Origin of the sequence: Pseudomonas sp. LF-5 (assembly GCF_037626295.1) — a bacterium.
Taxonomy (GTDB): Bacteria; Pseudomonadota; Gammaproteobacteria; order Pseudomonadales; family Pseudomonadaceae; genus Aquipseudomonas; species Aquipseudomonas monsensis.
Window position 1 is genome coordinate 621,993 of sequence record NZ_JARKMT010000001.1, and the last position, 113,273, is coordinate 735,265.

General features: G+C 60.0%; 105 protein-coding genes and 1 pseudogene (2 of these 106 cut by a window edge). 42 read left to right on the plus strand and 64 right to left on the minus strand.

Annotated elements, in window-relative coordinates:
• The 3 genes from zapE to PseuLF5_RS02865 all read left to right on the plus strand — a co-directional run.
• Positions 1-150 carry the 3' portion of a cell division protein ZapE gene (zapE, locus tag PseuLF5_RS02855; protein WP_340132886.1) on the plus strand. It extends 969 nt beyond the left edge of the window, so 150 of the gene's 1,119 nt are visible here — the last part of the coding sequence; its start codon lies off the left edge, out of view; it ends in the stop codon at positions 148-150.
• Positions 151-168: 18 nt separating this feature from the next.
• Positions 169-750 carry a DinB family protein gene (locus tag PseuLF5_RS02860; RefSeq protein ID WP_123468983.1) on the plus strand — a complete coding sequence of 194 codons (582 nt, stop codon included), beginning with the start codon at positions 169-171 and terminating at the stop codon, positions 748-750.
• A gap of 181 nt (positions 751-931) precedes the next feature.
• A complete protein-coding gene (locus PseuLF5_RS02865) occupies positions 932-1,429 on the plus strand; it encodes a GNAT family N-acetyltransferase (RefSeq protein WP_123469195.1) in 498 nt (165 codons plus the stop codon).
• An 85-nt stretch (positions 1,430-1,514) separates the two neighbouring features.
• Here the strand turns inward: PseuLF5_RS02865 and PseuLF5_RS02870 are convergent, their stop codons facing one another.
• From PseuLF5_RS02870 to PseuLF5_RS02880, 3 genes are all read right to left on the minus strand, one after another.
• Positions 1,515-1,724, minus strand: coding sequence for a hypothetical protein (locus tag PseuLF5_RS02870; RefSeq protein WP_267801865.1), 210 nt, complete (start codon positions 1,722-1,724; stop codon positions 1,515-1,517).
• 173 nt (positions 1,725-1,897) lie between these two features.
• Complete coding sequence (locus tag PseuLF5_RS02875; RefSeq protein WP_336346637.1) at positions 1,898-3,646, minus strand: phosphoethanolamine transferase CptA; 1,749 nt, start codon at positions 3,644-3,646, stop codon at positions 1,898-1,900.
• 194 nt (positions 3,647-3,840) lie between these two features.
• On the minus strand, positions 3,841-4,020 hold the full coding sequence (locus tag PseuLF5_RS02880; RefSeq protein WP_123468977.1) for a DUF6026 family protein: 180 nt from the start codon (positions 4,018-4,020) through the stop codon (positions 3,841-3,843).
• A 274-nt stretch (positions 4,021-4,294) separates the two neighbouring features.
• Here PseuLF5_RS02880 and gnd point away from each other — a divergent pair, with 274 nt between their 5' ends.
• From gnd to PseuLF5_RS02895, 3 genes are read left to right on the plus strand one after another with little or no spacing between them, the layout of a single operon-like run.
• Positions 4,295-5,275: a phosphogluconate dehydrogenase (NAD(+)-dependent, decarboxylating) gene (gene gnd / locus PseuLF5_RS02885; protein WP_123468975.1), complete on the plus strand. Its 981-nt coding sequence runs from the start codon at positions 4,295-4,297 to the stop codon at positions 5,273-5,275.
• A complete protein-coding gene (zwf, locus tag PseuLF5_RS02890; RefSeq protein ID WP_340132887.1) occupies positions 5,272-6,795 on the plus strand; it encodes a glucose-6-phosphate dehydrogenase in 1,524 nt (507 codons plus the stop codon). The genes gnd and zwf overlap by 4 nt, the downstream gene beginning before the upstream one ends.
• Entirely contained in the window at positions 6,792-7,601 is an 810-nt protein-coding gene (locus PseuLF5_RS02895) for an HAD family hydrolase (protein ID WP_340132888.1), read from the plus strand. The genes zwf and PseuLF5_RS02895 overlap by 4 nt, the downstream gene beginning before the upstream one ends.
• A gap of 60 nt (positions 7,602-7,661) precedes the next feature.
• Here PseuLF5_RS02895 and nhaB read toward each other — a convergent pair whose 3' ends face one another.
• The 3 genes from nhaB to PseuLF5_RS02910 form a co-directional block, all read right to left on the minus strand.
• Positions 7,662-9,164: a sodium/proton antiporter NhaB gene (nhaB, locus tag PseuLF5_RS02900; RefSeq protein ID WP_340132889.1), complete on the minus strand. Its 1,503-nt coding sequence runs from the start codon at positions 9,162-9,164 to the stop codon at positions 7,662-7,664.
• Between the two features lie 111 nt (positions 9,165-9,275).
• On the minus strand, positions 9,276-10,565 hold the full coding sequence (locus tag PseuLF5_RS02905) for a hypothetical protein (RefSeq protein WP_340132890.1): 1,290 nt from the start codon (positions 10,563-10,565) through the stop codon (positions 9,276-9,278).
• Positions 10,566-10,846: 281 nt separating this feature from the next.
• Positions 10,847-11,113, minus strand: coding sequence for a hypothetical protein (locus PseuLF5_RS02910; RefSeq protein ID WP_123468967.1), 267 nt, complete (start codon positions 11,111-11,113; stop codon positions 10,847-10,849).
• 355 nt (positions 11,114-11,468) lie between these two features.
• Here PseuLF5_RS02910 and PseuLF5_RS02915 point away from each other — a divergent pair, with 355 nt between their 5' ends.
• Positions 11,469-12,794, plus strand: coding sequence for a sigma-54 dependent transcriptional regulator (locus PseuLF5_RS02915; RefSeq protein ID WP_016983762.1), 1,326 nt, complete (start codon positions 11,469-11,471; stop codon positions 12,792-12,794).
• A gap of 99 nt (positions 12,795-12,893) precedes the next feature.
• Here the strand turns inward: PseuLF5_RS02915 and PseuLF5_RS02920 are convergent, their stop codons facing one another.
• The 9 genes from PseuLF5_RS02920 to PseuLF5_RS02960 form a co-directional block, all read right to left on the minus strand.
• On the minus strand, positions 12,894-14,201 hold the full coding sequence (locus PseuLF5_RS02920; RefSeq protein ID WP_123468965.1) for a transporter: 1,308 nt from the start codon (positions 14,199-14,201) through the stop codon (positions 12,894-12,896).
• A 45-nt stretch (positions 14,202-14,246) separates the two neighbouring features.
• A complete protein-coding gene (locus PseuLF5_RS02925) occupies positions 14,247-14,993 on the minus strand; it encodes a hypothetical protein (RefSeq protein ID WP_340132891.1) in 747 nt (248 codons plus the stop codon).
• A 44-nt stretch (positions 14,994-15,037) separates the two neighbouring features.
• Positions 15,038-15,718 (minus strand): C39 family peptidase, encoded by a 681-nt coding sequence (locus tag PseuLF5_RS02930; RefSeq protein ID WP_336346641.1) that lies wholly within the window; start codon positions 15,716-15,718, stop codon positions 15,038-15,040.
• A gap of 63 nt (positions 15,719-15,781) precedes the next feature.
• Positions 15,782-16,774: a heme utilization protein gene (locus PseuLF5_RS02935; protein ID WP_123468959.1), complete on the minus strand. Its 993-nt coding sequence runs from the start codon at positions 16,772-16,774 to the stop codon at positions 15,782-15,784.
• A gap of 73 nt (positions 16,775-16,847) precedes the next feature.
• Positions 16,848-17,423 (minus strand): adhesin, encoded by a 576-nt coding sequence (locus PseuLF5_RS02940; protein ID WP_123468957.1) that lies wholly within the window; start codon positions 17,421-17,423, stop codon positions 16,848-16,850.
• A 1-nt stretch (position 17,424) separates the two neighbouring features.
• Entirely contained in the window at positions 17,425-17,874 is a 450-nt protein-coding gene (locus tag PseuLF5_RS02945) for a hypothetical protein (RefSeq protein WP_123468955.1), read from the minus strand.
• Between the two features lie 359 nt (positions 17,875-18,233).
• Positions 18,234-18,758 carry an AAA family ATPase gene (locus PseuLF5_RS02950; RefSeq protein ID WP_340133265.1) on the minus strand — a complete coding sequence of 175 codons (525 nt, stop codon included), beginning with the start codon at positions 18,756-18,758 and terminating at the stop codon, positions 18,234-18,236.
• Positions 18,755-19,318, minus strand: coding sequence for a nicotinamide riboside transporter PnuC (pnuC, locus tag PseuLF5_RS02955; RefSeq protein ID WP_340132892.1), 564 nt, complete (start codon positions 19,316-19,318; stop codon positions 18,755-18,757). Before pnuC ends, PseuLF5_RS02950 begins: the two co-directional genes overlap by 4 nt.
• Before the next feature lie 189 nt (positions 19,319-19,507).
• Positions 19,508-21,142, minus strand: a complete 1,635-nt coding sequence (locus PseuLF5_RS02960) for a methyl-accepting chemotaxis protein (protein WP_340132893.1) — start codon at positions 21,140-21,142, stop codon at positions 19,508-19,510.
• Between the two features lie 305 nt (positions 21,143-21,447).
• Between PseuLF5_RS02960 and PseuLF5_RS02965 the strand changes: the two genes are divergently transcribed.
• Together PseuLF5_RS02965 and PseuLF5_RS02970 are read left to right on the plus strand one after the other, a co-directional pair.
• Positions 21,448-22,278: an undecaprenyl-diphosphate phosphatase gene (locus PseuLF5_RS02965; RefSeq protein ID WP_340132894.1), complete on the plus strand. Its 831-nt coding sequence runs from the start codon at positions 21,448-21,450 to the stop codon at positions 22,276-22,278.
• On the plus strand, positions 22,275-22,703 hold the full coding sequence (locus PseuLF5_RS02970; RefSeq protein WP_123468945.1) for a DUF1294 domain-containing protein: 429 nt from the start codon (positions 22,275-22,277) through the stop codon (positions 22,701-22,703). Before PseuLF5_RS02965 ends, PseuLF5_RS02970 begins: the two co-directional genes overlap by 4 nt.
• Before the next feature lie 30 nt (positions 22,704-22,733).
• Here the strand turns inward: PseuLF5_RS02970 and PseuLF5_RS02975 are convergent, their stop codons facing one another.
• The gene (locus PseuLF5_RS02975; protein ID WP_123468943.1) at positions 22,734-23,093 is read right to left on the minus strand and encodes an MmcQ/YjbR family DNA-binding protein; all 360 of its coding nucleotides are present in this window, start codon (positions 23,091-23,093) and stop codon (positions 22,734-22,736) included.
• Complete coding sequence (locus PseuLF5_RS02980) at positions 23,090-23,998, minus strand: LysR substrate-binding domain-containing protein (protein WP_340132895.1); 909 nt, start codon at positions 23,996-23,998, stop codon at positions 23,090-23,092. The genes PseuLF5_RS02975 and PseuLF5_RS02980 overlap by 4 nt, the downstream gene beginning before the upstream one ends.
• Before the next feature lie 127 nt (positions 23,999-24,125).
• Here PseuLF5_RS02980 and PseuLF5_RS02985 point away from each other — a divergent pair, with 127 nt between their 5' ends.
• Positions 24,126-24,737 carry an FMN-dependent NADH-azoreductase gene (locus tag PseuLF5_RS02985; protein WP_123468939.1) on the plus strand — a complete coding sequence of 204 codons (612 nt, stop codon included), beginning with the start codon at positions 24,126-24,128 and terminating at the stop codon, positions 24,735-24,737.
• 237 nt (positions 24,738-24,974) lie between these two features.
• On the plus strand, positions 24,975-26,012 hold the full coding sequence (locus tag PseuLF5_RS02990) for an alpha/beta hydrolase family protein (protein WP_123468937.1): 1,038 nt from the start codon (positions 24,975-24,977) through the stop codon (positions 26,010-26,012).
• A gap of 41 nt (positions 26,013-26,053) precedes the next feature.
• On the opposite strand, the gene PseuLF5_RS02995 is transcribed toward PseuLF5_RS02990, so the two are convergent.
• Together PseuLF5_RS02995 and PseuLF5_RS03000 are read right to left on the minus strand one after the other, a co-directional pair.
• On the minus strand, positions 26,054-27,241 hold the full coding sequence (locus PseuLF5_RS02995; RefSeq protein ID WP_222832851.1) for an MFS transporter: 1,188 nt from the start codon (positions 27,239-27,241) through the stop codon (positions 26,054-26,056).
• A gap of 223 nt (positions 27,242-27,464) precedes the next feature.
• On the minus strand, positions 27,465-29,051 hold the full coding sequence (locus PseuLF5_RS03000) for an ABC-F family ATPase (RefSeq protein WP_123468932.1): 1,587 nt from the start codon (positions 29,049-29,051) through the stop codon (positions 27,465-27,467).
• 379 nt (positions 29,052-29,430) lie between these two features.
• Here PseuLF5_RS03000 and lpxO point away from each other — a divergent pair, with 379 nt between their 5' ends.
• Positions 29,431-30,330 (plus strand): lipid A hydroxylase LpxO, encoded by a 900-nt coding sequence (gene lpxO, locus PseuLF5_RS03005; protein ID WP_123469190.1) that lies wholly within the window; start codon positions 29,431-29,433, stop codon positions 30,328-30,330.
• Between the two features lie 142 nt (positions 30,331-30,472).
• On the opposite strand, the gene ku is transcribed toward lpxO, so the two are convergent.
• Entirely contained in the window at positions 30,473-31,339 is an 867-nt protein-coding gene (ku, locus tag PseuLF5_RS03010) for a non-homologous end joining protein Ku (RefSeq protein ID WP_123468930.1), read from the minus strand.
• Positions 31,340-31,538: 199 nt separating this feature from the next.
• Between ku and PseuLF5_RS03015 the strand changes: the two genes are divergently transcribed.
• Together PseuLF5_RS03015 and PseuLF5_RS03020 are read left to right on the plus strand one after the other, a co-directional pair.
• Positions 31,539-31,880: a hypothetical protein gene (locus PseuLF5_RS03015; protein ID WP_340132896.1), complete on the plus strand. Its 342-nt coding sequence runs from the start codon at positions 31,539-31,541 to the stop codon at positions 31,878-31,880.
• 50 nt (positions 31,881-31,930) lie between these two features.
• Positions 31,931-33,076 (plus strand): PQQ-dependent sugar dehydrogenase, encoded by a 1,146-nt coding sequence (locus tag PseuLF5_RS03020; RefSeq protein WP_267801894.1) that lies wholly within the window; start codon positions 31,931-31,933, stop codon positions 33,074-33,076.
• Positions 33,077-33,216: 140 nt separating this feature from the next.
• Here the strand turns inward: PseuLF5_RS03020 and PseuLF5_RS03025 are convergent, their stop codons facing one another.
• A complete protein-coding gene (locus tag PseuLF5_RS03025) occupies positions 33,217-34,317 on the minus strand; it encodes a GNAT family N-acetyltransferase/peptidase C39 family protein (RefSeq protein ID WP_222832853.1) in 1,101 nt (366 codons plus the stop codon).
• Positions 34,318-34,409: 92 nt separating this feature from the next.
• On the opposite strand from PseuLF5_RS03025, the gene PseuLF5_RS03030 reads away from it, so the two are divergent.
• From PseuLF5_RS03030 to nudC, 4 genes are all read left to right on the plus strand, one after another.
• Entirely contained in the window at positions 34,410-35,984 is a 1,575-nt protein-coding gene (locus PseuLF5_RS03030) for a RimK family protein (protein ID WP_340132897.1), read from the plus strand.
• A gap of 7 nt (positions 35,985-35,991) precedes the next feature.
• Positions 35,992-36,915, plus strand: a complete 924-nt coding sequence (locus PseuLF5_RS03035; RefSeq protein WP_123468920.1) for a magnesium transporter CorA family protein — start codon at positions 35,992-35,994, stop codon at positions 36,913-36,915.
• A 622-nt stretch (positions 36,916-37,537) separates the two neighbouring features.
• A complete protein-coding gene (locus tag PseuLF5_RS03040) occupies positions 37,538-38,350 on the plus strand; it encodes a crotonase/enoyl-CoA hydratase family protein (protein WP_123468916.1) in 813 nt (270 codons plus the stop codon).
• Positions 38,351-38,356: 6 nt separating this feature from the next.
• Positions 38,357-39,187 carry an NAD(+) diphosphatase gene (gene nudC, locus PseuLF5_RS03045; protein ID WP_340132898.1) on the plus strand — a complete coding sequence of 277 codons (831 nt, stop codon included), beginning with the start codon at positions 38,357-38,359 and terminating at the stop codon, positions 39,185-39,187.
• On the opposite strand, the gene PseuLF5_RS03050 is transcribed toward nudC, so the two are convergent.
• Entirely contained in the window at positions 39,155-39,934 is a 780-nt protein-coding gene (locus PseuLF5_RS03050) for a TSUP family transporter (RefSeq protein ID WP_123468912.1), read from the minus strand. The two genes, nudC and PseuLF5_RS03050, sit on opposite strands and share 33 nt — an antisense overlap.
• A 356-nt stretch (positions 39,935-40,290) precedes the next feature.
• Here PseuLF5_RS03050 and sfnG point away from each other — a divergent pair, with 356 nt between their 5' ends.
• On the plus strand, positions 40,291-41,373 hold the full coding sequence (sfnG, locus tag PseuLF5_RS03055; protein WP_340132899.1) for a dimethylsulfone monooxygenase SfnG: 1,083 nt from the start codon (positions 40,291-40,293) through the stop codon (positions 41,371-41,373).
• Between the two features lie 122 nt (positions 41,374-41,495).
• Here sfnG and PseuLF5_RS03060 read toward each other — a convergent pair whose 3' ends face one another.
• Together PseuLF5_RS03060 and PseuLF5_RS03065 are read right to left on the minus strand one after the other, a co-directional pair.
• Positions 41,496-41,975, minus strand: coding sequence for a nuclear transport factor 2 family protein (locus tag PseuLF5_RS03060; protein WP_123468908.1), 480 nt, complete (start codon positions 41,973-41,975; stop codon positions 41,496-41,498).
• A gap of 56 nt (positions 41,976-42,031) precedes the next feature.
• On the minus strand, positions 42,032-42,595 hold the full coding sequence (locus PseuLF5_RS03065; RefSeq protein WP_128614592.1) for a TetR/AcrR family transcriptional regulator: 564 nt from the start codon (positions 42,593-42,595) through the stop codon (positions 42,032-42,034).
• A 205-nt stretch (positions 42,596-42,800) separates the two neighbouring features.
• Here PseuLF5_RS03065 and pssA point away from each other — a divergent pair, with 205 nt between their 5' ends.
• Positions 42,801-44,144 carry a CDP-diacylglycerol--serine O-phosphatidyltransferase gene (gene pssA, locus PseuLF5_RS03070; RefSeq protein ID WP_340132900.1) on the plus strand — a complete coding sequence of 448 codons (1,344 nt, stop codon included), beginning with the start codon at positions 42,801-42,803 and terminating at the stop codon, positions 44,142-44,144.
• Positions 44,145-44,265: 121 nt separating this feature from the next.
• Here pssA and efeO (PseuLF5_RS03075) read toward each other — a convergent pair whose 3' ends face one another.
• From efeO (PseuLF5_RS03075) to efeU, 4 genes are read right to left on the minus strand one after another with little or no spacing between them, the layout of a single operon-like run.
• Positions 44,266-45,090 (minus strand): iron uptake system protein EfeO, encoded by an 825-nt coding sequence (gene efeO, locus PseuLF5_RS03075; protein ID WP_128614594.1) that lies wholly within the window; start codon positions 45,088-45,090, stop codon positions 44,266-44,268.
• Between the two features lie 25 nt (positions 45,091-45,115).
• Positions 45,116-46,414 carry an iron uptake transporter deferrochelatase/peroxidase subunit gene (gene efeB, locus PseuLF5_RS03080; RefSeq protein WP_123468902.1) on the minus strand — a complete coding sequence of 433 codons (1,299 nt, stop codon included), beginning with the start codon at positions 46,412-46,414 and terminating at the stop codon, positions 45,116-45,118.
• A gap of 17 nt (positions 46,415-46,431) precedes the next feature.
• On the minus strand, positions 46,432-47,631 hold the full coding sequence (efeO, locus tag PseuLF5_RS03085) for an iron uptake system protein EfeO (protein ID WP_340132901.1): 1,200 nt from the start codon (positions 47,629-47,631) through the stop codon (positions 46,432-46,434).
• 8 nt (positions 47,632-47,639) lie between these two features.
• Positions 47,640-48,491 (minus strand): iron uptake transporter permease EfeU, encoded by an 852-nt coding sequence (efeU, locus tag PseuLF5_RS03090; protein WP_123468900.1) that lies wholly within the window; start codon positions 48,489-48,491, stop codon positions 47,640-47,642.
• A 283-nt stretch (positions 48,492-48,774) separates the two neighbouring features.
• Here efeU and PseuLF5_RS03095 point away from each other — a divergent pair, with 283 nt between their 5' ends.
• The 6 genes from PseuLF5_RS03095 to PseuLF5_RS03120 all read left to right on the plus strand — a co-directional run bounded on the left by PseuLF5_RS03095 (position 48,775) and on the right by PseuLF5_RS03120 (position 55,790).
• Entirely contained in the window at positions 48,775-49,791 is a 1,017-nt protein-coding gene (locus tag PseuLF5_RS03095) for an AraC family transcriptional regulator (RefSeq protein WP_267794657.1), read from the plus strand.
• A gap of 246 nt (positions 49,792-50,037) precedes the next feature.
• Complete coding sequence (locus tag PseuLF5_RS03100) at positions 50,038-51,702, plus strand: AMP-binding protein (RefSeq protein ID WP_340132902.1); 1,665 nt, start codon at positions 50,038-50,040, stop codon at positions 51,700-51,702.
• A 15-nt stretch (positions 51,703-51,717) separates the two neighbouring features.
• On the plus strand, positions 51,718-52,479 hold the full coding sequence (locus tag PseuLF5_RS03105; protein ID WP_340132903.1) for an SDR family NAD(P)-dependent oxidoreductase: 762 nt from the start codon (positions 51,718-51,720) through the stop codon (positions 52,477-52,479).
• A gap of 12 nt (positions 52,480-52,491) precedes the next feature.
• Positions 52,492-53,685: an acetyl-CoA C-acyltransferase gene (locus PseuLF5_RS03110; RefSeq protein WP_123468894.1), complete on the plus strand. Its 1,194-nt coding sequence runs from the start codon at positions 52,492-52,494 to the stop codon at positions 53,683-53,685.
• A gap of 141 nt (positions 53,686-53,826) precedes the next feature.
• Positions 53,827-54,954 (plus strand): acyl-CoA dehydrogenase, encoded by a 1,128-nt coding sequence (locus PseuLF5_RS03115; protein WP_123468892.1) that lies wholly within the window; start codon positions 53,827-53,829, stop codon positions 54,952-54,954.
• A 62-nt stretch (positions 54,955-55,016) separates the two neighbouring features.
• Positions 55,017-55,790 carry an enoyl-CoA hydratase gene (locus PseuLF5_RS03120; RefSeq protein WP_123468890.1) on the plus strand — a complete coding sequence of 258 codons (774 nt, stop codon included), beginning with the start codon at positions 55,017-55,019 and terminating at the stop codon, positions 55,788-55,790.
• A 117-nt stretch (positions 55,791-55,907) separates the two neighbouring features.
• Here PseuLF5_RS03120 and PseuLF5_RS03125 read toward each other — a convergent pair whose 3' ends face one another.
• The 11 genes from PseuLF5_RS03125 to argH form a co-directional block, all read right to left on the minus strand.
• Positions 55,908-57,059, minus strand: a complete 1,152-nt coding sequence (locus PseuLF5_RS03125; RefSeq protein WP_340132904.1) for an acyl-CoA dehydrogenase family protein — start codon at positions 57,057-57,059, stop codon at positions 55,908-55,910.
• 3 nt (positions 57,060-57,062) lie between these two features.
• Positions 57,063-58,169, minus strand: coding sequence for an enoyl-CoA hydratase/isomerase family protein (locus PseuLF5_RS03130; protein ID WP_123468886.1), 1,107 nt, complete (start codon positions 58,167-58,169; stop codon positions 57,063-57,065).
• A 260-nt stretch (positions 58,170-58,429) separates the two neighbouring features.
• A complete protein-coding gene (locus PseuLF5_RS03135; protein ID WP_222832863.1) occupies positions 58,430-59,119 on the minus strand; it encodes an HPP family protein in 690 nt (229 codons plus the stop codon).
• A 156-nt stretch (positions 59,120-59,275) separates the two neighbouring features.
• Positions 59,276-60,454: an MFS transporter gene (locus PseuLF5_RS03140; RefSeq protein ID WP_267794664.1), complete on the minus strand. Its 1,179-nt coding sequence runs from the start codon at positions 60,452-60,454 to the stop codon at positions 59,276-59,278.
• Between the two features lie 81 nt (positions 60,455-60,535).
• Entirely contained in the window at positions 60,536-61,885 is a 1,350-nt protein-coding gene (locus PseuLF5_RS03145; RefSeq protein WP_340132905.1) for an MmgE/PrpD family protein, read from the minus strand.
• Positions 61,882-62,784, minus strand: coding sequence for a polysaccharide deacetylase family protein (locus tag PseuLF5_RS03150; protein ID WP_340132906.1), 903 nt, complete (start codon positions 62,782-62,784; stop codon positions 61,882-61,884). Before PseuLF5_RS03150 ends, PseuLF5_RS03145 begins: the two co-directional genes overlap by 4 nt.
• Complete coding sequence (locus PseuLF5_RS03155; RefSeq protein WP_123468876.1) at positions 62,777-63,625, minus strand: polysaccharide deacetylase family protein; 849 nt, start codon at positions 63,623-63,625, stop codon at positions 62,777-62,779. The genes PseuLF5_RS03150 and PseuLF5_RS03155 overlap by 8 nt, the downstream gene beginning before the upstream one ends.
• Before the next feature lie 137 nt (positions 63,626-63,762).
• On the minus strand, positions 63,763-64,587 hold the full coding sequence (locus PseuLF5_RS03160; protein WP_123468874.1) for an ABC transporter substrate-binding protein: 825 nt from the start codon (positions 64,585-64,587) through the stop codon (positions 63,763-63,765).
• A 38-nt stretch (positions 64,588-64,625) separates the two neighbouring features.
• A complete protein-coding gene (locus tag PseuLF5_RS03165; RefSeq protein WP_340132907.1) occupies positions 64,626-65,390 on the minus strand; it encodes an amino acid ABC transporter ATP-binding protein in 765 nt (254 codons plus the stop codon).
• Positions 65,391-65,400: 10 nt separating this feature from the next.
• Positions 65,401-66,279: an amino acid ABC transporter permease gene (locus PseuLF5_RS03170; protein WP_123468870.1), complete on the minus strand. Its 879-nt coding sequence runs from the start codon at positions 66,277-66,279 to the stop codon at positions 65,401-65,403.
• Positions 66,280-66,429: 150 nt separating this feature from the next.
• Positions 66,430-67,857: an argininosuccinate lyase gene (argH, locus tag PseuLF5_RS03180; RefSeq protein ID WP_186745420.1), complete on the minus strand. Its 1,428-nt coding sequence runs from the start codon at positions 67,855-67,857 to the stop codon at positions 66,430-66,432.
• A gap of 298 nt (positions 67,858-68,155) precedes the next feature.
• Here argH and PseuLF5_RS03185 point away from each other — a divergent pair, with 298 nt between their 5' ends.
• Positions 68,156-69,121, plus strand: coding sequence for a LysR family transcriptional regulator (locus tag PseuLF5_RS03185; protein ID WP_123468866.1), 966 nt, complete (start codon positions 68,156-68,158; stop codon positions 69,119-69,121).
• Here the strand turns inward: PseuLF5_RS03185 and PseuLF5_RS03190 are convergent.
• The 10 genes from PseuLF5_RS03190 to arnB all read right to left on the minus strand — a co-directional run bounded on the left by PseuLF5_RS03190 (position 69,105) and on the right by arnB (position 80,132).
• On the minus strand, positions 69,105-69,632 hold the full coding sequence (locus tag PseuLF5_RS03190) for a GNAT family N-acetyltransferase (protein WP_340132908.1): 528 nt from the start codon (positions 69,630-69,632) through the stop codon (positions 69,105-69,107). The genes PseuLF5_RS03185 and PseuLF5_RS03190 overlap by 17 nt on opposite strands.
• Before the next feature lie 89 nt (positions 69,633-69,721).
• Positions 69,722-71,320, minus strand: coding sequence for an ArnT family glycosyltransferase (locus tag PseuLF5_RS03195; protein WP_340132909.1), 1,599 nt, complete (start codon positions 71,318-71,320; stop codon positions 69,722-69,724).
• The gene (locus tag PseuLF5_RS03200; protein WP_123468860.1) at positions 71,317-72,696 is read right to left on the minus strand and encodes a UDP-glucose dehydrogenase family protein; all 1,380 of its coding nucleotides are present in this window, start codon (positions 72,694-72,696) and stop codon (positions 71,317-71,319) included. The genes PseuLF5_RS03195 and PseuLF5_RS03200 overlap by 4 nt, the downstream gene beginning before the upstream one ends.
• Positions 72,693-73,106 (minus strand): 4-amino-4-deoxy-L-arabinose-phosphoundecaprenol flippase subunit ArnF, encoded by a 414-nt coding sequence (arnF, locus tag PseuLF5_RS03205; protein WP_222832870.1) that lies wholly within the window; start codon positions 73,104-73,106, stop codon positions 72,693-72,695. The genes PseuLF5_RS03200 and arnF overlap by 4 nt, the downstream gene beginning before the upstream one ends.
• The gene (arnE, locus tag PseuLF5_RS03210) at positions 73,103-73,447 is read right to left on the minus strand and encodes a 4-amino-4-deoxy-L-arabinose-phosphoundecaprenol flippase subunit ArnE (RefSeq protein ID WP_186745412.1); all 345 of its coding nucleotides are present in this window, start codon (positions 73,445-73,447) and stop codon (positions 73,103-73,105) included. The genes arnF and arnE overlap by 4 nt, the downstream gene beginning before the upstream one ends.
• Positions 73,444-75,093, minus strand: coding sequence for a lipid IV(A) 4-amino-4-deoxy-L-arabinosyltransferase (gene arnT / locus PseuLF5_RS03215; protein WP_340132910.1), 1,650 nt, complete (start codon positions 75,091-75,093; stop codon positions 73,444-73,446). The genes arnE and arnT (PseuLF5_RS03215) overlap by 4 nt, the downstream gene beginning before the upstream one ends.
• Positions 75,090-75,974 carry a 4-deoxy-4-formamido-L-arabinose-phosphoundecaprenol deformylase gene (gene arnD / locus PseuLF5_RS03220; protein WP_336346658.1) on the minus strand — a complete coding sequence of 295 codons (885 nt, stop codon included), beginning with the start codon at positions 75,972-75,974 and terminating at the stop codon, positions 75,090-75,092. The genes arnT (PseuLF5_RS03215) and arnD overlap by 4 nt, the downstream gene beginning before the upstream one ends.
• Positions 75,974-77,965 carry a bifunctional UDP-4-amino-4-deoxy-L-arabinose formyltransferase/UDP-glucuronic acid oxidase ArnA gene (gene arnA / locus PseuLF5_RS03225; protein ID WP_340132911.1) on the minus strand — a complete coding sequence of 664 codons (1,992 nt, stop codon included), beginning with the start codon at positions 77,963-77,965 and terminating at the stop codon, positions 75,974-75,976. Before arnA ends, arnD begins: the two co-directional genes overlap by 1 nt.
• On the minus strand, positions 77,962-78,987 hold the full coding sequence (gene arnC, locus PseuLF5_RS03230; RefSeq protein ID WP_340132912.1) for an undecaprenyl-phosphate 4-deoxy-4-formamido-L-arabinose transferase: 1,026 nt from the start codon (positions 78,985-78,987) through the stop codon (positions 77,962-77,964). The genes arnA and arnC overlap by 4 nt, the downstream gene beginning before the upstream one ends.
• Positions 78,984-80,132 (minus strand): UDP-4-amino-4-deoxy-L-arabinose aminotransferase, encoded by a 1,149-nt coding sequence (gene arnB / locus PseuLF5_RS03235; protein ID WP_340132913.1) that lies wholly within the window; start codon positions 80,130-80,132, stop codon positions 78,984-78,986. The genes arnC and arnB overlap by 4 nt, the downstream gene beginning before the upstream one ends.
• 436 nt (positions 80,133-80,568) lie before the next feature.
• On the opposite strand from arnB, the gene PseuLF5_RS03240 reads away from it, so the two are divergent.
• Positions 80,569-81,459 (plus strand): site-specific integrase, encoded by an 891-nt coding sequence (locus tag PseuLF5_RS03240; protein ID WP_222834486.1) that lies wholly within the window; start codon positions 80,569-80,571, stop codon positions 81,457-81,459.
• On the opposite strand, the pseudogene PseuLF5_RS03245 reads toward PseuLF5_RS03240, so the two are convergent.
• The 4 genes and pseudogenes from PseuLF5_RS03245 to PseuLF5_RS03260 all read right to left on the minus strand — a co-directional run.
• Positions 81,460-81,906, minus strand: a pseudogene (locus tag PseuLF5_RS03245) (TOBE domain-containing protein); the annotation flags it as partial.
• A gap of 54 nt (positions 81,907-81,960) precedes the next feature.
• Positions 81,961-83,475: an ArnT family glycosyltransferase gene (locus PseuLF5_RS03250; RefSeq protein ID WP_340132914.1), complete on the minus strand. Its 1,515-nt coding sequence runs from the start codon at positions 83,473-83,475 to the stop codon at positions 81,961-81,963.
• Complete coding sequence (gene arnT / locus PseuLF5_RS03255; protein ID WP_340132915.1) at positions 83,472-85,193, minus strand: lipid IV(A) 4-amino-4-deoxy-L-arabinosyltransferase; 1,722 nt, start codon at positions 85,191-85,193, stop codon at positions 83,472-83,474. Before arnT (PseuLF5_RS03255) ends, PseuLF5_RS03250 begins: the two co-directional genes overlap by 4 nt.
• 300 nt (positions 85,194-85,493) lie before the next feature.
• The gene (locus tag PseuLF5_RS03260; RefSeq protein ID WP_222832876.1) at positions 85,494-86,174 is read right to left on the minus strand and encodes a histidine phosphatase family protein; all 681 of its coding nucleotides are present in this window, start codon (positions 86,172-86,174) and stop codon (positions 85,494-85,496) included.
• A 397-nt stretch (positions 86,175-86,571) separates the two neighbouring features.
• Here PseuLF5_RS03260 and PseuLF5_RS03265 point away from each other — a divergent pair, with 397 nt between their 5' ends.
• Positions 86,572-86,748 (plus strand): hypothetical protein, encoded by a 177-nt coding sequence (locus tag PseuLF5_RS03265; protein WP_340133284.1) that lies wholly within the window; start codon positions 86,572-86,574, stop codon positions 86,746-86,748.
• Here PseuLF5_RS03265 and PseuLF5_RS03270 read toward each other — a convergent pair.
• From PseuLF5_RS03270 to PseuLF5_RS03290, 5 genes are all read right to left on the minus strand, one after another.
• Positions 86,706-87,257: a PqiC family protein gene (locus tag PseuLF5_RS03270; RefSeq protein ID WP_123468836.1), complete on the minus strand. Its 552-nt coding sequence runs from the start codon at positions 87,255-87,257 to the stop codon at positions 86,706-86,708. The two genes, PseuLF5_RS03265 and PseuLF5_RS03270, sit on opposite strands and share 43 nt — an antisense overlap.
• A gap of 16 nt (positions 87,258-87,273) precedes the next feature.
• Positions 87,274-88,929: a PqiB family protein gene (locus PseuLF5_RS03275; RefSeq protein ID WP_340132916.1), complete on the minus strand. Its 1,656-nt coding sequence runs from the start codon at positions 88,927-88,929 to the stop codon at positions 87,274-87,276.
• A gap of 178 nt (positions 88,930-89,107) precedes the next feature.
• On the minus strand, positions 89,108-90,409 hold the full coding sequence (locus tag PseuLF5_RS03280) for an NAD(P)/FAD-dependent oxidoreductase (protein ID WP_267794680.1): 1,302 nt from the start codon (positions 90,407-90,409) through the stop codon (positions 89,108-89,110).
• A complete protein-coding gene (locus PseuLF5_RS03285; protein WP_128615389.1) occupies positions 90,406-91,494 on the minus strand; it encodes a polyamine ABC transporter substrate-binding protein in 1,089 nt (362 codons plus the stop codon). The genes PseuLF5_RS03280 and PseuLF5_RS03285 overlap by 4 nt, the downstream gene beginning before the upstream one ends.
• A 157-nt stretch (positions 91,495-91,651) precedes the next feature.
• Positions 91,652-93,010, minus strand: coding sequence for a glutamine synthetase family protein (locus PseuLF5_RS03290; protein WP_123468828.1), 1,359 nt, complete (start codon positions 93,008-93,010; stop codon positions 91,652-91,654).
• Positions 93,011-93,172: 162 nt separating this feature from the next.
• Here PseuLF5_RS03290 and PseuLF5_RS03295 point away from each other — a divergent pair, with 162 nt between their 5' ends.
• The 7 genes from PseuLF5_RS03295 to PseuLF5_RS03325 all read left to right on the plus strand — a co-directional run bounded on the left by PseuLF5_RS03295 (position 93,173) and on the right by PseuLF5_RS03325 (position 99,703).
• Entirely contained in the window at positions 93,173-94,078 is a 906-nt protein-coding gene (locus PseuLF5_RS03295) for a helix-turn-helix domain-containing protein (RefSeq protein WP_340132917.1), read from the plus strand.
• A gap of 390 nt (positions 94,079-94,468) precedes the next feature.
• A complete protein-coding gene (gene pstS, locus PseuLF5_RS03300; RefSeq protein WP_128615387.1) occupies positions 94,469-95,500 on the plus strand; it encodes a phosphate ABC transporter substrate-binding protein PstS in 1,032 nt (343 codons plus the stop codon).
• Positions 95,501-95,574: 74 nt separating this feature from the next.
• Positions 95,575-96,540 (plus strand): phosphate ABC transporter permease subunit PstC, encoded by a 966-nt coding sequence (gene pstC, locus PseuLF5_RS03305; RefSeq protein ID WP_123468822.1) that lies wholly within the window; start codon positions 95,575-95,577, stop codon positions 96,538-96,540.
• Complete coding sequence (gene pstA / locus PseuLF5_RS03310) at positions 96,540-97,433, plus strand: phosphate ABC transporter permease PstA (RefSeq protein WP_186745393.1); 894 nt, start codon at positions 96,540-96,542, stop codon at positions 97,431-97,433. The genes pstC and pstA overlap by 1 nt, the downstream gene beginning before the upstream one ends.
• 75 nt (positions 97,434-97,508) lie before the next feature.
• On the plus strand, positions 97,509-98,270 hold the full coding sequence (gene pstB, locus PseuLF5_RS03315) for a phosphate ABC transporter ATP-binding protein PstB (protein ID WP_217890363.1): 762 nt from the start codon (positions 97,509-97,511) through the stop codon (positions 98,268-98,270).
• Between the two features lie 102 nt (positions 98,271-98,372).
• Positions 98,373-99,071: a hypothetical protein gene (locus PseuLF5_RS03320; RefSeq protein ID WP_123468816.1), complete on the plus strand. Its 699-nt coding sequence runs from the start codon at positions 98,373-98,375 to the stop codon at positions 99,069-99,071.
• A gap of 71 nt (positions 99,072-99,142) precedes the next feature.
• Complete coding sequence (locus tag PseuLF5_RS03325; protein WP_340133266.1) at positions 99,143-99,703, plus strand: hypothetical protein; 561 nt, start codon at positions 99,143-99,145, stop codon at positions 99,701-99,703.
• An 82-nt stretch (positions 99,704-99,785) separates the two neighbouring features.
• On the opposite strand, the gene PseuLF5_RS03330 is transcribed toward PseuLF5_RS03325, so the two are convergent.
• Both PseuLF5_RS03330 and PseuLF5_RS03335 read right to left on the minus strand, forming a co-directional pair.
• Positions 99,786-101,030 carry a saccharopine dehydrogenase family protein gene (locus PseuLF5_RS03330; protein ID WP_340132918.1) on the minus strand — a complete coding sequence of 415 codons (1,245 nt, stop codon included), beginning with the start codon at positions 101,028-101,030 and terminating at the stop codon, positions 99,786-99,788.
• A 29-nt stretch (positions 101,031-101,059) separates the two neighbouring features.
• The gene (locus tag PseuLF5_RS03335) at positions 101,060-102,157 is read right to left on the minus strand and encodes a carboxynorspermidine decarboxylase (RefSeq protein ID WP_336346669.1); all 1,098 of its coding nucleotides are present in this window, start codon (positions 102,155-102,157) and stop codon (positions 101,060-101,062) included.
• A 229-nt stretch (positions 102,158-102,386) separates the two neighbouring features.
• On the opposite strand from PseuLF5_RS03335, the gene PseuLF5_RS03340 reads away from it, so the two are divergent.
• A complete protein-coding gene (locus tag PseuLF5_RS03340) occupies positions 102,387-103,304 on the plus strand; it encodes a LysR family transcriptional regulator (protein WP_340132919.1) in 918 nt (305 codons plus the stop codon).
• 69 nt (positions 103,305-103,373) lie between these two features.
• Here PseuLF5_RS03340 and PseuLF5_RS03345 read toward each other — a convergent pair whose 3' ends face one another.
• Genes PseuLF5_RS03345 through PseuLF5_RS03355 form a run of 3 tightly spaced genes read right to left on the minus strand, consistent with a single transcriptional unit; the run spans position 103,374 to position 107,361 of the window.
• Positions 103,374-105,629, minus strand: a complete 2,256-nt coding sequence (locus PseuLF5_RS03345; protein WP_340132920.1) for a xanthine dehydrogenase family protein molybdopterin-binding subunit — start codon at positions 105,627-105,629, stop codon at positions 103,374-103,376.
• Positions 105,626-106,090 carry a (2Fe-2S)-binding protein gene (locus tag PseuLF5_RS03350; RefSeq protein WP_186745386.1) on the minus strand — a complete coding sequence of 155 codons (465 nt, stop codon included), beginning with the start codon at positions 106,088-106,090 and terminating at the stop codon, positions 105,626-105,628. The genes PseuLF5_RS03345 and PseuLF5_RS03350 overlap by 4 nt, the downstream gene beginning before the upstream one ends.
• Complete coding sequence (locus tag PseuLF5_RS03355; protein ID WP_340132921.1) at positions 106,087-107,361, minus strand: c-type cytochrome; 1,275 nt, start codon at positions 107,359-107,361, stop codon at positions 106,087-106,089. Before PseuLF5_RS03355 ends, PseuLF5_RS03350 begins: the two co-directional genes overlap by 4 nt.
• Positions 107,362-107,647: 286 nt before the next feature.
• On the opposite strand from PseuLF5_RS03355, the gene PseuLF5_RS03360 reads away from it, so the two are divergent.
• From PseuLF5_RS03360 to PseuLF5_RS03380, 5 genes are all read left to right on the plus strand, one after another.
• A complete protein-coding gene (locus tag PseuLF5_RS03360) occupies positions 107,648-108,292 on the plus strand; it encodes a DsbA family oxidoreductase (protein WP_123468802.1) in 645 nt (214 codons plus the stop codon).
• A gap of 39 nt (positions 108,293-108,331) precedes the next feature.
• Positions 108,332-109,444 carry an alkene reductase gene (locus PseuLF5_RS03365; RefSeq protein WP_267794688.1) on the plus strand — a complete coding sequence of 371 codons (1,113 nt, stop codon included), beginning with the start codon at positions 108,332-108,334 and terminating at the stop codon, positions 109,442-109,444.
• Between the two features lie 50 nt (positions 109,445-109,494).
• Positions 109,495-110,637, plus strand: a complete 1,143-nt coding sequence (locus PseuLF5_RS03370; RefSeq protein ID WP_340132922.1) for an FAD binding domain-containing protein — start codon at positions 109,495-109,497, stop codon at positions 110,635-110,637.
• Positions 110,638-110,743: 106 nt separating this feature from the next.
• Positions 110,744-111,643 carry a LysR family transcriptional regulator gene (locus PseuLF5_RS03375; RefSeq protein ID WP_123468797.1) on the plus strand — a complete coding sequence of 300 codons (900 nt, stop codon included), beginning with the start codon at positions 110,744-110,746 and terminating at the stop codon, positions 111,641-111,643.
• 117 nt (positions 111,644-111,760) lie between these two features.
• Positions 111,761-112,888 carry a GGDEF domain-containing protein gene (locus PseuLF5_RS03380; RefSeq protein WP_186745375.1) on the plus strand — a complete coding sequence of 376 codons (1,128 nt, stop codon included), beginning with the start codon at positions 111,761-111,763 and terminating at the stop codon, positions 112,886-112,888.
• A 94-nt stretch (positions 112,889-112,982) separates the two neighbouring features.
• On the opposite strand, the gene PseuLF5_RS03385 is transcribed toward PseuLF5_RS03380, so the two are convergent.
• Positions 112,983-113,273 carry the 3' end of an ArsO family NAD(P)H-dependent flavin-containing monooxygenase gene (locus tag PseuLF5_RS03385; protein ID WP_340132923.1) on the minus strand. The gene runs 777 nt beyond the window's last position, so the window shows 291 of its 1,068 coding nt (coding positions 778-1,068); the start codon falls outside the window, past its right edge — the gene reads right to left on this strand; the stop codon is at positions 112,983-112,985.

A 113,273-nucleotide genomic window follows, 5' to 3' on the forward strand; every position in this document is an offset into this window, starting at 1 on the left:
GACGAGTGCTACGACCGCAAGGTGCCGCTGTTTGTCGAGGCACAGGTGCCCATGGACGCGTTGTATACCGAGGGTTATCTGGAGTTTCCGTTCCGCCGCACCCTCAGTCGTTTGCAGGAGATGCAGTTGCAACGCTTCGCCGAAGCCTGAAGTGAGGAGGGCGCAATCATGCCGCAACCGCTGTCCCACCATCTGCTGACCCAGGCCTATCAGAATGCCTGGGCCAATCACCGCCTGGCCAAGGCCTGGTCGCAACTGCCCGACACCGAGCTGGCAGCGCCGCGAGTGAGCTTCTTCCCGAGCATTCGTCTGACCCTCAATCACATCCTCACCTGTGACTGGTTTTACGTCGATGCGCTGGAACGTGAGCTGCGAGGCGCCGAGCCGCATCCCGATTGCTACGTGTTTTTCAATCAGGACGAGCCATTCACCGACGCCGCAGCACTGCGTGAGGAGCAGACCCACGTTGACCGGCGCCTGATCGCCTATTGCGAACAACTGCGCGATGCCGATCTCGGCCGGATCGTCACCATCGCCCGCGACACGCCGCAGCACGACAGCCGCTTGCGCCTGCTGTCGCATCTGTACGAACACCAGATTCATCATCGCGGCCAGGTGCATGCGATGCTCAGTGGTACATCGGTCAAGCCGCCGCAGCTGGACGAGTTTTTCTGCGCCGGTGAGGCCCGGTTGCGGGCGCAGGACTTTGCCGAACTGGGGTGGACGGAAGAGCTGATCTGGGGCCATTGAATGGCACGGCACAAAGCCCAAGATCGGCGCATGCGGCCGCGCGTGCAGGTCACTCGGTGCAAGCGCTGCCGAATCTTTGGTTTTTTATAATTGCCGCCTTGCACACGTCCGCGTTAAGGTCGAGACAGCCTTTCAGCCCGCCCTTTGCGTGCCGGGGCTCATCATGTGTTTGGGGATGGAAATGGATTCCGCAGAAATTCTTGTACTTCAGGCCAGTTACAGCAATCCACTGCACGCCGAAGCCATCGGCATTGTGCTCAATCATTACGCCGAAGACCCGATGGGTGGCGGTCAGCCACTTGATCCCGACTTGCTGCGTCGATTGCCCGAAGAACTTGCCCGCCGACCGCACGCCTTCAGCGTGCTGGCGTTCGTGGGCGGTGAGCCGGCCGGGTTGGTGAACTGCTTCGAAGGGTTTTCCACGTTCGCCTGCAAGCCACTGGTCAACGTGCATGACGTGGCAGTGGTGAGTCAGTTTCGCGGTCTGGGGCTGAGCCAGAAAATGCTGCGCAAGGTCGAGGAAATCGCCCGCCAGCGTGGCTGCTGCAAGATCACCCTGGAAGTGCTGGAAGGCAACGCCGTGGCCCAGAATGCCTACAGCAAGTTCGGTTTTACGCCGGGCATGTTCAACCCCGATCACGGGCGCATGCTGTTCTGGATCAAGACTCTGCAGGCATAAAAAAAGGCGCCCGCCATGGGCGCCCAACTGTCTCCTCCCGGGCCAGAGCGGAGCCACGGGAGGTCCATCGGTTGCTCGGTAAACCTCAGTTGCGATAAGACTCGGTGACTTGCGCCGTCTGATCGGCGGGAACGCGAATCTCTCTGGCGTCGGCGTCGTTCGCCTGCGCGCTTTGCGTGGTGTGGACCGGGAAGTGATCGAAGTAGTGACGCATGCGCTCGGCGCCGCCTTCGGCAAAGGCGCTGGCTGATCCGAGGGCAAGCAGCCCGGCAAGTAATACGGTGGTGATTTTCATGGTGCCTCCTACTGAACAAGTCGGAGCCGTTCATCCATGAAACAGAACTCGGGACTGAGTCTGTGGGCGGTTGATTAACTCGGGGTTAACACCGTTGACGGGAGGGGTAAGGCGCAGGTGAGGGTGGTTTCGCGAGCATGAAAAAGGGGCCGGTTTCGGCCCCTTTTGTCAGGTTACTTCTGGACGATATTCGCCGGGGCGGGATCGGCTTTTTTCGGCTTCATCAGGCTGAAGTCGATCAGCGAGCGCTGTTCCGTCTGATACGGATCGCCGATCAGCAAAGGGCGAGCCTTGAAACTGTCACTGACCAGGCTCTTGCTGCGGTCCAGCTCATCGAAGCTCAGCCCGGCCATGTCGGCCCAGGTGTGGATCAGATGCGAGCTGCTGTAAGGACGATCCAGGTCCGCCGCGAAGTTCCAGTCATGGTTCTCGCGCCATTTCGGCGAAGCCCAGGCCATGAACGGAATGGTGTACATCGGTGCGGTCGGCTTGTTTTCGTTACGCCCCAGGGTGTTGTGGCCGGCCGAGTCGAACACGTCTTCACCGTGGTCCGACAGGTACAGCAGGAAGCCGTTTGGATCGGATTTTGCGTAATCCTTGATCAGACTCGACACGACAAAGTCGTTGTACAACACGGCGTTATCGTAGCTGTTGTAGGTCGGGACCTGGTCGTCACGCACACCGGCCGGTACACCGTTGCGATCCTGGAACTTGTCGAAGCTCGGCGGATAGCGGTACTGGTAGCTCATGTGAGTGCCGAGCAGGTGCACGACGATCAATTTGCGCTGCGCCGGATCGTTCAGGGCCTTGTTGAAAGGCTCGATCACGTCGCCGTCGTACTGGGCGGCGTTCTGGTTGCGGTTGTTGTTCAGGTACACCTGCTCGTCGGCCTGTTCGGAGAAGGTCGTGAGCATGGTGTTGCGCTTGGTCATGGTCTGCTGGTTGGTGATCCAGAAGGTCTTGTAACCGGCCTGTTTCATCATGCTGACCAGCGACGGCGTCGTCAGGTACAGATCCGGGTGTTCTTCGTCAGCGAAGGTCAGCACCTGCTGCAACGCCTCGATGGTATAGGGGCGCGGGGTGACGACGTTATCGAATACCGCCAGCTGATCCTTGAGCTTGTCCAGTTCCGGCGTGGTATTACGCGGATAGCCGTAAAGGCTCATGCGCTGACGGTTGGTCGATTCGCCGATGACCAGCACCAGGGTCTTCGGCTGATCGGCCGAGGCATCCTTGAGGTTTTTCAGAGGCGGGATCTTGCTCACGTTGTGCAGCATGCCCTGCATGTCGGCGAGGGTATCCAGATAACGGTGATAGGCCACGGCCATCTGCCATGGCACGGCTGGCTCGATGCGGGTTTCGAATTTCTCAAAGCCTTGTGCGAAGGAGCCCATGCGTATCGTCTGTTTGACCAGCGGGTAGCCGACCACGGCGACGACGATGGCGACGGCCGCCACCAGGGCGCGACCACGGGGCATGTACACCGGACGCAAGCGAGTCCACAGGAAATAGGCGAACGCGGTATGGGCGAGGAACGCGACCACCATCCACCAGGCAAAATACTGAGTCATGTATTCGCCGGCTTCGGACACGTTCGACTCGAACATGATGAAGATGACGCTCTGGGAGAATTCCTGCTGATAGATGAAGAAGTAGCCCAGACTGGCCATCGAACAGGCCCACAGCACCAGGCCGATCAAGGCGGCCAGCAGTTTTGTGCGCTTGGGGAACAGCAGCATCGGTGCCAGCCAGAGCGCGCTGGTGAAGAACGCTTGACGGAATCCGCTGAAGCCGGAGGTGCCGGTCAGCTGGATCAGCAGTTGGGTGATGCCGGAAAAATACCAGAAGAATACAAACAGCCAGATAAAACCGGCCCAGTCGAAACCTGTCGCAGTCGTTTTGCTGCGTTTGAACAATGCCATTCGGCGCTCCAGCTGACTCGTTTACAACCACCGCCGGGACATTCATGAAGCCGACGAACGAAGGCCATACGCGAAGGTACGGCCAGAATGGAGGCGGAGTATTACGAAGAGAATGTGAAAGTTTTGTGAGTTGCCGAAAGCGGCCGGGGGTAGAGCGTAGGGAACCGCGGTGACGGTTCCCGAGAAAAGAGGGATCAGGCGTGTGGGTGACGCTGAACGACCGGCACCGGTTTCGACTGCAGGCCGTGGGCCATCTGCAGTTGGGCCAGTTCCTGCTTCAACTGGTCGCGCTCGTCTTTCAACTGACGCAATTCATCGCGACGGATTGTCACGTACAGGGTTTGTGGCGGCATTGCTGTGTGTACTGTGCCCATTGCTCACCTCGCAAATGGCGTGTCTCAACTGTAAGTAGCCCCCGGTTTCGAGGTGCTCACTTACTATCGGCGCCGATTTTGATTTCTTTTGCCTGTGAATGGAACTTTTTTATTTTTCATGGTCGGTGTGTCTTCGGCAGGATTCGGGGCGTTATCAGTCTGGATCGGGCACAATGCCCGGAAACTTCATCGCAACGCTCTGGACTAACCTCCATCAGTCGCGTTGGGCTATAACCAATGACACACATTTATTTGTAGTAAGGAGCATCAGCACATGCAACTCGGGATTATTGGACTGGGCCGCATGGGCGGCAATATTGCGCGGCGTCTGATGCTCAACGGTCACACCACCGTTGTTTACGACCGCAATACCGCTTTCATCGACAACCTGGTCGCCGAGGGCTCCACCGGCGTCGCCGACTTGCCGGCACTGGTTGCCGGCCTGGCCAAACCGCGCGCGGTCTGGGTCATGCTGCCGGCCGGCGCGCCGACCGAAGACACCATCAACACCCTGAGCACTTTGCTCGAAGCCGGCGACACCATCATCGACGGCGGCAACACCAACTATAAAGATGACATTCGCCGCGCCAAGGCCTTGGCCGAGAAGGGCCTGCACTACATTGACGTCGGCACCTCCGGCGGCGTCTGGGGCCTGGAACGCGGTTACTGCATGATGATCGGCGGCGACGCCGAAACCGTGCAGCGTCTCGATCCGCTGTTCGCCGCACTGGCGCCGGGCATGGGCGACATTCCGCGCACCAAGGACCGCAAGTCCGAGGATCACCGCGCCGAGCACGGCTATATCCACGCCGGTCCTGCCGGTGCCGGGCATTTCGTGAAGATGATCCACAACGGTATCGAGTACGGCATGATGGCGGCCTTCGCCGAAGGCTTCGACATCCTCAAGACCAAGTCCAGCGAACGTCTGCCGGAAGATCAGCGTTTCGATCTGAACGTGGCCGACATCGCCGAAGTCTGGCGCCGTGGCAGCGTGGTTTCGTCGTGGTTGCTCGACCTGACCGCTGATGCGCTGGCGAGCGATCCTAAGCTTGACGGCTTCTCCGGCTCGGTAGCGGACAGCGGCGAAGGCCAATGGACCATCGAGGCTGCCATGGAACAAGCGGTGCCGGTCCCGGTGCTGTCCAACTCGCTGTTCTCGCGCTACCGCTCACGCGGCCAGGGCACTTTTGGCGACAAGATTCTTTCGGCCCAGCGCTTCGGCTTCGGCGGCCACGTGGAGATACCGAAGAAATGACCCATACGATCCGCAGAAAATCCAAGGCAGAACCCGCACCACCGACCACGCTGTTTCTGTTCGGTGCCCACGGCGACCTGGTCAAGCGCTTGCTGATGCCGGCGCTGTACAACCTCAGTCGCGACGGCTTGCTTGACGAAAATCTGCGGATCGTCGGCGTTGATCACAACGCCATTACCGATGAAGCCTTCGCGCAAAAGCTCGAAGATTTCATCCGTACCGAAGTGGCGGCGAAGGTCGGCAAGGGCGATCAGATGCTGGATCCGGCCTTGTGGGCCAAGCTCGCCAAAGGTATCAGCTACGTCCAGGGTGATTTCCTGGACGACAGCACCTATTCCGCGCTGGCGGCGAAAATTGCCGACAGCGGCACCGGCAATGCGGTGTTCTACCTGGCCACCGCGCCGCGTTTCTTCAGTGAAGTGGTGCGCCGACTGGGCAGTGCCGGTTTGCTTGAAGAGACTCCCGAAGCATTCAGAAGGGTGGTGATCGAAAAGCCGTTCGGCTCCGATCTGCAAACCGCCGAAGCGTTGAACGCCTGTTTGCTCAAGGTGATGTCCGAGAAGCAGATCTACCGGATCGACCATTATCTGGGCAAGGAAACCGTGCAGAACATTCTGGTCAGCCGGTTCTCCAACAGCTTGTTCGAAGCGTTCTGGAACAACCATTACATTGACCACGTGCAGATCACCGCCGCCGAAACCGTCGGCGTTGAAACCCGTGGCAGTTTTTACGAGCACACCGGCGCACTGCGCGACATGGTGCCCAATCACCTGTTCCAGTTGCTGGCGATGGTTGCCATGGAGCCGCCGGCCGCGTTCGGTGCCGATGCGGTGCGTGGCGAGAAGGCCAAAGTGGTCGGGGCGATTCGCCCGTGGACCGTCGACGAGGCGCGAGCCAATTCGGTGCGAGGCCAGTACAGCGCCGGCGAAATCGACGGCAAGGCGTTGAACGGTTATCGCCAGGAAGCCAATGTTGCTCCGGACAGCACCACGGAAACCTATGTCGCGCTCAAAGTCATGATCGACAACTGGCGCTGGGTCGGCGTGCCGTTTTACCTGCGCACCGGCAAGCGCATGAGCGTGCGCGACACTGAGATCGTCATTTGCTTCAAACCGGCGCCGTACGCGCAGTTCCGTGACACCGAGGTCGACGAACTGCAGCCGACCTACCTGCGTATCCAGATCCAGCCCAACGAAGGCATGTGGTTCGACCTGTTGGCCAAACGCCCGGGACCCGCGCTGAACATGGCCAATATCGAACTGGGCTTCGCCTACAAGGATTTCTTCGAGATGCAGCCGTCGACCGGTTACGAGACGCTGATCTACGACTGCCTGACCGGCGACCAGACCCTGTTCCAGCGTGCCGACAACATCGAGAATGGCTGGCGCGCCGTGCAACCGTTCCTCGACGCCTGGCAGCAGGACGCGAGCGTGCAGACCTACGCCTCCGGTGAAGATGGCCCGCAAGCCGCCAATGATCTGCTGACTCGCGATGGTCGCGTCTGGCATGGTCTGGGATGAGTCAGTCGATCCGCTTTTTGCTCAGCGACATGGATGGCACGCTGTTGCTGCCTGATCACAGCCTGAGCCAGCGCACCATTGACGCCGTGCGCTCGTTGCGCGAGGCCGGCGTGTTGTTCAGCCTGGCGACCGGGCGCCCGCCGAAGGCCATGTTGCAGCAGATCGAGGCCTTGGGCGTCGATCTGCCGACCGCGGCTTTTAATGGCGGCACCCTCGTCAATCCTGACGGCAGCTTGCTGGTGGCGCATTACCTGCCAGCGCCGACGGCGTTGATTGCCCTGGCAACGTTCGCCGATCAACCGGATGTGGAAATCTGGGTGTTCAGCGGTGGCGACTGGCTGCTCAAGGATCCTCACGGCCCGATGGTGCCGCGCGAACAACACGGCCTCGGTTATCCGCCGGTGGTGGTCGAGAGTTTCGAGCCGTACCTGGAGCGCATCGACAAGATTGTCGCCACCAGCCACAACACGGATCTGCTGATCGAGCTTGAGGCGCGTCTGCAGGAGAAGGTTAACGGCATGGCGCAGGTCTCCCGTTCGCAACCGGTGTATCTGGACGTGACCGCGCTGGAAGCCAACAAGGGCAGCGCGCTGGCGACCATTGCCGCGCATCTTGGTATTGCGCTGGAACACACTGCTGCGATTGGTGATGGCGGTAACGACCCGGCGATGTTCCAGTGTGCCGGGCTGTCGATTGCCATGGGGCAGGCGGAAGAAGCGGTGAAGCGGCAGGCCGATGTGATTACCGGGCCAAACACTGAAGATGGCGTGGCGCAGGCCATCGAGAGATACATCCTCCCGCGCTGAACAAACGCAAAAACAACTGTAGGAGCGAGCAGGCTCGCTCCTACAGATTATTCGCTGTGATTACAGCCAGTAGCTCACGCCATACCAGCCCAGCAACCCCATCACAAAGGTGTACGGCAACGCCATCCACACCATCCGCCCGTACGACAGGCGCACCAGCGGTGCAATCGCCGACGTCAGCAGGAAGAGGAACGCGGCCTGGCCATTGGGCGTCGCCACGCTCGGCAAATTGGTGCCGGTGTTGATCGCAATCGCCAGCGTCTCGAAATGCTCGCGGCTCATGTGGCCGGCGAGGAATGCCTGCTTCACTTCGGTGATGTAGATGGTGGCGACAAACACGTTGTCACTGATCGCCGACAACAGGCCGTTGGCAATGAACAGCATGCCGGGTTGCTGATCGGCCGGCAGCGCCAGCACCCACTCAATCAGCGGTGCGAACAGTTGTTGGTCGTGAATCACCGCCACCACCGCAAAAAACACCACCAGCAACGCGGTAAACGGCATCGCGTCCTTGAATGCACTGCCTAGACGATGCTCGTCGGTGATCCCGGTAAACGCGGTGATCAGCACGATCACCATCAAGCCGATCAGACCGACTTCCGCCACGTGAAACGCCAGACAACCGATCAGAATCAGCGCCGCGGCACCTTGCACCAACAGTGCAGCGCGTTGGCGCGCCGTGCGCTCGGCGTTGTCTTCGGCGGCGTAGTTGGCCAGGACGGCGCGCACGTTGTCAGGCAGCAGCGTGCCGTAACCGAACCAGCGCAGCTTCTCCAGCAACACACAGGTCACCAGACCCGCCGCCAGCACCGGCAGCGACACCGGCGCGACTTTCTGGAAGAACTCGCCGAAGTGCCAGCCCATCTCATGGCCGATCAACAGGTTCTGCGGCTCACCGACCAGCGTGCACACGCCGCCCAGTGCGGTGCCGACCGCGCCGTGCATCAACAGGCTGCGCAGAAACGCACGAAACTGTTCCAGATCTTCGTGATGCAGCTTCGGCAGGTTCTGGTCGTCGCCAAACTCACTGTCCTGACGTGGGTCATTGCCTGAGGCGACGCGGTGATACACAGAATAGAAGCCCACTGCGGCGCTGATGATCACCGCCGTCACGGTCAAGGCATCGAGAAACGCCGACAGAAACGCCGACAAAAAGCAGAACATCAGCGCGAGGATCGCTTTCGAGCGCACGCCGAGCAACAGTCGCGAGAACAGGAACAGCAACAGATCCTTCATGAAGTAGATGCCCGCCACCATGAACATCAGCAGCAGGATTACCGGAAAGTTGTGCACTAGTTCATCGTAAAGCGCCTGCGCGGTGGTCATCTTCAACAACAGCGCTTCGATCAGCAACAGGCCGCCGGGCATCAGCGGATAGCACTTGAGCGCCATGGCGAGGGTAAAGATGAACTCGATCACCAGCAACCAGCCTGCGGCGACCGGACCCACCGTGAACAGCACGAGGGCGTTGAGAATCAGGAATCCGACGATGGTCGCCTTATACCAGCGTGGCGAGTGCCCGAGAAAATTATGCGCGAACGCCTGGGCCATTGAACCGGACATCGGTTGCTCCTTGTATTTAGAAGCGAGCAAGTTGCCGGATGTGTCTGACAAGTTCAAGTCGTGAATGGCGAAACACGTTCCTCAATACCGTAGGCGCTGCCGAAGTGGGCATTACTGATTGAGGTACCGCGTAACCATTGCCCGGTAGTTGCCATCCAGCGAATAACCGCCGACGAGGAGAGCGCCATCCGCCTGCACGGCCAGCGAATTGGCGGTGTCCAGGCTGCGGCCCAGACGTGTGCGCAACCAGCCGCGACCTTCACCGAAACTCGGATCGAGATGACCGTCAGGGCAGTAGCGGGCGACGATGAAATCAGCCTCGAACCCGCCGATGGTCGCGCCGACCGCAATCAGACGGCCGTCGGCCATGCGCTGCGCCGCGCTCCACTGACAACCGCTGGAGCCGATTTCCAGCAGCTGTGGCAGGCCGGCGTTGTGGTGCTGGTCGGGGCGTCCGTTGGTGTGCAGGCTGAGCGCCAGGCAACGGATCGGATCGCGGCTGCTGCCGAAACAATGCAGCGCTTCGGCGGATTCCAGCACCTGACTGACCAGTGCACTTTTGCCGTGGGCTTTGAATGCAAGGAAGCCGTCCACTGCGAAACGTTCGTCCAGACGACCATCGGGCAGGTAACGCGCCAGCAGGCCTTCCTGAGGAAAGTCGATGGAGCCGGCGACCACGATACGTCCGTCGTCCTGCAGCAGCAGGCTACTGAGCCAGGTATTGAGCAAGAGATGCCGGATCATGACGAAGCCACGACCGTTGAACGACTGGTCCAGGCGCCCGTCGGGCTTGAGGCGGATCAATATGCCGGCATGGTCGGCGAGTTCGAAGTGATGATTGGCGATCAGCAGGATATGCCCGTCTGGCTGGACTGCGAAGTCGCAGGCCTCGGCGCCCGGTACGCCCGGTGGCAGCCAGCTGTCGCGGGTGCCCATGGACAACTCGCCTGGCAGGCGGACGATTTGCCGGCCGTTATCGCCGAAGGACTGCTGCAGATGACCGTGGGTATCGAACAAGGCGAGGGCGGGCAAGGTGCGATGGCTGTTTTCATAATGCAGGCCGGCCAACAGGATGCGCCCGTCAGGCAGCGTCTGCACTTTGCTGGCGGAGGCTTCGAAGCCTGAGGCAAACGCGTCGATCACGCTGCCCTGATGACCGAAGGTCAGATCGGCGGAGCCATCGGCGAGCAATCGTGCCAGGCCGAAGCGGCTGCCTTCGGCGATGCCGACTTTCGCCGCCACAAGGATTCGGCCTTGGGCATCCAGTGCGACACCCTGTGTCAGGCTGGACAGGCTGCCGGCAAAGTACACCTGGGCGACACCGCTGCCAGCGAATGTCTTGTCGAGTTGACCGGCATTATTCGATAACGTCGGGAGGGCATAGGCGTTCAGGCTGGACATGCACGCTTCTCCTTGCGAGTTGACCAACGCCGCGAGCCGGCCGGCAAACTGCATGAGCGAAACATTCAATCCCTGAACAGCATGAAGTACAACTGTAAGAACTAACAGGTGGAGGGTCACACTGTGCCAGAACAGTGTCTTTTTGAACCAATAGCAAGCCTGCCAAGCAGTTACGCTTGAACCCGTTGCAAAAGTTGTACAGGCGTACGCGAAATTAAATCGCTATGGCAACTAACAGGAAGCGGGCGGATAACTGAAAAGTTATCCGCATCATCCCGCTATCAATGTGGCATCGACCAGGATTGCAGCATGTAACCTTCTTCGCTCAGTTCGGCGCGAGCCTGTTGCAGCAGTTGCTCGAGTTGGGCCGGGTCGGAGTAGGCGCTGCTCGGAATCTGTTTGCGGCCGATGTGCGAGTTGGTGCGGTCGATAACGGTCAGGCTCAGTTCGCCATTGCCGTCTTGTGGAGCCCAGGCCACGCATTGAAAAGGTTTAAAGGCGTGGTTGGCAATCAAAAGAGCTTCGTTGATACGGAGCGGGGCGGTCATGGGGTCTTCTCTCTGTAGTGCCCAATCAAGTGATATGCCGTCGGTTGGGCTTACCGTTCGGCTGGTTACTTGTACTGATGCACGCAACCCTCTGACAGGTCACACATGTCACAAAGAAATTTCAACTTTCTTTCATATCGCTGGTTTTATGAGTGCTTTTGTAAGCTGGATGAAAGCTTCATGGCCCAAATCAGTCGATAGCTAACTAACAAAGCCGCTGCTTATAACTAGTTAACCTGTACACCTATAAGCAAACGATACAAGGTCCTGTCAAATTCTTGCTAATGTTACAGCCAGGTCTGCCAAATGACTGTTTTTAAAACCTTTTCCTAAAATTTGGCGCCAAGGAACAGTCATGAGCGAAGCGCCTGCGTTACGACGTTTACTGGTGGTCGATCCTTGCGACGACTGTCACCGATTATTGCCCGGTTTACGCGCGGTAGGGTGGGATGTCGACAGCTGTACCCTGGAAAATGCTGCCGACCGCAGTTGTGATGTCGGCTTGCTGCGCTTGCAGCCTTTTCACCTCGAGCGACCCGAAGCCGTCAAGGAACTGATCAGCCGCAGTGGCACCGAATGGATTGCCGTGCTGAATCAGGAAGTTTTGCGGCTGCAGAACGTCGGCGACTTCGTTTGCGAATGGTTCTTCGATTTCCACACCTTGCCGTTCGATGTGTCGCGGGTCCAGGTCACTCTTGGCCGCGCCTTCGGCATGGCGCGCTTGCGCGGGCAGGGGACGATTCATGTCGACCAGCCCGAACACGAATTGCTGGGTGACAGCAAACCGATCCGCGAGCTGCGCAAGTTGCTCAGCAAACTGGCACCGACCGAATCGCCGGTCTTGATTCGCGGCGAAAGCGGTACCGGTAAAGAACTGGTCGCGCGCACCTTGCACCGTCAGTCTCAGCGCCACAGCAAACCGTTTGTGGCCATCAACTGCGGGGCGATACCCGAGCACTTGATTCAGTCCGAGCTGTTCGGTCACGAGAAAGGCGCCTTCACCGGCGCGCATCAGCGCAAGGTCGGGCGCATCGAAGCGGCCAACGGTGGCACGCTGTTTCTCGATGAAATCGGTGACCTGCCGCTGGAATTGCAAGCCAATCTGCTGCGCTTTCTACAGGAAAAACACATCGAACGGGTGGGCGGCAGTCAGCCGATCCCGGTCGACGTCCGGGTGTTGGCGGCGACCCACGTTGATCTCGAAGCCGCTATCGAGAAGAAACGCTTTCGCGAGGACCTGTATTACCGCCTCAACGTGCTGCAAGTGGTCACGGCGCCGTTGCGCGAACGCCACGGCGACCTGTCGATGCTGGCCAACCACTTTTCCCACTTCTACAGCCACGAAACCGGCCGACGCCCGCGCAGTTTCAGCGAAGACGCATTGATTGCGATGGGCAAGCATGACTGGCCAGGCAATGTGCGGGAACTGGCCAACCGCGTGCGTCGCGGTCTGGTGCTCGCTGAAGGCCGGCAGATTGAAGCCCGCGATCTGGGACTGATCAGCCAGCACTCGATCGCCACGCCGATGGGCACCCTGGAAGATTACAAGACTCGCGCCGAACGCCAGGCGCTGTGCGATGTGTTGAACCGGCATAGCGATAACCTGAGCGTTGCGGCCAAGGTACTTGGGGTTTCACGGCCGACGTTTTATCGCCTGCTGCATAAACACCAGATTCGCTAGACGCCGAAGATCAAAAGATCGTGGCCTGCGGCAACTCTTGCCGGGATTACAAAATCCCGATGCAGGAGCTGCCGCAGACCGCGATCTTTTGCTGTGGCTTTAGAAGTAGTACGGGAATTTCAGGCTAAAGGAAAAGTCCGGGGCATCGTCGGTCAGACCGATCGACAGGTTTGGAACAATGGTCAGGTTGTCGGTGGCCGCAATGGTCATGCCGACGTTGAAGTAACCGGCGTTGGCGTCGCTGGACACCACCGATTGCCAATCCCCGCCATCCTGTTTCAGCTTGCTCTTGCGCTGCACCAGGTCAGACACCGAGAACGACATACTCATCTTCTCGTTCAGCGCAAACGCAATACCGGCGCCGATCTGGAAGCTGTCGCCGATCTTCACTTTGCCCGGGTTTTTCTGGTTGACGGTGGAGCTGATGTCGTCAAACGATTCCTCCAGGTTGTGGGTGTAGGACAAGCTGCCGAACAGCACGGCCGGATCGAACGTCTTGACCAGCGAGATCCCCGGGGTGATCGACCAGACGCCGTTGCCCGTCGGCAGGGTGTCCGGCACGAACAGGTTGGAGTTGGCGTCGGTCTGGCGCAGTTTGATCCCGAACGGATCCTTGCCGGTAGGCGCCTTGACGCGCAAGGTGACCACGGCATCCGGCGTGTTGACCGACTCGTCGAGGAACTTGTAGGCGATGCCGAAGTTGACGTCGCCGATGGTTGGATCGCGATCAACGTCCTGTTCGGTGGTGACGTTGGATGCGCCGCCATTGCCGCCGCCGGACTGATAAGTCGAACTGCGGTAGACCACCGGCACGTTCAGGTCGAACTGCCAGCGGTTGTCGAAGTTGTAGCGACCCGTAAGGTCGAGGGTCCAGGTGTCGGCCTTGATCCGGTCCAGGTTGATGTTGCCGAGAAAGATCGAGTCCAGTGCCAGGAAGCCGTTGAGGATCAACTGACGGGTGTCGTAGCGCGAATAGGTGATGCCGGTTTCAACGCTGAATTTGCCCCCGCCGAAGAAGCCGCTGGCCTCGTCGTACAGGTTGGACACACTCTGTGCCGGTTGCGAATCGTCGGCCAGCGATTGCCCGTAAGAAGCACCACTGCCCCCAGCCGCGCCCCCCGACGCTGCGGCGGCACCGGTACCGGTAGCCACTTTGGGATTGCCTTTCATGTCAGACGGCGACTTGGCCAGACGTTTCGGTTGCGGTGCCGCCGGCTGGTCTTCGACCTGGCGGACCCGCTGTTCGAGCACCGCCAAGGCCTTTTGTTGTACTTCGTAGCGTTGCTTCAGCTCCAGAAGCTCTTGTTTCAGGGCCTCTACGTCGGCGTCCGGTGCCGCTTGCAGCATTGCTGCAGGTAGAAGAGTGCTCAAACATACAGCGGCACGCAGTGATACTGATCGATACATGAATAAGCCGTCCCTTTAAGCCCAATGATCGAGACTCAGCGTAGTTCAATATCCGATAGTGCGTAGTGCCCTGAGTTGAGTCAGGTTGCAGTCCAGTGCACCGGCGCTCATACCGTTATTGTTCAGGACGACGTTGAGTTGAGTCATGTTGTTGACCACGTTGGCACTGCCCAGCAAGCGCGTGTTCTGCAGCAGGCCACCCTGAGCGACTTGTTGCAGCGCCGTGCCTTGGTTTCCCGAGGCCTGGATCGCCATCTGCACGCCACTGCCGGAGGCCGAAACGGCGACGCTGCCGGCGGCGTTGCTGGCACCGATGGTCTGCCCGGCCATCAGGGCCTGGCCTTGTGCGGGCGCCAGTGGTGGAGGGGTGCTGGCTTCTTTTACATTGATGGCGACATTGTTGTTGGCAGTGTTGCCGTCGCCGGCGGCGCGTACGCTCTGGGTCACGCCCTGGCTGCTGTTGAGGCCGGCGCCACCGGAGATCGTGCCGGTACCCGCCGCGAGGGTGCTGCCGTTGCCGTGTTCCTTGATCGTTTGCACATAGAATTCAGGTTTTACCGTTGCAGCTTGAAGTTGCATCGAGGTCGAAGCCCCGATCAGATCGCCACTGGCGTTGCGCCAGGTACTGCTCATGACAATGCCGAAGCTGATAATCCGCCCCGGCATGACGTAACGACCACGTAGTTCGGACAACTCCTTGTCCTGTATCTCGATAGGTTTGAATCCTGCATTGGCATAGCCTGACGCACTCGCTGCCAGGCAGGCGGCGGCCAGCCAGTATGAGGTTTTCATTTGCTGCTCCCGGGACATCCAGCCCCATTCTTTATAATCGGCGATTAAAAGAAGTCGCTCTGTATGAACCCGAAGTCCATCAATTCAGCATCTTTGACCGGGTTGAAGCCATCCAGCTTGTTCTTGGCCGTCAGCGGTACAGGAGGGCTACGCAAGGCGTTGGCCTTGTCATATCCGGGACCGACGATGGCGAAAACGATGCCGTTCCAACCTTTGACAAAGTCATCATGTTTGTAGCGTTTATGGCCGAGTACCGGGTCTCCGATGTAAACCCAATCCTTGTCCGAGCGCTGCAGCACGACGAAATGCTTGTAGCCGCGAATTTCCATCAGTACCACCACCGGGATGGTTACCGCTTCAAGCTTCTCCGGTGGGATCTTGTAGCCCCTGGCGCGCATGCCGATGCTTTCTATGTAGCGCTTCATGTCGAGCATGGAAAACCCTTGAGTACGAACAAGGTCCTGGTCTGCGTTGACCAGCATGCCTTTGATGATGTGCTCCTCATCGACGTCGAGCCAATAGGCCTGGCGTAACACCGTTGCCAGTGCGGCAGCGCCGCAGCTGAAATCGGTTTTCTGTTCGACAATGTCGGCAAACTTGCGCTCACGAATGCTTTGCACGTCCTTGTAGATCAGCGTGCCACCCGGCAGGGCAGCCACGGGAATCTGACCGGCCTGAGTCAGGCCACAGACACAAAGCAGAGCGAAAAGAGCAGTTTTACGCATGATCGATACGCCTTTGCGGACTGAGGAAAAGCCCCGTTTCCGGGGCTTTCGTTTCGATCGCGATTACATGCAGGCTTTGCAACCTGCAGCGATGGACAGCGAGTTGCTTTGTTGGTTGCCCACACCTGCCGAGACGTTGGCTCCGCCGTTGCCGGAGAAGTTGTTCATCGAACCGGTCATGGTTGCGGTGTTGGTCACAGGGTTTTTCCAGCCATCTTTGGTCAGCACTTGCTGAGTGGTGACGCCAGCGAGGCCAAAGGTGCCCACAGCTTCGAACTTGGCTTTCTGGTCATCGTTGCCGCCGTGGCCGCCGCCACGGTTTCCATAACCACCGTGGTTGTCATCGTCTTCGATGGTCGCAGTGCCTTTGGCCTTGAACACGCCAGCGGCTGCGAAAGTACCGGTAAGGGTGTCTTTTTTGTAGGTCTGCACGCCTTTGTTGTCTACGACCAGGCCAGTGGAGGACTGGTTGGCAGCAGCAGCGGCAGTAGCTACACGACCACCCGATACGGCGATTGCCAGGTTGTTTTTCTGTTGGTTGAAGTTGCCGGAAGTCACGTTGATGCCGATGTTCCCGGAACCGTTGTTGCCAGCGTTGTTAAGTGTAGCGGTGTTGATGGTCGACGAGTTTTTCACATAGTTGTTGTTGTTGACTTGAGTGGCACTCGAGGCAGCAACAGCAGTACCGAAGATGAAGCTTTCGTCGGCGGTGGCCAGGGCAGCGGCGTTGTCTTGTTGGTTGCCATCGCCGGCTGCAACGTTGGCGCCCATGTTGCCGTTGGAGTTGTTCAGCGAGTTGTCAGCACTCGCGTCGTTTTCAGTGCCCTGGTTTTTCACCACGTTGCCATCGCTGTTTTGTGCATCGAGCACTGCAGCGCCGGCACCGGCGGTGATTTGCAGAAGTTGTTCCAGGGTAGGGCCTTTTGGTTCATGGTTGCCATGACCATTGCCGTGCCCGTTACCATGATCGTCATTACGACCGCCTGCCTGTGCTGCGATTGCCATCACTGCTGCAAGTGCGAAAACCAGTGGTTTGAGAGCCATTGTAGGTTTCATGGTGTTTCTCCATCGTGCTTATTAGTTGGTTAAGTGTTGGTACTTTCTAATTGCACTGCTTTTGTTGTTTGGGTCAGTCTGCGACCCGGATGCTCAGGGTGTTAGCCATTCGGTTCCCCACCCCGGCACTCTGGTTCACCTGGATTACCCCTCGGCTGCCGGTGAAGGCCTGATCACTTGTCGTGACCTGGCGACTGCCGGATGAGGTGCCAGTTGCTCCTGAGCTCGGTAAAAGCGCCACGTTCTGTTGTGAAAGGGCACTGTCGTCAACGCTCTGCGGGGCAGCACTGATGCTGACGCGTGTCACGTTGGCCATCTGGTTGTTGGCACCGGCACCCTGGTTCACACCCAGGATCCCGTTACCATTGCTGAAAGAGTTGCCGCCAATGGTGGTGCTGGCGTTCATCGACGGGTTGGCAGGTGTATCGAGTGTTTGTCTGATGATGGTCGTAGCGCTGGCATTAGTGCCGATGGCGATCGCCTTGGTGTTGGTCTGTTGCATCTGGTCGCCGGCGGCCTGGTTAACGTTGAAGTTGCCGCGGTACTGGATACCGGTGTCCTGAATGTCGGCGTTGTTCACTGAAGCGGGATCAGCGGCCATTGCACCGGCACAGCTGAAAAGGGCAAGCAGCAGAAGGGAACGATTCATCTCATTGGCCTCCAGCCATGCGGGTCAGCGGTGCCAGACCGCTGCTCAACGAGCGATTGATCGTGTTGGAAATCGCGCCGCCACCACCGCCGCCGTGTCCGGCACTCATGCCTGGCAGGCCGTTGGGGTTGGTCAGTACGTTCATGCCGGGCATGTTCGAGTTCGGCGTGATCACGTTGCTGCGAATCGAACTGCCGCTGGCGACACCGGCAAAGTCACCGTCATTGAGTTCGGTGCTGGTCATCGCCTGATTGATTCGACTGGAAGGGTTGGCATTGACCGTGGTTGGATAGGGGTCTTTGCCGCCGCTGCGCCCGATGGGAATGGGCTGGACGTCGCGGTTGAGAACGATCACGCCATTGCCTTCGGCCTGAACGTTGAAACTGATGAATGTGCTGGCTGCCGATCCAATCAGCAGAAGGCAGGTCAGGCCTTTATTGAAGTTCCCCACGGCGGCAATTCCTTCTTCAGTGGGCTGGCTCTTGTCAGCGTTGGGAAGGAGAGAGCGAAAGCTGTGCCGCTTTTGAATTATTCTTTAAATTCAATGGGTTGTGAGAAAGGTGTGCGCTAATGACACATAACCTGTTTCAACGCTGATACATCCACCCGGCTGTGAGGTCGTCTGTTGGCGCCATAAAGCTCTGGAACAAGGGTTTGCGCGGAGGTGTTTCACTGGTGTAACAACTCGTGTGACAAAGCGAAGAATGCCGCTGAAACGGCCACTTTGCACTCGGGCGAGTGTTTCAGGAACGGACACTTTGCCCTCAAAACAGGGAGAACCAGCAGGGGAAAGGCGCGCGTTAAGCCGGGTCAGGCAGCCAGTAGATCCGCCACCGCAGCAAAGGCCTGGGCCTGACGCCCGGCCCAATCGCCCTGAATCACCTGATAGCGCTGATGATGGGTTTGCAGCCAGTTGTGCGTGGCCTGGTAAAACGCCAGGCGCTGCCCCAGATCCGGCTGACAGCGCTGGCCGTCATCGGTCCAGTCGATGTGTTCCGGGGACAACAGCAGGTGCAGATCGTAATGCCGGGCCAGCAGTTCCGGTTCCAACCAGTCCGGGCAATCGCCGAACAACGTCTGGCTCCAGAGGATATTGCTCAGCAGGTGGGTGTCGAGAATCAGCAGCGAGGGGCGTTGCGCCCGCGCCTGATCTTCCCATTGCAACTGGCCCCGAGCGATCTGGGGAATATCGCTCAAGTAGGTGTCACGCGGATTCTGCTCGATGAACCAGCGTACATATTCGTCCACCCGCACGCCGCCGAACTGTTGTTGAAGGCCCGCTGCCAGCCAGCTCTTGCCGGTGGATTCGGGGCCGGTCAGCACCACCACTTTCATGAGCGCAACGCCGGGTCGGCGCGCCATTCGCGAAAGCCCTGAACCGCAATCAGCGTGAACAACCCGTAGAGGGCCGCCGTGAGGTACAGGCCTTTATAAAGAAAGAGGCCGACGAAAATCACGTCGAGCACAAACCACAACACCCAGCATTGCAGACGTTTCTGCGCCATCCACAGTTGCGCCACCAGGCTGAAACCGGTGAGCGCTGCGTCGAGCCACGGCTGTGCAGCGTCGGTCCAGTGGGCCATGGCGGCGCCAAGCAGCCCGCTGCCGACGGCGCCGATGCTCAGGCCGATCAGCAGCGAACGTCGATCAAGACGTGTCACTTCACGGCCATCGTGCATCGTCCCGGCTCGGGTCCATTGCCACCAGCCGTAGACTTGCAGCGCGGCGTAGATCACTTGCAGCAACATGTCCGAGTACAGCTTCACGTCATAGAAGATCCAGCTGTACAGCAGCACCATGACCAACCCGATCGGCCAGCACCATGGATTCTGTTTGACCGTCAGCCAGACGGCGATCACGCCGAGGGCGGCGGCAAACAGTTCAAGCCCGGACATGTGGGTTCCTTGGAGGAATTGAGGAGGGGGCGGATTGTACCCAAAAACGCTGTTGGCGGATTAAACGTCGCCCCACGAAGATCTGTGTGAACCAAGCTGCTGGCGATGGCGATGGTGGTCTGTCAGACACTGAATGGGTGTCTGACAGAGCTGATGGCTAACAGGCTGACGCCCTCATTGTGATTGCGGTCAGACGCGGAACTGGCGCAGCAACTGGTTCAGTTGTTCACTCAACTGCCCCAGCCTCACACTGGCCATGCTCGACTGTTCTGCCGCCAGCGCCGTGCTGTGGGATAACCCGGCCGCCTGAGTCACGTTCTGATTGATGTCCTCGACCACGTGCGCCTGTTGCAGGGTGGCGCTGGCGATCGAGGCATTCAGGCCATTGAGATTGCGCAAGGCCTGGCCGATGGCATTCAGACTTGCCCCGGCCAGTCCGGCTTGCTCAATGGTCAGCTGCGACGCCTTGCTGCTGTCGCCGATGACCTTGACCGCTGCCTCGGAATGATTCTGCAAGCGCTCGATCATCGACTGGATCTCTGCGGTCGACTTCTGCGTGCGCTGAGCCAGCAGGCGCACTTCATCGGCCACCACGGCAAAGCCGCGGCCTTGCTCGCCGGCCCGCGCCGCTTCGATGGCGGCGTTGAGGGCGAGGAGGTTGGTCTGTTCGGCAATCGAGCGAATCACCTCCAGCACGCTACCGATTTGCGTACTCTCGGCGGCGAGGGTGCGAATCACCTCCACGGCCTGGTCGATGGTGCCGGATAGCCGGTCGATCTGCTGCAAACTGCCGTCGATGTTGATCTGGCCCTGTTGCGCCTGTGCTTCGGCGTCACGCATTTCGGCAGCGGCATGCTCGGCGTTTTTCGCCACATCCTGCACGCCGTAGGTCACTTCGTTGATCGCGGTGGCCACCAGTTCCATCTGCTGCGACTGCTGCTGGCTACGTTGCTGCGCCTGCGCGGCATCGTTGCCCAGCTCGCTGGACGACTGGCCAAGGGCACTGGCCGACACCTGCAAGTCGCCGATCACCCGGCGCAGTTTGGCGGTGAACGCGTTGAAGTGATGCGCCAGCTCAGTGACTTCATCCTTGCCGTGAGTATCGAGGCTACGGGTCAGATCGCTTTCGCCACTGGCGATGTTTGCCATGGCGTTCACGGTTTCCTGCAGCGGACGAACGATGCTGCGCGCGATAAGGATCACCAGCAGCGCCATGATCACGGCGATCACCAGGCCGATGACCGTAGCTTTGATCACCTGACCCTGGAATTCCGCCTGAACGTCGTCAACGTAAACGCCGGAGCCGAGCACCCAACCCCACGGTTCGAACAGTTTGACGTAGGAGGTCTTGGCCACCGGCTCGCTCGCACCGGGTTTCGGCCAGCGGTAATTGACCATGCCGGCGCCTTTCGATCGGGCGATGGCGACCATCTCGTTGAACACCGCAAAGCCGTCCGGATCGCGGATCGCCGAGAGGTTCTGGCCTTCGAGTTTCGGGTTGGTCGGGTGCATGACCATCACGGGCGTGAGGTCGTTAATCCAGAAGTAATCGCTCTGGTCGTAGCGCAAGCCACGGATGGCGGTGAGCGCCTGCTTCTGCGCGGCCTCTTTGCTCAGGGTGCCGGCCGTTTCAAGGTCGTGGTAATAGCTCAGCAGGCCACTGGCGGTCTGCACCACGTGTTGGGTTTTCAGGGCTTTGGCGTGATACAGGTCGTCGTGGATCTGCTTGAGCATCAACACGCCCAAGGTCAGCAACATGACCACCGCCACAATCAAGATGAGCCACAAGCGTCGGCTGATCGACACACTGCGCAAGCTGTTCATAACGCTGTCACTCCGGGTTCTTTTTCTTGTAATAAACGACCGCCAGCATCCAACCACGATTTTGTGAGCGGGCATACGCGACCCAAGTCGTATAACGCGGCAGCGCTATTAAGGCTTGTCTGTTAGGATTTCGGCCCCGCGCGTGAAAACCTGAATCCAAATTGATATTTCACGGAATTTTGACCGTTTCGTGTGGATCCTGTGCGTGCGGAATCGGTACAGCCATTTGCAGCTACGCTGATCGCAGTGAACGCTAGAAAAATACTATCGGAGCATGCCCACGTGCATCGCTCTTTGGGGGATTGATGGATCTTTGGACGGCCTTGCAGGCACTGATACTAGGCGTTGTAGAAGGGCTTACGGAGTTTTTGCCCATTTCCAGTACCGGACACCAGATCATTGTTGCCGACTTGCTCGAGTTCGGCGGCGAACGGGCCATGGCGTTCAACATCATTATCCAGCTCGGTGCGATTCTCGCGGTGGTCTGGGAGTTCCGGCGCAAGATTGCCGACGTGGTCATCGGTTTGCCGACCCAACCGAGTGCACGGCGCTTTACCGCCAATCTGCTGATCGCCTTCCTGCCGGCCGTCGTGCTCGGGGTGGTGTTTGCCGACCTGATCCACGAATACCTGTTTAACCCGATCACCGTTGCGACGGCGCTGGTGATCGGTGGCCTCATCATGTTGTGGGCGGAAAAGCGTCAACATGAAGTGCATGCCGAAACGGTCGACGAAATTACCTGGAAAGACGCGTTGAAAGTCGGCTTCGCCCAGTGCCTGGCAATGATTCCCGGTACGTCGCGTTCTGGCTCGACCATCATTGGCGGGCTGTTGTTCGGCTTGTCGCGCAAGACCGCGACCGAGTTTTCGTTCTTTCTGGCCATGCCGACCATGGTCGGTGCCGCCGTTTACTCGGGCTACAAGTACCGTCATCTGTTTGTGCCGGCGGACTTTCCGGTGTTCGCCATCGGCTTCGTCACGGCGTTTATTTTCGCCATGATCGCCGTGCGCGGCTTGCTCAAGTTCATCGCCAGCCACAGCTATGCGGCGTTTGCCTGGTACCGGATTGTCTTCGGTCTGGTGATTCTGGCGACCTGGCAGTTCGGCTGGGTGGACTGGTCGGCCGCCAAACCATGAGTGACTCCCGTGCACGTCGCCCGGAGGGTCGTCCGTCAGGCGGCAGTATCCAGAACCTGAAGCTGAAACTGCTGGTTTTGGCGATCGTCTGCGCGTTGCCGCTGTTCGGTTCGCTGTCGATGTGGCTGCGCGGGATCTCGCTGGTGCCACTGACCGCCTATGGTGTGGTCAGTGTGCTGGCGTTCTTCATGTATTGGGCGGACAAGCGCAAGGCACGCGCCGATGCATGGCGCACGCCGGAAAACATTCTCCACGCCGTGGAACTGGCCGGCGGCTGGCCGGGCGCGTTGATTGCCCAGCAAGTGTTCCGGCACAAGACGCGCAAAGTGTCGTTTCAGATTCTGTTCTGGGTGATTGTGGCATTGCACCAGGTGTTCTGGATCGACCAGTTGTTCCTCGGCGCGAACCTGCTTTCATTGTTCTGAGAATTCAGCCAATCCCCTACAGGATTGGCGTCAAAGCAATAATCCGATTCGGGTTTTCTTGGGCAACTTACTCACCACCAGTTGATGCGAACGCATCAGCAATCCCTGCAGTTCCTCCGCACCCAGCGGGTAGGGCGGGTGCATGATGATCCACTGCGCCCGCGCCAGATACGGCGCCGGGTGAATGCCCGGGCGGTCGCAATGGCCGAGGAACAGATCCTTGTCGACCTTGAATGCCAGCGAATCGCCGCGCAAACCCTGCAAGGCGAACATCTTGTTACCGGCAATCGAGAACACCCGCACGCCGCCCCATTTGTAATCCTCTCGAGCGCCCGGCAACGCCAGGCAGAACGCTGCCACGTCGGCTTCGCTCATCTTTCCCTTGCTCATAACAACCGCTCCCCACAGGCATTGAACGATTCGATCAGGTGGTCGATCCACGCGCGCACCGCCGGCATCACCCCGCGTCGATGCGGGTACACCGCTTGCAGCCAGCCGCCGGGCAACGACCATTCGGGCAGCAGTTGCACCAGCGAGCCGTTCTGCAGTTCCTCTTCGCAGTACATCATCGGCAGCAGGGTGAAACCCTGGCCGGCCAGCACGCAGGCCTTGCGCACTATAAAGTCGTCGATACCCAGCCGTGCCTCCATATTCAACTCGAAACTTTTGCCGTGCTGGTCGAGCAGGCGCACATGGACCAGGCGATCGGCTTCCAGTGCGCCGAGCACCGGCAGGTTCTTCAAATCCTGCGGATGGCTGATCGACTGCCGCTCGGCGAACGCCGGGCTCGCCACCACGACTGTCTGCGCCTGGCGCAGGCGCCGGGTGACCAGCAGCGGGTCTTCGTCACCCGATTCGCGTACTCGCAGTGCGACATCGAAGCCCTCGGCCACGAGGTCCACCCGGCGGTTCAGCAGGACCACTTCCAACTGCACCTGGGGGAATTTGCCGAGAAAATCGCTGATCACCCACGGCAACATTTCCCGCGCCAGACCGGTCGGGCAGGACACCCGCAGGCGCCCACGCGGTTCGCTGGACATGCTGGCGACGGCTTCATCGGCCATTTCCGCTTCCAGTAACATGGCCTGGCAGTGGCGCAGATAGCGTTCGCCAACCGCGGTGAGGTTCAACTGGCGCGTGGTGCGTTGCAGCAAACGTGCGCCGAGGCGTTCTTCCAGTTCGGCAATGCGTCGCGACAGGCGCGACTTGGGAATGCCCAACAAACGGCCGGCCGCCGCAAAGCCACCGGCTTCGACCACCTTGGCGAAATAGTAGAGATCGTTGAGATCTTGCATGGTGATATTCAACTGTTCTATCAGTGGGACGAACTATCGCATTGTCGGCGGCTAATCATCTATTGGTTTCTTCCGTAGGATTGTCTCCATTCCGTCGCCACCGGCGATTCATTCCAGGAGATTCCACATGAAACTGCTGCATATCGATTCGAGCATTCTGGGCGACAACTCGGCTTCCCGTCAGTTGAGCAGCCAAGTCGTCAAAGCCTGGCAAGCCGCCGAGCCAACTGCTGTGGTGACTTACCGTGACCTCGCCGCTGACGCCATCAGCCACTTCTCGTCGACCACCCTGGTTGCCGCCGGGACGACTGCAGAACTGCGCAACGCCGCACAACAGCACGAAGCCGAACTGAGCGCCTCGACCCTGGCCGAGTTCATCGCCGCTGACGCCGTAGTGATCGCGGCACCGATGTACAACTTCACCGTGCCGACCCAGCTCAAGGCCTGGATCGACCGCGTTGCCGTCGCCGGCCAGACTTTCCGTTACACCGAAGCCGGCCCTGAAGGCCTGTGCGGTGGCAAGAAAGTGGTGATCGTTTCCACCTCCGGCGGCATTCATGCTGGCCAGGCCAGTGGCATCGCCCACGAAGAGTATCTGAAACTGGTGCTGGGCTTCCTCGGCATCACCGATATCGAAATCGTCCGCGCCGAAGGCCTGGCGTATGGTGAGGAAGTGCGCAACAACGCCATGACCGCCGCTCAAGCGAAGATCAGCGAGCAACTGTTTGCCGCCGCGTAAGGCTTGCGTAAAGAACAGCTGATGTTCAGGCAAGGCCCAAAAAACTCTGTATTCTGGTTCCGCAAGGGCTAGGTACAGAGTTTTTTGTTTCTGACTGTTGCATAATCTGGCCCGGGTTATGCAATCAAACGATCAACGTCTGCGTGCAACGCCGCGCCGGATCACCGAGCCTCAGGGTTTCGGGCGTGTCGGAACATAAAGGATCTTTCGCTTGAGTAACACAGGGTGGGCCATCCCATGATGCGTCTTTGTGCAACGTTACTGATTTGCCTGCTTGGCAGCCTCGGTTCAGTGCATGCCGCGCCCGGGCGACACCCCGTGTGGAGTGTCGGTTACCACGAGATGACATTCCTCGATCCGCTGGACCTGCAACCGATGCGCGCCATCGCTTTCTATCCTTCCAGCGATCGTGAGCACACCAGCCTGCTTGAAGGCTACAAGGTCGAGGCTGGCGAAGACACCAAGGTCGCCATTGGCCGCTTTCCGATGTTGATGCTGTCCCACGGCAACACCGGCACCCCCATCGCGCTGCATGACCTGGCCACCTCGCTGGCTCGCAAGGGTTTTGTCGTGGTCGCGGTGATTCATCCCGGCGACAACTCCAAAGACCACAGCCGACTCGGCACGTTGAGCAATCTCTACGGGCGGCCGATCCAGATTTCCGAAGCGATCACCGCCACCCTCGGCGACCCGATGCTTTCGCCATTTGTGAATGCCGATCAGGTCGGCGTGATTGGTTATTCGGCCGGCGGCGAGACCGCGTTGATCCTCTCTGGCGCGCAACCGGATCTCGATCGTCTGCGCCGTTACTGCCTGGAACGTCCCGACGACCGCGATGCCTGTAACACTCAGGGCGAGCTGATCGTCGATCGCGATGACTTGCAGCCAGTGGCCGATTCGCGCGTGCATGCGCTGCTGCTGATGGCGCCACTGAGTCTGAAGTTCGGTCGCCACACCCTGGCGGACGTACATGTGCCGGTGCTGCTGTACAGCGGTGATGGCGACAAACTGGTGGCTTTCGACAAAAACGCCGCCGCCCTGGCACGCAAACTGCCGACTGCTCCGGACTTCAAACTGCTCGCGGGGGCAGGGCACTTCGTGTTCATGGCGCCGTGCAACGAAGAGCAGATCCGCGCCATGCCGGCGCTGTGCACCGACGCCGACGGCGTGGATCGCGAAGACATCCACCGCAATCTGATCTCCGAAGCCGGGCAATTCTTCTCGCGCACGCTGGGCAAGCCGAGCCGGGCGGGGATGCAAACGGCGGATCAATGATCCTGGTCCTTTGCAGGCTCATTCCTGCAGGGGCTGTCCAGTCAAGACATCGCCCGGCGCTTGAGCAGCAAGGTCAACCCCAGCCCGGTCACCGACAGTAGCGCTGCACTGAAGAAAATCCACGAATACCCCAAATTCAGCGCCACCGCGCCCATCAGCGGCCCGGCAATCGCCAGCGCCAGATCGAAGAACACCGCGTACGCGCCCAACCCCGAACCCCGGCTGGAATTGGGCACCTGTTTGATCGCTTCAACACCCAGTGCCGGGTACACCAGCGACAAGCCAAAACCCGCCAGGCCCGCCCCGATCAACGCGAACGCGGTGGACGGGGCCAGCCACAACAGCACCAGGCCAACGGTTTCGATGGTCATGCAGGCAATCGCCGAATTGAATCCGCCAAAACGGCTGATTGCCGAAATGAACAGCAGCCGCGACACGATGAAACATACGCCAAACACCGTCAGGCAATACGCCGCGCCGCTCCAGCCCCGATTGAGGTAATACAGAGTGATGAAGGTAGTCAGCGTGCCGTAACCGATAGACGCCAGACTCAAACTGGCGCCAAACGGTGCAATGCGCCCGAACACCGCCCAAAAAGGCAGCCGTTCGCCGCGCACCACCGGCACTGAGGGTTTATTGCGGATCAGCACCAGAGCGCCCGCGGCCAGTACTGACAGCGCGATGCCGAGGCTGGAAAAACCGTAATCGGCGACCATGACCACGCCCAGCGGCGCGCCAATCGCAATCGCGCCGTAGGAGGCAATGCCGTTCCAGCCGATAGACCTTGCGGTGTGCTCGGCACCGAGCTGGCCCATGCACCAACTGATGGTGCCGACCCCGATCAAGCCCTGCGCGACCCCGAGCAATAGGCGTCCGACAATCAAAATCAGCAGGCTCGGCAGCGGATAGTCTTGCAGCAACGACGAGATCAGCGTCAACAAGCCACTGAGCGCAATCCCCGACAAGCCATAAACAATCGCGCGTTTGGTGCCGATGGTGTCCGACATGCGTCCGGCCATTGGCCGGCTGAGCAGGGTGGCCAGGTACTGTGAGCCGATCACCAGTCCCGCCACAATGGCGCTGAACCCCAACTGTTCATGGACGTAACCGGGCAACACCGCGATCGGCAGGCCGATGCAGAGGAAAGCGATAAAGGTATAGAACACGATGGAGACGATCTGCAGGGTGATCGCCATGGTGCTCTGCGGGGGCAGTTGCTGCGCAGACATGAGGACTCGTTCGCGGGCGGCGGTGGGAGAGTCGGCATGATGGCTTGGCGCTGGAACAAAAGGAAGCAGGCTAACTATTTTTCCTGGCTATCCCGATTGTTGCTGATAGCCTGCTCGCGATTGTGTCGGTACTCGCATAACTACTGGCTCTGGAATGCAAAAAGCCCCGTCACATGGACAGGGCTTTTGCTTGAGGCTCGCGGCTTAACGCTGGCAGCTGCTCTTAGAGCACCACACCCTGACTACGCAGGTAGTCATCGTAAGTGCCGCTGAAGTCAGTCACGCCATTCGGGCTCAGCTCGATGATGCGCGTGGCCAGGGACGATACGAACTCACGGTCGTGGCTGACGAAGATCAGCGTGCCCGGGTAGTTCTCCAGCGCCAGGTTCAGCGCCTCGATCGATTCCATGTCCAGGTGGTTGGTCGGTTCGTCCATGATCAGCACGTTCGGCTTTTGCAGGATCAGCTTGCCGAAGAGCATGCGACCTTGCTCACCACCGGAAATCACCTTGACCGATTTGAGGATCTCGTCGTTGGAGAACAGCATGCGGCCCAAAGTACCGCGAATCATCTGCTCGCCCTGAGTCCACTGACCCATCCAGTCGAACAGGGTCACGTCGTCTTCGAAGTCGTGCGCGTGGTCCTGAGCGTAGTAGCCCAGCTCTGCGGCGTCGGTCCACTTGACGCTACCGGCATCCGGGGTCAGTTCATTGACCAGGGTGCGCAGCAGGGTGGTCTTGCCGATACCGTTCGGACCGATGATCGCTACGCGCTCGCCGGCTTCAACCTGGAAGCTGAAGTCTTTGAACAGTGGCTTGCCGTCGAAACCTTTGGCCATCTTTTCGACCATGACCGCCTGGCGGTGCAGCTTTTTGTTCTGCTCGAAACGGATGAACGGGCTCACGCGGCTGGAAGGCTTGACCTCGGCCAGTTGGATCTTGTCGATCGCCTTGGCGCGGGAAGTGGCCTGTTTGGCTTTCGAGGCGTTGGCCGAGAAGCGGCTGACGAACGATTGCAGCTCGGAAATCTGCGCTTTCTTCTTGGCGTTGTCCGACAGCAGTTGCTCGCGGGACTGGGTCGCCACGGTCATGTACTCGTCGTAGTTGCCCGGGAACAGGCGCAGCTCGCCGTAATCCAGGTCAGCCATGTGCGTGCACACGCTGTTCAGGAAGTGACGGTCGTGAGAGATGATGATCATCAGGCTGTTACGCTGGGTCAGGATGTTTTCCAGCCAGCGAATGGTGTTGATGTCCAGGTGGTTGGTCGGTTCGTCGAGCAACAGCACTTCGGGATCGGAGAACAGGGCCTGAGCCAGCAATACGCGCAGTTTCCAGCCTGGCGAGACTTCGCTCATCGGGCCGAAATGCTGTTCCAGTGGAATGCCCAGACCCAGCAGCAGTTCACCCGCGCGGGATTCGGCGGTGTAGCCGTCCATTTCGGCGAACTCGGTTTCCAGCTCGGCCACGGCCATGCCGTCTTCTTCAGACATTTCCGCCAGCGAGTAGATGCGGTCGCGTTCTGCCTTGACCTTCCACAGCTCTTCGTGACCCATGATCACGGTGTCGATCACGGTGAATTCTTCGTACGCGAACTGGTCCTGGCGCAATTTACCCAGACGCACGTTCGGCTCGAGCATGACCTGGCCGCCGGACGGATCAAGGTCGCCGCCGAGGATTTTCATGAAGGTCGACTTGCCGCAACCGTTGGCGCCGATCAGGCCGTAGCGGTTGCCCGCGCCAAATTTGACCGAAACGTTTTCGAAGAGCGGCTTGGCGCCGAACTGCATCGTGATGTTAGCTGTAGAGATCAAGAGTTTTTCCTGCGAAGCATTCTTAAATTGCGAGGGTGCGGCCGGAGCGCTGGGCCCGAGTCGAAGTGCGCTGAAGCGGGACAGTCCCGTCATCAACCAAGGGGGGCGCGTAAAGTTTGGCGGCGATTGTACTGGTCTGGCTCTTTAAACGATAGGGCGATGATGCCGCGGCTGCTGTTTGGCTGATTCAGCGGACAGTTTTTCACAGATGAGGTTCACCATCGGTTACAAAGTATGGCTAAAATGCCATCCATTCGCCCGGCGCCCACTCCGGCGTCGGCTCAAGGACGTGCCATTTGTTTCCAGACCTCTGCATAAGACGCCCGGCCCCGAGCCGCCAGGTGCGCAGTTTGTTCACTTCTGACGTGTGACGATTTCCGTGAAACTCATCATTGCTGCTATTTATGTCATTTCCATTGCATACGTTCACCTGCGGGGGCGTGTGCGTCACAAACTGGGTCGGCAACTGAGCGATCACTCGACCTTCCTTGCACCGATCAACTGCTTCCTTTATTTGTTCTCGAAGATCCCCAGCAAGCCTTACCTGAATCCGGCGGAGTTTCCTGATCTCAGCCCGTTGCAGGCGCATTGGCAGGAGATCCGCGAAGAAGGTCAGAATCTGTTGCGTGCCGGCGAGATCAAGCGCTCCAACCAGTATGATGACGTCGGTTTCAACTCGTTCTTCAAAAGCGGCTGGAAGCGTTTCTACCTGAAGTGGTACGGCGAAAGTCATCCATCGGCGATGAAGCTGTGCCCGCGCACCACGGAACTGGTGCAAAGCATCGGCTCGATCAAGGCGGCGATGTTCGCCGAACTGCCGCCGGGGTCGAAACTGGTACGGCACCGCGACCCCTATGCCGGTTCTTACCGCTATCACCTGGGCCTGGATACGCCCAATGACGCCGGTTGCTACATCAACGTTGACGGTGAGAACTACCACTGGCGCGACGGTGAGGCGGTGGTGTTCGATGAGACGTTCATCCATTACGCCGAAAACGCCACGGACAAGAACCGCATCATCCTGTTCTGCGACATCGAGCGCCCGATGAAGTACCGCTGGGCGGCGGCGTTCAACCGGTGGTTCAGCCGCACGGTAATGTCGGCGGCGGGCGCCCCGAATGATGCCGGCGACAAAACCGGCGGCATCAACCGCCTGTTTACCAGAATCTACAAAATTCGCCTGCGCGGCAAAGAGCTGAAAAAACGCAATCGCATGCGGTATTACCTGGAGAAATGGGCGATTTTCGCTGGCTTGCTGGCGATCTTCATCCTGATCTGAAGACCGCGGCGCCTGTGGGGCCGCCTTCGCGGGCAAGCCCGCTTCGACAGGGGCTGGTGTGATGCACAGAACTCATTCACACCGCCAGAACCTGTGGAAGCGGGCCTGCCCGCGAAGGAGCCCTGACCGTTGGCGCAATTGATCAAGAAGCCTTCTTGGTCTTCTTTGCCGGGGCCGCCTTGGCCGGCTTCGCTGATTTTGCCTTGGGTTTTGCCGCTGCTTTCCCACCCAGACTGCGTTTGAGCAGCTCGGTCAAGTCGATAACATCCGCCGTTTTGCGCTCCTCTTCGCCACCCACAGTCTCGACATCCTCGATCTTGCCTTCATGGGCTTTCTTCTCGACCAGCGCCATGATCTTGGCTTCGAATTCATCCTTGTAGTCTTCGGGTTTCCAGTCTGCGCTCATGTCTTCAACCAGGCGCCTGGCCATGTCCAGTTCGCCCTTGGCCAGTTGCGGCTTGGTCACTTCGCTGCCCAGATCCAGCTCGTCGAGCCCGCGGACTTCCTGCGGCCAGCGTAACTTCACCAGCACCAGTGCCGACTCCAGCGGCATCAGCGCGGCCAGATACTGGCGCGTATGCAGTACCACCCGAGCGAGGGCGACTTTGTTGGTCTTGCTCAGGGTTTCACGCAGCAGCGCGTAGACCTTGCCGCCCCGTTTGTCCGGTGCCAGGTAGTAGGGCGTATCGATGTTTTGCAGGGGAATCTGATCAGCCTCGACAAACGAGAAAATATCAATGGTCTGGGTGGACACCGGGTGCGCCGAGCGAATTTCCTCCTCGCTGAGCACCACATACCGACCTTTCTCGTAAGCCACCCCCTTGACGATATGGTCTTTGGTGACCTCTTTGCCGGTCACCTTGTTCACCCGTTTATAACCCACCGGGTCCATGCTGCGGCTGTCGAGCCAGTCAAAGTCGACGCCTTGCGAGGCGGTCGCCGACACCAGCGCGACCGGGATGTGAACCAGACCGAAACTGATCGCGCCTTTCCAGATTGCCCGAGCCATGGTGTGTTCTCCAAGTGATGATCAGGTGACCTTGAGCGCGCCACGAAAGTTTCCGCTGACTGCGCTTCAGCAGGCGCAGCAGTCAAGTCGTGTTACATGTTGTTTAAAGCGGACGGGTTAACAAATCCGAACCCTGAGCGTAGCGTGGACTCGAACGCTGCAACCCCAGCCCATTCCCTGCGCATCGAGAGGCTGCTTCATGAACCGCTTTCTGCTTGGCATCGTTGCCTTGGCTCTCAGTGCCGGCCTGGCTCACGCTGAAGCCCTGAGGCCATCCGCGCCGTTGCTGCTTGCGCAAAGTCCTGCCGGCAACAGCAACAATCCCTATAACAGCCCGATTCGCCGGGCCAACCCCAACAGCATGCAAGGCACCCAGCCCAGCACGCCGCCCATGCGCGGGCCGAACACCGTACCGACACCGCGTCAGCCCACCGTAGAGAATCGCGGTATCGGCAACGGCCAGCCGATTCGCTCAGTGCCGGCCACGCCACCCACGTTCATTCCCAACCCGCCCTCGCGGGATACCGGCAGCAACCGTTGAACGGCAGGACCGCGTTCTGTCAGCCTTTCAAATGACAAAAGGAATCGTGCATGTTGCGTAAAACCCTTTTAGCCAGCCTGTGCGCCGGCGCGCTGATCAGCGTCCCGGTACATGCCGCCGCCCCCAAGGCGCTGCAAAGCGAACAGGGCAGTCTTGAAGTCACCACTCTGGCCCAAGGGCTGGAGCATCCCTGGGCGCTGGCCTTTTTGCCTGATCGGCAAGGCGTGCTGGTGACTGAGCGGCCGGGCAACCTGCGGGTCGTCGCGGCCGACGGCAAGCTGTCCGCGCCCATCGACGGCGTCCCGGAAGTCTGGGCCAAGGGGCAGGGCGGTTTGCTCGATGTCGTGTTGTCGCCGGACTTCAAGGCCGACCGGCTTGTGTATCTGTCCTACGCCGAGGGCGGTGCTGAAGGGGGCAAGGCCGGGACGGCGGTCGGGCGCGGGCGCTTGTCGGAGGACCTGAAGACCCTCAAGGACTTCAAGGTGATCTTTCGTCAGGAGCCGAAGTTGTCGGTGGGCAATCATTTCGGCTCGAGGCTGGTGTTCGATCGCGACGGTTATCTGTTTATCACCCTGGGCGAGAACAACGATCGGCCGACCGCACAGGACCTCGACAAATTGCAGGGCAAGATCGTACGTCTCTATCCCGACGGCAGAGTGCCGGACGACAATCCATTCGTGGGCCAGTCCGGCGTGCGCCCGGAGATCTGGGCCTATGGCATTCGTAACCCGCAGGGCGCGGCACTCAACCCATGGACGGGCACCCTGTGGGAAAACGAGCACGGGCCTCGGGGTGGCGATGAGGTGAATATCATCGAACGCGGGAAAAACTACGGTTGGCCGTTGGCGACCCACGGCATCAACTACTCGATGCAACCGATTCCCGAAGCGCAGGGTGAAACCGCTGAAGGCACGGTCGCACCGCATCATGTCTGGGAAAAATCGCCGGGTGTCAGCGGCATGACGTTCTACGACGGTGATCGCTTCAAACCGTGGCAACACAACGCGTTTATCGGCGCGCTGGCGACCCAAGAGCTGATTCGCCTGCAGTTCGATGGCGACAAGGTGGTGCATGAAGAGCGGTTGCTGGGCGAGCTGAAACAGCGGATTCGCGATGTGCGCCAAGGGCCGGATGGTTACTTGTATGTGCTGACGGATGAAGAGAATGGATCGCTCTACAAACTCGGCCTGAAGTAACACCTTCCAAGGAGGCAATCCACCTAACTGTGGCCAGGGGATTTATCCCCGTTGGACTGCGCAGGAGTCACCTGCTTCTCACAGGGGGCCGCTACGCGACCCAACGAGGATAAATCCCCTCGCCACAAAAGCAATCCTGCTCATTGCTCGCGGGTATACAACACCACCGCCGCCCGCAACTTGCCCCGGCCAAACCGGCACATCTTCTCGAACTCGCCATGACTGACCGGTACATGCTGGCAGTCCATGGGCTGCCGATGCTGGCTGTGATCGACATCGGGGTCATGCAGGTAAACGAAATCCTCGTCGCAGTCGGTCACCACCACCCAGTGCGGCGACTTGGAGCGGGTCAGCCGGTAACTGCTGATCAACACCAGAGGCTGCCCGCCCGTATCCAGCAAGCGGGGTAGATCCAGCGGTGTACCGATCAGACACTCGACATCGGTCTCGGCCAGCTGCGCGGTGAATTCCTCATGGACCAGGCGCATGACGTCTTTTTTATGCGCATCGCGCACGCCGTCGAGAAACAGGGGACCTGCCAGGCTGACTTGCAAGCGCACGCGAAAGCCGCGGCTCCACGCGGCCAGCGCCAGACCTTGCGGGCTGCAGCCACCGTGCCCGGAGGTCATGAACACTGTGGTTGCTTCACGCCAGAGCTGCAATTCTTCGCGTCGCTCCAGCAAGCGCTGCGATTGCAAAGCGCCCATGGCCATCAACAGGCAGGCCGGGCCGCAGGTAAATTCAGTGGTTTGCGGGTAGTAGGGCACCTTTATGTTGCGTGAGTCGCGATGCTGAAGAATGCGTTTTTCCAGGCGCAAGGCGTCGGCATGGTCTTCGTAGTAATCATGAATCAGGGCAAAGCGCCGGTAGCCGTTACGTTCGTACAGGGCAATGGCGGCGGGGTTGTCGATCCGCACCTCAAGACGCAGGTAGGCGCAATCGTGTTCCAGGGCGATGGCTTCGATGCGTTGCAGCAGTTGCTTGCCCCATCCGCCGCCGCGCGCCTCGCTGGCGATCGCGATGGAGTACAACCGCGCCAGCGACGTGCCGCGATGAAACAGGACCAAGGCGTAACCGAGCAATTGGCCTTCGCGCTCCGCCACGAGCAACTGGCCATGGGCGCGAGTAATCATCCACTGAAAACTGCGCGCCGTGAGCCGGTCCGTGGTGAAACATTGCATTTCCAATGCCAGCAGCGCCGGCAAATCTTCAACTACCGCCAGACGAAAAACAGCACTCATATGACCACCGTAAAAGTTGCGTAACGAAACGGGACTTTCGAAAAACTTCGTGCTTAATAGAAATGGTCTTGTTCTCCAACGGATCAATCTCTATGTCAGCGGTACAGGGTCATTGGCGCGAAGTATCCGAGCAAAGTTTGCCGGCGGCAACTTATTTAAATTCAACGGCGAGAACTTCCAGTCAAGTGCTGATCATTGTCGAACGCAAGGAAGACTGGGCCTCGTATTTTCCCAGCGAAGGCATCGTCACCGCCCAGGAATATCTGGAACAGACCCGCGAAGCCGAACCGGGCAAGCGGGTGCAGGTGATCAATCTGTGCCGCAGTTACAAGTACCTGGGCCACGGTTATTACTGCTCGCTGTTGGCCGAAGCCCGTGAGCACAAGGTGATTCCGTCAGTACGCACGATCAGTGAACTGACCCGAAAATCGCTGTACGGGCTGGCACTGGACGACCTGGATAAAACCCTCGAAAAAGCCCTCAGTCATCATCTCTACAGCGATACCGAAGGCTTTACCCTGACCCTTTATTTCGGCCGGACGCATATCGAGCCGCTGCAGGATTTGGCTCGGCAGTTGTTTGAAGTGTTTCCGTGTCCGATCCTGTTAGTGGAGTTCGGTCGAACTAACGGCTGGCACATCGAAGGTATAAAATCCGGCGCGCTGCATAAGTTGCGCGATGATCAGGAAGATCAGTTCGCCAATGCGCTGGATGGCTTCAGCCGTAAAATCTGGCGTGTTCCGCGTTCTCCGCAAGTGGCGCGTTATGACCTGGCGATCTTGCACGATCCGCAAGAAGCCTTGCCGCCTTCCAACGCCAAAGCGCTGGAGAATTTCGTCCGGGTCGGCAAGACCATGGGCATTGATGTCGAACTGATCGAGCGCAAGGACTATGCGCGCCTGGCCGAGTACGACGGTTTGCTGATCCGCGAAACCACCAGCGTCGACAACCACACTTACCGCTTCGCGAAAAAGGCTGAAAGCGAAGGGCTGGTGGTGATGGATGACCCGACGTCGATTCTGCGCTGCACCAACAAGGTCTACCTGACCGACTTGCTCAACAGCCATCAACTGGGCATGCCCGCCACCGAAATTCTCTACAAGGAGCGACCCGAAGACTTCGAGCGGGTGGGCGAGCGCCTCGGGTTTCCCTTGGTGCTGAAGATTCCCGATGGTTGTTTTTCCCGCGGTGTAATCAAGGTCGAGAGCCAGCAGGCCTTGCTCGAAGCCACCGCCGAACTGTTCGAGCACTCGGTGCTGTTGCTGGCCCAGGAGTTTTTTTACACCGAGTACGACTGGCGCATCGGCGTGCTCAACCGCAAACCGATCTTCGCCTGCCAGTACTTTATGTCCAAGGGCCACTGGCAGATCTATAACCACAAGGCCAAGGGCCAGGACGTCAACGGCGAGTGCCGGACGCTGGCGGTGCACGAGGCGCCCCGGGCAGTGGTCGAGCTGGCGGTGAAGACGGCCAACCTGATTGGCGACGGTCTCTACGGCGTCGATCTGAAACAGGCCGGCGACAAGGTGGTGGTGATCGAAGTCAACGACAACCCCAATCTCGACGCCGGCATCGAAGACGCGTATTTGCAGGACGATCTGTATTCACTGGTACTGGAAGAGTTCGTGCGACGGCTGGAACTGAAGCGCCGCGGCCAGGCCTGGTGACCTGCCGATGATCAACAGTTTCGCATTGAGCCACGGCGCCTTGCAGCGGGTTGAACGACTGGACGCCGAGGTGATGCTGTTCAGCAACCCGGACGCCGCCGAACGTGACTTGCTGCACAGCCATTTCAAGGTCGACGAGCACGCGCTGGCCTCGGCGCTGGATCCGGACGAGGTATCGCGGATCGAGTTTCACCCCGATCATCTGTTCCTGATCTGGAAGCGCCCGGAGAACTATTCTGGCGGTGGCAGCTTGGCGTTTGAGGTGTCTTCATGCGGTCTGCTGTTTGCGCCCGGGCAATTGCTGGTGATTGCCACTGACGACACACCCTTGCATGGCCTCGGTTCCCGGCAGCCGTTGAACACCCCGCTGGATGTGTTGCTTGATCTGCTGTTCAACAATATTCATCACTACCTGGGGCACTTGAAGGTGATCAAACTGGTCGCTCGCGAGTTGCAGCAGAAATTCAATGCTTCGATGCAGAACCAGCATCTGATTCAGATGTTCAATCTCAGTGAGAGCCTGATTTATTACATCAATGCCTTGCACAGTAATGGCGCGGTGCTGACGCGGTTGCGCAATCATGCCGAGAAGCAGCATTTCGGCAGTGAGGCGATCGGGTTGATTGATGATCTGATCATCGAGAACAACCAGTGCTACAAGCAGGCGGAAATCTACTCGACGGTGTTTTCCGGGCTGATTGATGCGCGGGGCAATTTGATGAACAACAGCATGAATAATCTGTTGCGCAAGCTGACGTTGATCAATGTGGTGTTTTTGCCGTTGAACCTGGTTGCGAGCATTGGCGGGATGTCGGAGTTCAGCATGATGACGGCGGGGACGCCCTGGTGGGTTTCTTATCCTTTGTTTCTTGGGGTGATGGTGTTGGGGGCGGGGGGGATGTTGCTTGGGCTTCGGCGGTTGGCCCGGTGATCTTGGCGGCCTTTGGGCCGACCATGCTCTGGTCGGGGGTGTGTGAATATCCGTTGCTTCGGGTGTGGCGGCTGGCGGTTTCGCCCTTACGGCGACTCACTTTTTTGACAAACGCCTCAAAAAAGTAAGCAAAAAAGGGCTTGCCCCGGCGTTCGGCCCGCTCGCTTGGGCTCGGGGTTCCTTCGCTCCGGGATCCATCCGGGCGCATCGCCTCCGGTTTGCTTCGCTGCACCTCCTCTCGATGTGTTTGGCTTCGCCAAACGGCGCTGCGCGCCTGGCCCCCGGATGAATCCCTCCACTCAGCCTGCCGAAGGGGCCTGAAGATCAAGATCAAGAGCAGGCGAGCTGACACTCGGCCTAGTGGTTGGCTCGGTCATTGTGGGAGACCGGCTGCTGGCTGCTGGCAGCCGACCAGGCTCGGTGGGTGTGCTTGTTTCCTGTAGGTGTGCCGAGGGTTGCGATTTTTTGATTTTGTTTTTCAGAGGCAAGGCTAAAAGGATGCAGTCTTGCGCAGTGCCTGCTCCGCCCCGTGGTTTCCACAGTCCCGCATTTGGCCGAACCGCCACGGTGATGCCTTGTTATAGTTCGGACCTCTCTTTCTGTCCGGTAAAGGATCACTGCCATGTCTCAATACTCCGCCTTCAGCGTCGAACTGGCCGACAATATCGCTCATGTGCAGATCAATCGTCCGGAGAAGATCAATTCGATGAACGCGGCGTTCTGGAGTGAGATCGTCGAGATTTTTCAGTGGGTTGATGACACCGATGAAGTGCGTGTGGTGGTGCTCAGTGGCAACGGTAAACATTTTTCCTCCGGTATCGACCTGATGATGCTCGCCGGCGTCGCCAATGAACTGGGCAAGGACGTCGGCCGTAATGCGCGTCTGCTACGCCGCAAGATTCTCACCTTGCAAGCCTCGTTCAACGCGGTCGACAACTGCCGTAAACCGGTGCTGGCGGCGATTCAGGGCTATTGCCTTGGCGGGGCGATCGACCTGATCGCTGCCTGTGACATGCGCTACGCTGCCGAAGACGCGCAGTTCTCGATCAAGGAAATCGATATCGGCATGGCCGCCGATGTTGGCACGTTGCAACGGTTGCCGCGGATCATCGGAGACGGCATGCTGCGTGAACTGGCTTACACCGGTCGCACCTTTGGTGCTGATGAGGCGCGCAGCATGGGCTTGGTCAATCGTGTCTATGGCGACAAGGACGCGTTGCTCGAGGGTGTGTTCGACATCGCTCGCGAGATTGCAGCCAAGTCGCCGATTGCCGTCACAGGCACCAAGGAAATGATCAGCTACATGCGCGACCATCGCATCGACGATGGCCTTGAATACGTTGCCACCTGGAACGCCGCCATGTTGCAATCCACCGACTTGCGCGTGGCCATGGCCGCCCATATGAGCAAACAGAAACCTGAATTTCTGGATTGAGAAACCATGACATCTCGCTGGACCACTGCAGTACTGGACACCGATCATCCCGGCGGCTGGGCCGTGGCGCGCAGCCCCGAAGGGTTTTTGTTCGATGACAACGGCGCGCTGTTCCCGCGGGAATGGCTCAAGCGTCAGGACTTGTCGGTCCTCGCCGAACACGGCATTGGCCATCTCGATGGCGAGCCGGTGTACCTGCTGGAGTTGCACAGTGTCAGCGAGGTGCCGGGGTGCAACTGGAAAGGTCTGCGGGCGTTCATGCTCGATGGCGATCACACGGTCTACAAGGTCTTGGGTTATGCCGCACAGATCGGCACCTGGGCGCGGGAGCATCGTTTTTGCGGCAATTGCGGGCAGGCCATGACGCAGGTGCCGCGGGAGCGGGCGATGCATTGCCAGCCGTGCGAACTGCGCAATTACCCGCGCATTTCGCCGAGCATGATCGTGCTGGTCACCCGGGGCGACGAGGTCCTGCTGGCGCGCTCACCGCGTTTCGTCACTGGGGTCTACAGTACGCTGGCCGGGTTTGCCGAGCCGGGGGAGTCGGCCGAGGATTGCCTGATTCGTGAAGTGCGCGAAGAAGTGCAGATCGAGGTCAAGAACATTCAGTACATGGGCAGCCAGTGCTGGCCGTTTCCGCATTCGATGATGCTCGGCTTCCATGCCGAGTACGCCGGTGGCGAGATTGTCTGCCAGGAAGACGAGATCGAAGACGCCCAGTGGTTCAACGTGCACGATTTGCCGCCATTGCCGGCGTCCAAATCGATTGCCCGTTACCTGATCGACGTCTACGTGGCGCGGCGCTTAGGCCACGCTGAACCAGTGCTGCCAGGCTAGGCGCACGGTCAGACCCAACACCACGGTGATGAACACCGGACGGATGAATTTGGCGCCACCGCTGATTGCGGTGCGCGCGCCGAAGAACGCGCCGACCATCACCGACAGGCCCATGCTCAGGCCGATGATCCAGTCCACTTGCCCGGAAAACACGAACACCGACAGCGCCGCAATATTGCTGACGAAGTTCATGCTGCGCGCCACGCCGCTGGCCTTGACCAGGTCGATCGGGTAGAGCAACAGGCTGCTGACCGTCCAGAATGCACCTGTGCCCGGACCGGCCACGCCGTCATAGAAGCCGAGACTGAAACCCTGGCTCGATTGCCATTTCTTTTTGATCGGTGCGTCGCTGTCCAGTGGCGCTTTCGGTGTGCCGCCGAACAACAGGTACAGGCCGCAGGCAAACACGATCACCGGGAGCATTTTGTTCAGCCATTCCGCCGGCAGGTAATGGGCGACGATCGCACCGGTCAGCGCACCGACCAGCGTGCCGACGATGGCGTGCGTCCACTGCCGAGGGTGGAATAGCTTGCGCCGGTAGAAAGTGAAACTGGCGGTGGCCGAACCGAAGGTCGAGCTCAGCTTGTTGGTGCCCAGCACCAGGTGCGGCGGCAGGCCGGCAGTCAGCAGCGCTGGCGTGGTCAGCAGGCCGCCACCGCCGGCAATGGCGTCGATGAAACCGGCAATGAATGCGACGAGGGCAAGAATGGCGAGGGTGGTGAGGTCAACGCTGAGTTCGAAAGGCATGGAATCGGCTTATTCGGCAGGGCGCAGACGGGCTGCGGGGAAGGGCTGACATGTTACTCATTTCCAGTTGTTGCGGCGACCCATAAGGCCCGATCGCTGGCAAGCCAGCTCCGTCAGGTTTCGGCATGTCCGCAATATGTGTGTTCGCTAGAGATCCCTGTGGGAGCTGGCTTGCCAGCGATGAGGGCTGAACAGCCACAGGCTATTGAACTGTTGCCCAACCAACACCGCGACAACAAATCACCCTCCAACCATGCAACTCCATCAGTCTCAAGCCCAATAAAAACGGGCATTTGCACGCTGGCACGCTTGCTGCTCTGACACCTTGACCTTCCCAATGTCCCGAGGACACGCCAATGAGCAAGCACGCGGTGAAATTCGCCTACTGGGTACCGAACGTCAGTGGCGGGCTGGTGGTCAGCAAGATCGAGCAGCGCACCGACTGGGGCATCGACTACAACCGCAAACTGGCGCAACTTGCCGAGGCGGCAGGTTTTGAATATGCGCTGACACAGATTCGCTTCACCGCCGGCTATGGCGCTGAGTTCCAGCATGAATCGGTGGCGTTCAGTCACGCGCTGCTGGCCGCCACCCACAAACTCAAGGTGATCGCGGCCATTCTGCCGGGGCCGTGGCAACCGGCACTGGCGGCGAAACAGCTGGCGACTATCGACCAGCTGACCAATGGCCGTATTGCCGTGAACATCGTCAGTGGCTGGTTCAAGGGCGAGTTTCAAGCGATTGGCGAGCACTGGCTGGAACACGACGAGCGCTATCGGCGTTCCGAGGAATTTATCCGTTCGCTGCGCGGGATCTGGAGTGAGGACAACTTTACCTTCCGTGGCGACTTCTACCGGTTTGACCATTACAGCCTCAAACCGAAACCGCTGGGGCGTCCGGAGATCTTCCAGGGCGGCAGTTCACGGGCAGCGCGCGACATGGCGGCGCGGGTGTCGGACTGGTATTTCACCAACGGCAACAGTGTCGAAGGGATCAAGGCCCAGGTCGATGACATTCGCGGCAAAGCCGCGGCGAATAATCACTCGGTGAAGATCGGCGTCAATGCCTTCGTCATTGCGCGTGACACTGAAGCAGAGGCGCGGGCCGTGCTGGCGCAGATCATTGATCAGGCCGATCCGGAAGCGGTGAATGCCTTTGGTGACGCCGCAAAGCAGGCGGGCAGGGCCTCGCCGGAAGGTGAGGGCAACTGGGCGAAGTCGACCTTCGAGGACCTGGTGCAATACAACGACGGGTTCAAGACCAACCTGATCGGCACGCCGTTGCAGATTGCCGAGCGGATTGTGGCGTTGAAAGCGGTGGGCGTGGATCTGGTGCTGGCGGGGTTTCTGCACTTTCAGGAGGAGGTGGAGTATTTCGGCCGGCGGGTGCTGCCGCTAGTGCGCGAGCTTGAGGCCGAAAAAACGGCCGCCATCGCCTGAATCCAACAAATCTCCTGCAGGCGTGAGCCTGCTCGCGATGGCGGCGTGTCAGTCAACATTCAGGTTGAGTGTTCAGACGCTGTCGCGAGCAGGCTCACTCCTGCAATTGGATCTGCGTGAACTTACAGACCGAGGTCTGACAGCCCCGGATGATCATCCGGGCGTCGGCCCAGCGGCCAGTGGAACTTGCGTTCGCTTTCCTTGATCGGCATGTCGTTGATGCAGGCATAGCGCTGGAACATCAGGCCATGCTCATCGAACTCCCAGTTTTCATTGCCATAAGAGCGGAACCAGTTGCCGGAGTCGTCATGCCATTCGTAGGCGTAGCGCACGGCGATGCGAGTGTCCGAGTAGGCCCAGAGCTCCTTGATCAGGCGATAGTCCAGTTCCTTGGCCCATTTGCGGGTCAGGAAGGCTTTGGCTTCTTCACGGTTGTTGGCGAATTCGGCGCGGTTGCGCCATTTCGTGTCGAGGGTGTAGGCCAGCGACACTCTTTCCGGGTCGCGGGAGTTCCAGCCATCCTCGGCCAGGCGAACTTTTTCAATCGCCGATTCACGGTTGAAGGGGGGTAATGGCGGACGTACCTGGGCTGCAGTAGACATGTTCAGTCTCCCGATCTCATTAATAGTTAAACAACGTGTCCGGCTTATTTAAGGCGTTACAGGTCCAATAACTTACGCGCCATGCATTGCGCATTATCAGCGGCACTGTGATCACCCATCACAAGCGCTACGGTAATGGCACCGTCAATCAGGATCAGCAATTGTCTGGCCAGCAATTGCGGATCTTCGGCGCCATGTTCGGTACACAGCTCGCACAGGTAGTCGAGCAGCTTCTGTTTGTGGTCTTTGGCGACCTGGCGCACCGGGTCCTGAGGATCACCGGTCTCGCCACTGGTATTGATAAAGGCACAGCCACGGAAGCCTTCCGAGGCGAACCAGCCCTTGAGTACGGTAAACAGGTTGATCAGGCGCTTGGCCGGGGTTTCGGCCTGATCGACAGCATTTCGGTACCAATGCATCCAGCGCACATCGCGGCGTTGCAAAGCGGCGACGGTCAGCTCCTCCTTGTTGGCGAAGTAGCGGTAGATGCTTTTTCTGGAGACGCCGGCGGTTTTCACCAGCAGATCCATCCCGGTGGCAGCGATGCCACTCTTGTAGATCAGCTTTTCGGTGACATCCAGAATGATGTCGCGGGTCGAGGTGTCTGTGATTTCGTTCATGCGGCCAACAGTAGAACGATCGTTCTCCTTGGTCAAGTGTTGTTTTTTGATCGCTTTCGCGAACAGGCTCGCTCCCACAGGGGATTGCATTTCAAATGCAGGAGCGAGCTCGCTCGCGAAGGCTTCATTACAGACACTTACGAGACCCGAACCGAGTGATGGTGTAAGCTCTCGGGTTCTTCGGATTCGACCCATTGCGAGCCCTATGCCGTTGCTTTTCAAACGTTCTCTGCTGCCCAAACTGCGCAGCTTCCCGCTGACCGCCGAGGCCGTGACCATTCTGTCCGGCGCCGCCGAGTTTCGTCGTAGCCTGCTGGAGAAAATCGCCACGGCGACCCGGCGCATCTACATCGTCGCGTTGTATCTGCAACAGGACGAGGCCGGTCAGGAAATTCTCGATGCCTTGCACGCCGCCAAACTCAAGCACCCAGAGCTTGAAATTGCCGTGGTGGTCGACTGGCTGCGGGCTCAGCGTGGCCTGATCGGCGCGGGCAAACAGCCGGGGAATTCGGCGTGGTATCAGGAAATGACCCGCACGCACCAGAGCGAAGTGCCGGTGTACGGCGTGCCGGTGCAAACCCGCGAGCTGTTCGGGGTCCTGCATCTGAAGGGCTTTGTCATCGACGATTGCGTGGTCTACAGCGGCGCTAGCCTGAACAACGTCTATCTGCACAAGTTCGAAAAGTACCGGTTCGACCGTTACCATGTGCTGCACAGCCGTGAACTGGCGGATTCGATGCATCACCTGGTCAAACACGGGCTGATCGAATCCAAGGCTGTGCATCGCCTCGACCTGCCGAACCTGCCGACCACCCGCAGCCTGCGCAACGACATCGGCGACCTGCGCAGCCGGCTCAAATACGCGACTTACGACACTGCAGCCGGCAGCACGGCGCACACCGGTCTGTCGGTGAGTCCGTTACTCGGCGTGGGCAAGAACAACCCGCTGAACCGGGCGATCCTCGAGTTGATCGCCAGCGCGCAACAGCAACTGACGATCTGTACGCCGTACTTCAACCTGCCGCTGGGAGTGATTCGCGAGATCAACCGTGCGTTGGCCCGTGGCGTGAAGATTGACATTGTGGTCGGCGACAAAACCGCCAATGACTTCTACATCCCGCCAAGCGAACCGTTCAAGGTGATCGCGGCGCTGCCGTATCTGTACGAGATCAGCTTGCGCCGCTTTGCCAAGCGGCATCAGCGCAACATCGACAGCGGCCAGTTGAACCTGCACCTGTGGCGGGATGGCGACAACACCTATCACCTCAAGGGCATGTGGATCGATCAGCGTTATACCTTGCTGACCGGCAACAACCTCAATCCACGGGCGTTCCGTCTCGACCTGGAAAATGCGCTGCTGATTGATGACCCGCAAGGCGAATGGCTGGCACCACGGGCGAAGGAACTGGAGGAGATTTTCCGCAACACCACGCGAATTGCCAGCTTCCAGAACCTGGAGACCTTGCCGGAGTACCCGGCGGCGGTGGCGAAGTTTTTGAAGCGGGTGAGCAGGGTGCGGATTGAGCGGTTGCTCTACCGGATTTTGTAAACCTTCAGGTTATTCAGGGCGGTTGAAACCGCTATCGCGAGCAGGCTCACTTCTACAGGGGAATGCATTCCAACTGGAGGCGTGAGCCTGCTCGCGAGGTGCCCTGAAGCCTCTACATCAATCAGTTCAGACCGAGCTTGCCACGCAACGTGGAAAGGTCTTCCGCCAAGGTATTGACCGGGCCAACGAGCGCCTTGCGGTCGTTGTCTTTGACTTTGTCATACGTCTCGAAACCACCGTCCTTGGTCTTGTATTTGGCGAGGATCTTGTCCACGGTGGCAAAGTTCTTGTCGACTTTGGCGACAAACGCCTTGTCCTGTTTCTCGATCTGCGGACGGAACAGGTCGACGATTTTCTTCGCACCGTCGATGTTGCCCTGGAAGTCGTACAGGTCGGTGTGGCTGTAGCGGTCTTCTTCACCGGAGATCTTGGTCGCGGCGACTTCTTCGAGCAGCGCGGCGGCACCACCGACGACTTTTTCCGGCGGGAAGGTCAGGCCGGCGACGCGGGTTTGCAGGTCTTTCACATCACTGTCCAGTTTGTCCGCCAAGGCGCTCAGACCTTCGGTGCTCTTCTCCGAGAACAGCGAGTATTCGAGGCGATGGAAACCGGTGAAGTCTTCGGCCTTTACGCCTTTTTCGTGGTCGTCGACCCGGGAGTCGATGGACGCATCGAGGTCGCTGAACAGCTCGGCAATCGGTTCGATCGACTCGTAGTAGACGCGGGTCGGCGCGTAGAGCTTTTGCGCGGTGGCCAGATCGCCTTTCTTCACCGCATCGGTGAATTGTCTGGTGTGGCTGCCCAGCTCATCCAGTTGCTCGGTGACGTAGATCTTGTAGTCCGACACCGGGCCGACCAGATCCAGCGGCGCGGTCGCGGCGAACGCCGACAGTGGGGTGTTGAGCAAACCGAGGGTCAGCAGTAACGCGAGTGGCGACTTTTTCATGGAGCGGCTCCGAGGTTTTTTATGGTTAGGCAGCTGTTTTGGGTTGGGTGGCGTTGAGCAGCGAGCGACCAATGAAGTCCTTGTCGCCGGTGACACCCGGCAGGGTGAAGAAGTAACCGCCGCCGACCGGTTTGAGGTATTCCTCCAGCGGTTCGCCGTTGAGCCGGGTCTGTACGGTGATGAAGCCTTTTTCCAGGTCGGCCTGGTAGCAGATGAACAGCAGGCCCATGTCGAGCTGGCCGTTCTTGTTCACGCCGTTGGAGTAGTTGAACGGCCGGCGCAGAATCAGGTTGGCCTGGCTCGCGGCGGTGCGCGGGTTGGCCAGGCGAATGTGCGCGTCGAGCTTGGTCAGCTTGCCTTCCGGGTCTTTGCTGTAATCCGGGACCTCGGTTTCGTGCCGGGCGCCCATCGGTGCGCCCGTGGTCTTGACCCGGCCGATGATGCTTTCCTGTTCTTGCAGCGGCGTGCGGTCCCAGCGTTCGACGAAGTTGCGGATGATCCGCACCGCTTGATAGCTGCCATGCGCCGCCCAGGCGGGTTCATCGCTGCCCGGTTGCACCCAGACAATCGTGTCCATCGCCTTGGCGTCGTTGGAATCGGGGTTGGCCGAGCCGTCGCGAAAACCGAGGAAGTTGCGCGCCGATTGGGCCGGCACTCCCGGTTTGGCCGGGGCTTGCGGCGGCACGCTGCCTTCCTGCTTCCAGCGCACCAGCAACAGATCCGGCAGGTTCTTGACGATGTCGCGCAGCGCGTGAATGTTGGTGTCGGCGGTGTTCGAGCAGAACTGCAGGCCCAAGTCGCCGTGGCAGCAATCGGCCTCCAGCGCATCGTTGGGGAAACCGACCATGCGTTGCAGGCGCTTGGGTTTGGCGGCGGCCAGACCAAAGCGCTCATCGAACAGCGAGTCACCTACCGACACGGTGATGGTCAGGTTGTCCGGGGTCACGACCGGGCCGAGGATGCCGGAATCCGGCGGCGGCAGTTTCGGGTCGATCTGCGCCACCGGGCCGCCCGTCATCAGGAACGCGATGCGTTCGTTGAGGGTGCGGAACAGCCGCTCGAGGTCTTCGCGATCGCTGGCCAGTACGTCAAAGGAAACGAACATGCCGGACGCCGGACGCGGGGTGACGATGCCGGTCTGGTGCACGCCATGGAAATCGTGACGGTCTTCGGTTTTGTCGCTGCTCGGCGCTTCGGTGACTTGCGCCGGCGCCGCAGCCATGGCGGGGCAACTCAGGGCCGAACCGGCCAGTGCGACACCGGCGACACCCATGCCCATCAGGAGGCGGCGACGTTGCAGATCGAGGTTTTGCAAATCTTTCATCGGTATTCGTCTTCTGCTTACAGGCCGGAGAGGCCGAGGGCGGGATCAATGCCATCCAGGGCGTGGGCAAGTGCCTTGGCCTTGTCGGCGATCTGTTTACGTTGTTCGCCGCTGACGGTGTCGTAAGTGGCGTAGCCGTCCTTGACCTTGAAGCTGTTCAATACGGTGTCGAAATCGCTCAGCGCGGCATCAATTTTCGGCAGCAGATCCGGCGCCGATTTCGTCAGCATCGGCCGCAGCAGCTCGGCCACTTTGTGTGCGGTTTCCAGGTTGCTGGCGAAGCCGTTGAGATCGCCGTGGCTGTAGCGTTCCTCTTCACCGCTGGCGGCGCGCACGTCAGCCAAGGTGTTGAGGTTGCGCACCACGATGTTGACCAACTGCTCCGGCAGCAGTGACTGGGCCAGCAGTTGTTGCTTGAGGATGCTGACGTCGCCCAGCAGACGCTCGGCCACCGGGTTCAATCCGTCGAGGCTGCGTTGCTGGAACAGGGCGTATTCCACGCGGTGGAAGCCGACGAAGGCCGGGTCCTGCTCGCGCTTTTCGAAATAATCGGCGCGGGCGTTGATGCTGTTGTCCAGTTCGGCCAGGCGTTGCGCCGCCGGTGCCAGACGCTGATAGGCGGCACGGGCCGGCAGGTACAACGCCTGCGCCTGACTCAGGTCGCCGCTGGCGATCGCCTGATTCAGCGCCGTGACGGCTTTGATCAGCGCACTGCTTTGGCTGGCCAGATACACGCGAAACTCCGACAGCGGCCCCACGAAAGCCACCATCGACGGTCTGGCTTTGGCGGCGGCATCCGATGCGGCGGTTGGCGTTACGTGCAGCACGCCGCGTGGGTTGCTCAACAGCCCGCAAGTGATCGCGTAGTCGCCGGGTTGCAGGTTGGCGTTGATCACCTGGCTCAGGCCCGGAGCGATGTTCTCGCGCTCTTCGATCACCAGCACGCCGTCGAGGATTTCCCATTCCACCGCCCGGTCGGAGCGGTTGACGATGCGGAAACTGGCACGGCCGGCCGGTACGCTCAGCTCGTTCGGATCGCAGCTGTGGGCGTTGATGTTGACCACCACTTCGTCGTGGTTGTGCTGACGCTTGGCCGCGGCCATTTTCGAGGCGTAGTAGAACAAGCCACCGGCGGCGATCATCACGACCACCGAACCGGCCACCGCCCAGCGCAAGGCGCGGGGAGGCGAGGCCTGAGGAGTATTAGGCTTTGACATGGGTGCCCTTATTGGCTGGAAACGGAAGACGATTTGCCGGCTGACTGGGTGCCGGAGGGCGCGGCGGGCAGGAAAAACATCACCAGCGCCACCAGCAGATAGATCAGGTACGCGCCGAGGGTGCTGACGGTCGGCGCATCCTGATAACCGAACATGCCGGCCAGCACCGAGCCCAGTGGGCCATCCATCGGCAGCGTCGCGCTGAAGTCGAAGAGCACGGTCTGCAGGTGGTTCCATACGCCCGCTTCATGCAGCGCCTGCACCGAGTTGGCGAGGATGCCGGCGGCGACCACGAGGATGAACAGCCCGGTCCACTTGAAGAACGCCGACAGGTTCAGGCGCATGCTGCCGCTGTAGATCAGGAAACCGACGACGATGGCCAGGATCAACCCGAGCAGGGCGCCGATCGGCGCGCCCGGGCCTTCGCTCTGCTGGAACACGGCGAGCAGGAAAAACACGGTTTCCAGGCCTTCACGGGCTACGGCGAAGAAGACCATGGCGATCAGCGCAATCACCTGGTGCCTTGAAGACGTCAGCGCCTGGTCCAGCGAGGCTTGCAGCGAATGCTTGATTGAGCGCGCGACCTTGCGCATCCAGAATACCATCGAACTGAGAATGCCCACGGCCACCAGCCCGACTACGCCTTCGAACAGTTCCTGCTGCTTTTGCGGGAACTCGGCACTGACCAGTTCCAGACCACCGCCCACCAGCAGGGCGAGGGCGGCGGCGAGGAACACGCCGATCCATACGGCGGGCATCCACTGGCCACGACCGGTTTGTTGCAGGTAGCTGGCGATGATGCCAACGATCAGCGCGGCTTCGATGCCTTCACGCAGCATGATCAGAAAGGGAACGAGCATTCGGTGTCCACTAAGTCATTCGAAGAGGTTACAAGTTGTAACATAATGACAACCATTCTCACATGACAATGATTGACATAAACCTGAACACAAGCTGAACAACCTGTTTTTTGCCACGCACAAATCCCTGTGGGAGCGAGCTTGCTCGCGAAGGCGGCTGACCGGTCGACGTCTCTGTGACTCGCCCAACGCTTTCGCAAGCAAGCTCGCTCCCACAGGGGATCTGAGTCGTGTTTGGGTTAAGATGCCCGTCCCTCGAAAACAACAAGGTCTGCCTCGCTCCATGTCGGAAAAAGACACCATCGCCGTGCAACTGGTGCGTGAAGCGCTGCTGCAAAGTTGTGCCCCGGGCGTGGCCACGGAAGATGTCTTGAACAAGGTCGGTATCGACTCGGCCGTGCTGCAAAGCGCAGAAGGCCGGGTACCCGCTGCGCAATACGCAAAACTCTGGCGCTTGCTGGCCCGGCGTGGCGATGACGAGTTCTTCGGCATGGACCCGCGCCCGCTCAAGTCCGGCAGCCTTGAGTTCCTCTGTCGCAGCGCCATGGCCCAACCGACCCTGGCCGCCGGCCTGGGCATGGGCCTGAGTTTTCTCTCGTTGATGCTGGAAAAAATGCCGGCGCAACTTGTGCATCAGCAAAGCCTGGCGGAAGTCGTGCTGCTCGAAGACGACCCCGAACCGCGCCGCGCCTTCACTTATTTCACCTATTGGATGATCGTCCACGGCGTGGCCTGCTGGCTGGCCGGGCGGCGGATTCCGATTCTGGCGATCGAACTGCGTTGCGCCGAACCGGACTTTTGCGACGACTACCGGGTGATGTTCTCGGAAAACCTGCGGTTCGAGCGTCCACGCACGCGGATGATCTTCGCCGCCGATTGCCTCGACCTGCCGATCAAGCGTACAGCCGAGGAACTGAAACGCTTTCTGGCCCATGCGCCGGCAAACATCCTGGTGAAGTATCGCGACCCGGAGAGCCTTGCCAGCCGGATCAAGCACAATCTGCGGCAGTTGCCCGCCGAACACTGGCCGGAAACCGAGGCCCTGGCGCAGCAACTGTGCATGTCCGCCTCGACCCTGCGCCGACGCTTGTCGGAAGAAGGCCAGACTTATCAGGGCCTGAAGGACAGCGTGCGCAAGGAACTGGCGATCACCTGGCTGGCGGAGCCGTCGATCAGTTTTGTCGAGATCGCCACCCGGCTGGGGTTTGCCGATGCGAGTTCGTTCTACAAGGCGTTTCGCAAGTGGTCGGGGTCGAATCCCGGGCATTACCGCACCTTGATCCTGAACGAAGCGCTCTGATCCTGCACAGGCATTGATCGCTCTGACCTCATCGCTGGCAAGCCAGCTCCCACAGGTTTTGCGCTAACCCTGTGGGAGCTGGCTTGCCAGCGATAGGGCCGGTCAAGGCAACACGTACTTTGATCCTTGGCCAAACCAGTCAGCCAACTTGATGGCTTTGACCATTGCCGCCTCCGCGCCGCAGCGCGACTATCCCTGTGTTGTTTACGGTTCCCAACCTAATAAAAACACCGAGGGATTCTGGCAATGCGCGATTACTTGTCTGCCACCGAACAGTTCAACTATCAGCACACCGTGGACGCCGCACTCAGCGGTTCGCTGGAGGCGCTTAACGCCTGCGTCGAATGCTGCGACCGTCACGCCTTGCCGGGGCGCATCGCGTTGTTCTGGGAGGGCCGCGACGGCGCCAGTGCGACCTACACCTTCAGTGACCTGCAGGACAAAGCCGCACGTTTTGCCAATTTCCTTCTGGCCCAGGGCGTGCAGAAGGGCGACAAGGTTGCCGGCCTGCTGCCGCGCAATATCGAACTGCTGATCACCGTGTTCGCCACCTGGCGTATCGGTGCGGTGTATCAGCCGCTGTTCACCGCGTTCGGCCCCAAGGCCATCGAACATCGCCTGAACAGCTCCGGCGCCAAAGTGGTGGTCACCGATGCGACCAACCGGCCGAAACTCGCCGAAGTCGCCGATTGCCCGACTGTGGTCACCGTTGGCGGCGCCAAGGGCCAGGGCATTGTCCGTGGCGATTTCAGTTACTGGGCCGAACTGGCCAACTATTCCAACGTCTGTGAGCCGGTATTGCTGACGGGCGAGGAGCCGTTCCTGCTGATGTTCACCTCGGGCACTACCGGCCCGTCGAAAGCCCTATCGGTGCCGCTCAAGGCGATCGTCGCGTTCCAGAGCTACACCCGCGACGCGGTGGATCTGCGTCCTGAAGACTCATTCTGGAATGTCGCCGATCCGGGCTGGGCCTACGGCATCTATTTCGGCGTCACCGGCCCGATGGCCATGGGGCATCCGATCACCTTCTATGATGGCCCGTTCACCCTCGAAAGCACCTGCCGGGTGATCAACAAGTACAACATCACCAACCTCACTGGTTCGCCGACGGCCTATCGTCTGCTGATCGCCGGCGGCAACGAATTCGCCAAGTCGATCAAGGGCAAGCTGCGCATCGTCAGCAGCGCCGGCGAGCCGCTGAACCCGGAAGTGATCCGCTGGTTCGCCGACAACCTCGGCGTAGTCATTCACGACCATTACGGCCAGACCGAACTGGGCATGGTCCTGTGCAACCACCACGGCCTGGAGCACCCGATCCACCTCGGTGCCGCCGGTTTCGCCTCGCCGGGCCATCGCATCGTGGTGCTCGACGAGCACTGCAACGAACTCGGCGTCGGCCAGCCGGGGATTCTTGCCATCGACCGCCCGCAATCGCCGATGTGCTGGTTCGCCGGCTATGAAGGCGTGCCGACCAAGGCCTTCGTCGGCAACTACTACCTCAGCGGCGACACTGTGGAGTGGAATCCGGACGGCAGCATCAGCTTCGTCGGCCGCAGCGATGACGTAATCACCACATCCGGTTATCGCGTCGGTCCGTTCGATGTCGAAAGCGCGCTGATCGAGCACCCGGCGGTGGTCGAAGCGGCGGTGGTCGGCAAGCCGGATCCGGAGCGCACCGAACTGGTCAAGGCCTTCGTCGTGCTCAACCCGCAATACCGCGCCGAACCGGCGCTGGCCGAAGAGCTGCGACAACACGTGCGCAAGCGTCTGGCCGCGCATTCATACCCGCGTGAAATCGAATTTGTCAGCGAATTGCCGAAAACCCCAAGCGGCAAATTGCAGCGCTTTATCTTGCGCAACCAGGAAATCGCCAAGGCTCAAGAGGCCGCGGCGCACAACGTTTCAGCTTGAATCAGGAAGTCAGTCATGCAGATCGAGAACAAGGTTTTTATCGTCACCGGCGGCGCGTCCGGCCTGGGTGCGGCCACCGCTGAGTTGCTGGTCAACGCTGGCGCCAAAGTGATGCTGGTGGACATGAACGCCGAAGCCGTTGCCGCCCAGGCCCAGCGCCTCGGCGCGCAAAGCGTGGTCGCCGACATCAGCAACGAGGCCGCTGCCGAAGCAGCGGTGCAGGCGACGGTCAAAGCCTTTGGCAGTCTCAATGGTCTGGTCAACTGCGCCGGCATCGTCCGGGGCGAGAAGATCCTCGGCAAGAACGGCCCGCATGCGCTGTCCAGTTTTGCCCAGGTGATCAACGTCAACCTGATCGGCAGCTTCAACATGCTGCGTCTGACCGCGGCGGCTATCGCCGAAAGCGACGCGAATGCCGACGGCGAACGCGGGGTGATCATCAACACCGCTTCGGTGGCCGCGTTCGACGGCCAGATCGGCCAGGCCGCGTATTCCGCCTCCAAAGGTGCGATTGCCAGCCTGACCCTGCCGGCCGCCCGTGAACTGGCGCGCTTCGGCATCCGCGTGATGACCATCGCCCCGGGCATTTTCGAAACGCCGATGATGGCCGGTATGACCCCGGAAGTCCGCGACTCCCTCGCTGCCGGCGTGCCATTCCCGCCACGCCTGGGCAAACCGGCGGAGTACGCTGCGCTGGTTCGGCATATCATCGAAAACAGCATGCTCAACGGTGAGGTGATCCGTCTCGACGGCGCCTTGCGCATGGCCGCCAAGTAAGGAGGATTTGTCATGACTATTTCCAATGATCCGATTGTTATCGTCAGCGCCGTCCGCACGCCGATGGGCGGTTTCCAGGGTGAACTGAAAAGTCTCAGCGCCCCGCAACTCGGTGCTGCGGCGATCAAAGCCGCCGTTGAGCGCGCCGGAGTTGCCAGCGACGCGGTCGACGAGGTGCTGTTCGGTTGCGTGTTGCCGGCTGGCCTCGGCCAGGCGCCGGCACGTCAGGCGGCACTCGGTGCCGGGCTGGACAAATCCACCCGCTGCACCACGGTCAACAAGATGTGCGGCTCCGGCATGGAAACCACCATTCTGGCTCACGACATGTTGCTGGCCGGCAGCGCCGACGTCGTGATCGCCGGCGGCATGGAAAGCATGTCCAACTCGCCATACCTGCTGGACCGCGCCCGCGCCGGTTATCGCATGGGCCATGGCCGGGTGCTGGATTCGATGTTCCTCGACGGCCTCGAAGACGCCTACGACAAGGGCCGCCTGATGGGCACCTTCGCCGAAGATTGCGCCGAAACCAACGACTTCAGCCGTGAAGCGCAGGACGCCTTTGCCATTGCCTCGACTACCCGCGCCCAGCAGGCGATCAAGGACGGCAGCTTCAAGGCCGAGATCGTGCCGCTGACGGTGACTGTCGGTAAAGAGCAGGTGCTGATCAGCAACGACGAGCAGCCGCCGAAAGCCAAACTGGACAAGGTTGCCTCGCTGAAACCGGCGTTCCGCGAAGGCGGCACGGTGACGGCAGCGAACTCCAGCTCGATCTCTGACGGCGCGGCGGCTCTGGTGCTGATGCGCCAGTCGCAAGCGCAGAAGCTTGGCCTCAAGCCGCTGGCGGTGATTCACGGCCATGCGGCGTTTGCCGACACCCCGGGCCTGTTCCCGGTGGCGCCGATCGGTGCGATCAAGAAGCTGGTGAAGAAGACCGGCTGGGCGCTGGATCAGGTCGATCTGTTTGAAATCAACGAAGCGTTCGCCGTGGTGGCGATGGCGGCGATGACCCATCTGGAAATCCCCCACGACAAACTCAATGTGCATGGCGGTGCCTGCGCGCTGGGCCACCCGATTGGCGCCTCGGGCGCGCGGATTCTGGTGACCTTGCTCTCGGCCCTGCGCCAGAAAGGCCTGAAACGCGGGATTGCGGCGATCTGCATCGGCGGTGGTGAAGCCACGGCCATGGCGCTGGAATGCGTCTATTGAAGTTGACACTCGTCCCTGTGGGAGCGGGCTTGCCCGCGATGGGGCCGTGTCAGTGAACGTATCGGCCACATGACACTCCGTCATCGCGGGCAAGCCCGCTCCCACAGGGTTCTGTGTTGCAACCCTGATTAAGGATTCACCATGATTCCCAACGAAGACCAAACCCAGATCCGCGACATGGCCCGGCAGTTTGCCGAGGAGCGCCTGAAACCGTTCGCCGCCGAGTGGGATCGCGAGCACCGTTTCCCCAAGGAAGCCATCGGCGAAATGGCCGGGCTGGGCTTTTTCGGCATGCTCGTGCCGGAGCAGTGGGGCGGCTGTGACACCGGCTATCTGGCCTATGCGATGGCCCTGGAAGAAATCGCCGCCGGCGATGGTGCCTGCTCGACCATCATGAGCGTGCACAACTCGGTGGGTTGCGTGCCGATCCTCAAGTTCGGCAACGATGACCAGCGTGAACGTTTCCTCAAGCCGCTGGCCAGCGGCGCCATGCTCGGTGCGTTTGCCCTGACTGAACCGCAGGCCGGCTCCGACGCCAGCAGCCTGAAAACCCGCGCACGGCTGGAGGGCGATCACTATGTGCTCAACGGCTGCAAACAGTTCATCACCTCCGGGCAGAACGCCGGGATCGTGATCGTGTTTGCGGTGACCGACCCGAGCGCCGGCAAACGCGGAATCAGCGCGTTTATCGTGCCTACCGATTCGCCGGGCTATAAAGTCGCCCGGGTCGAAGACAAGCTCGGCCAGCACGCGTCCGACACCTGCCAGATTCTTTTCGAAGACGTGAAGGTGCCGGTGGCCAACCGTTTGGGCGAAGAGGGAGAGGGCTACAAGATTGCCCTGGCCAACCTTGAAGGCGGGCGCGTTGGCATCGCTTCGCAAGCGGTGGGCATGGCCCGTGCCGCGTTCGAAGCGGCGCGCGATTACGCTCGTGAACGCGACACCTTTGGCAAGCCGATCATCGAACACCAGGCCGTTGCCTTCCGCTTGGCCGACATGGCCACGCAGATCGCCGTCGCCCGGCAAATGGTGCATTACGCCGCCGCCCTGCGTGACAGCGGCCAGCCAGCACTGGTCGAGGCCTCGATGGCGAAACTGTTCGCCTCGGAAATGGCCGAGAAGGTCTGCTCAATGGCGTTGCAGACGCTGGGCGGTTACGGTTACCTCAACGACTTCCCCCTGGAGCGCATTTACCGCGACGTGCGCGTCTGCCAGATCTACGAAGGCACCAGCGACATTCAGCGCATGGTCATCTCTCGAAACCTTTAAATCCACCCTCTGCAGGAGCTGCCGCGGGCAGTTCCTGCAGTGCAAGCATTCAGGAGTTTTATATGAGCTACGAAACGATTCTGCTGGAAGTCCACGACCGTGTCGGCCTGATCACCCTGAACCGCCCCCAGGCGCTGAACGCCCTGAATGCGCAACTGGTCAGCGAAGTGAATCACGCCCTCGATGGCCTGGAAGCGGATGCGAACATCGGCTGCATCGTTATCACCGGTTCGAAAAAAGCCTTCGCCGCCGGTGCCGATATCAAAGAAATGGCCGAGCTGACTTACCCGCAGATCTACATGGATGATCTGTTCAGCGACAGCGATCGCGTCGCCAACCGTCGCAAGCCGATCATTGCGGCAGTCAACGGCTTCGCCCTCGGTGGCGGCTGCGAATTGGCGCTGATGTGCGATTTCATCCTGGCCGGTGACAACGCCAGATTCGGTCAGCCGGAAATCAACCTCGGCGTGCTTCCGGGCATGGGCGGCACCCAGCGCCTGACTCGTGCCGTGGGCAAGGCCAAGGCCATGGAAATGTGCTTGAGCGGGCGCATGATCGACGCGGTGGAAGCCGAGCGTTGCGGCATCGTCGCACGGATCGTGCCGAGTGATGAGTTGCTCGACGAAGCGCTGAAGGTCGCCGCGGTGATTGCCGGCAAGTCGCTGCCGATTGCGATGATGGTCAAGGAAAGCGTCAACCGTGCCTTTGAGGTCAACCTCACCGAAGGCGTGCGCTTCGAGCGCCGAGTGTTCCATGCGGCGTTTGCCACGCAGGATCAGAAGGAAGGGATGGCGGCGTTTGTGGCCAAGCGGGCGCCGGAGTTTCAGGGCAAATAATGCAACGTTTGAGCTGACCTCATCGCGAGCAGGCTCACTCATACAGTGGAATTGCGGTTGACACAGGTTCTGTGTACATCCGAAGACCCTGTAGGAGTGAGCCTGCTCGCGATGCTTTTAGAGCTGGTAGTTCTTCAGCTCCCGCGCAATCACCATCCGCTGAATCTCGCTCGAACCTTCATAAATCTGGGTAATCCGTGCATCGCGGTAGTACTTCTCCACCGGATAGTCCTCCAGATACCCATACCCGCCATGAATCTGAATCGCCGAGGAGCAGACCTTCTCGGCCATCTCCGACGCGAACAGCTTGGCCTGCGATGCCTCCGACAAGCACGGCTTGCCCGCCGTCCGCAGTCGCGCCGCATGCAAAATCATCAAGCGCGCGGCGTTGATTTGCATCTGCATGTCGGCCAGCAGGTTGGCAATGCTCTGGTGTTCGTTGATCGGTTTGCCGAACTGGATGCGATCGCGGGAATACACCAGCGCCGCTTCGAACGCGGCGCGAGCAATGCCGAGCGCCTGAGCCGCGATGCCAATGCGGCCGCCCTCAAGGTTGGACAAGGCAATCGCCAGGCCCTTGCCGCGCTCGCCGAGCAGATTGGCCTCGGGAATGCTGCAGCTGTTGAGCGTCACCGCACAGGTGTCGGAGGCACGGATGCCCATTTTGTGTTCGGTGCGATCAACAATGAAACCGGGGCTATCGGTGGGTACGAGGAACGCCGAAATGCCTTTCTTGCCCAAGTCCGGATCGGTCACTGCAAACACGATCGCCAGTTTCGCCCGTTTGCCGTTGCTGACAAATTGCTTGGCGCCGTTGATCACCCACTGGCCGTCGCGCAGTTCGGCGCGGGTGCGCAGGTTGTGCGCTTCGGAGCCGGCCTGTGGTTCGGTCAGGCAGAAACAGCCAATCACCTGACCGCTGGCGAGGTCGGCCAGCCAGGTGTTTTTCTGCGCTTCGCTGCCGTAATTCATGACCGGCCCACAGCCCACCGAGTTGTGGATGCTCATGAAGGCGCCGGTTGCGCCGTCGCCTGCGGAAATCTCTTCCACGGCCAGGGCGTAGGCCACGTAATCGACGTAAGTGCCGCCCCATTCCTCAGGTACGACCATGCCGAGCAAACCCAGCTCACCCATCTTCGCCACTAGCGCGTCATCAATCCAGCCAGCCTTTTCCCAGGCCTGCGCGTGAGGCGCGATCTCGCCACGGGCAAAGTCCCGGGCCATGTCGCGGATCATTACTTGTTCTTCAGTCAGTTCGAGATCGTGCATGGCTCAGCTCCCGCTCTCAGCAAACCCGTGGAAGAAACTCGCGACATGCGCAGCGTCCAGCGCAGCGAGGGTCGGCGGGTTCCAGCGTGGTGTCTTGTCTTTGTCGATCAGCAAGGCGCGCACGCCTTCGATCAGGTCGCCGCGCTCGAACCACTGGCGATCCAGATGCAGTTCGAGGGCGAAGCAGTGTTCCAGGCTCAAGTGCCGGCCACGACGGAGCATCTCCAGCGTCACGGCCATGGCTAGCGGCGAACGGGTTTCCAGGAGGTCAGCGGTGGCGGTTGCCCATTCGTGGCTGTCGGCAACCGTGACTGCACGCAGTTGCTCGACCATGCTCGGCACATCGGGCAAAGCGAAGAAGTGGTCGATGACCGGACGCAGTTTTTGCAGCGGTGCATCGGCCAGGGTCTGCACGCCGTTTTTTGCGAGCAGGCTTTGCAGGTCCTTGAGCGGCGTGTCATGCCATTCCAGGTGATCGAGCTGTTCATCGAGGCTCGCCAGTTTACGGCTGTCGACATACCAGTCGGCCAGCCCGCAATACAGCGCATCGGCCGCGCGGATCTGCACGCCGCTGACACCCAGATAAATCCCCAGCTCACCGGGAATGCGCGGCAGGAAGTAACTGCCGCCGACATCCGGGAAATAACCGATCGCCACTTCCGGCATCGCCAGACGGCTCTTCTCGGTGACCACGCGCAGATCCGCGCCTTGCACCAGGCCCATGCCGCCGCCGAGGACGAAACCGTCCATCAAGGCCAGCACCGGTTTGCGGTAGTGATGAATCGTCAGGTCGAGGGCGTATTCCTCGACGAAGAAATCTTCGTGCAGCGTATCGCCGCTTTTGAAACTGTCGTAAAGGGAACGAATGTCACCGCCAGCGCAGAAGGCTTTTTCACCGGCGCCGCGCAGCACCACGGCGCGGACATCGCTGTCGGTTGCCCAGGCGTCGAGCTGCCGTTGCAGTTGGCGAACCATGTCGAGGGTGATGGCGTTGAGGCCGGCGGGGCGGTTGAGGGTCAGGTGACCGATGTGGTTGCGAACCTCGGCCAGCACTTCGTTTTGCGTGGCATCCATGGACGGTGTCCGCGGGGATGAAGCCTGAGCAGTCATCACTAACTCCCTGCTTTTATTGTCTTTATTCGAGAAGCTCGCGCGCGAGCGTTAACGGATCGTAACAGTGCAAATTTGCCGTGTACAACGGGGATATGTGCAGGGGGAGTTTGCGTTTTTGCAGCAGGCGCAAGATTGTCTTTGTGGCGGGAGCTTGCTCGCGGCGGGCTGCGAAGCGGCCCCATTATTCAACACCATGGGGCTGCCTCTGCTGAGCAGCCGAGCTGGAGCAAGCTCCCTCACCACAAGGATTCAGGTCGTTATCGAGTGAAGACTTCGCCGATGCTACGACGCTTGGCGTGCAGTTCGCTGGCATGAATCAGTTGTTCGAGATCTTCAGGCGTAACGTCGATAAACGCTTCCATATCCGCCAATGCCAGTTTCAAGTCAGCGGCGGTGATGGCCTGGCTATCGACCGGCGTCAGTGCCGGTGCTGGTTCGGCCGGGCGTTTCGGGTAGCGGATGCGCGTCAGGTTGTTGTAGGTCAGAGCGCTGAGCAGCATGCACGCGGCGGCGAGCATCACCGGTTCCATGGCCTTCCAGTCCATTGCGATGGTGGCTGGATCGGCCAGCACCAGCGTCAGCGCGAGCGCACCAGCCGGTGGGTGCAGGCAACGCAGCCAGCACATCAGGATCAACGCCATGCCCGCCGCCAGGCAAGCGCTGCCGAGGGTTCGGCCGAGGACGTGGGCCACCAGCAGCGCGACAACGCTGGCGCACAAGTAGCCGCCGATGATCGACCATGGCTGTGCGAGGGCGCCGGAAGACACGGCAAATAGCAACACGGCTGAAGCGCCCAGCGGCCCGATCAGGTGATACGCGACCTCGATGCCGAACACCTGACTGCACGCCCACACACTGAACAAAGTGCCCAGCGCCATGCCGATGGCGGCGCGGCTCCATTCGGTGGGGCGGGTGTTGATGGCAGCGGGCAACCAGCGAGCGAGCATTTAAATCGGGTCCTTGCAGCAAATTCGAGGCAAAAAAAAGGACTGTCCGGCAATCCGGAAAGTCCTCGAAGCGTTCCAACTATTGGGGGAGGAACGCGCACAGTGTGCCGTGCAAACTCGATGCTGACAAATTCATATAAATGCTGCTTCAGTGCATTATTTTTGAATTAAAGCGACGCGTCTCCCGCTCATGAAGCACAGCAGTCCACCCATTGCGGTCAACGCGCTCAGCGCATAGAACATCGTTGGCGCCGGAGTGTGCATCAGCAGGAATCCGCAGATCACCGGACTCAACGCGCCGCCCAGAGCCGCCAGATTCTGTGCGCCGTAGTAGCTGCCACGCAATTCTTCCGGAGCCAGGGTGTCGACGAACAGGAACTCCGACGGGTAAATGATCATTTCACCCAGGGTGAAGATGAACATCGCGATGCACCAGGTGAGCAGGCTGTTGGCCAGACTGAAACCGATCAACCCAAGAATGAACAGGCTGGTGCCAGCAGCAATCCAGTAGCGCAACTTTTCGCGACTGAGGAAGCGACCGATCTGGTATTGCAGCAGGATCACCGTGATGGCATTGCAGGCGAGCAGGGCGGCCATGGTCTGCAGGGCACTTTTCGAGTCTTCGACCACCAGCAGGTATTGCGACAGGTACAGGGTGAAGCGCCCGTGCACCACGGTGCTGAGCAGGCAACCGCAGGTGAACATGATCAGCGTGCGGTCGTTTTTCAGGGTGAACAGGGTTTTCAGAAAGCTTTGCGGTTGGCCGATGGCGGTAACCGGGCCGGAATCCCTGGGAATCCCGCTCATCAGAAACACACTGGCGAAGGCAATCGCGGCGGCGATCAGGAACGGCGCAACAGGGTAGACCCCGGCAATCACCACGCCGAGCATCGGCCCGGTGGCGTAACCGATGTTGGTCAGCGTATAGCGCAGGGAGAACGCCTTGGCCCGTTGGCTCATAGGCAGGTTTTCACTGAGGATTGCCTTGGAGCCGATCAGGAACAACGCCGAGGCGGTTTCGGTGATGATCAGGGTAACGGTGGTCAGATAAAGGTTTTGGGCGAACGTCAGCAGGACAAAGCCCACGGCGCTGGAAAGCATGGCGAGAATCAGCAACCGGCGCTTTTCCAGGCGGTCGATGATGTAGCCGCCATACAGTGCGAGCAGGGTCGCGATGAACACCGCGATACCCAGGAGCAGACCGACGTCCTGCTGGTTTAGCCCGAGCTTGTTGCTCAGGAACAGTGTGAGCAGCGGACTGGTGATGGCGCGGCTGACCACGATGGTCAGCGAGACGATCATCAGGCGACGGATAACGAGCGAGTAGGTGGCCACGGTGGGGCGAATGTCCTTATTTCAGTTGTTTTTGTGATCGGCTGGGCACCGAGTCGGCTGCATCGCGAGGCGACACACTCATCACATCAGCCACCGATCCAGATCGCCCACAGATTCGAGGCTCTCCAGTCGCCGCACAGCGTCCAGCAACCCGTCAGCCTGCCCGCGCGGTAACACCCGCAACGCCAGGCTGAAAAACTTCTCCTCCAGTGCCGCATCACTCAGCGGATTGCCCGGCGCGCCCAGCGGCACCTCGACACACAGGCTGGCCATGCGTCCATCGACGGTGCGAAGTGTCACCCACGGCTCGCCATCCTCGGACAGCTGCGGATCAACTTCAAGGTCAATGCGCGTCAGCCACCAGGCGATATGTGGGTCATGGCGTGGCCCTTCATCGTAGGCCTCCAGCCGACAGTGGCCATGCACCAGCCGCGACGCAAGCGCATACGGCAGGCTCATTTGCGCGGCAGCCAGACTGCCGACATCGCGCCCGCCACACATGTCTTGCAGGAACGGGCACAAGCGCACCTGTACATCCTCGACCTGATCAGCGCCGACCTGCAGTTGCGCCAGCAACAACCCAAGCGCGTCGATTGCCGAATGCGTTCCGCGACAGGCCGCGTAGGGTTTGATCGAACAACGCGCGAGCTTCCACACCGCGCCCAGATCGGCGTCCAGCGCGTCAGGGCGCGCGTTGTCACCTGCGAAGGTCTTGAGAAAACCACCCCAGACTTCATCGAACAGTAGCGTGGGGCCGCTGATACCCTCGCGGGCAAACCGCGCCGCCAGCAATCCGCCTTCGGCGGCGCGACCGCTGTGCAGTTTTTTACTCTGTGAGCCGTCGTGGATGAACGCCCACAGACCGCCACTGAAGCTGCCGGCGATGCCCAGCGCGGCCACTGTCTGCTGCACATCCAGGCGCAGAATCCGCGAGCACGCCGCCGCAGCGCCGAACACTCCGCAGGTGGCGGTCGAATGCCAGCCTGCGCCGTTATGCGCCGAATAGCTGCCACAGGCTTCCAGTACACGCCGGCCGATTTCATAGCCGATCACCACTGCCGTGATCAACTCGCGACCACTGATGGTCCTGTCGCTCAACGAAAGCGCAGCCATGATTGCCGGCAACACCACCGCACCGGAGTGATCGCAACCACCAGTGTCGTCCAGCTCCAGCGCATGGGCGGCGATACCATTGAGCAGCGCTGCCTGACCCGCGCCGACCCGAAACGAAGTGCCCCAGACGGGCACCGCACCGGACTCGCTTGCCAGCACGCGCCGCGACTGAAACGCCACGGCGCTGTCCGCCCCGGCCAGCGCTGCGCCAAAGGTGTCGAGGATGTGCCGCTTGGATTGCTCGACGAGTGCCGGTGGCAAATCGTCGAAGTGGGTCGCGACGCAAAACTGCGCCAGACGCTGCATGCGCTGGGTCATACGAGGTAGTCCCGATAGTGCCGCTCATAGACCGATGCCGGATGATCGGCGCTCACCTGTTGCGCCGATTGCGCCCACCACTGCGCGACCTCGGCGCCGCTGGCGATCCACACGTCGTCATGCTTTTGAATGCCTTGCAGCAATTCGCGCAGCACGCCGATCCGTCCTGGCGTGGCAATGATTTCCGGGTGCAGGCGCAGCACATAGCACAGACCGAACCGGTGGAACCCGGCGAAGTCCATCTGCAGGTTATCCAGCGTATGGCTGTAGGAGGCGATACGCGATTGTGCCGGCGGCACCGCCGGACTCAGGTTGAAGGCGAAGTACGGCTCGTCTTCCAGTTCGTAATGCAGCGGCAGTTCGATGACATCGGGGGCCGTTGGATGAGCAAACGGCAAGTCGTCGCCACGCCACGATGAGCACCAGCGTATGCCATGACCCTTGAGCGCTTCGATAAACCCTGGCGCGCCGTTGCCGGCGGGAATGCGGAAGCCGTTCGGCCGTTCGCCGGTCAATGCATGGAGCGCGGCACAACCCTTGGCGACCTCGGCACTTTGCGTCGCAAGGTCGAGATCGTCGTAGTCCAGATGGCGATAGCCGGCGCAGGCAATCTCATGGCCGCCAGCCTTGATCGCCGCAATGTGCTGCGGGTTTTCCTCGGCGACGATACCAGGGACGAACCAACTGCTGGTCACCCCGAGTTCCTCGAACAACCGGAGCAGACGATCGACGCCGCGTTGCGTGCCATAGCGCCACACCGACAGGGTCTTGTCGCGTCCGGCCACTTCCGGGGCCTGAGTCAAAATGCCGTGGATGTCGTTGTAATCGACGGTCAGGACCACAGCGCAGCGCTTGCCTCCGGGCCAGACCTGGTTGGGCAAAACAGCGAAATCAGCCATGGTGATGCTCCTTCAGCCACCAGCGGGCGACGTCGCGGCAAGTGGCGAACCACACGTCATCGCGTTGGCGCATGTGTTCGAAAAGTTGCTCCAGCAACAGGATGCGTCCCGGTTTACCGGTGATTTTCGGGTGAAACAGGGTGGTCAGGCACAGGCCTTCATCCATGGCGCCGTCGTACTCACGCTTCCAGTTATCGAGGGTCAGTGCGTAGCTGGCGGTGCGATCCAGCCCCGACGGGAAATTCGGCGCGCGGGTGTAGGCGAGAGAGGCGTAATCGTCCATCTCCCAACGACCGGGGATTTCCACCAGCGGTGTGCTGTGACCGGGGACGTTGACCAGATACGGACGATCATCGCCGCGCATGCTGCTGGAATAGATGACGCCGGCGTCAGCGAGCATCGCCGGGGTTTGCGCGCGCCAGTCGCCGGACGGTGTGCGAAAGCCTTCGGCGCGGATGTGCAGGTGTTGCCAGAACACGTCCCTTGATTTCGCCATCACGGCTTGCTGTTGTTCCAGCGTCAGGGCGTAGAAGGATTCGTGTTTGTAACCGTGGTAGGCCACTTCATGGCCACGTTCGACGATGGCCTGGCACTGCGTTGGCCAGTTCTCCACGACCCAGGCCGGGACGAAGAACGTGGTCGGAATATTAAAGGCGTCGAGCAGATCGAGCAGCCGGGGCAGGGCGCGGTAAGGGCCATAACCACCGAAACCGAAGTATTCGGGCTTGTGCCAGATCGAGCCGTTGAGCATCGCATCGCCGGTCGGGCCGTCGAGGTCGAAGGCCAGGGCGAGGCAGGCTTTGTGCTGCTCGGGCCAGGCCGGTTGAGGCAAGGAGGACATCACAGCGCTCCGTTATTCATGGGTGAACGCCAAATCCTGCAGGAGCTACCGCAGGCTGCGATTTTGATCGTGTTTTCAAGACCAAGATCAAAAGATCGCAGTCCGCGGCAGCTCCTGCAGGGAGCTGCGGCGAAGTGTTACTGACCGGCGTTGATCGTCACTTCCTTGATCGCGCCCAGCTCCAGGTCCCACTTCTTCAGAATTGCGTTGTAGCTGCCGTCATCGACCATGCTCTGCAACGCGACTTTCACCGCTGCGCTCAGCTCGGGTTTTTTCTTGCTCACGCCAAGGCCGGTGAACTGCACCGAGATCGGCTGGCCGACGGTCTTGTACATGTCCTTTTCCTGAGTCTTCAGGTACGACAACGTCTCGCTGCCCTGCATCGCCGCATCGATCCGGCTCTGGCGCAGTTGCGCACGGGCGTCGGCCGAGCCTTCGGTGCCGATCACGTTGATCGCCGGTTTGCCGGCCGCCTCACAGTTGGCCTTGCTCCACGCGGCGATTTCCGCCGGGAATGTGGTGCGACGGCTGGTGCCGACTTTCTTGCCGCACAGGTCGATGATCTCGTTGGTCGCGGTGTTCTTCTGCAAGGTGTAGAACTGCGGGCCGCTGGTGAAGTAGTCGACGAAGGTCACACTGGCCTGGCGCTCGGCGGTGTCGGTCATGCCCGACAACACCATGTCGACGCGGTCGGTGGTCAGCGCATTGATCATTTGCTCGAAGCCGGTTTCCTGCCATTTGATCTTCACCCCCAGACGTTCGGCCAGCGCGTTGCCCAGGTCATAGTCCAGGCCTGTGAGGGTGTTGGTGGCCGGGTCCTTGAAGTCCATCGGCGGATAGTTCGGCATGATTGCCACGACGATCTCGCCTTTTTCCTTGATGCCGGCCGGCAGATCGGCGGCAACGGCAAAACCGCAAGACATGACAGAAGCGAGTGCAGCTGGGATTACGAAATTCTTCATGGTCGTTCTCTTATGAGTGTTGTGGCACCAATCGGTGCTTAGGTTCGAACGGCAGAAATGAAGCTTTGGGTGCGCGGGTTTTGCGGACTTATTAGTATTTCTTCGGGGCTTCCAGCCTCCACGATCTGCCCGCCATCCATGAACACCATGCGATTGGAAACTTCGCGGGCGAAGCCCAGTTCATGGGTGACGACGATCATGGTCATGCCGGTCTGCGCCAGATCGCGCATGACCGACAGCACCTCACCGACCAGTTCCGGGTCGAGTGCCGAAGTGGGTTCATCGAACAGCATCAGTTTCGGGCGCATGGCCAGGGCCCTGGCAATGGCGACTCGTTGCTGCTGACCACCCGAAAGTTCGATCGGGTAGCTGTTGCATTTGTCGGCCAGGCCGACGCGGGCCAGCAGTTCCAAGGCTTCTTCGTGGGCTTCCTTGGGCGAACGCTTGAGTACCTGGCACGGGCCTTCGATGATGTTTTGCAGCACAGTCATGTGCGGAAACAGGTTGAAGCGCTGGAACACCATGCCGGTCGCCAGGCGCTGGCGGGCAATCTGCGACTCATTGAGTTCGTGCAGTTTGTTGCCTGCGACCCGATAGCCGACCAGTTCGCCGTCGACCCACAAGCCGCCCTTGTCGATCTTTTCCAACTGGTTGACGCAGCGCAGCAGGGTGCTCTTTCCCGAGCCGGACGGGCCGATGATGCACAGCACTTCGCCTTGCTCGACCTCGATGTTGATGTCCTTGAGCGCGTGGTACTGGTCGTAATACTTGTTCAGGCTGACGGCCTTGACGATGCTTCTCATGTTCGATTCCTCAAGAACGCTTGCCGGCGCCGCGAGCAAAGCGACGCTCCAGGCGGCTTTGACCAAAGGACAGCACGGTGACAGTGGCCAGGTACCAGATACCGGCGACGATCAGCAGCTCCATCACTCGGGCGTTGGCGTAGTAAATGTTCTGGGCGTTGTAGAGCAGTTCCGAGTACTGGATCACGCTCGCCAGCGAGGTCATCTTGACCATGCCGATGAATTCGTTGCCGACCGGCGGAATAATGATGCGCATGGCCTGCGGCAGGATGATCCGGCGCAGCGCCTGCAGACGCGGCATGCCGATCGACTTGGCCGCTTCGTACTGCCCGGTGTCCACTGACAGCAGGCCGGCGCGCACCACTTCAGCGGTGTAGGCGCCCTGGTTGATGCTCAAGCCGAGCAGCGCTGCCACGAACGGGGTCATCAGGCTCACGGTGTCGAGTTCGAACAGCCCGGGAATGCCGATGGTGGGGAAAATCAGCGCCAGGTTGAACCACAGCAGCAGTTGCAGAATCAGCGGCGTACCGCGAAACAGCCAGGTGTAGGTCAGCGCCACGTAGCGCAGGATCGGGTTGGCCGACATGCGCATGATCGCCGTGATCACCCCGAACACGATGCCCAGCGCCATCGCCAGGACGGCCATGATGATGGTGTTGAACAGGCCCCACATGATCGCCTGGGAGGTCAGGAACTGGCCGATGTACGACCATTCGATCTTGCCTTCGGCGAAGGCGCGCACCAGGCCGATGATCGCGATGACGATCAGCGTGGCGAAAAAAATCCGCCCGTAGTAGCGCCGTGGCACATGCTGGTACTGGGTGATATCGAACTGGTTTTCCGCCAGTTTGCGCTCCGCCTGGAGTCGTTCTGCCTGAGTCTGGCTCATGGTGTTTCTCCGAACTGTACTTTCAAATCCAACACGATCACTGTGGGAGCGAGCTTGCTCGCGAATAGGCCGTGTCAGGCGACATCGAGGTTGAATGACACACCGCATTCGCGAGCAAGCTCGCTCCCACAAGGTTATGTGCCATGGCCGTTAGAGGCGGAAGCCCTGGTAGTTTTCCGTCCACTGCTGTTGCGCGGCGAGGGCGGTTTTCAAGCGGCCGATCTGCTCGCGCACCTGTTGCGGCGCGGTACCGCCCCAACCGCTACGGGCAGCGATGGCGGCCTCCAGCGTCAGGCTGTCGCGTACATCAGCGGTCAGGCGCGGATCGATCTCGGTCAGCAGCGCCGGCGAGGCTTCCCATAATTCGATGCCATGTTTCTCGCAGGCCTGCACCAGCGCGCCGGTGATTTCGTGCGCTTCCTTGAACGGCACGCCGCGCATCGCCAACCAGTCGGCGACTTCGGTGGCGAGTGTGAAACCGAGAGGTGCCTGACGCCGCAGTTCTGCCACGTTGACGGTCATGGTCGCGACCATCCCGGCCATCGCCGGGAGCACCAGCAGCAAGGTGTCGACACTGTCGAGCACGCCGTTCTTGTCTTCGCTCAGATCGCGGTTGTACGACAGTGGCAGGGATTTGAGCGTCGAGAGCAAACCGGTGAGATTGCCGATCAAGCGCCCGGCCTTGCCCCGCGCCAGTTCGGCGATGTCCGGGTTTTTCTTCTGCGGCATGATCGAACTGCCGGTGGCGTAGGCATCGTCCAGATCAACCCAGCGGAACTGGCGCGACGACCACAGGCAAAACTCTTCGGCCAGACGTGAAATGTTGATCCCCAGCATGCTGGCGATGAACAGGAATTCGGCCACGTGATCGCGGCTGGCGACGGCGTCGATGGAGTTCTCGCAGACGCCGGCATAGCCCATTTCCTTTGCCGATTGCTGCGGCTGGCGAGCAATGGCAGAACCGGCCATGGCGGCAGCACCGAGTGGCGACAACGAGGTGCGGGCGTCCCAGTCCACCAACCGTTGCACATCACGCAGCATCGACTGCGCGTGAGCCAGCAAATGGTGGGCGAAGACGATCGGCTGCGCCTGCTGCAAGTGCGTGAAACCGGGACAGATGCTTTCGACATGCTGTTCGGCCTGGTCGACCAGCGCCTGTTGCAGAGCGAGGACTTCCACGGCCAGGGTGCGCACATGGTCACGCAGGAACAGACGCAGATCGTTGGCGGTCTGGTCGTTGCGCGAACGCCCGGCGCGCAGCTTGCCGCCCAAGGCGCCGAGGCGCTCGGTCAGCAGGCGTTCGATGAAGGTGTGAACGTCTTCGTCGTCCAGCGTCGGGGCGATGCTGCCAGCGCGGAAGTCTGCACCGATGGCGTCCAGCGCGGCGAGCATGGTCCGGGTTTCCTGCTCGGTGAGCAGACCGGCACGCTGCAGTTCACCGGCATGCGCCTTGGAACCGGCCAAGTCGTACGGGGTGAGGCGGAAATAGCGCTCAGGGCAACGGGACAACGCCGCCAGGGCAGCGGACGGGCCGCTTTTGAATCGGGCGCCCCAGAGACGGTCGGTGGTTTGAGACATTGGTTGTTTTCCTCGTCGGTAACGCGAACTGAAATCGGTGTGCATGACCTGCAAATTCCGGCTGAACAATCAGCGGACGGATTCAGGCCAAAGCAGTTTTCAAGAGGGCAGTTGCAATGTCGCGAGAGCTGATCGAAGTGTCAGCTTTTAATGTTTGGCGATCAGTCAGTTGGCACTGATGTTCGGGATTTTCTGGCAGTTGCCAAGCCGTGTTTTCTGTGATCATTATTATTAGTCGGCGATGTTTTTGTTGTTGGACACAGATTGTTGAACATTGCGCCAGAGGTAAATCAGCATTATGGAAACCCCACTTTCCAATTCCGGAAACCCGCCGGTCAAAACGGCTCACCGAGCACCGCTGGCCCTCAGCGGACTGGACTTCAAACTGCTCAAGGTGTTCAAGGCCGTGGTCGAAGCTGGAGGCTTCAGCGCCGCGCAGAACGAGCTGAATGTGGGCCTGGCGGCCATCAGCAAGCAGATCTCCGATCTGGAAATCCGTATTGGCATGCGTTTGTGTACCCGTGGGCGCGAGGGGTTTCACCTCACCGAAGAAGGGCGCCTGGTGTATCAGGCGTCAATTGATCTATTTGCCTCTGTCGACAACTTCCGTGACCGGCTTAGTTCTGCACAAAACGAACTTATTGGTGATCTGGGGGTGGGCGTTATCGACAATACGATCAGCGATCCTGGTTCGCCGTTAGTTGCAGCGCTGAAGAAAATCAATGAAGAGTCGCCAAAAGTAAGATTTCAACTTCAGGCGTCGCAGCTGGATGAGATTGAAAGAGGTGTCGTAGAAGGTCGATTAGTTGCTGGAATTGTTCCGGTTTATCAACGCCGTGAAGAGTTTGATTATTACTCGCTGTATGAGGAGCGCTCGCAAGTTTACTGTGCGCTCGGTCATCCGCTGTTCGATATGCCCGAGACGCAAATGAGTGGCAATGTGCTGCAGGATTACGAGTGCATCAACCACCGCTATGCGATCCACCGCGATAAGCTCAACTATGCGCGCTATGACAGTTTTTCCGCCTCTGCCACTCAGGTCGAGGCCGTGGCATTGCTGATCAAGACCGGCCGTTTCGTGGGTTTTCTGCCCGAGCATTACGCTGCAACACTGGTCGCGGCCGGGGAGTTTCGTGCGGTGCTGCCGCAGCGCATTCACATCGTTACGCCGTTCAATCTGATCCTGCGTCACAACACGGTGCGCAGTCCGTTGGTCAAGGCGTTTGCCCAAGCGTTGGGGGTCGATCTCAAGGCTGCGGTTTGAGTTCAAGATGCATGGCGCAACGCCGTTCAATCGGCAATCCGTGGGCTGCTTCGCTGTTTAACGCATCGACTAGATACGCCGGTGTTTCTTGCGGGGTTAACAGGCTAAAGCCGATTTTTTGATAAAACGGTGCGTTCCACGGCAGATCGGAAAATGTTGTCAGCGTGACGGCGCGAAGTTGCTGCTCAGCGGCGTACTCAATGGCCATCAACAGCAACTTGCGACCCATTCCCTGACCCTGAAAATGTTGGCTGACGGACAGTTCCTCAACGTGCAGTTGGTTGTCGACTTCCACCGCCCGCAGAAAACCGCCAAGTTGCTGATCAGTGTGTTCGGCCACCCACACCAAAACGCTGCGGATTGCCTGTAAGTGCTGTTCGGCATCGGGCACGGGGGCATCGGCCAGCCAGGCGAGGGTAGGGTCTATGCGAAACAATTCGGCGGCCGAACGTTCGATGGCGGGGAGGGCGGCGGCATCACGCTGCTGCGCCCGACGTACAACAAAATGCATGGTCACTAAATCCCTTCAGGTGCTGCCACTGGCGGCGATCTTTTGCTGTTGATGCTTAAACAGCAAAAGATCGCAGCCTTCGGCAATGCCTACAAGGGCTTGAGGAACAACAGGACGTAGTCGTTTTTGTCGAAGCTGCCAGTCAGTACCGGTTTTAATTCACCGATTGGCGTGCCTTGCAGGGCCTGGAAATCGCTGCGATCCATCATCAGCCACGCCGGGCCGTGAACCGCCTCGAGTTGCTGGATGCTGTCGCTGAACTGCGGTTGCAGGTCCTGCTCGAGGTTGACCATGAACTTGATCGCCTTCGCATCCTTGCCCATGCCGTGCAGCACCACCGGCGCGGGATTGCGCTGAATCTGCGCAAAGGCGTCCCGGCTGAAGGTTTGCGTGTCGTACAGACGCCGCTCGGCCGGTTCAAATACCGCGACATAAACCGTCCACAATGCCAGGACCGCCGTCAGTGCCAGGACTTCCGGGCGCCAACGCGGCATCAACAGCCGTGACAGCGCCACCAGTTGCAGTGCACCGAGGCCGATCAAAACAAAGGTGACGTCTTGCAATTGCTCGGGAAAGCGCCGGCGCGCCACGAACAACAGCACCATCAGGACAGCCGGCGTCAGCAGCCACAGGCCAAGCATCAACCCGCGCAACCCGCGAAACACCCAGCCATGTGCCACTTGGAACGGATACGCCGCAATGATCGCCGCCATCGGCAACATCGACAGCAGATACCGCGCTTTCTTCGCTTGCGGGATCGACAAGCCGACCATCACGATCAACCCGGCCGCCGCGCAATACTGCACCAGACGCAACGCGGGGCCGCGCTGCTGCGGTTTGCCCAGCCATGACGCCGCCAATGCCAATAACGCCAACGGGTAGGCCAGCGCATAGTTGCCGAAGGAACTGGTGAAGTAATACAGCGATCCGCTGACCCCTTCGCTACCGTCCATGCGCCCCATGAACTGCATGCGGATCACGTCCTGCATGAATCCCGGACCGCCGATGACCCGGGCCAGCCACAACAGCAGACCGACGCACGCCACCAGCAACACCGCTGCCAGCACACCAAACACCAGCAGACGCGACCACTGTCGATTGAGCAGGTAATAACTGCAGAGCATGCCGGTCGGCACCACCAGGCCAATGGGACCGCGAATGCCGAAACCGAGCAACAGCAAGGCGAAAATCAGCGGCCAACGGCGCCCACCCGCGAAATGGTCGTGGGCATAACCGAGGTAAAACACCGCGAACGCCACCGCCGCCAGCAGCAGATCCTGCGACACCGCGCGCACTTCGGTCACGAAGCCACTGGTCAACATCAGCAACGCGATACTGATCAACGCCCAGCGCCGCGAGTACGGCGCCAGCAAGCGATACATCAACGTGACGATCACGGCGCCGGCCATCGCGCTCGGTGCCCACGCGGTCAAGGCATTCACCGTTCCGAACGGTAGCGACAGCAGCCAGACAAACAGCGTCGACACCGCCGAATAATCCGCGTACGGCTGGCCATACGTCGTGGGAAAGACCGTCGGCCCGTGGCGCAACATTTCCTGTGCGAACAACACAAACCGCGAATCGAAACCGATAGGGGCCTGCCCGTAGACCCCGGCCATGCACAATAAAAACGCCAACAGCCCTGCGAGCAGGGACTGTCGGCGAATCTCGGGCGACAACGTGATCAAGCGACGTACGCAGTGGCGGACCACTGCTGCAGCGGGATCGGCAGTTTGCGCGAATCGCCTCGGCCGATCGGGAAGTACTTGAAGCCATTGCGAGCCAGGCGGTCGGTGTCGTACAGGTTGCGGCCGTCGAAGATCACCGGGGCTTTCAGGCGTTGCTCGATCAGGTCGAAATCGGGTGCCTTGAACTGTTGCCATTCGGTGCAGATGATCAGCGCATCGGAACCCGCCAGTACTGATTCCGGGGTGCCCATCAGCATCAGTTTTTCTTCGTTCGGGTACAGGTGCTGGGTTTCCTGCATCGCTTCCGGGTCAAACGCGCGAACACTGGCGCCGGCGGCAAACAGCGAGTCGAGCAGCACGCGGCTCGGTGCGTCGCGCATGTCGTCGGTGTTCGGTTTGAACGCCAGGCCCCACAGGGCGAAGGTCTTGCCGCGCAGGTCGCCTTTGTAGAACGCATTGATGCGGTCGAACAGCTTGTGCTTCTGCCGCTCGTTGATCGCCTCGACCGCTTGTAGCAGGTCGCTGGAGCAGTGTGCCTGTTCGGCGCTGTGGATCAGCGCGCGCATGTCTTTGGGGAAGCACGAACCGCCGTAGCCGCAGCCCGGGTAGATGAAGTGATAACCGATGCGGCTATCGGCACCGATGCCCTGACGTACCGACTCGATGTCGGCGCCCAGGTGTTCGGCCAGTTCGGCGATCTGGTTGATGAAGCTGATCTTGGTTGCCAGCATGCAGTTGGCGGCGTACTTGGTCAGCTCGGCGCTGCGCAGGTCCATGAACATGATGCGGTCGTGGTTGCGGTTGAACGGCGAGTACAGGTCGCGCATCACATCGCGTACCTCGTCACCTTCACAGCCGATGACGATGCGGTCGGGACGACGGCAGTCGGACACCGCCGAACCTTCCTTGAGGAATTCCGGGTTGGAGACGATATCGAACTGCAGTTCACGGCCGGCGGCGTCCAGCGCGGCCTCGATGTGCGCACGCAGGGTGTCGCCAGTGCCGACCGGTACGGTGGATTTTTCCACCAGAATCAGCGGCTGCTCACGGTGGCGTACCACGGCGTTACCCACCGACAGCACGTATTTCAGATCGGCCGAGCCATCTTCGCTGGACGGTGTGCCCACGGCGATGAACGCGACGCGACCGTGTTGCACGGCGAGTTTTTCATCGGCGGTGAACGTCAGACGACCGGAGTCCAGACCTTCACGCACCAGGCTCGACAGACCCGGTTCGAAAATGCTGACGTGGCCTTGGCGCAGCAGTTCGACTTTCTTCTCGTCGATATCCATGCACACAACGTCATGGCCGACTTCGGCCAACACGGTGGCCTGCACCAGACCCACATAACCGCTACCAAATACTGTGATTTTCATGGAGCACTCCTGAGTTCGGGCGCACGAGACGGACGAGAGTTAATAGTGATGACCCCGAGCATGACCAGTGCCACGCCCAGCGATTTAGTGAAACTGAACGATTCGTTGAACAGCGGCAGACTGGCCGCCAGCAGGTACACCAGCGCGTAGCTGATGCTCAACAGCGAATAGGCCCGCCCCAACGGCAGGTCGCGCAGCGTCGCGAGCCAGCAGAGCATCGACAGGGCGTAGGCGAAAATCGCCGCGATCACCACGGCCAATGCGCTCAGATCAACACTGCCGGCGCTCAGCGCCGTCAGCCATTGTTCCGGTTGCGGCAGGCGCGTCATGCTCCAGCGCATGCCCAACTGGGCACTGCTGACCAGGCCCACACTGGCCAGGGCAAAGCCGATACCGCGTGCCTTGTTCATGACTGTTGCCCCAGCAGCACCACGCCGCCGATCACCAGCGCCACGCCCAGCCAATGCCGGCGGTCGATGGGCTCGCGAAAGACGAAGCGGGCGATCAGGGTGATCAGGACAAAGTTGAGGCTGAGCATCGGGTAAGCGATGCCCACTTCGAGGCGCTGCAACACCAGCAGCCAGACCAGCAGCCCGCTACCGAGGGCCAACAGCGCCAGCCACAACCATGGCGAACGCAGTTTGTCGGCCCAGGACGACTCGACGCCACGCCAGCTTTCCACGGCGAATTTCTGCGCCACTTGCCCCAGGCACGTCAGTAGGCACGCCGTCAGTAACAGTAGCCAACTCATGACGCGACCCTGGGCAGGACCATAATCACCAGATTGCCCGATTCGTAACGGGTACCGTCCTTGGGCAGCAGGTCGAGCTCTTCCAGCTCGCTCTGACCCTTGACGCGCATCAGTACGCCGACCGATCCGGTGCGGCGGGCTTCGCGGACCCATTGTTGAACGGTTTCTTTGGTGAGCCGGCGTTCGACGCCTTCAGGATAGGAAAGTCCGTACTTGAGTTCGCCGACCGTGTTGTACAGCGCGACCTGCGGCGTTTTCAGACGCCAGGCCAAGGCTGCTGCGGCGCCCAGGTCGTTGCTCAGCAAATGCGTGGTGCCGGACAGTTCAGTGACGTGATGCCGGATGAACTGATCCGGGGTTTTGTTGGCCACCACCGACTTGGGCAACGCCGCCGGCAGCACCCCCGCCAGCAACAGGCTGCCCAGTGCCGGTGCCGCCCAGCATTGCAGCGGCAGGAACGCTTGCGCGAGGTTGGCGATGATCCAGCCGATCAGGGCGATGAACACCAGCACCATGCTGTGCAGTTCGTGGTCGTACACCGGTTTTGTCAATTGCAGGTAAACCAGTGCGATCAGCAGGACCACGCCCAGCAGCAGATTCAGCAGGCCATTGATCCCCAGTGCCCGGCCTTGCTCCAGCCGCAAGCGATCAGCCAGCGCATTGCCCAGCAGCAACGCCATCGGCAACAGGCACGGCAGGATGTAGGTCGGCAGCTTGCCGTTGCTCAGGCTGAAAAAGCCCAGCGGCAGCAACAGCCACAACAGCAGGAAGACCATCTTCGACTGGGTCCGGGTTTGCCAGGCTTGCCGGAAAGCGCTTGGCAACAGGCCGACCCACGGCAGACTGAAGGGCACCAGCAGCGGCAAGTAGAACCACCACGGCGCATCGTGCTGCGCATCGTCGCCGGCAAAGCGGCGAATGTGTTCGTGCCAAAAGAAGAACCGCCAGTAATCCGGTTCCTGCGCATGCACCGCCAGTGCCCACGGCAAGCTGACGACGATCGCGATGGCGATGGCCACCGGACCGAACACCAGCAGTTCGCGCCAGCGTTTCTGCCAGAGCATCCACGGCAACGCGATCAGCACCGGTAACAACCAGGCGAGAAAACCCTTGGTCATGAACCCCATGCCGCAGGCCAGTCCCAGCACTGCCCAGGCCCCCAGACGTTGGCCGGTGCTTTTGCTGTCGAGCGCAAACCACAGCGTCACCAGACTCAGGTTGACCCAGAAGGTGAACTGCGGATCGAGGTTGGCGTACCCGGCCTGACCGGCAACGACGGTGAAGCTCATGTAGAGCAGGGCGCAGACGAAACTCTTGCGCGGATCGTTCCACAGCCGGCGCGCGATCAGGTAGGCCAGCAGCACACTCAAGGCAGTGCTCAGGGCCGACACGAAACGCACGCCGAACAGATTCTGCCCGAACAATTCCTGGCCGATTGCGATCATCCAGTAACCGGCAATCGGTTTCTCGAAATAACGCAGCCCCATGAAATGCGGCGAGACCCAGTTGCCGCTCAGCAGCATGTTCTGGCTGATCTGTGCGTAACGGGTTTCGTCGGGGATCCACAGGCCATGTGTGCTCAACGGCAACAGATAGGCCAGCAGACAGAGCCCGATCAACAGCGGCAGTGCCCAGCGTCTGGTCATGCGCCTTGCACTCCCAGCCAGCCTTCACGGCCTTCGAGCGCACCGCGTTGCACGCGACCCACGGGCAAGGAGTTGAAATACTCGGGCAACAGGTTGCCCAAGGGTTGGAAGTCAATACTGCGCTGGCGAGCATTGACCAGCAATTGACGAAAGTCCTGAGCCATCAGAATCCCTTCGACTTCGGCATGAATGGTATAGACGTTGAGTGCCTGCGGCCGGAACCGGTCGAGGATGAAGGCGTTGAAGTCCTTCGCCGCCACGTGCGGGCCGACCACTTCATCGAAGGTCGGCAAGTCCACCGGAACCTGCGGCGTGCCCGGTGTGCCGTCCGCCAGCAGCGGACGGAACACGCTTTGCCCGCGGCAATCGCTGTTGTAGCGAAAGCCGAAGGCCTGCTTGGCCTCGATCACCCGTTCGTCCGCACGCCAGCCGGCGGAGGCCGAACACTCGATCTTCGCACCGAGGATATCGCTCAACGTGTCCACGCCCTGACGAATTTGCTCGATCAGTTGCGCCTGGCTCCAGCGCCCGGCATTGGCTTGCCAGCCGTGGTGATCCCAGGCGTGCAGGCCGACCTCATGACCGGCGTCCCGGGCCTGACGCATCAGGTGCCCGAGATCCCGGCCAATCGGTTTGCCCGGCCAGGCAGTGCCGGCCAGCAGAATGTCCCAGCCGTACAGGCCGGCGGCGTTGGAACGCAGCATTTTCCAGAGGAACTGCGGGCGGATCAGGCGCCACAGATGCCGTCCCATGTTGTCCGGGCCGACGCTGAAGAAAAACGTCGCCTTGACCTGAGCCTCGTCGAGCATTTCCAACAGTCGCGGCACACCTTCACGGGTGCCGCGGTAGGTGTCGACATCTATACGAAGTCCTGCCTGCATTACTTCTTGTCCGCGATTTCGAGCATGGCTTCACGCAGGAAGAAGTCCAGGGTGTTGCCGATGGTTTCGCTCATCTCCACGGTCGGTTCCCAGTTCAGCAGGCGCTTGGCGTTGGCGATGCTTGGCTTGCGGTGTTCCACGTCCTGGTAGCCGGCACCGTAGAACGCCTTGCTTTCCACGTCGCGGAAACCGGCGAACGGAGGGAAGTTGTGGCGCAGCGGGTGCGCTTCGAACTGACGCAGCAGCTCTTCGCCCAACTGACGGATGCTGGCTTCGTTGTCCGGGTTGCCGATGTTGATGATCTGGCCGTTGCAGGCATCGTTTTCGTTATCGACGATGCGGGCCAGAGCTTCGATGCCGTCAGCGATGTCGGTGAAGCAGCGCTTCTGCTCGCCACCGTCGAACAGACGGATCGGCGTGCCTTCCACCAGGTTGAGGATCAGTTGGGTGATGGCGCGGGAGCTGCCGATACGGGCCGAATCCAGACGGTCCAGACGCGGGCCCATCCAGTTGAACGGCCGGAACAGGGTGAAGTTCAGGCCTTTGGCGCCGTAAGCCCAGATCACGCGGTCCAGCAGTTGCTTGGATACGGAGTAGATCCAGCGCTGCTTGTTGATCGGCCCAACGATCAGGTTCGAGGTGTCTTCGTTGAAGTTCTTGTCCTGGCACATGCCATAGACTTCGGAGGTCGACGGGAAGATCACGCGCTTGTTGTACTTGACGCAGTAGCGAACCAGCTTCAGGTTTTCTTCGAAGTCCAGTTCGAATACGCGCAGCGGGTTGCGGGTGTATTCGATCGGAGTGGCGATGGCCACCAGCGGCAGAACCACGTCGCACTTCTTGATGTGGTATTCGATCCACTCGGAGTGAATGCTGATGTCGCCTTCGACGAAATGGAAGTTCGGGTGGCTGCGCAGACGCTCGATGGCGTCGGAGCCGATGTCCAGACCGTAGACATCGTAACGGTCGTCACGCAGCAGGCGCTCGGACAGGTGGTTACCGATGAAACCGTTGACGCCGAGGATCAGTACGCGGGTACGACGTGGCGCACGACCGGACTCGGCACCGCGCAACAGCGAGCCGTCAACCAGACCCAGTTCGTTGGCCAGTTGCGGGCCACTCAGGTACAGACCGTTGTCGTTGCGCTGACCGGCAGTGATTGCCAGCGAGTCTTCACCGCAGGCAATGCGCAGGGGATCGACGCTGATCACACGGCCTGGGGCCTGACCTTCATTGCCCTTGACGACTTCGGCACTCCAGACGATCAGCTTGTGCTCGCCCACGGCGCAGAAGGCGCCCGGGTAAGGACGGGTCACGGCACGCACCAGGTTGAACAGTTCTTCAGCCGGTTTGGCCCAGATCAGCTTGCCATCCGCCGGAGTGCGACGGCCGAACACGGTGGCTTTGGACTCGTCCTGCGGAGTTTCGGTGATCCTGCCTTGCAACATGTTCGGCAGGGTGTCGCGCAGCAGATTGCTGGCGGCAGTGCGCAGTTTGGCGTGCAGAGTCAGACCGGTGTCGCTGCGCTCGATGGCCACGCGTTGCTGGGCCACAATGGCGCCGGCATCAGCGCGTTGGACCATGCGGTGCAGGGTAACGCCGGTTTCGGTTTCACCGTTGACCAGCACCCAGTTCGCCGGTGCGCGACCGCGGTAGCGTGGCAGCAGCGAGCCGTGCAGGTTGAACGCGCCTTTTTTGGCGGTGGCCAGCAGTGCTTCGCTCAGCAGGTTGCGATAGTAGAAAGAGAAAATGTAATCCGGGTTCAGCTTGGCAATACGTTCGATCCACAGTGGGTGGTTGGCGTCTTCCGGGGCGTGCACCGGGATGCCTTTGCTGGCGCACAGTTGCGCCACCGACGCGTAGAACGCGTTTTCTTTCGGGTCATCGGCGTGAGTGAACACTGCTGCAATGTCATAGCCGCTGTCGAGCAGGGCTTCAATGCCGGCACAGCCAATATCGTGGTAGGCGAAGACAACAGTTTTTGCACTCATGAGAGAACCTGATCGGAAGAAGTAGGAGAAGAAGAGAGACCATCAACGGTGACCGCAGGGGCCGGAACGGCCGGCTGACTGCGCAGCACCTTTTCAATGAAGAAGCGTGGGCGGGCGCGCACGTCGCTGTACATGCGACCCAGGTATTCACCCAGCAGGCCCATGCCGATGAACTGGCCACCGGTAAACACGAACAGTACGGCGAACAGGACGAACATGCCGTCACCCGCCCAGTCGGCGCCGAACGCCAGGCGCAGCACGATCAGCGCAATGGCGAACAACACGCCCAACCCGGCCATCGCGAAGCCGACGATGCTCAGCAGACGCAGCGGTGTGGTGGTCATGCACGTCACCAGATCGAACATCAGGTTGATCAGGCGCATCGGGCTGTATTTCGAATCGCCGTGTTCACGCTCGGCGTGGGCGACAACGATTTCGGTGGTGTGGCGGGCGAAGCTGTTGGCGAGGATCGGGATGAACGTGCTGCGTTCACGGCAGGCGAGCATCGCGTCGATGATCGTGCGGCGATAGGCGCGCAGCATGCAGCCGTAGTCGCTCATGGCGACGCCGGTGGAGCGTTGCACGGCGAGGTTGATCAGCTTCGACGGGTAGCGGCGCAGCGCCGAGTCCTGGCGATTGCCACGCACGGTGCCGACCACGTCGTAGCCTTTTTCGGCCTCGGCGACCAGGCGCGGGATTTCTTCCGGCGGGTTCTGCAGGTCGGCGTCGATCGTGATCACGACATCGCCCTTGCACTGCTCGAAGCCGGCCATGATCGCCGCGTGCTGGCCATAGTTGCGGTTGAGAATGACCGCCACGAACGGGCTGTCTACGCGGCTCGCCGCTTCTTCAAGCAACTGGGCGGAGTCGTCGCGACTGCCGTCGTCCACCAGGACGATTTCAAATTCATGATGCAGCATCCGGCACGCCGCTTCGGTGCGGCGCAGCAACTCCGGCAGGCTGTCCTGTTCGTTGTAGACCGGGATAACGATCGACACACATCGGATTGGATAGGGTTTCACGGGCGTTTGTCCAAAAGGGTGGCGATGGCACCGACGACACGATCAAGGTCTTGATCGGTCATGTCGGGGAACAACGGAATCGAGCAGAGTCGCGCCGAGTTCCATTCGGTGTTGGGCAGATACAGGTCGGGGTCACGCTGGCGATACCAGGTGTGCAGGTGGGTGGCAATGAAGTGGATACCGGTGCCGATGCCCTGATCCTGCAAGCCTTTCATGAAGGTTTCGCGGTCCATGCCGCAGCGCTCGCTGTCGATGCGCAGGATGAACAGGTGCCAGGCGTGTTGCTGGGCATAGCCGGGCAGAGCCAGCGGCTGTACCGGCAGGCGTTCGAATTTTTGCAGATAGGCGCTGGCCAGTTCGGTACGGCGGGCGTTGATTTCGTCCAGACGTTGCAATTGCACCAAGGCAATCGCGGCATTGATGTCGGCCAGGTTGTACTTGAAGCCCGGCTCCATCACTTGTGCCTGCGGCTTGCGGCCACCGGTCAGGCGATCATAGGCATCAACGCCCAGGCCGTGGAATTTGAGCATACGCACGCGGCTGGCCAGGGCTTCGTCGTCGGTGACGAACATTGCGCCTTCGGCGCAGGTCATGTTCTTGATCGCGTGGAAGGAGAAAATCGCCGTGCCTTGCGAACCGACGTGACGCCCCTTGTAGCGGGTGCCGGCGGCATGCGCAGCGTCTTCGATGACCGTGATGCCGTGCTTGTCGGCCAGGGCATACAGCGGATCCAGATCGAACGCGGCGCCGGCGTAATGCACCGGGATGATTGCCTTGGTCCGCGGGGTGATGGCCGCTTCGATGCGCGCAGCGTCGGTCATCAGCGTGTCGCGGTCGACATCGACGAACACCGGTTTGGCGCCGAGCAGGGAAATCATGTTGGCGGTCGAGACCCAGGTCTGCGACGGGGTGATGACTTCGTCGCCCGGACCAATGCCCAGAGCCAGCAGGGCAATGTGCATCCCGCCAGTTGCTGAAGACAGGGCCACCGCATGGCGGCAACCGACATACTGCGCAAATTGCTCTTCGAGTGCCTGGTTTTTCGGCCCTGTCGTGATCCAGCCCGAGCGCAACACCTGCTCTACAGCGGCTATTTCCTCATCGCCGATACTCGGGCGAGAGAAGGGGAGAAACGCCTGACTCATGGGCACCTCATTGATAACAAATAAAGGATGGATTCACAGATACATCGTGATCCAGCCTCGGCGTAGACACAGAAAACTGTTCCTGCATCAATGACTTGGCAAAAAAAGCATGACGTCGGGGATAGATTGACTTTTCACCATTTGCCCGGCAGGTTGGGCAAGGCCGCCACTGAACCGATGGGAATTAAGGTTATGCCGGTTTTTGTGAAAGGAATATGAAAAACCGGTTGGCGAATTGTTTATCTGTCACTTATACAGCCGCTGTTCAGGCTTGTGCCGTCCATCGCAGTTTTTGTCCGGCAGTGCGGGCAAGTGCCTTCTTTACTTCAAGTACATTGCATTTGTTAGTTGTTGTTGTGTCGTACACTTTTTACTCAAGGTTTAACGTTTGATTGATTTAGTTGCTGCAACCCCGGTCGCTTCGAAACCCAACCCGATGAGTCTGTACCTCGCGCGTTTGGCGCCTTCCAGCCAACTCACCATGCGCTACGTACTACAAGACGCGGCTGATCGCCTGGGTTTTGAAGACATGAATGTCGAAGAGATTCCCTGGCACGCCCTGCAGCCCGAAGATGTTGTAGCGCTGGTGGCGGCATTGCGCGCAGACAACTACGCGCCGAACACTTCTTCGCTGTATGTCAATGCCGTGCGCGGGGTCATGAATGAGGCCTGGCGTATGAGTCTGATTAGTCAGGAACATCTTTTAAAGATGCGCTCGGTCAAGGGCATCGCCGGTACGCGACTGTCCCAGGGGCGTAATCTCAAGCGCACGCTGATTCACGAATTGATGGAAGTCTGTGCCGCCGACCCGCGCCCGCAAGGCCTGCGCGACGCTGCAATCATTGCGTTGCTGTATGGCACCGGCATGCGCAAATCGGAATCGGTGGATCTGGATCTGAATCAGGTCGACTTCGCTGAACGCAGCCTGACGGTCACCGGCAAGGGCAACAAACAACTGATCAAGTACGCCCCGGCGTGGGCGTTCGCCAAACTCGATGCGTGGCTCGAATTGCGCCGTTCACACCTCAAGGAGGGCGAGAGCGACGATGGCTTCCTGTTCAACCGCATTCGCCGTGGCAGCCACATCACCCGCGAGCGCATTACCAAGCACGCGATCTATTACATCGCCCGGCAGCGGGGCACCCAGGTCGGGGTGAAGATCATGCCCCACGATTTCCGTCGTTCATTCATCACCCGGGTGATCGAGGAACACGACCTGTCGATCGCACAGAAACTGGCGCATCACAGCAACATCCAGACCACCGCCAACTACGATGTGCGCGATGACAACGAGCGGCGGCGGGCGGTGGATCGCTTCGATCTCTGATCAGCCCAGGCCAAACACATGCGCCGCACCGAGCACTGACAGGTACACCGAACTGCCGGCGGACGGGGCGTGCATGCCGGTGCTGCGCACCAGGATCGAACGGGCTGATGCTTGCGTGGTAGAGGCGCTCAGCTCGACCGTCAAGGTACAGGTGTTGCCGGCAAAGTCGCGCTCAGTGACGGTCGCATGACATCCCTGACGGTCACTCGCCACTTCGGCGATCTGCAATTGTTCGGGGCGAAGCATGATGTGCGCGGCGCCGGTGAAGCCGTTGCTGTTGACCGGCACCTGACCCAGATCGCAGTGCGCCCAACCGGCCTCGATTCGTGCGGGCAAGACCACGGCTTCACCGAGGAAGTGCGCAGTCTGTTCATCGTCCGGATAACGGTAAAGGTCCATCGGATGCCCGGATTGCACCAGCCGTCCGGCGCGCATGACCGCCAATTGTCATTGCCATTCAAATTGTCGCGACCCGGCCCTTGTCGCTGTCTACGGCATCAATCAGGAACGGGGAATATAGGCCACGCTCTGGTCTGCGCGTCCGTGGAATACCTGCTCGCCACGGGTGGGGGTGGTGATGATGACCTGGTGGTCCGTTTTCAGGTAGTCGAGCGGCATTGCATCACCGTTGCGGTACTGCGCAACGACAATCGTGCGTTGCGGATCCCAGTGTTCGCTACTGGCACGTTCAAGCCAGGTCATTAACGCAGCGGTATCGCCACTGCGCGGGAAGTCCTGGGTTTCTGCCACGTAATAGAACGGCGCGCCGCCGGTTTGCAGGTACATCGGGACTTTGTTGTCCACCTCGACCATAACCATGCGCCACTGATTCAGCGGTGCCTGTTCGCTGGCCTGCTGGCGAACCTGCTCGCCGAAACGGATGACGCCACCGCCGCTGTTGGTCCACGGGTAGAGCACACCCAGTATTGCGACCAGCAGCGCCGTGGCAACAGCAAAGCCGATTTTCAGCCCATGGCCTTCACTGTTGCGTTCGGCCAGGCGCCGGGTGACCCACCAGGCGCCAAGCAGTTGCGCGAACGGCACCAGCGGCAAGACGTAATAACTGCGACGACTGCCGCTGGCGGTGAAAAACAGCATCAACAACGCAAGCCCCTGGATCAGCCAGCGGGTATCCGGTTCGATGTGCTTCCAGTTTCGCGCGGCGACCCACAGTGCGATCAGCCAGCACGGAGCCCAGGGCAGGGTGTAGAACGGCAGGTAGATCAGGTAGGTGTAAATCGGCCCGAACTGGTCGAACGGCTGGAAAAACCGCACGACGTTCTCGCGCAACACCAGCCCCAGACCGCTTTGCTCGTAGGTGGGCGCGCCGTAGAAGTGCGACAGCACGAACGGCGTCATGTAAAACGCCCCGGCGATCACCAGCGCCGCGAGCAACCGCAGATTGAGGTGGCGTTTCCAGCGGTGCTCACTGAGCAGGTGCGGCAGCAGCACCAGGCCCGGCAGAATGAAGCCGATCAAGCCCTTGAACAGCGAGGTCAGCGTCAGCAAGCCGAAGAACACCACGTAGCGCCAGAATCGGCTGTCATCCGGCCCGCGCCAGTACCACCAGACCGCGGCGAGCACACCGCACACCGTGAGAATGTCGGCGGTGGCGACCCGCGCCCAGAACACGAAGTAGAAGGTGGTCGCCAGCATCCAGCCAGCGATCAGCCCGGTGCCTTTGCGAAACAGCTGTTCACCGAGCAGGTACACCAGCCACACGCTGAACCACGCGGAAATGACCGAAGACAAGCGCAACGACCAGTGCCCCAGGCCGCCGGTGAACCACGAGGTGGCGGTGATCAGCCAGTACGACAGCAGCGGCTTGTCGTAATACGGACTGCCCTTGAGGTACGGGTCGAAATAGTCGCCACTTTGCAGCATCTGCAGGGCGATGTTGGCCCAGCGGGTTTCAGCGCCCCAGAGTTCGCGACTGCCCAGGCCGAGCAGCAACAGCAGGGCAGTCGCCGCCAGCAGGAGCAGCAACGGTCCCCGTTCAGACTTGGTCTGGATCATGGTTGGCTCTGGTTGAAAATAAGGATTTCCAGTTGGCCACGACGGTAATGCTTGCCGTCGATGGGCAGCAGCTCGAGTTGCTGAGCGTCCGAAGTGCTGTTGACTCGCATCACCACGCCGACCGAGCCTTTTTTACGGGCGTCGGCCATCCACTGCGCAACACCGTCCAGACTGACCTTGCGCGAGGCCATGGCCGGATCATCGAGGCCATACTTGAGCTCGCCAACGGTGTTGAACAGATCCACCTGCGGGCGTCCCAGGCGCCACGACAAGGCCGACGCAGCGCCCAGATCGTTACTCAGCAACGAGGTGGTTGCGCTCAGTTCCTGCTGGTGTTCGGCAATGAACTGATCCGGCATCTTGCTGTTGACGACGGTCGCCGGCATGGCGGCCGGCAACAGCGCGACGAGCAGGCCGATGCCCAGCGCCGGCATGGTCCACAGCGCCAGTGGCCGCAAGGTTTGCAGCGAGCCGGCAATCAGCCAGCCGAGCAGCACGATGTAAGCCAGCGACAGGCTGAACATTTCGGTGTGTTCGTATATTTCGCGGGTTGCTTGCAAATAGATCAGCGCAATCAGTGCAGCAACAGCCAGCACCACGTTGACCACGCCGTTGGTGCGCAAGACGCGAGCGTCCTGGCGATCGAGCCAGCCCATCAGTGTGTGGCCCATCAACAAGGCCAATGGCAGCAGACACGGCATGATGTAGGTCGGCAGTTTGCCGCTGCTGGCGCTGAAAAATGCCAGCGGCAGCACGAACCATAAAGCCAGGAAGCCGATTTTCGGATCGCGCTTTTCGCGCCAGGTGCGCAGCAGTGTCGACGGCAACAGCAGTGCCCACGGCAAGGTGGAGGCAAACAGCAGCGGCAGGTAGAACCACCATGGGCGTGCATGCTGGGCGTCTTCACCGGCGGCGAAGCGGCGGATGTGTTCGTGCCAGAAGAAGAAACGCCAGAAGTCCGGTTCACGGGCGTGCACGGCCAGTGCCCAGGGGACGCTGACCAGAGCGGCCACCACAACAGCGACCAGGCCATAACGCACCAACTCGCCGAAACGCCGTTGCCAGATCATGTAGGGCAGGGCGATCAGCACCGGCAGCATCAAGGCGAGGAAACCTTTGGTCATCAAGCCCATGCCACAAGCCAATCCCAACAATGCCCAGCCGCCAAGGCGCGCGCACGGGGTGTTGCTGTCGATGGCAAACCAGATCGCCACCAGACTGAGGTTGACCCACAAAGTGAACTGCGGATCGAGGTTGGCATAGCCGGCTTGCCCTGCGATCAGGCCAAAGCTCATATAAAGGAGGGCGCAGGCGGCGCTGAGACGCGGGTTGTTCCACAGGCGTCGGGCCAGCAGATAGGCCAGCCACACGCTCACGCCAGTGCTGAGCGCCGAGGCGATGCGCACGCCGAACAGGTTTTCACCGAAGATGGCTTGGCCGATGGCGATCATCCAGTAGCCGGCAATCGGTTTTTCAAAGTAGCGAATGCCCATGAAGTGTGGCGCCACCCAGTTGCCGCTCTGCAGCATTTCCTGGCTGATCTGGCCATAACGGGTTTCATCGGGAGTCCACAAGCCGTGGGTCATCAATGGCAGCAGATAAAACACCACGAAGGCCAGCACCAGCCCGGGGATCGCAAAACGCTCGATCAGGGTGCTCTGGTGGAGGCGCGGCAAATTCAACGCTGCATGGTGCAGCGGCTTGTTAATAGACGTCATGACTGGACCTTGGTGCAGTACAAAGTGTGCGTTTCAGTGAAGGCCTGGCGATGTCCGTTGCAGGTGCGGCACTGGGTTGAACGAATGCAGAGGCGAGCACGTCCGATGGGCGTGTCCTGTATTCAGAGAACGGGTTTGCTTCCAGCTTTAAGTTCTCCTCGCGAAGACAAGCTCGAAAATGAAATATTTCGAGTTTTTGAAACTAACAAAAATTTCTTATTACAAATGAGTAAGTGCCAAAGCTCCAAATAGAGCCTTGCTTGCGAAATACCGGAAAGTTACACAAAAAATGTCCGCTTATTATTTGTTCAATTGTGGCCAGCCGTCCGGGTTCATGATGCCAATGACGTTGAGTTGACCCTTGGGATCAATTCGCACCAGCACTGCGCTGCCATATTCCGCAGCGACGGCACGGGGATAGCCGGTCTGTTTCTCAAAGTCGCTGATGCAACCGCTGTGGGTCACCAGGATCATGTTCTGCCCGGGCGTCTTGTGCGCCACGACGTCATTGCGCAAGGTCGGACCGCACACTTCCAGCCATTCCTGGGCCACGGCGTCGTGGTCGAACATGTAGTGGGCGGTCTGCAGGGTGCGCGTCAGCGGGCTGCTGAAGACCTGGGTGTTCTGCAGCCCCAGTTGCGTGAAGGCACGGCCGATGCCGGTTGCAGCAGTGCTGCCGACCTGGGTGATACCGTCTGCTGGCCCTTGGCACGTATTGGTCGAGCGGTCGCAACGTTCGGTATGGCGCACCAGCGCGACCACCTCGCCGGCCTGCCAGGTTTTCACCCATTCCTGAGTGGCCGAGGCGCTGGCATAACGCAGGTTGGCGGGCGAGCGTTGCATCCAGGCGAAGCCGCAAATCAGTGCACTCAGCAGCAAGCCGACAGCGATCACCGCCCAGGTGCGCGGGCGAGTCAGATCCCATCGTTTGGATGCCGATTGTATTTGTACTAATTCAACCACGACGTTGCCTCTTGTCATTCCCGAGTCCCATTCAGTTCACACGTAAAGTGCAACGTAAGCCCCAAGAGGAAGTTACTCTACGGCGATTTACTTGAATGGCTGCTGAACACTACGTCCACAGTCGTGGCGGAGCAGTGAAGAACATGTGAAAAATTTGCGAGGCGCACGGTGTTTTAACTAAAACGGCTATTTGATAAATAAACTCAAATACTCATTTTGTTTATCGGCGCTACTTAACAACAGCGACAGTGGAGGCGAAGCTGCGCCCTTTGAGCAACGGCATCGTGCGCAAGCTTGCGGGGTGATCTGATATCGGTACTGGAGTCATTGAAGCGGATGGACCTCAAGCAAAGCCACGCCATCCGGATTGTGATCGTGTTCGCCTTGATGAGCGCTCTGGTTGCCGGTGGGCCGGTTGAGAGCCACCCCCAATCGGGAAAAGCTCTTCACCGGTGACGTAAGCCATGAATTGAGCGCGCCGTTGATGGTGCTGGCCAGCGCCTGCGAGCCTAATGGCTACCGCTTCACGGTCACGCTATCGCCGGCGATTCACGAGACTGGCGGGCAGGCGCGGGAGTTGCCCGCCGCCTGACTGATCAAGGCCGCCAGGCGTCTGACATTGTTCTGCTGCGCGACCACCAGATCGTCAATCCCCGGACCTGACGGCGTTTGCAACGTGGAGCGACACGTCAGCAGGCTGTTGTCCGCCGCACCGCTGGGGCGCAGGCGCCATTTGACGTCGATCAGCCCGTACTGGCCAGGGATTGAATCGAACCGCTGCACGTCGATGCGCACCGAGACATTGCCGTGACTGCCGGTATTGCTCAGTTGATCGCTGAGCGCGCTGCGCAACTCATCCGCCAGACTCGCGCCCCACCATTGGGTTTCCAGAATCGCCAGGCCGCTGTTGCCCTGGCGGATGACGATTTGCGGCCGGTCGACCTGCGGCGGCACCGTGATGCCCTCGATGGGGATCTGCGCGCCGGCCCGGGTGTTGGGCAATTGCACCGGGGTCAGAGTGTGAAAACTGATGGGGTCGCTGCGACACGCGCCGAGTAACAGGCACGCGGCGAGCACGGTGATCTTCAACGGTGCAGCCATGGTCTGACTCCTGTGCTCAATTGCGCGGTGGCCCTTTCAGATCCAGCGGCGCGGCGTTGTCGGGACGGCCACGGATCAACGATTCCGGATGCCGGCCGAGATAGTCCGACAGCTCCCGCAGCGAGCGCGACATGCGCCCGAGTTCATCGAGGGTTTCGGTGAGTTTTTCACGCTGTGGCGAATCTTCGGCCAAGGTCGAACTGGCGGACTGCAAGGTTTTGCTCACTTCGGCCAGGGTGTTCTGCACGCCCGGCAGGGTTTTCGCGTTGAACTGCGTCAGGCTTTTGCGCAGCTCGACCAGATTGCTGTCGAGGTTACCGGCAATGCGTTCAACCGGCAGTTTGTTGAGCTTGTCGACCATCGCTTCGAGCTTTTCCTGCAGTTGTTCGAGACTGCCGGGAACGGTCGGCAAAACGACCGGGCGAGCGCTCGGATCGAACGCGACTTTCTCCGCTTTCGGGAAGAAGTCCAGCGCGATGTACAACTGGCCGGTCAGCAGGTTGCCACTGCGGGCCTGGGCGCGCAGGCCATTATCGACGAAGGTGCCCAGCAGACGGATGCCGGCGGCTTCGTCGTTGGGGTCATGCTTGAATTCGCTGAGCATCTTTTTATAGGCCTGACCGAGACGCTGCGGATAAATGACGATGCCGACGTTGAGGGGGAACGTGCGTTTTTTCGCATCGAAGTCCAGGTTGATGCCCACGACCCGGCCGATTTCCATACCGAGGAACTCAACCGGCGCATCGACCCTGAGTCCGCGCAACGACTGGTCGAAACGCAACACCATGTATTGCGCCTTGCCGTTCGGCGGGGCGAGGGCGGTCTGCTGGTCGGCGAACAGTTCGTAATCCCTGTGGTCGGTGGCGGCCACATCGTTGGGGCTGTAATCCGGGGCACGGAAGGCAATACCGCCCACCAGCAGGGTCGACAGCGATTCGGTCTTCACGGCGAAGCCGTTGGCACCGACATTGATGTCGATGCCACTGGCATTCCAGAAACGGGTGTTTTCGGTGACGAACGCGTCGTTCGGCGAGTGAATGAACACCTCGATATCGACCCCTTTGCCTTCGGGGTTGAGGGCGTAGGTGACCACTTGGCCGACCGGAATCTTGCGGTAGTAAACGGGAGAGCCGATGTCCAGCGAACCGAGGTCCGGTGCATGCAGCATGAAGCGCTTGCCAGGTTCGCCATAGGTGATCGGCGGCGGATTCTCCAGACCTTTGAAGTGCTTTGAATGGCTATTGGACTGGCCGATGTCGGCACCGATGTAGTCACCGGAAAGCAGGGTGTCGATGCCTGAAACACCGCCGGCGCCAATGCGTGGGCGCACCACCCAGAACTGTGAATCTTCGCGAGTGAAAGTTTGCGCCTGTTTGGCCAGTTTGATGGTGGCGTCGACGCTTTTCTGGTCGCCACTCAACTCGACGCCCGTCACCTGACCGATGACCACGTTGCGGTATTTGACCTCGGTCTTGTTGGCCGTCAGGCCGCTGCCGGTCTTGAAGTTGACGATGATCGTCGGGCCTTCCTGCATCAGGTTGTGCACCACCAACGAAATGCCCACCAACACTGCTACGATCGGGACGATCCACACCAGCGAGATGCTGAAGCGTCGGGTTTTGATCGGGGCCTGGCCCGGTGCTCGCGGCTCATCGACGGCTGACGACTTCATCCAGGTCCTCCTTGGTTTATTGGGCACACTGAGCGTCAGGAACGCAAAAGCACTTCATCAATATAGAAGTGCTTGGCGATAGAGCAAATGTGTATAGCTCGCGAGCTAAGGAACAGCGTGAGGGGGCCGTGATTTGTGGCGAGGGAGCAAGCACCCTCGCCACCAGGACGATATTGCGTCAGCCGAGGATTTCCCGCAGGCGATACCAGAACATACCCAGTGCCAGCAGCGGCGAACGCAGGGCCGGGCCGCCGGGGAACGTCATATGTGGCACGCCGCTGAACACATCCATGCCCTGGCTGTGCCCGGCATGAATGGCTTCGCCGAGCAGCTTCGCGCACCAGTGCGTCACGTTCAGGCCATGCCCGGAATAACCTTGGGCATAGAACACGTTCGGATGCTGTTTGAGCCGGCCGACCTGCGGGAAGCGGTTGGCGGTGATGCCGATCTTGCCGCCCCACTGGTAGTCGATGCGCACGTCCGCCAGTTGCGGGAAGACCTTGAGCATTTTCGGTCGCATATACGCGGCGATGTCCGCCGGATCGCGTCCGGAATAATGACAGGCGCCGCCGAACAGCAAGCGTCGATCAGCCGAGAGCCGATAGTAATCGAGGCCGACTTTCTGGTCGCACAGCGCGAGGTTATGCGGAATCAGTTGCCGCGCACGTGCTTCGGACAGCGGTTCAGTGGCGATGATGTAGCTGCCGGCGGGCAGCACTTTACCGCTGAGTTGCTGTTCGAGGTCGTCCAGGTGCGCATTGCAACCGAGCACCAGACTGCCGGCGCGCACGCTGCCGCCCGCGCAGCGCACTTGCACGGTTTCGCCGTGGATGATTTCCAGCACCGGGCTCTGCTCGAAGATGCGCACGCCGAGTGAAGCCGCCAGGCGGGCCTCGCCCTGGACCAGATCCAGCGGATGCAAGTGACCCGAGCCCATGTCGACCAGACCACCGGCATACCCATCGGCATTGACCACCTGCTGACGGATCTGCTCGGGGCCAACCAGGCGGGTTTCGTGGGCATAGCCAAGTTCGGCCAGATCGACTTGCTCTTGCTGGAAGGCTGCGAACTGCGCGGGCGTGTTGGCCAGCTCGCAGAAGCCCCAACGCAGGTCGCATTCGATAACGTTATCGGCGATGCGCTGGCGCACCAGCTCCACCGAGTCGATCCCGGCACGGTGCAAATAGCGCACGCCCTCCTGACCGACATATTTTGCGAAGCCGTCCACTGCATGGCCGATGCCGCGGATCAACTGGCCGCCATTGCGCCCGCTGGCCCCCCAACCGATCCGCCGGGCTTCGATCAACACCACCGACAGCCCGCGCTGAGCCAGTTCAATGGCGGTGTTGACCCCGGTGAAGCCGCCGCCGATCACGCAGACATCGGCACTCACATCGCCGTCCAGCCTGAGATAAGGCGTGCTCGCCCGAGCCGATGCAGCGTAATAGGAGCGCGCGTGTTCTTCGGTGTACTGATTCATTTGTTCGACTTCACTTTGCTCCAGGAGCGAGTCATCAAACGCATGATGGCCTGGGGCGGGGTAGAGGAGATGTAGAGCTTGTCGAGCACCGCTTGAGACGGATAAACCTCAGGGTTATTGACCAGCTCCTGATCCATGTACTGCTTGGCGGCCGGGTTCGGGTTGGCGTAACCGACCGAGGCGCTGACCTTGGCGATCACTTGTGGATCGAGCAGGTAATTAATGAAGGCGTGGGCCTCTTTGGCATTGCTCGCGTCGGAGGGAATGGCCAGCAAGTCGAACCAGAGGTTGGCACCTTCTTTCGGGATCGCGTAGGCGATATTCACGCCGTTCCTGGCTTCCTTGGCGCGGTTGGCGGCCTGGAACACGTCGCCGGAATAACCGAACGCCACACAGATATCGCCGTTGGCCAGGTCGGACACGTATTTGGAGGAGTGGAAATAGGTGATGTACGGGCGAATGCTCAGCAGTTTGGCTTCGGCCTTTTTATAGTCTTCCGGGTTTTCGCTGCGCGGGTCCAGGCCCATGTAGTTAAGGATCGCCGGGAACACTTCATCGGCGGAATCCATCATCGACACGCCACACTGGGTCAGTTTCTTCAGGTTTTCCGGCTCGAACAGCACGGCCCAGGAATCAATGTGGTCGATGCCCAGCACCTCCTTGACCTTGTCGACGTTGTAGCCGATGCCGTTGGTGCCCCACAGGTACGGCACCGAGTGCGCGTTACCCGGATCGTTTTTTTCCAGCAGTGCCAGCAGTTTCGGGTCGAGGTTCTTCCAGTTCGGCAACTGCGAGCGATCCAGTTTGAGGAAGGCGCCGGCCTTCACCTGACGCGCGAGGAAGTGATTGGACGGCACCACCACGTCGTAGCCGGTACGGCCGGCGAGGAGCTTGCCTTCCAGGGTTTCGTTGGAGTCGAAAACGTCGTAGATCACCTTGATGCCGGTCTTGGCCTGGAAGTCGGCGAGGGTGGTTTCACCGATGTAATCGGTCCAGTTGTAGACGCTGACCTGGGGCTGGGCCAGTGCGGCGGCACTGCACAAAAGCGCCAGTGCAGCGGGGACCATGGATTTCAACAGACGCATATCGACACCTCTTTGAATTATTGGGTTTTTCAGGCGTTTCACTCTTCCTGTGGGAGCAGGTGTGTCCGCGATGAGAACGGCAGCCTCGACCTCATTTTTGAATGTGCCGCCGCCATCGCGGGCAGCCAGCTCCCACAAGGATTTGTGCGGATCTGGTTTAAACGCTCAGCATCAGGAACTCACGCTCCCACGAGCTGATCACGCGCTTGAAGTTTTCATGTTCGGCACGCTTCACCGCGACGTAGCCGCGCACGAATTTGTCGCCCAGGTATTGCGCAACGGTTTCGCACTCTTCCATTTGCGTCAGCGCGTCTTCGATGGTGATTGGCAGGCGCAGGTTGCGGCGTTCGTAAGCGCGCCCTTGTACCGCAGCGCTCGGCTCGATGCCTTCGACCATGCCGATGTAACCGCAGAGCAGGCTCGCGGCAATCGCCAGATACGGGTTGGCATCAGCGCCCGGCAAGCGGTTTTCCACGCGCATCGCTTCAGGGCTGGAGGTCGGCACACGCAGGCCGACGGTACGGTTTTCTTCACCCCATTCAACGTTGACCGGCGCCGAGGTGTCCGGCAGGAAGCGCCGGAACGAATTGACGTTTGGCGCGAACATCGGCAGCACTTTCGGGATGTACTTCTGCAGACCACCGATGTAGTGCAGGAACAGCTCGCTCATCTGCCCGTCGGCGTTGGCGAACACCGGTTTGCCGGTGGCGATGTCCACCACGCTCTGGTGAATGTGCATGGCGCTGCCCGGCTCGTCGCCGATCGGTTTGGCCATGAATGTGGCGGCGACGTTGTGCTTGAGCGCGGCCTCACGCATGGTGCGTTTGAACACGGTGATCTGGTCGGCCAGGTCGAGGGCGTCGCCATGACGGAAGTTGATTTCCATCTGCGCCGGGCCGTCTTCGTGGATCAGCGTGTCGAGGTCCAGGCCTTGCAGTTCGCACCAGTCGTAGACGTCTTCGAACAACGGGTCGAATTCGTTGGCGGCGTCGATCGAGAACGACTGCCGGCCACTTTCCGCACGGCCCGAGCGCCCCAGCGGCGCCTTGAGTGGCAAGTCCGGGTCTTCGCAACGCTGGGTCAGGTAGAACTCCATTTCCGGGGCAACAATCGGCTTCCAGCCTTTGTCGGTGTAGAGCTGCAGAACTTTCTTCAAGACGTTGCGCGGCGACAGTTCGATCGGGTTGCCGAACTTGTCGAAGGTGTCATGGATGACGATTGCGGTCGGCTCGATCGCCCATGGAATCACGTAGACCGCGTCGGCGACGGGCTTGCAGACCATGTCGATATCGGCCGGGTCGAGCAGGTCGTAGTAGATGTCGTCGTCGACAAAATCCCCGGTTACCGTTTGCAGCAGCACACTTTCCGGCAGGCGCATGCCTCGCTCATGCAGAAACTTGTTGGTCGGTGCGATCTTGCCGCGGGCAATGCCGGTCAGGTCGCTGACCACACATTCGACTTCGGTAATCTTGTGATCTTTCAGCCACGTGAACAGCTGATCGAAAGGGGCATTCATAAAGACCTCGTTATTGGTTTTATAGACGCCGGGGAGGGCGGGTTTCATCTTCCGCCCCTTCCCCTGTGGCGCGTTGACGACTATCTTGGGCGAGCCTTGCAGTTCCATCTATCCACTTTAAGCAGCACCAAAGCGCACCAAAAGAGTGCGCAAGGTCACCTCATGACAACGTGCAATCCGCTCCAGGTTCAAGCGTTCAACACCGCCGATGTAGCCGAACAAATCCGTGCCACACCGGGCTGGGTTCAGCATTATCAACAGATGTCGCCAGGCCATTTCGCCGGGCAGATCCGCTACCTGGATCTGCAAGGGGTGGAGGTCTACGAAGAACAGATGAACACCCGCGTCGAGCAGAACTTCAGTGCGCCGTCGGGGGCCCTGGCGTTCTGTTTCGATCGCAGCGACAACGCGCTGTATCTGCTCAATGAAGAGAGCCGCAACATCTGGATCACCCCGGAGAACTACCAGGAAATCGCGGTGGTGTTCGGCCCGGAATTCGTCCGCCAGCACGGCCTGGACGTGACGAAACTCGAAGGTTTGTTCATGGCGCCGCTCAACTGCGGGCAGAACGCTTTGTTCAGTCGCTGGTTAAGCTCGATTCTCACGAAATTGACACAAATTATTGATTTGCCTAGCAAAGAGTCGCTGACGCAGCAGTTGCTCGAGGATTGCCTGTTTATTCTCGACAACGCTCAGGTGTGCCTGGATCGCGGAGGATTGCAGCGGCGTACCGAAGAGCGAACCATCATGAAACGCGTTGGCGACTGGGCCGCCGATTCACCGGAAGAGACGGTGAATCTACTGGAACTGGCAAACGTTGCGGGCGTTTCACTGCGCCAGTTGCAGCAAGCATTCAAGGCTTACACCGGGATGACGCCGAGCCATTGGCTGCGCCTGCGCCGGCTCAACAGTGCGCGCCGCGAACTGCTCAAGCGCCGGCCAACGGAAACCACGGTGGCCGAAGTGGCGATGCAGTGGTCGTTCTGGCATTTGGGGCGCTTTTCCAGCAGCTATCGCGCTCTGTTCAACGAACTTCCCAGCGAAACCCTCAAGCGTGCCCACCGATAAACAGCCTGTTCATTTCGCCGGAAGTTGGGGTGGGAACAGGGTTTGCCGGACCTCGCCGTGCGCTGGGTCCCATACCCACGGGGTGATACTTCAGAAATCACTTTAAGTGTTGTTCAATCCCTTTTATATCAATGAGTTATCTGTTTTTTATGATGTGAATTAAAGCTTTTGACCCGTAGCGGCGGGGCACCCAGCGTTCTGCTGGCCGATGCAATGGTGTGTCGGCTTCAAGCATTGAGGTTATCGAGATCGAGCCTCGGTAAACGCCCACTGTCCGCCAGCAGACCAGCGCTGCGAGCAAAGCCCCACTCGAGATCCTGCCATCCAACATTCATAAAAACTTAACGAAATTGCTGCAGTGTTAAGGGGCCCCTATAAGGAGTTTCCTTGATGAAACGTTTGATCAAGTCTGCTGCGTTCGTTGTGACTGCATCTCTGTTGGCTACCTCGATGTCCTTCGCGGCGGAAAACGTCCGTCTGACAGGCTCCGGAGCCAGTTTTCCGGCTCCGATCTACCTCACCTGGTTCAAGGATTTCAGCAAGAAGTCCGAAGGTGTCACTGTGGATTACCAATCCAAGGGCAGTGGCGCCGGCGTACAGGACTTCTTGAACAAGACCGTTGATTTCGCCGCCAGCGACTCGGCTATGAAAGATGAAGACATTGCCAAGGTGGCCGAAGGCGTGCAGTTGCTGCCGATGACCGCGGGTGAAATCGTGCTGGCGTATAACCTGCCGGGCAATCCCAAGGGTCTGAAACTGCCACGTGACGTCTACTCCAATATCTTTTTGGGCAAGATCACGCGCTGGAACGATCCGCAGATCGCCGCAGCGAACCCGGGCCTGAAACTGGCCGATACGCCGATCACGGTTGTGGTGCGCGCTGACTCCAGCGGTACGACTGCGGTGTTCACCAAACACTTGGCGGCGATCAATCCCGAGTTCAAGCAGGCGCTGGGTGAGGGCAACACGGTCAACTGGCCGGCCAGCGACAAATTCATCAAATCGCCGAAGAATGACGGTGTGACCGCGACCGTGCGCCAGACCCCGGGGGCCATTGGTTACATCGAATACGGCTTCGCCAAACTCGCCAAGGTTGATTTTGCGCAGTTGCAGAACAAGGCCGGTCAGTACGTCGTACCGAACGCGGAAAGCGGTGCCGAGGCACTGGCTGCGGTGAAAATGCCCGAAAGCCTGGTGGCCTGGCTGCCTGATCCTGACGGCGCCAAATCCTACCCGATCACGTCCTACACCTGGATGATCTTCCGCAAGGACAACGGCAATCCGGCCAAGGCCAAAGCCATGCGCGAGATGGTCGAGTACAGCTTGACCGAAGGGCAGAAGATCGCCGACTCGATGGGTTATATCCCTTTGCCGCAATCGGTCGTCGATCAGGTTCGTAAAGCGTCTGCCAACATCCAGTAAGCGCTCGTGAGGTCTCTCTCGGCGTGGGCTTTGCGCCTGGCCGGGAGAGTTTTCCCCCATTGCGGAATCAGCCAATGAACCCACCTTTTGTCGTACCGGTCAATCCGGCTTCCGCGTGCCAACCGCCGTCCGCCAAGGACTTTCTGGTCGACCGCATCTTCCGTGCGCTTGCGCAAATAGGCGTGGTGCTGATTCTGGCGTTGGTCTTCGCGCTTATCTTTGAAGTAGGGCGCAAGGCCATTCCCGGCATGGAGAAGCACGGTCTGGATGTGTTGTTGGGGTCCGTCTGGGATGTCAATCAAGGCAAGTACGGCATTCTGCCGGCGATTTGGGGCACGCTCTACAGTGCTTTCATCGCGCTGCTGATCGCCGGTTTTTTCGGCGTCAGCATGGCGATTTTTCTGACCCAGGATTTCCTTCCCGCGCAACTCGCCGCGGTGTTTCGCACCATCGTTGAATTACTCGCTGCTATCCCGAGTGTGGTGTATGGCCTGTGGGGGATCTACGTGGTGATTCCGGCGATTCGGCCGCTGGCGGAGTCGCTGAACAGCGAACTCAGCTGGATACCCTTTTTTGGCACATCGTTGAGCGGGCCCGGGCTGCTGCCGGCGGCGCTGGTGCTGGCGATCATGATTCTGCCGACCATTGCTGCCGTCTCGCAGGACGCCCTCACCGGGGTCCCGATGAAAACCAAGCAGGCCGCCTATGGCATGGGAACCACCCACTGGGAAGCGATTCTCAAGGTCATGGTGCCCTCGGCCGCCACCGGTATCTTCGGTTCCCTGGTGTTGGGGCTGGGCCGCGCGCTCGGTGAAACTATGGCGCTGGCCATGCTGGTGGGCAACGCGAACAACATCTCGCTTTCGCTCTTTGCCCCGGCCAATACCCTGGCCGCCTTGCTGGCATTGAACTTCCCCGAGGCAGGGCCGAACGAGATCGAAGTATTGATGTACGCCGCTCTGGTCCTGATGTTTATCACGCTGCTGGTGAACATCATCGGTTCCATGATCATGGTCTATGCCCAACGGGGTACTAAATAATGACGGACATCACGCCCTCAGCCGCTGCATTTCCAAGCCTGCAGCGCAAGTTCGAAGGTCGCGCGCTGCGCAGCCTGGTGTTGACCACACTGGTCTGGGCTGGCGCTCTGTTAGCCAGCGTGCCGTTGATTTCCGTGCTCTACATGCTGATCACACGTGGAGGCGCACGCCTGAACCTGGAAGTGTTCACCGAGTTGCCGCCAACCGGTTTCGAAACCGGTGGTGGCTTCGGCAACGCGATGGCGGGCACGTTCCTTATGGTCGGTATCGCCGCGGCGATCGCGGTGCCGGTCGGTATCATGGCGGCCATCTTTCTGGCTGAACTGGGCCCTGACAGCAAGCTGGCAAACGCCGCACGCTTTGCCGCCAAGATGCTCACGGGGCTACCCTCCATTCTGGCCGGGGTGTTCGCCTACGCGCTGGTCGTGATGACCACCGGCACCTACTCGGCACCTGCCGGGGGCGTAGCACTGGCGGTACTGATGTTGCCCATCGTCGTGCTGACGGCTGAAGAGTCAATGCGCATGGTGCCGAAAATCATGAAGGATGCCGCCTACGGCATGGGCTGCACCCGCTCGCAGGTCATCTGGAAAATCGTCTTGCCCACCGGCATGCCGGCGATCCTCACCGGGGTCATGCTGGCCGTGGCCCGCGCGGCGGGCGAAACCGCGCCCTTGTTGTTCACGGCGCTGTTCAGCAACTACTGGATCTACCACGACGGCAACCTGGCGGTCATGAATCCGACGGCCTCGCTCGCCGTGCTGATTTACAACTTCTCCGGCATGCCCTTCGACAACCAGCTCGAACTGGCATGGGCGGCCTCGCTGGTGCTGGTGATGATCGTACTGGTCGTCAATATTGTCAGCCGTATTTTCGGCAAGCCCAAGTACTGAGAACGGAGCATCTGAATCTTGAACGCATCAAATCTGCAAATCGCGGCTCCGTTTGTCACTCAGGCGCCAGTGGTCATGGACTGCAAGCTGGACAAGATTTTCTACGGTAACTTCCTGGCCGTGCGTGACAGCCATGTCCCGATCGAAAAAAACAAGATCACCGGTTTCATCGGACCGTCGGGTTGCGGCAAAAGCACCGTGCTGCGCAGCCTCAATCGGATGAACGATCTGGTCAAAGGTTTTCGCTTTGAAGGGCACGTGCATTTCCTCGGGCAAGACGTTTATGGAAAGGGCGTCGATCCGGTGGTCGTGCGTCGTTATATCGGCATGGTGTTTCAACAGCCGAACCCGTTCTCGATGAGCATTTTCGACAACGTTGCATTCGGCCTGCGCCTCAATCGCTACAAGGGCGATCTGGGCGACCGCGTGAAACACGCCTTGCAGGGCGCCGCGCTGTGGGATGAGGTCAAGGACAAGCTCAAGGTCAGCGGCCTGTCGCTGTCCGGCGGCCAGCAGCAACGGCTGTGCATCGCCCGCGCCATCGCCACCGAACCGGAAGTGTTGTTGCTCGACGAACCGTGCTCGGCGCTTGACCCGATCGCGACCCGACGGGTCGAGGAATTGATGATCGAGTTGAAGAAGGACTACACCATCGCCCTGGTGACCCACAACATGCAGCAGGCCATCCGCGTCGCCGACACCACGGCCTTTTTCTCGGTGGATATTTCCCAGGGGACGCGCACCGGCTATCTGGTCGAGATGGGCCCGACCACGCAAATTTTCGATAGCCCGCGGGAGAAAATGACCGAGGACTACATCAGCGGCAAGTTCAGCTAGACCAACGATCTCCCTGCACAGACCGCATACGCCGGCGGGCAGAGTGTCCGCGCGGTGGTTCGGTCGTTTGACCTTTTTGTTCAGCGTTTCTCAGGATTGCCAATGTCTGCAACGCCTCGTCTTGATTTGCCAGCGATTGAACGGGTACTGCGAGAGGTGCAGGGCCGTTTTGCCGAGCTCAGCAGGCACTTTACCGAGCCGCGCGATCCCTTCACCGACGAAGTGCTACACAATGTGCTTGAAGGCTATGCGCTGATTGACGACTATGTGGCTCGCGGTGTCGACCTGTTCGACCTTCAGCAACTGAACCTGATGCTGGAGATCAATGCCACCGTCCTTTGTGGCCGGGACCCGGTACGCCGACTGGAGTACGCCCAACATCTGGCGGCTACCGAAGCGCACTTCTTCAACAACGTTGAGGGCGGCATCAAGGACTTGTTCAATTGGTACTGCGCCTATCGCAGTGAATCCGTCTGGAAGCGTGCGGCCGGTGTCTATGTGCGCATCCTCAGCAAGCCGCAGTTGTTTATCGAGGGCAATAACCGCAGTGGTTCGCTCATCGTCAGCTATTTGCTCATGCGGGCGGGGTTACCCCCGTTCGTGCTGACGCTGGAAAACGCCGAGGGTTACTTCAATCCGTCCTCGGTCATCCGTAACTCCGCCAAGCATGGGATCAAGGCGTTGTATGAATTGCCGAAAATCAAGAAAAAGTATGCAGCCTTCCTCGAAGGTCAGGCGCCTGAGTCGATGAACTTTCTACTCAAGAACAAGGCCTTGCCCGTCTTTCAGGGTGGGCAGTGATGAACGGTCAGCCACTCTCCGCCAGGTACCGGGCTTCCGCCAGCCGGGTCTGGCAGGCCATCGCCGGCGCGATGCCGATGCACCTGTTCAGCCGCCCGCGCATCCGGGTTTCGTTCGATATCGACGACACGCTGGCCTGCCAGCTCCATCACTGCGCAGTCGAGCACAGCTGGTTGCCGGCCTGTGTGCACCGTTGGCTGGGCGAACCGCTGCGAACCGGCACGCGCTCATTGACCCGCGAGTTGCGCCGCCAGGGCTGCAGTATCTGGGTCTACACGTCGTCCGGGCGGACACCGGCCTATATCAGGCGTTGGCTGTTGCTGTATGGCATCCGCGTCGACGGGGTCGTCAACAGTGTGCTGCATAACCAGGCGTTGACGACCAAGGGGCTGTCAAACGGCCCGTCGAAATTCCCCCCGGCCTTCGATATCGACTTGCACGTCGATGACTCCGAGGGCGTGCGCACGGAAGGCCATGCTCACGGTTTTCGCGTGGTTGTCGTGCACCCGGAGGATGAGCACTGGGCACAGCGAGTGCTGGAGGCCGTCGCTGATGTGCAGGCACTGTTCACCTGGCAACAAGAGGTCAGGCGCAAGAGCCCCGTGCGGCAATGTTCAGAGGCCGTGTCCTGATTTTTCAGTGCCTGCAAAAACGCCGCTCAATGAGCGGCGTTTTTTGTAGCGGACCTTAAAGCGTCGCTGGACGTTGCGAGCCTCAGGCTACGCCATTCCAGGGACGATCTCCGTGCTCATCCTTGATGCGGGTCGGCAGGCCCATGACATCCAGCGCGTTGAGGAACGGCTCAGCCGGCAGTTCTTCGACGTTGACCATGCGCTGCACATCCCACTCGCCGCGAGCGACCAGCAGGGCGGCGGCAACCGGCGGTACGCCAGCGGTGTAGGAAATGCCCTGGCTGTCGGTTTCGGCAAAGGCTTCCTCGTGGTCGGCCACGTTGTAGATGAACACTTCGCGCGACTGACCATCCTTGGTGCCTTTGACCAGATCACCGATGCAGGTCTTGCCGGTGTAGCCGGGCGCCAGCGAACTCGGGTCAGGCAGCACGGCCTTGACCACTTTCAGCGGCACGACTTCCAGGCCTTCGGCGGTCTTGACCGGTTGTTCGGACAGCAGGCCGAGGTTCTTGAGAACCGTGAACACGTTGATGTAGTGCTCGCCGAAGCTCATCCAGAAACGCACGTTGGGCACGTTCAGATTCTTCGACAGCGAGTGCACTTCGTCGTGACCGGTCAGGTACAGGTTCTGCGACCCTACGACCGGCAGGTCGTCGGTACGTTTGACTTCGAACATGGTGTTGTTGGTCCACTGGCTGTTCTGCCAGCTCCACACCTGCCCGGTGAATTCACGGAAATTGATTTCCGGATCGAAATTGGTGGCGAAATATTTGCCATGGGAACCGGCATTGACGTCGAGAATGTCGATCGAATCAATGCGGTCGAAATACTGTTGTTGCGCCAGTGCTGCATAGGCATTGACCACACCCGGGTCAAAGCCCACACCGAGAATGGCGGTGATGTTCTTCTCTTGGCACTCTGCGAGGTGGTTCCACTCATAGTTGCCATACCAAGGCGGGGTTTCGCAGATTTTGCCCGGCTCTTCATGAATGGCAGTGTCGAGATAAGCGACGCCGGTATCGATGCAGGCACGCAGCACCGACATGTTGAGGAACGCGGAGCCGACGTTGATGACGATCTGGGATCCGGTTTCGCGGATCAGCGCTTTGGTCGCCTCGACATCCAGGGCATTGAGCGAGAAAGCTTTGATGTCGGCGGGTTGTTTGAGGCTACCCTTGGCCTTGACGCTGTCGATGATGGCCTGGCATTTGGAGATGTTGCGCGACGCGATAGCGATACGACCGAGTTCATCGTTATGCTGCGCGCACTTGTGGGCCACCACCTTAGCGACACCTCCTGCACCAATGATAAGAACGTTCTTTTTCAATTGCTTTTTCTCTCCTTTATCTGTCCGTTTCAAGAAAGGCTGGACAGGTAGTCTTCGTAACCGAATTGGCGAACCACTTCGACGGTACCATCGAGTTGTTTCACAACGATGGATGGCATTTTCAGGCCGTTGAACCAGTTCTTTTTGACCATCGTGTAGCCGGCGGTATCAATAAATGACAGTCGATCGCCAATGGCCAGCGGACGGTCAAATTGGTACTCGCCGAAGATGTCTCCGGCCAGGCACGATTTGCCGCACACCATGTAGGTATGTTCACCCTCGCTCGGTGCCAGCTTGGCGTTGAGGCGATAGATCAACAGGTCGAGCAAGTGGGCTTCAATGGAGCTGTCCACCACCGCCAGGTGCTTGCCGTTGTAGAGGGTGTCGAGCACGGTGACTTCGAGCGAGGCACTGTTAGTGATCGCCGCTTCGCCAGGTTCCAGGTAGACCTGCACGCCGTACTTTTGCGAGAACGCCTTGAGACGTGCGCAGAACGCGTCCAGCGCATAGCCTTCACCGGTGAAGTGAATGCCGCCGCCCAGGCTGACCCAGCTGACTTTGTGCAGCAGCTCACCGAAGCGTTCTTCGATGGTGCAGAGCATTTGGTCGAACAGGCCAAAGTCGCCGTTCTCGCAGTTGTTGTGAAACATGAAACCGGAGATCTGGTCGATGACGCCTTCGATCTTCTGCGGGTCCCACTCGCCCAGACGGCTGAACGGACGCGCCGGGTCGGCCAGCAGATAATCGGAGCTGCTGACTTGAGGGTTGACCCGCAGGCCGCGGACTTTGCCTTCGGAGCGCTCGGCAAAGCGTTGCAGCTGGCTGATGGAATTGAAGATGATCTTGTCGCAGTTGGCGAGCATCTCCTCGATCTCATCGTCGGCCCATGCCACGCTGTAAGCATGGGCTTCGCCTTCAAACTTCTGGCGGCCGAGCTTGAGCTCGTACAGCGACGACGACGTGGTGCCGTCCATGTATTGCTGCATCAGGTCGAACACCGACCAGGTTGCGAAGCACTTGAGCGCGAGCAGGGCTTTGGCCCCGGACTGTTCGCGCACGTACGCAATCTTCTGCATGTTGGTCAGCAGTTTCTGTTTGTCGATGAGGTAGTACGGCGTTTTGATCATTTCGAGGCCTCCGGCAAGGCCAGCCAAAAAAGGATGCGCATTGTGCCCGGACTGACCACATATCGAAAGAGCAGAGCGCATGGTGCACTGATTTAATCCGCCCGATTTTGCTCGGCACGCGCCGGGAAGTGCAATGCCACGGGTCGCTTTGGTCGTCTGGTCGTGGTATCTCGTCGGGCGTGCATGGGCGCAATGTTCAACATGAATCACGGGTGAAGCAGGGAGTGTCATGGACAAGTTGCTCGCATTGAAGATGTTCGTCCAGGCGGTGGATTCAAAGGGCTTTTCGTCTGCCGCTCGACAACTGGGGCTGGCGACATCGTCGGTGACGCGGATGATCGATGCACTCGAGGCGGAACTGGGTGCGGTCCTGCTGAATCGGTCCACGCGGCAAATCTCGTTATCCGATGCCGGCGCCGCCTACTACTTGAAAGCGCGGGAGGTGCTCAACGCTGTCGCCGAGGCGGATGCGTCGGTCACTGATCGCGGGGAGCTGCCGGCAGGGCATCTGCGTATTTCCGTGCCCGTCGCGCTGGGCCGCCGTCTGATTGCGCCTCATATCGCTTCGCTGTTGAAGCGTTACCCGCAACTCGTGCTGGACATGACGCTTTCTGATGACATCGTTGAATTGCTGGGGGAGCGCGTCGATCTGGCGATCCGGTTGGGATCGGCAGCCGCCATGGACGGTGTTGTCAGTCGTCCCGTCGGTCATTTTCGACGCCGGGTGGTGGCCAGCGCGGAGTATCTGAATACGCGGGGTTATCCGAAGCATCCCATGGACCTCGTGCAGCACGAGTGCCTGCGCTTCAGTTATGGCCCAAAGCAACAGGTCTGGACGTTCTTGAAGGACGGTGAGGCGACGCGGGTACTGATTGACGGCCACTTCAAAAGCAACAATGCCGAGGTGTTGCGCGAGGTGGCGCTGGCAGGCGGCGGAGTGGCGCTGTTACCTGACTGGCTGGTCGACGACGATATCGGTCGTGGTGATCTGACGTCGTTGTTCGAGTCATTTGTGATCAATCCGAACGATGTCAGTTCAGCGATTTCCGCCCTGTATCTTCCCAATCACCGAGGTTCCAAACGCGTTAATGCATTTATTGATTTCGTCAGCGAGTTGCTCGGGCCTGAAGGCCTGGTCGTGCGCTGATCGTCTCGTGGTCGACGGGCGGTGCAAGTGATCCTTCACCGCCCGTTTTCCATTCGGATGGCCCATCGGTCATGATCCCAGTGCATCCTGCCAGCCACGCCGCGCCAGTGGCAGGTCCAGCAAGCGTTTGCCGGTTGCATCACTGATGGCGTTGCCCAGTGCTGCGGCCATGGGACCCTGGACGATTTCCGCCGCCCCGAGAAAGGGTTGCCCCGGCTGATCAAGCATGTGCACCTCGACCTGTTGCGGCAAATCCGGAAAGCGCATGATCGGGTAGCCGCTCCAGTCGAAGCTGTGCAGGCCGCTGGCGTCATAGAGGATTCGTTCATAGAGCGTCCAGCTGGCGGATTGCACGATGCCGCCCTGGATCTGGTTGAGCAGTCCGTCCGGGCTGACAATTTGCCCCACGTCGACGGCGGCGACTACGCGATCAATCGTCACCTGCCCGGTCTGGCGCTGTATGTGCAACTGCACAGCGATCGCGCAATAGCCCATGATGTTTTTGTAACGGGCAAAGGCGAAGCCGATGCCGCTGCCCGGTCCCGTGGCTTTTTGCGGCCAGCGGAACTCAGCGGCCACACGCTCCACCACCGCCCGCGCGCGCGGATCGCTCAAGTGGTTCAGGCGAAACTGCACTGGGTCCACACTGGCCCGCGCCGCCAGTTCGTCGACAGTGCTTTCGATCGCGAACACGTTGATATGGGCACCGAGCGAACGCATGGCCGAGGTCCTGAATGGCATGCTCAGCACAAAGTTCAGATCGACCTTGAGGTTGGGGATCTCATACAACGGAACGGCATTACGGTCGCCGTCCCCCTCGGGCTGGGCGATCGGCACGGAAGGTGCCGGCGTGAAGGGCTTGGCCAACAGCCACGCCGGCAGCAGGCGCCCGGCATTGACGATACGTTCGTTGTGCGGGGTACTCCAGAGTTCGTATTTCCAGTCACGCAGCTGCTTGCCCTCATCCAGTTCCGCCTGCACCTCGACCAGCATGGCGGAGCTGTAGGGTTCCCAGAGGTTTTCCTGCTCGCGCATCCATTGCAGCCGAATCGGTTTGCCCGGCAGCGCCATGGCGATCAGTGCCGCGTCGGCGGCGGCGTCATCGGCGCCATTGTGGCCATAGCAACCGGAACCTTCGGCATGGATACAGCGGACTTGTGTCACCGGCAGTCCCAGCATTTCGGCGATACCCGCACGCAACGGGTAGACACCTTGAGAGTGGGTCCACACGGTCAGTGTGCCGTCCCTGAACCAGGCCACTGCGCAGGATGGCCCGATGGAACCGTGCATCAGGTATTGCTTGGTGACCCGCGCTTTGTAGGCGTGCGGCCCCGGTTGCGCGAGGCTGCCCTTGGCACTCACCGGGTAGCGACGGGCAGGCAATTGTGTGAGCAGTTGATGAATGTGCGCCGAGTCGGGCAGGGGATTACCTTCAGTCCAGCGGGCGGCGGCATAGCCTTCGCGCATCGCTTTGATCGCCAGCCACTCATCGCTGGCGACCACGGCGAGGTAGCTGCCGTTGCGGATCAGTTTCACCACGCCGGGAAGCTTCGTGAGGGCAGCTTCGTCAATGTCCAGCAACTGACTGCCGCGCCGGGGCGGTCGTATCACCCGCGCGTGCAACATGTCGGGCAGGCGCATGTCCTGCACATAGGCCGCGCCGCCGCTGACCTTGGCTGGAATGTCCAGGCGCGGCAACGACTGGCCGATGAGGGTGAAGCGGTCGGCGGGCTTGAGCGGGGAACTGGCTGAAGCGAAACGATGCAGTTGTACCCCGGCCACTGCCTGCGCGTAAGTCATGCTGCGACCTTGCGCACCGTGGATCACCGCATCCCGCGTGGTCAGGCTGTCGACGCTGACCTGCCATTGCCGTGCTGCGGATTCGAGTAACAACTGCCGAACCTGAGCCGCGGCGTTGAACAGTGCAGTGCCACTGTCGACGATCGTATGGCTGCCGGCGGTGTAGCCTTCGTTGGGCGTCAACGCGGTGTCGGCCGTGAGAAAACGGATGAGTGCCGGCGGCACTTCCAGGCGTTCGGCGGCGATCTGCAGGAGCGCCGTTTTAACACCGGTGCCCAGCTCCACTTTGCCGGTGTAGACGGTGATGCCATTTTTTTCGTCGATGCGGATCCAGGCGTCCAGATAGGGCGTGGCGCGCAGGCTGCCGGGCAGGTCCGGCGCCAGGATTGCCGTGCCCAAAGTGTCCACTTCGGTGTCAGCGAAGGCGCGGGGAATGCCCGGAAGTATCGCGAAGCCCAGCACCAGTGTGCCGTTTATCACGAAAGCGCGGCGGCTCAGATTGACGTTGTCTGCGCGCTGTTTCATACCTTGCCTCCCTGCGCGACGACCGCCTTGATCGCGGCGAAGATCCGCACATGCGTGCCGCAGCGGCACAAGTTGGGCGCCATGTGGCGGCGGATCGTGTCATCGTCTGGATGAGGGTTGCTTTCCAATAGCGCCTGCGCCCGAACGATCATTCCGGCGATGCAATAACCACACTGAGCGGCTTGTTCATTGATAAAGGCTTTCTGCAGTGGCCCCGGCTGGTCGATGCTGCCCAGGCTCTCGACGGTGCGTACCGATTTACCCGCCAGCGCACCGCAAGGCGTCAGGCAGGAAAACACCGGTTTGTCGTTGACCAGCACGGTGCAGGCGCCGCACTGACCCAGGCCACAGCCGTATTTCGCACCGTTGAGCCCTACCTGGTTGCGCAAGGCATAGAGGAGGGGCATGTCGTCTGCGATATCCAGTTGGTGCGTCTTGCCGTTGATGTCGAGTGTGATCACGGTTGCTGCTCCTGAGCCCGAATGCTTTTGAGGGTCTTGTCGAGATCCGTCCAGGGGCGGTTGGCACAACTTTCGTTGCGCAAGTACTCGGCAAGTGCAGCCACATGGCTGTCGTCCAGGCTATGGGCGAAGGCAGGCATGTAGTGGCTGGAAGCGGCGCTGGACATCGGGATGCCCTGCAGGATGGTCTGAATCAAATTGCGTGGTGAATCAGCCAGCACCGCCGAGGTGGTCGCCAGTGCCGGCCGCGATTCGATGACGCGCATCGGCGCGGCGCGGCCGTGGCAACCGGCGCAGGCGCCGTCGAACAACGCTGCGCCCGCAAGCGCCTTGGCGTTCGGTTTGACAGCAGAAGTGCAGGGCGCTGACGGGGCATCCGCCGAGGTCTTCTTCAGATCAAGAATGTACTGCGCGATGGCATGGGCATCTTCCGCCGGCAAACGGGCGATGCTCAGGCTGACCGGCAACATCGGACCCGCTGCGGCGCCGTGCCCTTCAGCGACTTCCCCCGTGAGATAGGCGACCAGCTGTGCTTCATTCCAGGGGTGGTGCGCCTCGCTCATGCCGCGCAAGGCCGGGGCTGTCCAGCCGTCGACGACACCGCCGTTGAACAATTCGCTGCCTTTCTCCCCGCCAATCAGATTCAGGGGCGAATGGCAGGATGAACAGTGCCCCGGCCCCTCGACCAGATAGCGTCCGCGGTTCCATTGTTCCGAACGGTCGGGAACCGGCACCAGCGGTTGGCCATGCAGGAACAGCAAGTTCCAGAAAGACACCAGCGGCCGGAAGTTCATGGGGAACACCATGTGATTGTCCGGTGCGGTGTATTTGATCGGGTCCACGCTCATCAGATAGGCGTAGGCGTCGGCGATATCGGCATCGCTCATTTTCCGGTAGTGCACGTAGGGGAAGGCCGGATAGAGAAAGTGGCCGTCACGCGCGATGCCTTCGCGCATGGCCCGCTCGAAGGCGTCCAGTGACCATTGGCCGATACCGGATTGCGGGTCCGGGGTAATGTTGGTGGTGAAGAGGGTTCCGAAGGGCGTGACCAGCGGCAAACCGCCAGCCATGTAGGCGCCACCAGGCCGTGTGTGACAGACCGCACAGTCGCCCGCTTCGACGACTCGGCGGCCTCTGTCGAGCGTCTCGCGATCGGCCTTCAGGGTTTGGCTGACAGGGGCAATTTCCGGCCTCCACATCATCCACAACGCAAATCCCGCCCCCGCAACGGCGATTGCCAGAACGGCCCCGATGATCGTCTTGCGCTTCATCGCCTTACCTCTCGAGCTGAATAAACGACAGTGGTTTCAATCCGCGACGTGCCCTTGGTGTACGGCGGTTTTCATCGACTGAGCTTAGAGAGGACGGTTGTGACGGAGTACCCCAGCCAGGCGCAACGCTACATTGCGCCAGACGCAACGGGCGCAATGTCAGCATCAGGCGTGATCGGCTCAGCGTTGCGTTTGGCGAAAAACAACGTTGTGCAACAGGTGGATTCTCTGGCGGCGCCCGGACACCTACCTTGGGGGGGTGCAACATTCAACCACGGAGCCCCTCATGAGCATGCACTCATCCACGATTCAGGTGACTTACGACTTCATCTGCCCATGGTGCTGGATCGGTGAGGAAAATCTCGAACGCGCACTGGCCGCCACGGGCTTTTCAACCAGCCACTCCATCCGTTTCCTGCCTTATCAGTTGAACCCGGACATGCCTGTTCAAGGCATGGATCGCAAAGCCTATCGCTCTGGCAAGTTCGGCAGCTGGGCACGTAGCCAGGCGCTGGACGCCCAGGTCACCCACGCCGGAAAGGCTGTCGGCCTTGAGTTCGATTATGAACGCGTCGAAAAAACGCCCAACACTCTCGCCGCGCATCGCTTGGTATGGCGCGAGCAACAGGCCGGTAGGGACGCGTCCCCGCTGGTCAGGGCCATTTTCAAGGCGTATTTCGGCGCAGGGCGGGACATCGGCGACCTTACGGTACTGGCTGACATCTGTGCCGAAACCGGGCAGGACCGAGGCGCCATTGTCGATTTCCTCAAGGCCGATGAAGGCACGGCGCAAGTCTTGGCACTCGAAGCCCGATCCAAGGCGTCCGGTCTGCGCTCGGTGCCGACTGTGCAGATCGCCGATGACGTCATCAACGGCGCCCAACCCATCGAAATAATGATCCAGATACTGGAACGCAACCAGGCCGCCTGAGGCGTCTGTTCACTCCCTCCCCATACAGGAAAAATCATCATGACTCAGCACTTGTTCAGCCCGATCAAGCTCGGCCAACTCAGCTTGAAGCACCGCGTCGCCATGGCACCACTGACTCGCTCGCGGGCGGGCCAACCGGGCAACGTCCCCACATCAATGAACGTCGAGTATTACCGTCAGCGTGCCAGTGCCGCCTTGATCATTACCGAGGCGACCCAGATTTCGCAGCAGGGCCAGGGTTACGCCTGGACGCCTGGCATCCATAGCGACGAGCAGATTGAAGGCTGGAAGGCTGTCAGCGAGGCCGTACACGCAGAAGGCGGGCGCATTTTCCTGCAACTGTGGCATGTGGGCCGAGTGTCGCACCCGGTGTTCCAGCCCAACGGCGGCTTGCCGGTGGCGCCGACCGCACAGCCGGTGCCCGGCAAGACGTTCATCTTGAACGAACAGGGCGAGGGCGTCTGGGGCGATGTGCCTGTCCCTCAAGCGCTGGACATTCCAGGCATCGAAGCAATCATCGCCGACTTCCGCGCCGCCGCCCGTAACGCGATGCTCGCCGGTATGGATGGCGTGGAAATTCACGCGGGCAATGGCTACCTGCTCGACCAGTTCATTAACAGTGCCAGCAATCAGCGCAGTGACCGCTACGGTGGAAGCATCGAAAACCGTGCACGCTTGCTGCTTGAAGTCGTCGATGCCGTGACTGCACAAATCGGTGCCGAGCGGGTTGCCGTTCGCCTGACACCGATGGGGCGTTTCATGGGAATGGGCGATGACACCCCGGAGCAAACCTTTGGCTACATTGCATCCCGGCTCAATCACTGGAATCTGGCTTACCTGCACCTGGTTGAACCGATGATGGTCGGCACCGTGCTTGATGAAAGTAACGATCCACGCTGGGATGCGATCATCAAGCAACTGCGCGCGCAGTTTCACGGCGTTCTGATGTTGGCCGGAGGCTACAGCGGCGAAACGGCCGAGCAGGCCATTGCGCAGGGCCGTGCGGACATCATCGCGTTTGGTCGTCCGTTTATTGCCAACCCTGACTTGCCCACGCGCTTGCGCGGTCGCAAGCCACTCAACGTTGCCGACGGCAACAGCTTTTTTGGCGGCGACGCCAAGGGCTACATCGACTATCCGGTGTTGGCATGAGCCATCGCTCAACGGAGTCTGGGGAATCACCCGGCAACGAGGAGAAAGCTATGAAAAGTTCAGGCGTTTCGAAGGCCTTGGTCATTGGTGGTTCTCTGGGAGGGCTGTTCGCTGCCACGGCATTGCGCGCGATCGGTTGGCAGGTCGATATTTACGAGCGATCTCCCGCCGCGCTGGATAGCCGCGGCGGAGGCATCGTTCTGCAAGCGGATGTCCTGCACCATTTTCGTTATGCGGGCATTCATCCTGCCGGGGCGCTCGGGGTCCGCTCCCATGATCGGCTTTATCTGGATCGGGCAGGCAGCGTCGTGCATAAAGAGCCGATGCCGCAAACCCAGACGTCCTGGAACGCCCTGTACAGCTCATTACTGTCTGCATTTCCTGCCGAGCATTATCACCGTGGCAAGACGTTGGTCGATCTGACGCAGAATGAGCACCGCGTCACGGCGATGTTTGCCGATGGCAGCGCTGCCGAGGGCGACTTGCTGATTGGCGCTGATGGCGCGGGGTCGAGCGTGCGCAGCGTGGTGCTGCCCGGTGCGGCGCCTGCCTACTCGGGGTATGTGGTGTGGCGTGGGCTGGTCGATGAACAGCAGCTGCCAGACTTCGCCAAGACACAGCTTTACGAGGACTTTGTTTTTCAACAAGACCCTGAATCGCTGATGCTCGAATACATGGTGCCGGGTGTGAGTGGTTCCGTTAAGCCTGGCGAGCGTCGGTTCAACTGGCTGTGGTATTTGAAAGCGGCACCAGGGCCGGAACTTGATGCCGTGCTCACTGACAACAACGGCCATCGGCGCAGCCACTCGATTCCACCCGGGACCTTGGCCACTGGACAGGAGGCTTACATCCGGGAAATGGCTGAGCGGCTGGTGAACCCGGCTTTCCGCGAGCTGATTCGCCAGACCCGGGACATTTTTGTGCAAGCGATCCTTGATTTCCAAATCCCGCAAATGGTGTTCGGTCGCGTGCTGTTGACGGGCGACGCCGCGTTTGTGCCGCGTCCTCATACCGCCGGCAGCACAGCCAAGGCTGCCCGCAATGCACTGTCCCTGGCACAAACCATCGACGACTCCGGCGACCTCGATCATGCCCTGTTGGCCTGGCAGCAACAGCAACTTGCAGAAGGCCGGCGCATGGGGGATTGGGGCGTGAGCATGGGCAATCGGATCATGGGGATTGCCCAGGCCTGACAGCGCGGGCTGTGGGCGGTGATCCAACAGAGCACAGCCATGCAAGACTCGCGCTGCCAGGTCGTGCACAGTCGCTGTGTTTACCTTTCGATTCCGGAATCAGGACATGGATAAGTTGCTGGCGCTGAAGATGTTTGTCGAAACGGTGCGCTGTGGCGGTTACTCATCTGCAGCGCGCAAGCTCGGCATCTCGACTTCATCGGTGACGCGACAAGTCGCGGGGCTGGAGAGTGAGCTGGGCGCCAGCCTGCTCAACCGCACGACACGCAACACTAGCGTCACGGTGGCGGGGCAGCACTATTTCGATAAAGCTGTGGCGATTCTCGCGGCCATCGACGCCGCCGATGCCACCGTTGCCGACCGTGGCAGCGAAGCTCAAGGACGTTTACGGGTCAGTGTGCCGGTGGAGTTTGGCCGGCGAATCATCGCTCCGCATTTGGGGCGCTTGCTTGAGCGTCATCCGGGCCTGGAAATCAGTCTGTCGCTGAGCGACGAGGTCAGTGACCTGCTGAGCGAGCAAATCGATGTGTCAGTGCGCCTCGGTTCATCGGTCGTCAGCGATGACATCGTCAGCAAGCGGCTGGGTGGTTTCCAGCGCTGGATTGTGGCCAGTCCCGACTATCTGAGGCGAACCGGCCTGCCGCGACATCCACGTGATTTGCTTGAGCATCAGTGCCTGCGTTTCGATTACCGCAAGGGCGACAACAACTGGACATTCAAGGGCGCAGGGGACGTCACCCATGTGGATGTGCAAGGACGGCTGCAAAGCAACAATGCCGACATTCTGCGCGAGGCGGCCTTGGCCGGTGGCGGGATGACGCTATTGGCCGATTGGCTGGTGCACGAGGATGTCAGTGCAGGCCGGTTGACGCGGGTGCTGGAGCACTATGAGATCAACCCCGGTAGCGCAAGCACCTGCATCAACGCGCTGTATTTGCCCAACCACCGGGGCTCGAGTCGCATCAATGTGTTCATCGCGTTTCTTCAGGAAATACTCGCGGCCTGAGCACGGCCTGCGCCGGCCGTTGGTAAAGATTGTGCGTATTGTTAATTCTCTGTTGTTTGCGTTGCTGGCGAGGTGCCACAATTTAGCCTGTCGATTCATCATGTTCAGGCGGATTAAATGGATGATCTTGAGCTAGGAAGTGATCAGGGCTCACACATAGCCGAACAGGTTCGAACAGATCGCTTGCAGCAGTTATTTCGACAATCAGGTGCTGCCGTTTTCGGCAGTTATATGGCAGCCGTCATGCTTTGTTGGCTGTGTTGGGATCGGTTCGATCACACGGTGGTTGTTGGATGGATAGCGTTATTGACGGTGTCGACGTTACTGCGTATCTGGATGTTCATTGGCTATTTTCGTAGCCCTGTCACTGAACGCACGCCCAAGCGTTGGGAGCGAAAATACTGGTGCACACTTGTGTTGTCCGCCGGTATATGGGGCGCCGGGGCACTCGCGGTCATACCGGCCCATGACCTGTTGGCCCAGGCGATGGTGATGCTTTTTACGGTCGGGATGTCTGTCAGCGCGGTATCGTGTTATTCGGCCTATCGGAACATGACGATGTTATCCATCGGCCTGGTTCTATTGCCTTGTTCAACGTGGCTGTTGTTTCAACCCTCAACCTTGCAAGAAGGCATGGCGCTCGCCGTGTTTGTGTTTGCCTCATTTGTAGCCAGCGCTACGCGCAGAATGTCAGACGCCCTTGAAACCGCGTTTCGTCTGACCCGTGAAATGGAGCGGGAAAACAGGCTTTCCATCAGAGCCGCTCGAACCGATGAACTGACTGGCCTGAAGAATCGCCGCGCTTTTTTCGATGACGCCCACCAGCTCTACAGTGAATGCAAAAGCAACGGTTCGGTACTTTGCGCCGTGATGCTCGATATGGATCACTTCAAGCACATCAACGATTCTTACGGTCACCAGGTAGGGGATCAGGTTCTGCGTCAGGTGGGTGCGGTCATCAGTGCGTCGATCCGTAAAAACGATGTACATGGCAGGCTAGGGGGCGAGGAATTCGCTATTTTGCTTCCCGATACCAGCATTGAAGTGGCGACGAGTATCGCGCAGGAGCTGATGCAGGCTATCGCCGGACTGAAGGCAGAGCCTGCTGACCGCATAACGGCCAGCCTTGGCGTGGCGTCATCGGATTTCACCGACGATAGTCTCTACAGTTTGATGAACAATGCCGACAGAGCGCTATACAGAGCCAAGTCATATGGTCGTAATCAAGTGGCTGTTGCTCAATAGCGCTTTTCGCTCAGTAGGGCATCACGGCGGCGGCCGCTGATGACTTCGGCTGGAAGGTCGTCGTCATTGTTTCGCAGTCCTGGAGCTCGCCGACTCACTGCGTCTTTAAAAACCGCTCAATCTCCTCAACGGTGCTGCGCGCTGTGCGGGTGACGCCAATCAGTGTCGCTGAAGCGGCGCCGGTCCAGTCTCCATAACCGACCAACCACAAGCGCGGCTCCTTGATCGAATGCGTGCCTTCAACGGCCACACGTCCGTCGGCGGTGCACACACCCAGTGATTGCAGATAGCCGAGGGCAGGGCGGAAGCCGGTGCACCAGATGACAACATCGACCGGCGTCTGCAAGCCATCGGCCCATGTCACGCCGGTTTCGGTGAAGCGCAG

Bases quoted from the DNA above. Each gene is read 5' to 3' on its own strand.
- pnuC (WP_340132892.1), bottom strand. From the start codon at position 19,318: ATGTCCGGGCTTGAACTGTTTGCCGCCGCCCTCGGCGTGATCGCCGTC.
- PseuLF5_RS03160 (WP_123468874.1), bottom strand. From the start codon at position 64,587: ATGAAGAATTTCGTAATCCCAGCTGCACTCGCTTCTGTCATGTCTTGC.
- PseuLF5_RS02985 (WP_123468939.1), top strand. From the start codon at position 24,126: ATGAAACTGCTGCATATCGATTCGAGCATTCTGGGCGACAACTCGGCT.
- PseuLF5_RS02935 (WP_123468959.1), bottom strand. From the start codon at position 16,774: ATGAAACCTACAATGGCTCTCAAACCACTGGTTTTCGCACTTGCAGCA.
- PseuLF5_RS02995 (WP_222832851.1), bottom strand. From the start codon at position 27,241: ATGTCTGCGCAGCAACTGCCCCCGCAGAGCACCATGGCGATCACCCTG.
- sfnG (WP_340132899.1), top strand. From the start codon at position 40,291: ATGAGCAAGCACGCGGTGAAATTCGCCTACTGGGTACCGAACGTCAGT.
- PseuLF5_RS03095 (WP_267794657.1), top strand. From the start codon at position 48,775: ATGTCGGAAAAAGACACCATCGCCGTGCAACTGGTGCGTGAAGCGCTG.
- PseuLF5_RS03295 (WP_340132917.1), top strand. From the start codon at position 93,173: ATGACAACGTGCAATCCGCTCCAGGTTCAAGCGTTCAACACCGCCGAT.
- arnF (WP_222832870.1), bottom strand. From the start codon at position 73,106: ATGAACAAGGCACGCGGTATCGGCTTTGCCCTGGCCAGTGTGGGCCTG.
- PseuLF5_RS03380 (WP_186745375.1), top strand. From the start codon at position 111,761: ATGGATGATCTTGAGCTAGGAAGTGATCAGGGCTCACACATAGCCGAA.
- arnT (WP_340132915.1), bottom strand. From the start codon at position 85,193: ATGACGTCTATTAACAAGCCGCTGCACCATGCAGCGTTGAATTTGCCG.
- PseuLF5_RS03035 (WP_123468920.1), top strand. From the start codon at position 35,992: ATGATCAACAGTTTCGCATTGAGCCACGGCGCCTTGCAGCGGGTTGAA.
- argH (WP_186745420.1), bottom strand. From the start codon at position 67,857: ATGTCTCAAACCACCGACCGTCTCTGGGGCGCCCGATTCAAAAGCGGC.
- PseuLF5_RS03250 (WP_340132914.1), bottom strand. From the start codon at position 83,475: ATGATCCAGACCAAGTCTGAACGGGGACCGTTGCTGCTCCTGCTGGCG.
- PseuLF5_RS03060 (WP_123468908.1), bottom strand. From the start codon at position 41,975: ATGTCTACTGCAGCCCAGGTACGTCCGCCATTACCCCCCTTCAACCGT.
- gnd (WP_123468975.1), top strand. From the start codon at position 4,295: ATGCAACTCGGGATTATTGGACTGGGCCGCATGGGCGGCAATATTGCG.
- pstC (WP_123468822.1), top strand. From the start codon at position 95,575: ATGAACCCACCTTTTGTCGTACCGGTCAATCCGGCTTCCGCGTGCCAA.
- PseuLF5_RS03375 (WP_123468797.1), top strand. From the start codon at position 110,744: ATGGATAAGTTGCTGGCGCTGAAGATGTTTGTCGAAACGGTGCGCTGT.
- PseuLF5_RS02895 (WP_340132888.1), top strand. From the start codon at position 6,792: ATGAGTCAGTCGATCCGCTTTTTGCTCAGCGACATGGATGGCACGCTG.
- PseuLF5_RS03320 (WP_123468816.1), top strand. From the start codon at position 98,373: ATGTCTGCAACGCCTCGTCTTGATTTGCCAGCGATTGAACGGGTACTG.
- PseuLF5_RS03030 (WP_340132897.1), top strand. From the start codon at position 34,410: ATGTCAGCGGTACAGGGTCATTGGCGCGAAGTATCCGAGCAAAGTTTG.
- PseuLF5_RS03345 (WP_340132920.1), bottom strand. From the start codon at position 105,629: ATGAAACAGCGCGCAGACAACGTCAATCTGAGCCGCCGCGCTTTCGTG.
- PseuLF5_RS03105 (WP_340132903.1), top strand. From the start codon at position 51,718: ATGCAGATCGAGAACAAGGTTTTTATCGTCACCGGCGGCGCGTCCGGC.
- PseuLF5_RS02905 (WP_340132890.1), bottom strand. From the start codon at position 10,565: ATGTCCAGCCTGAACGCCTATGCCCTCCCGACGTTATCGAATAATGCC.
- arnT (WP_340132910.1), bottom strand. From the start codon at position 75,093: ATGACCAGACGCTGGGCACTGCCGCTGTTGATCGGGCTCTGTCTGCTG.
- PseuLF5_RS02960 (WP_340132893.1), bottom strand. From the start codon at position 21,142: ATGAACAGCTTGCGCAGTGTGTCGATCAGCCGACGCTTGTGGCTCATC.
- PseuLF5_RS02860 (WP_123468983.1), top strand. From the start codon at position 169: ATGCCGCAACCGCTGTCCCACCATCTGCTGACCCAGGCCTATCAGAAT.
- arnD (WP_336346658.1), bottom strand. From the start codon at position 75,974: ATGCAGGCAGGACTTCGTATAGATGTCGACACCTACCGCGGCACCCGT.
- efeO (WP_340132901.1), bottom strand. From the start codon at position 47,631: ATGTCAAAGCCTAATACTCCTCAGGCCTCGCCTCCCCGCGCCTTGCGC.
- PseuLF5_RS03025 (WP_222832853.1), bottom strand. From the start codon at position 34,317: ATGAGTGCTGTTTTTCGTCTGGCGGTAGTTGAAGATTTGCCGGCGCTG.
- ku (WP_123468930.1), bottom strand. From the start codon at position 31,339: ATGGCTCGGGCAATCTGGAAAGGCGCGATCAGTTTCGGTCTGGTTCAC.
- PseuLF5_RS03115 (WP_123468892.1), top strand. From the start codon at position 53,827: ATGATTCCCAACGAAGACCAAACCCAGATCCGCGACATGGCCCGGCAG.
- PseuLF5_RS03285 (WP_128615389.1), bottom strand. From the start codon at position 91,494: ATGCGTCTGTTGAAATCCATGGTCCCCGCTGCACTGGCGCTTTTGTGC.
- nhaB (WP_340132889.1), bottom strand. From the start codon at position 9,164: ATGTCCGGTTCAATGGCCCAGGCGTTCGCGCATAATTTTCTCGGGCAC.
- pstB (WP_217890363.1), top strand. From the start codon at position 97,509: ATGGACTGCAAGCTGGACAAGATTTTCTACGGTAACTTCCTGGCCGTG.
- PseuLF5_RS03185 (WP_123468866.1), top strand. From the start codon at position 68,156: ATGGAAACCCCACTTTCCAATTCCGGAAACCCGCCGGTCAAAACGGCT.
- arnE (WP_186745412.1), bottom strand. From the start codon at position 73,447: ATGAGTTGGCTACTGTTACTGACGGCGTGCCTACTGACGTGCCTGGGG.
- PseuLF5_RS03165 (WP_340132907.1), bottom strand. From the start codon at position 65,390: ATGAGAAGCATCGTCAAGGCCGTCAGCCTGAACAAGTATTACGACCAG.
- PseuLF5_RS02990 (WP_123468937.1), top strand. From the start codon at position 24,975: ATGATGCGTCTTTGTGCAACGTTACTGATTTGCCTGCTTGGCAGCCTC.
- PseuLF5_RS03190 (WP_340132908.1), bottom strand. From the start codon at position 69,632: ATGCATTTTGTTGTACGTCGGGCGCAGCAGCGTGATGCCGCCGCCCTC.
- PseuLF5_RS03150 (WP_340132906.1), bottom strand. From the start codon at position 62,784: ATGGCTGATTTCGCTGTTTTGCCCAACCAGGTCTGGCCCGGAGGCAAG.
- PseuLF5_RS03130 (WP_123468886.1), bottom strand. From the start codon at position 58,169: ATGACTGCTCAGGCTTCATCCCCGCGGACACCGTCCATGGATGCCACG.
- PseuLF5_RS03145 (WP_340132905.1), bottom strand. From the start codon at position 61,885: ATGACCCAGCGCATGCAGCGTCTGGCGCAGTTTTGCGTCGCGACCCAC.
- PseuLF5_RS02880 (WP_123468977.1), bottom strand. From the start codon at position 4,020: ATGGGCACAGTACACACAGCAATGCCGCCACAAACCCTGTACGTGACA.
- PseuLF5_RS02940 (WP_123468957.1), bottom strand. From the start codon at position 17,423: ATGAATCGTTCCCTTCTGCTGCTTGCCCTTTTCAGCTGTGCCGGTGCA.
- PseuLF5_RS03360 (WP_123468802.1), top strand. From the start codon at position 107,648: ATGAGCATGCACTCATCCACGATTCAGGTGACTTACGACTTCATCTGC.
- PseuLF5_RS03275 (WP_340132916.1), bottom strand. From the start codon at position 88,929: ATGAAGTCGTCAGCCGTCGATGAGCCGCGAGCACCGGGCCAGGCCCCG.
- PseuLF5_RS03020 (WP_267801894.1), top strand. From the start codon at position 31,931: ATGTTGCGTAAAACCCTTTTAGCCAGCCTGTGCGCCGGCGCGCTGATC.
- arnB (WP_340132913.1), bottom strand. From the start codon at position 80,132: ATGAGTCAGGCGTTTCTCCCCTTCTCTCGCCCGAGTATCGGCGATGAG.
- pstA (WP_186745393.1), top strand. From the start codon at position 96,540: ATGACGGACATCACGCCCTCAGCCGCTGCATTTCCAAGCCTGCAGCGC.
- PseuLF5_RS03280 (WP_267794680.1), bottom strand. From the start codon at position 90,409: ATGAATCAGTACACCGAAGAACACGCGCGCTCCTATTACGCTGCATCG.
- PseuLF5_RS02980 (WP_340132895.1), bottom strand. From the start codon at position 23,998: ATGCAAGATCTCAACGATCTCTACTATTTCGCCAAGGTGGTCGAAGCC.
- PseuLF5_RS03355 (WP_340132921.1), bottom strand. From the start codon at position 107,361: ATGAAGCGCAAGACGATCATCGGGGCCGTTCTGGCAATCGCCGTTGCG.
- PseuLF5_RS02925 (WP_340132891.1), bottom strand. From the start codon at position 14,993: ATGAAAACCTCATACTGGCTGGCCGCCGCCTGCCTGGCAGCGAGTGCG.
- PseuLF5_RS03365 (WP_267794688.1), top strand. From the start codon at position 108,332: ATGACTCAGCACTTGTTCAGCCCGATCAAGCTCGGCCAACTCAGCTTG.
- PseuLF5_RS03065 (WP_128614592.1), bottom strand. From the start codon at position 42,595: ATGAACGAAATCACAGACACCTCGACCCGCGACATCATTCTGGATGTC.
- PseuLF5_RS03200 (WP_123468860.1), bottom strand. From the start codon at position 72,696: ATGAAAATCACAGTATTTGGTAGCGGTTATGTGGGTCTGGTGCAGGCC.
- PseuLF5_RS03370 (WP_340132922.1), top strand. From the start codon at position 109,495: ATGAAAAGTTCAGGCGTTTCGAAGGCCTTGGTCATTGGTGGTTCTCTG.
- PseuLF5_RS03015 (WP_340132896.1), top strand. From the start codon at position 31,539: ATGAACCGCTTTCTGCTTGGCATCGTTGCCTTGGCTCTCAGTGCCGGC.
- PseuLF5_RS03120 (WP_123468890.1), top strand. From the start codon at position 55,017: ATGAGCTACGAAACGATTCTGCTGGAAGTCCACGACCGTGTCGGCCTG.
- PseuLF5_RS02920 (WP_123468965.1), bottom strand. From the start codon at position 14,201: ATGTATCGATCAGTATCACTGCGTGCCGCTGTATGTTTGAGCACTCTT.
- PseuLF5_RS03110 (WP_123468894.1), top strand. From the start codon at position 52,492: ATGACTATTTCCAATGATCCGATTGTTATCGTCAGCGCCGTCCGCACG.
- nudC (WP_340132898.1), top strand. From the start codon at position 38,357: ATGACATCTCGCTGGACCACTGCAGTACTGGACACCGATCATCCCGGC.
- efeO (WP_128614594.1), bottom strand. From the start codon at position 45,090: ATGAAAAAGTCGCCACTCGCGTTACTGCTGACCCTCGGTTTGCTCAAC.
- PseuLF5_RS03340 (WP_340132919.1), top strand. From the start codon at position 102,387: ATGGACAAGTTGCTCGCATTGAAGATGTTCGTCCAGGCGGTGGATTCA.
- PseuLF5_RS03040 (WP_123468916.1), top strand. From the start codon at position 37,538: ATGTCTCAATACTCCGCCTTCAGCGTCGAACTGGCCGACAATATCGCT.
- PseuLF5_RS03155 (WP_123468876.1), bottom strand. From the start codon at position 63,625: ATGTCCTCCTTGCCTCAACCGGCCTGGCCCGAGCAGCACAAAGCCTGC.
- PseuLF5_RS02915 (WP_016983762.1), top strand. From the start codon at position 11,469: ATGAGCGAAGCGCCTGCGTTACGACGTTTACTGGTGGTCGATCCTTGC.
- PseuLF5_RS02875 (WP_336346637.1), bottom strand. From the start codon at position 3,646: ATGGCATTGTTCAAACGCAGCAAAACGACTGCGACAGGTTTCGACTGG.
- PseuLF5_RS03325 (WP_340133266.1), top strand. From the start codon at position 99,143: ATGCCGATGCACCTGTTCAGCCGCCCGCGCATCCGGGTTTCGTTCGAT.
- PseuLF5_RS02975 (WP_123468943.1), bottom strand. From the start codon at position 23,093: ATGAGCAAGGGAAAGATGAGCGAAGCCGACGTGGCAGCGTTCTGCCTG.
- PseuLF5_RS03260 (WP_222832876.1), bottom strand. From the start codon at position 86,174: ATGACAAGAGGCAACGTCGTGGTTGAATTAGTACAAATACAATCGGCA.
- PseuLF5_RS03125 (WP_340132904.1), bottom strand. From the start codon at position 57,059: ATGCACGATCTCGAACTGACTGAAGAACAAGTAATGATCCGCGACATG.
- pstS (WP_128615387.1), top strand. From the start codon at position 94,469: ATGAAACGTTTGATCAAGTCTGCTGCGTTCGTTGTGACTGCATCTCTG.
- arnA (WP_340132911.1), bottom strand. From the start codon at position 77,965: ATGAGTGCAAAAACTGTTGTCTTCGCCTACCACGATATTGGCTGTGCC.
- pssA (WP_340132900.1), top strand. From the start codon at position 42,801: ATGCCGTTGCTTTTCAAACGTTCTCTGCTGCCCAAACTGCGCAGCTTC.
- PseuLF5_RS03135 (WP_222832863.1), bottom strand. From the start codon at position 59,119: ATGCTCGCTCGCTGGTTGCCCGCTGCCATCAACACCCGCCCCACCGAA.
- PseuLF5_RS03270 (WP_123468836.1), bottom strand. From the start codon at position 87,257: ATGGCTGCACCGTTGAAGATCACCGTGCTCGCCGCGTGCCTGTTACTC.
- zwf (WP_340132887.1), top strand. From the start codon at position 5,272: ATGACCCATACGATCCGCAGAAAATCCAAGGCAGAACCCGCACCACCG.
- PseuLF5_RS02865 (WP_123469195.1), top strand. From the start codon at position 932: ATGGATTCCGCAGAAATTCTTGTACTTCAGGCCAGTTACAGCAATCCA.
- PseuLF5_RS03335 (WP_336346669.1), bottom strand. From the start codon at position 102,157: ATGATCAAAACGCCGTACTACCTCATCGACAAACAGAAACTGCTGACC.
- PseuLF5_RS03050 (WP_123468912.1), bottom strand. From the start codon at position 39,934: ATGCCTTTCGAACTCAGCGTTGACCTCACCACCCTCGCCATTCTTGCC.
- PseuLF5_RS03240 (WP_222834486.1), top strand. From the start codon at position 80,569: ATGAGTCTGTACCTCGCGCGTTTGGCGCCTTCCAGCCAACTCACCATG.
- PseuLF5_RS03170 (WP_123468870.1), bottom strand. From the start codon at position 66,279: ATGAGCCAGACTCAGGCAGAACGACTCCAGGCGGAGCGCAAACTGGCG.
- PseuLF5_RS02930 (WP_336346641.1), bottom strand. From the start codon at position 15,718: ATGCGTAAAACTGCTCTTTTCGCTCTGCTTTGTGTCTGTGGCCTGACT.
- PseuLF5_RS02870 (WP_267801865.1), bottom strand. From the start codon at position 1,724: ATGAAAATCACCACCGTATTACTTGCCGGGCTGCTTGCCCTCGGATCA.
- PseuLF5_RS02950 (WP_340133265.1), bottom strand. From the start codon at position 18,758: ATGAAAGTGGTGGTGCTGACCGGCCCCGAATCCACCGGCAAGAGCTGG.
- PseuLF5_RS03290 (WP_123468828.1), bottom strand. From the start codon at position 93,010: ATGAATGCCCCTTTCGATCAGCTGTTCACGTGGCTGAAAGATCACAAG.
- PseuLF5_RS02965 (WP_340132894.1), top strand. From the start codon at position 21,448: ATGGATCTTTGGACGGCCTTGCAGGCACTGATACTAGGCGTTGTAGAA.
- efeU (WP_123468900.1), bottom strand. From the start codon at position 48,491: ATGCTCGTTCCCTTTCTGATCATGCTGCGTGAAGGCATCGAAGCCGCG.
- PseuLF5_RS02970 (WP_123468945.1), top strand. From the start codon at position 22,275: ATGAGTGACTCCCGTGCACGTCGCCCGGAGGGTCGTCCGTCAGGCGGC.
- PseuLF5_RS02910 (WP_123468967.1), bottom strand. From the start codon at position 11,113: ATGACCGCCCCGCTCCGTATCAACGAAGCTCTTTTGATTGCCAACCAC.
- PseuLF5_RS03100 (WP_340132902.1), top strand. From the start codon at position 50,038: ATGCGCGATTACTTGTCTGCCACCGAACAGTTCAACTATCAGCACACC.
- efeB (WP_123468902.1), bottom strand. From the start codon at position 46,414: ATGAAAGATTTGCAAAACCTCGATCTGCAACGTCGCCGCCTCCTGATG.